Origin of the sequence: Anaerococcus sp. HMSC075B03, from assembly GCF_001815585.1 — a bacterium.
Classification (GTDB): domain Bacteria; phylum Bacillota; class Clostridia; order Tissierellales; family Peptoniphilaceae; genus Anaerococcus; species Anaerococcus vaginalis.
This window is the reverse complement of sequence record NZ_KV821206.1, coordinates 70,885-169,561: the sequence shown is the minus strand read 5'-3', so window position 1 is coordinate 169,561 and position 98,677 is coordinate 70,885. Positions and strand designations below refer to the sequence as shown.

The following is a 98,677-nucleotide window of genomic DNA, read 5'->3' as shown; positions in this document are numbered from 1 at the left end:
TTATGATTCATTTTTTTGTATTCCTCCTTAATAAGTATATATTATATTTCCATTATATATATATTTGTCAATTTTTCAACAACAAATAAAAACAAAATAAAAAGTGATAATCAGTATTGTATGATGAAAGTTAAATAAAAAACTAATTACATTAAATAATAAATTCTGATAAATTTTAATAATGTTATTTATATAACGAAAATTATATGCTAGATAAAAATAATGTTGACATTTAGGGACAATCTTATATAATGGTAGTGATAAAAGATTAACAAATAGAAAATATAAGGAGAAAATTATGACTATTACAACATTTCAAGTTCCTAGAACTATTGTTCACGGTGTGGACAGTCTTGAATATTTAAAAAATTTAGAGGGCAAGAAAGCTGTTCTTGTTACTGGTGGACATTCTATGAAAAAATTTGGCTTTTTGGATCAAGCTAAAAAATATTTGGAAGAAGCTGGTATGGAAGTTATGATTCTTGATGGTGTTGAACCTGATCCTTCTGTAAAAACTTGTCTTGAAGGTGGCAAAAAAATGGAAGAATTTGGTCCTGATTGGATTATTCCAATTGGTGGAGGTTCTGCAATGGATGCTGCAAAAGCTATGTGGATTTTCTACGAACATCCTGGATATAGTTTTGAAAAATTGGCAGCTTTTGACAATCCACCACTAAGAACAAAGGCAAAAATGGCTTGTATTCCATCAACATCAGGAACTGCTTCAGAAATAACAGCATTTTCTGTAATTACTGATACAGAAAAAGAAATTAAATATCCATTGGTTCATCCTGATTTTGTTCCAGATGTAGCAATTTGTGATCCGGTTATTGCAAGCAAAATGCCACCATTAATCACAGCTCAAACAGGAATGGACGTTATGACTCACGCAGTTGAGGCTTTCGTTTCAACAGCAGCAGATGATTATACATCTCCACTTGCAATCAGAGCAATTGAGCTTGTTTTTGGAAATCTTAAAAAAGCTTATGATAATGGCGAAGATATAGATGCAAGAGAAAAAATGCACGATGCATCAACTCTTGCAGGAATGGCATTTTCAAATGCATCACTTGGAATAGTTCACTCAATGGCTCACAAAATCGGAGGAATTTTCCACTTAACACACGGAGAAGCAAATGCAATTATGCTTCCATACATCATTGATTACAATAGAAAATCAACAGACAGATATGATGAATTAGAAAAAATCCTAGGAATTGATGATATTGCAGAAGAAATTAGAAAATTAAATGCATCTGTAGGACTTACTGCAAATATAAAAGATGGCAAAAACACTGTAATTGAAGAAGATAAATTCTTAGAAGTTTTGGATAAAATGAGTGAAAATGCATTCAAAGATGCTTGTACACTTACAAATCCAAGAGAAACTTCTCCAGAAGATATAAAGAAAATATATGAAGCTGCATATTACGGCAAAAAAATAGATTTTTAAGAAAATTAATCCTTAAAAATAATTACTAAAAAATATAAATCGATTAGCGAAAAACAGGAGCGAGAGTTCCTGTTTTTATTTTTTTAGTTTTGAGCTGGGAATTTTTTTCTAAAGGATTTGTTGAATGGTTGGATAAAATTAATAAAAGAGATCTCTCGACTGGGCTCGAGATGGGGTGTTGTGGGATGTTTTTAATATCTTCGAATTGGTTTTGATTTATTATTTATATACTATTATTTTTTATATTACAAAAATAAAAGAAAGATACCATCTCGACCAAGCGAAACGAAGTGGAGTGCGTGGAGAGATCTCTTTTATTTTCTGATTTTATTTTACTTTATCAATGAAATTAAAAGTTTTTACCTATTAAAATTATATTTTTTAAATTTTGCAAAAATTTATTATTATGGTACTATAAATGTAACAAAAAATGTACTATAAATGTAACCAAGGATTTTGATATGGAAGTTGAGATTGAAAATAGGATTAGGGAATTTAGGAAAGAGAAAAATCTTTCTCAGCACAAATTGGCAAAGCTTGTTGGGCTTAAAAGAAGGTCGATTATGGCTTATGAAAATAATACTATTAGTCCAAGTCTTGAAACTGCCTACAAAATTTGCAAGGTTTTGGATAAGGACATCAAAGAGGTTTTTATTTTTAAATAAGGAGAGAAAATGGGATTTTTATTTAATGATGTGAATGAATTTAGGGAAAAAATATATGAAAAATTCAAAAATACTGATTCGTATTTATTTGCTATTAAACATAATTCAACTAGCAAGGGATTTTTGAAATTATTTTTTAGTAATTTGTATAACACAGTAGATTCTTCAAGGACTTTTATTTTGCATTTTAATGAAAAGGGGATTTATGAAAAGGAAATTTCAAATTCTACTAAGGGCGATTTTATTCTTATGCCTTGGGATGAAATTGAAGTTTTTGAAATCGTTGAAGAATCTAGAAAAGCTTTTATAAATTTTTCTCATTTGGGTAAAAATATTTCTTATGAGATTGATTTTGATGGGAAAATGGATGTTGATAATAGGAAAAATTTTGAAAATTTAAAGGAAAAATCTTGGCATAGATTATAAACTTTTAAAATTTTTTGAAAAATTTGAAAAAATCAAGCAATATTGTATAATTAATTTTAAGTAAATAGGACTTATAGGATTTACAGTAGGAAAAATTTGGGATAATTTTTTTGAAATTACAAAATTCTTTGTCCAAAGTTGGCTTTCTACTTAGTGGAAGCGTGGAGTATAAAAAAGAAGTGGTACCGCATCAAGATGCCTTCTTATACTCTTTTTTTGTACTTAAAAATAAAGGAGAAAAAAATGAAATTTCAATACGAAAAAGAATATGATAATGTATTTGATGAATTAAAAGATCGTGGATATTTTGAGGCTGCAACTGATGAAGAAGAGTTGGCTGAAAAATTAAAAAATGAAAAATTGACTTTTTATTGTGGCTTTGATGCAACTGCTGATTCTTTGACAGTAGGTCATCTTATCCAAATTATGGTTATGATGAGAATGCAAAATTATGGCCACAGACCAATCGCTCTTCTTGGTGGAGGAACTACAATGATTGGGGATCCTTCTGGAAGAAGTGATATGAGAATGGTTATGACAAAGGAGAAAATCAACCACAACGCAAATTGTTTTTATAAACAATTTCAAAGATTTTTGGAATTTGAAAATGAGGGAGAAGATTCTGGCGATAAGGCTATAATCGAAAATAATGCAAATTGGCTTTTAAATCTTCCTTTTATAGATTTTCTAAGAGATGTTGGATCAAATTTCCTTGTAAATGAAATGCTCAAAAAAGATGCCTACAAAAATAGGATGGACAAGGGTCTTACATTTTTTGAATTTTCATATATGCTTTTGCAATCTTACGATTTTCTAGAACTATTTAGAAGACACAATTGTACTTTGGAAATTGGTGGATCTGACCAATGGTCAAACATAATCGGTGGTTATGATTTGATTAGAAAAAAAGAAGACGCAAAAGTTTATGGAATGACTTTCAAATTACTTACAACTGCTGATGGCGTAAAAATGGGAAAAAGTCAAAAGGGAGCTGTTTGGCTTGATGAAGAAAAAACATCAGCTTATGAGCTTTTCCAATATATGAGAAATGTTGATGACAGAGACGTAGAAAAATTCCTCTTGATGTTAACTTTCCTTCCAACAGAAGAATGTAGAAAATTGGGAAATGGCAAGGATGCAAAAGAAATTAACCACGCAAAAGAAGTTTTGGCTTATGAAATTACAAAATTAATTCACGGCGAAGAAAAAGCAAAAGAAGCCCTAGAAGCATCAAAAGCTTTGTTCTCTGGTGCTGGAGATGAATCAGCAATGCCAACAACTGAAATAGAAAAAGAAGAACTCCCAATGGGAATATTAACCCTACTTACAAAGTTAGGTTTAACAAAATCAAATTCTCAAGCAAGAGATTCAGTAAAGGGCGGTGGAGTAAGTATAAATGATGAAAAAATAACTGATCCAAGGTTTGAAATAAACGAAGACTTGTTTGAAGATGGGAAAATAATTGTAAAAAAAGGCAAAAAAACCTTCCACAAAGTTACAATAAAATAAGAATAGAGCTTAGACAAATACAAGTTTATATAATATTTTATTTTAAAATAAAATTAAGCCAGTAGCATTTTTTGAAAAAATTTTATATCAGAAAATTTGGGGTATAATAATTTAGAAAAATAAAATTTAAGGAGGAAATTATGAAAATTTCAGCTAGAAATACAATCAAAGGAAAAGTAGTAGAAGTTGTTGAAGGTGCAGTTAATGGAATCGTTAAAATCGATATAGGAAACGGAACAATAATCACATCATCTATTACAAACAACGCTATCAAAGAACTTGGTCTTGAAGAAGGCAAAGAAGCTTATGCAGTAATTAAAGCAAGCAACGTTATGGTAGCTGTTGACTAATAAATAATAAATAAAGACAAATTTGCTTTTCTAATAATAAAACCAAGTTTGACCTATTACCAGAGTGGGCATTAAAGCTTACTCTGGTTTTTTTGTGATTTTTTTATTTCTATTTTTCTAATTGAATCCAATAATTTTATCTTCTAATTTAAAGTTTATTTTTTCTTATAAATATTTTTTACAATTTTAATTTTAAATTCTGTTTTATATTTTGCCAATTTTTTCTTATATATTTTAAATTGGAAAAAATAGACAAAAACGCTATAATATAGGTATATATAAAAAGAAATTTAGTTTTATTAATTTTAAAAAGGAGAATTTATGGATAAAAAAGCTTATTATATAACAACGCCAATATATTATCCAAATAGCAACTTACATATTGGTAATGTTTATACTTCAGTTATTGCTGATGTTTTGAAAAGATATAAGGCACTCAGGGGATTTGATGCTTATCTTACAACTGGAACTGATGAACACGGTCAAAAAATAATGAATGCAGCTCTTTCTCATGGATCTAAACCTCAAGAATTTGTTGATAGAATTGCAGGCGAAACAAAAGTTTTGCTTAAAAAACTTGATATTGATTATGATTCATTTATTAGGTCAACTGATCCAAAACACGAAGAAAATGTAAAAAATATTTTCCAATATTTGTATGATAAGGGAGATATTTACAAGGGCCATTATGACGGATATTATTGCGAATCTTGCGAATCTTATTTTACTGAAAGCCAACTTGATGATGGAAATTGTCCTGATTGTGGCAGAGGAGTTAATCATCGTAAAGAAGAATCATATTTTTTTAGACTTTCAAATTATACTGATAAATTAAAGGAACTTTTCAAAGACCATCCAGAATTTCTTGAGCCAAAATTTAGGCAAAATGAAATGTTAAATAATTTTATTGACAAAGGTCTTGAAGATCTTTCTGTATCTAGAAATACTTTTGATTGGGGAGTTGATGTTCCTTTTGACAACGAGCACGTTGTTTATGTTTGGATTGATGCCTTATCTTGTTATTTGACAGCTATTGGCTATGGCTATGATATGGAAAAATTTAATAAATATTGGCCAGCTGGTGTTCATTTAATTGGAAAAGACATTGTAAGATTTCATACAATAATTTGGCCAGCACTTTTGATGGCTTTAGATATTCCACTTCCTAAAAAAGTTTTTGCTCATGGTTGGATTTTGTTTGATAATGATAAGATGAGTAAATCTAAGGGAAATATTATGTATCCAGAACCACTTGTGGAATTGTATGGAACTGATTCTTTGAAATATTTCCTACTTCGTGAATTTAATTTTGGAGCTGATGGAAACTTCCTTTCAAAGAAATTTATGGATAGGTACAATTCTGATCTTGTAAATGATTTGGGAAACTTACTTTCAAGAACTGTTTCAATGATTTCAAAATACAATGATGGAATTATAAAAAAAGGCTTGGAAAAAGATGAAATTGATGGCGAATTGATTGCCTTGGCTGAAAAAACTTATGAAGATTTTACAAAATTAATGGACGAATTTAAGTTTAATGAGGCTTTGGAATGTTTGTGGAATCTTGTAAGAAGATCAAATAAGTATGTTGACCAAACTGAGCCATGGATTTTGGGACGTGAAGAAAAATACGACAGATTAAATACAGTTTTATACAATCTTGCCGAATCTTTAAGAATTATTGCCCAAATGCTTGAACCTGTTATGAGAAATACAACAAAAGAAATTTTAAAACAATTGGGAGTAGAAAACCAAGGTTTTGAATCTGCTTATAAATTTGGTTTGATTAAAGAAGGAACTAAAGTTAGTAAAGGCGAAAATTTATTTAACAGACTTGATACAGAAAAAGAACTTGAAAAACTTCATGCCTTAAATAATAAACTTGTTGAGAAAAGACTTGGAGTTAAAAAGGAAGAAAAAGAAGAGGAAAGCCAATCAAAATCACAAATTAAAATTGATGATTTTGACAAGCTTGACCTTGTTGTTGGAAAAATTTTGGAAGTAAACGACCATCCGGATGCTGACAGACTTCTTGTTTTTAAAGTTGATATTGGAAGTGAAACAAGGACAATTGTTTCAAGCATAAAAGAATTCTACAAAAAAGAAGAATTACTTGGCAAAAATATTGCTGTAATCAAAAACCTAAAACCTGTGAAAATGAGAGGGATTTTATCAGAAGGAATGCTTCTTGCTGCAGGAGATGATGCAGTTTTACTTACAACAATCAAAGACTGCAAACCAGGTACGGTGATTTCTTAATGAAATTAATAGATTCACACGCCCATTTAACGAGTGATGATTTTAATGAGGACAGATCTTTTCTTATAAAGGATCTGTCTAATTTTGCCGTAAATTCTGTAATTCTTCCAGCTTGTGACTTAGAAAATTCTTATGAAACTGTAAAACTTGCAGAAAAATATGAGAATTTGTATGCCCAAGTTGGATTTCATCCAGAAAATATAGAAACATTTGATGATTCTTCCATAGAAAAATTAGAAGATTTGGCAAAAAATCCTAAGGTTGTAGCTATTGGAGAAATAGGACTTGATTATTATTGGCAAGATGACAACAAGGATGAGCAAAAAGAAATTTTTATCAAGCAATTAGACCTTGCAAAAAAATTAAAGCTTCCAGTCGTAATTCATTCCAGAGATTCGGTTGAGGATTGTTTGGAAATTTTAAAAGATTATCCGGATTTAAAAGTTCAAATTCACTGTTTTGCCTATTCATATATCCATCTTATGGAATGTATGAAAAGGGGATATTATATTTCAATCGGTGGAGTTGTAACTTACAAAAACGCTGACAATGAAAAAAATGCGGCCATAAATGTAGATTTGGATAAGCTAATGCTTGAAACAGACTGTCCATATCTTTCTCCAGAGCCTTACAGGGGAATGAGAAATGATCCAAGAAAAATTGTGGAAGTTGCAAGAGAAATTGCGAATCTTCGTGGGATGAAATTATCAAAACTTGCAAAAAGAACAAGCAAAAATGCTATGAAATTTTTTAATATAAAGTAGGTAATATGATAAAAGAAACAATAGTAGTTGAAGGAAAAGATGATATAAGTAATATAAAATCAGCGGTCGAATGTGAGCTTATAGCGACAAACGGCCTTGCTTTTGGCAAAGATTTGATTGAAAAATTAAAAGAAATTGACAAAAGATGTGGGATAATAATTTTTACTGATCCAGATTTTGCAGGAAAAAAAATCAGGGCAAAAATTTCCAAAGAAATTCCAAATGCCAAGCACGCTTACCTTGATAGGAAAAAAGCAATCAAAAAGGGAGATTTGGGAGTAGAAAACGCCTCAAAAGAAGATATAATTGAAGCTTTAAAAAATGCTCATGCAACAAAAAGTGAAAAAAGAGAAGAATTTACCATGAAAGACCTTTTGGATAATAATCTTACTCTTACAAACGACAGCAGAAACAGAAGGGAAAAACTTGGCGATATTCTATCCATAGGATATTTTAATTCTAAACAACTTTTATCAAAACTAAATTCATTTGGCATAAGTCGAGAAGAATTCGAAAGTGCGGTTGAAAAATTATGAAAAAATTATATTCACCAAAAACAATAAAAATAATCCAAGACCTTTACGGTTTTAAATTTAGCAAATCTTTGGGACAAAATTTTTTGGTAGACAAAAATTTTGTAGATAAAATTATAGACTTATCAGAAGTAGATGGCGAAAATATTTTAGAAATTGGACCGGGGATTGGAACAATCAGCCAAGAGATGGCAAAAACTTGCAAAAAACTTGTGGTAATAGAAATAGATAAGACTCTTATTCCAATTTTAAACGATAATCTTGGCGAATTTTCAAATGTCGAAATAATAAATGCAGATATTTTAAAAACAGACCTTGAAAAAATTGCCAAAGAAAAATTTGATGGAGAAGATTTCAAAGTTGTTTCAAATTTGCCATATTATATAACAACTCCAATAATTGAAAAATTATTTGAAGAAAATTTTTCGTGCAAAGACATGACAATTATGGTTCAAAAAGAAGTGGCAGATAGGATGAAGGCAGATGAAAAAAGCAAAGATTATTCATCACTTTCAGTTTTTATAAAATATTATGCAGAAATTACTGGGCAATTTAAAGTCCCAAAATCAGTTTTTATGCCCCAACCAAAAATAGATTCCCAAGTATTAAAATTAAATTTGAGATTGTATGATAAAAATGTTAATACAAATACCCTATTTAATATAGTAAGAGCAGGCTTTAATAAAAGAAGAAAAACAATATTAAATTCCCTATCAAGTGTGATTGAAAAAGAAGATTTAAAAGAAATATTGGGAAAATTAGACTTAAAAGAAAATCTCAGAGCAGAAAATCTTTCTCTTGACGATTTTATAAAAATAGCCAATGAATTTGAAAAAATAAAAGGGTAGATTGAAAGAGATTATCATTTGAGTATAATAATCGTATTAGAAAAAAAGATTTATAAAAAAAGATTGGAGAAAATATGAAAAAAGTAACAATTTACACATCAAACACTTGCCCACATTGCAAGGCAGCAAAAAATTATTTGAAAGAAAATAATATAGATTTTGAAGAAAAAAACGTAGACGAAGATAGAAGTGCAATCGACTATCTAGTAGAAAATGGCCACAGAGGAGTTCCAGTAATAAATATAGACGGAGAAGACATTGTAGGCTTTAATAAAGAAGTTGTAGATGAAAAATTAGGATTATAAAATAGAAAAGTAAGAACCCATCAGAGCAAAGAGAAATCTCAAAAATAAGTTAAATATATAGAAATATCTAACCAAAGAGATCTCTCGACAAGCTCGAGATGGGTTGTTTTTTTATTTATGTAATTACTTTGAAATTAATTAGTATTTATTTAAATTTTATTTATTAAAATTAAGCATTAGCAAGATAAAAAAGAACTTTAGCATTAAAATAAAGAAAGTATAACCCACCTCGAGCAAAGTCGAGAGGTCTCCTGGATAAAATTAATCCAAAATTAAATAAAAACTTTAGCATAAAAATAAAGCACAACAAAGCCCATCAGAACAAAGAGAAATCTCAATATTAGTTAAGTTATTAGAAATATTTAACCAAAGAGATCTCTCGACAAGCTCGAGATGGGTGTTTTTTATTTATGCAATTACTTCGAAATTACTTAGATTTATTTTAATTTTTTTATTTCTGAATTAAGATTTTCAAGTGAGAGTATTTGAGTTCTAGCTAGATTTCTAAGCTCCATCATTCTTTCTTTTTGTCCAACACCTTTTCTTATTAGGACTGCATTGTAGCTTTCCATATTTGCAAGGACTAAAAGCTCGTTTAGATTTGCATAGTCCCTCATATTTCCTTTCAAATTAGGATTTTCTTCTCGCCACTGTTTTGCTCTTTTATTAAAGAGTGCTACATTAAGCATATCAGCTTCATTTGCATATTTAAAAGATAATTGCTCATTTGTCAAATCATCTAGCAAATATTCTTTTATAGCATCTGTATGGATTTTATAATTTATTTTTGATATTTCTCTGTGTAGATTCCGTGTTAATGATAAATTTGAATTTTCATCTGCCTTTAATCTCTTATAATCTTGAATAATATATAGTTTAAATTCTGGGGAAAGCCAAGATGCAAATTCCATTGCTATATCATAATGAGCATAAGTACCACCATATCTTCCAGCTTTTGAAACTATACCAATAGCTTGTGTTGATTCTATCCATTTACTTGGTGTCATTGTAAATCTGTTTAGTCCTGACTCGTTTCTAAAGGTGTCGAATTGCACACGGTTAAATTTCGGATTGTTAAGAACTTCCCATAAGCCTATAAATTCAAGAGTGTTCCTATTTCTCATCCAGTTTTGAATAACAAATCTTGGGTCATCTGTGTTTTTATATTTTGCTATATCTGTTAGACTTAAATAATCATTTTTAAAATCTTTTGTATAAACTTGAATAGAAAGTCCTTTAGCGGAGATTTCTTCTTTTTTTAATTTTGACATTTACTTAACTCCTTATGTTGGTGTACTCTTTACAAGAATTATTATATAATAAATGCTCTAAGTATAAAATCAAATATTAAATTTTAGATTATTAAAAGCTATTATTTACTTTGAAGATAAAAAAATTTAATAATAAAAATACAATGCTAAAAATGTTAATCAAAAATAAATACAAAATCAAATAAAAATTTTAGCTTAAAAGTAAATAAAATCAGCCACCCATCTCGAGCGTTAGTCGAGAGATCTCTTAAATTAAATTTATCTAATCATTAAATAAATTTCATTAAATATATTCAAGCATTATCTAAATCTTTTACTAATCAAAACATTTTATTTGTAAATAAAATAATTTATTCCACAAAAAAAGTGAGTTTATCGCTCACTTTTTGTCTTCTTCTAAGGCATCTATTGTTTTTTTGTGGAGAAGTTTTCTGTAATCATCTTCTAGATTATTTTTTATTATTTTATTGTAGCAAAAATCCATAAAGACTAGAACTGGAAATTGTGGGGAGATTATATTTCCACCTCTCAAATCTTCTATTGTTGGGATGATTACTTTTTCGTCCACAAATGAAAATTTATCTTTTGAATTTGATGTTACAAGAATTGTTTTTGCGCCGTTTTCTTTGGCTTGTTTTAGGGCGAAAAGAACGGATTCTTTGTTGGCTGAAAGGCTTATGCCAATAAGCAGAGAATTTTCTTTTTGAAAAACTGCCCTCATTCTCATTTCATCTTGATAATCTATTGCCATTACTAAAATTCCAAGCCTTGTAAGTCTTGATTGCATTTCTCTTGCTACAAGTCCCGAACTTCCTATTCCCACAAACAATACTGATTTTGATTTTATAATCAAATCTGCTATTCTATCAATTTGTTCGTTGTCGATAAGGGATGGAAACATATTTAAAATTCTTCCGTAAGTGTTTAAAACTTCTTCTACATTAAATGAAGATTTGGAAATTCCTTTTAAAAATCCTTCTTCATATCTGTAAATAAATTCTCTATATCCCTTAAAACCACATTTTTGTGAAAATCTTGTTATGGATGATTCGGAAACGTGGAGTTTGTTTTTGATATTTTTTATTGAAAAATCTTCCTTGTGTTTATTTTTTATAAAATAATCGGCAATTAGTTTTTCAACTTCTGTAAATTTATCATAACTATCAACTATAGCAACAATGGCGGAATTTTTTATCATGGCTACCTCTTTTATTGAAATCTTCTAATCTACTACTCCAAGTATATCATTAATTTCATTTTTGTATAAGACTGCCTTTGCTCCATAGATTACTTGAACTCCTCCTGGAACGTCAAGCACTCCTGTTGCCCCTGTTTGTTTTAAAATATTTTTATCAACAATTTTTGGATCTTTTAAATTTACTCTTAGCCTTGTTATACAAGCATCAACGTCAATTATATTTTCACTTCCACCAAGCGCATCCAAAATCACAAGAGCTTCTTCGTGAAGATTTGAATTTGAATCTTTTTTATCTTCTTTTTCATCAGCTATTTCATCATCGCCTCTTCCTGGTGTCATTATATTAAATTTCTTTATTAAGAAAGAGAATGAGAAGTAGTAAAGAGCTGCCCAGATTAATCCAAATGGAATTTCTAATAACCAATGAGTTTTGTCATTTCCTTGAAGTACACCAAATAAAATAAAGTCAATTACTCCACCAGAAAATGTATTTCCAATATTTATATTTAATAAATCAGCAATTAAGAATGATAAACCATCCAAGAATGAATGGAAAACATATAAAAGTGGTTGAACGAAAAGGAACATATATTCAAGAGGCTCTGTAATTCCTGTAATAAATGAAGTTAAAGCAACTCCCAAAAATAATCCCTTTAATTTTTTCTTGTTTTCTTCTTTTGCGTTCTTATACATAGCAAGAGCAGCTGCAGGCAAACCAAACATCATTGTTGAAAATCTTCCTGCAAAAAATCTTGTACCTTCAGTAAATAATCCAACGTGATTTGGATCAGCTAATTGAGCAAAAAATATTTTTTGAGCACCAACAATTTGCTCTCCAGCAACCATTTCAACACCACCAAGTTCTGTGTACCAAAACATTGGATAAATCATGTGATGAAGTCCAACAGCTCCAGATAATCTCATTAGCATTCCATATAAAAATGTTCCAAAAACTCCAAGTTTTGCAATTGATTTTCCAGCAGAAATTAATAAGTGTTGGAAAGGTGGCCAAACTATAAAGAAAAATACTCCGACAATAATTGCAACAAAAGATGTAACTATAGGAACAAATCTTGAACCACCAAAAAATCCTAGAACTTGTGGCAATTGAATATTGTAATAATTATTATGAAGATAAACTGCAATAAGACCAATAACCAAAGCACCAACAACACCAGTATCAATTGGATCTCCGTCAGGATTAAAAATTGAAAGAAGAGTTGATATAGTTGCATTCATTACCAAAAATCCAACGGCACCAGCAAGAGCTGCAACTCCTTTTTCCCTGTTCGCAAGACCAACCATAATACCAATGCACAAAAGCATGGCAAGATTTGCAAAAATTATATTTCCAGCACCAGCCATAACCTTAAAAATAGTTTGTAAAACACTATTTGCTAAAAAAGGATAGGCATCAATTGTAGCTTGTGATGAAAAAGCACCACCAATTCCTAAAAGTAAACCTGCGGCAGGCAACAATGCTATCGGTAGCATAAAAGCCTTGCCGACTTTTTGTAAATACTTAAACATATTTCCTCCTTAATTATTTTTTTAAAATATCAGCAAATTTTTGGGTTATTAATTGAGGTCTAGTAATTGCAGAACCAACCACAGCAGAAAATACTCCACAAGCAAAAACTTTTTTTAAATCTTCTGGCGTATTAATTTTGCCTTCAGCTATAACAGGCTTGTTTGAAAATTCTACAATTTTTTTAATAGACTCAAAATCAGGACCATCAAAATTATTACTATAAGAAGTATAGCCAAAAAGAGTTGTTGAAATAATATCAAAGCCAAGATCTAAAGCGTTTTTACATTCATCAATCGTAGAACAATCCGCCATGGCATAAATATTATTGTCATGAATTAATTTGAGTAAATCTATTAATTTTTCATCATTTGGCCTTTTCCTATTAGTTGCATCAAGAGCAATTATTTCGCACTTAGAATCAATTAATTCTTCAATTTCTTTTTTAGTTGGAGTGATATAAACTTCGCTGTCAGGATAATTTTTTTTAATAATTCCAATAATTGGTAAGTCAACTTGTTTTTGAATTTCTTTAATATCCTCAACAGATTGAGCACGAATACCACTTGCTCCGCCAATTTTTGCAGCAAGAGCCATTTTTCCCATAATAAAACTAGAATGAAGAGGCTCATCATCTAAGGCTTGGCACGATACAATTAATTTCCCCCTTAATTTTTCTAAATCCATATAACCTCCTTATCTATTTACTTTACTTAATTATATAAAAACAAGAAATTGTTTTCAATTAAAGCAACTAAACAGGTTAGTCTTTCAAAAAATAACAAATTTAAAACAAAAATAAAAGAAATTGGAAGTACTTTCAAGGCGATTGAAAAAAATTAAAAATTAGCAAAAAATTTTAAAATTTTTAAATTAATTTTTTTAAGTTATATATTCGTGCTAGATGACTTGCCTACGCATTTAAATTTATAAAGAAATTTTTAAATTTTAAAAATTCAAAATTTATCTAACAAAAAAACGTTTTTTATAAATGATTTTTAAAATTTTACAAAATAAATTCGAAATAAATTATTTTAAAGATTGAAATTATGCGATTAATTTTATTTGGCAATCTTTTTTCAAAAAAATATAGAAAAACATTCTTATTTCCTTTTTCTTGTGATATAATTTAAGCAAAAGGAGGCATTTTATGTTTGATTTTAAAAGTGCAAAAAAAAGAGTAGACGAAGCTATTAACCCAACACATTTATTTTATTCTGAAATTTTCTCAGATTTATCAAAAAACAATGTGTACATAAAACCAGAAAATTTACAAAAAACTGGTTCTTTTAAATTGAGGGGAGCTTATAACAAGATTTCAAAAATGGATGAGGAATCAAAATCCGTTGGAATCGTAACCGCATCTGCAGGAAACCACGCCCAAGGTGTAGCATTTTCTGCAAATCATCAAGGCATAAAGGCAATTGTTTGTATGCCAGAAACAACTCCGATGATTAAAGTTGATGGAACTTTAAAATATGGAGCTGAAGTTGATCTTCACGGACAAACTTTTGACGAAACAAATACATATGCTCAACAACTTGCCAAAGAAAAAGGATATACTTTTATTCCTCCATACGATGATGAAGATGTAATTGAAGGACAAGGAACAATTGCTCTTGAAATTTTAGAAAGTTTACAAGAAGCTGACTACATATTAGTACCAATCGGTGGCGGTGGACTTGTTTCTGGTATTGCAAAATGTGCAAAAGAAATGAAACCAGAAATTAAAATAGTTGGTGTTGAACCAGCAAATGCTGCATCAATGCAAGCTGCTATGGAAAAAGGTGGACCAATTACATTAGATTCTGCTGATACAATCGCAGATGGAACTGCTGTTGCAAGAGTTGGAGATATTACTTACGAAATTTGCAAGGAAAATGTTGATGAATATATTTCTGTAACAGAAGAAGAAATCATGGTAGCCTTGACTACTTTGATGGAAAAACATAAACTAGTAGCAGAGCCTTCAGGAGCATTAAGTCTTGCTGCAAGTAAAAAACTTGGTTGCAAAAATAAAAATGTTGTTTGCGTAATCAGTGGTGGAAATATTGATATGTCATTTATTTCTCAATTAATCCACAAGGGACTTTATGAAGACGGAAGAATCGCAAGATTTACTGTTGAACTTCAAAATGCACCTGGAAAGCTTAGAGATCTTCTTGATGTTATAGCTTACACAAAAGCAAATATTGTTGAGGTACTTCACGATAGCCTTGCAGCAACTAGCAGATATAAAAATATCCAAGTTGAAATAACCCTTGAAACAAATGGAAAAGACCACATCAGGAAGATTAAAGAATTACTTACTGAGAAAGGATACAATATTCATTAAATGAAATTAGAAAAGATACTAAAAGAAATTTCCTACATTTCCAAAAATATTCAAAATGATAGAGAAATTGTAGGAGTTTCTTCAAATTCAAAAGAAATTAAAAAAGATTTTATATTTGTAGCGATAAGAGGATTTGAATTCGATGGACATAATTATATAGAAAATGCCCTAGAAAATGGAGCATCAACTATAGTCTATACAAATGATGACGTTGAATTTAAAAATGGAATAAATTATATAAAAGTTGAAGATGCAAGATTAGCTCTTGCAAAAATTTCGAATTTCTTATCAGATTTTCCATCAAAATCATTAAGAATGATTGGAGTTACAGGAACAAATGGGAAAACTACAACTGCAAATATAATCTCATTTCTTTTGAATGAACTGGGAGAGCCTTGTGCAAATATTGGTACAGATGGAGCTTTTTTTAACGGCAAAACTTTACCAACTGAGCATACGACACCAGAAATTACAGATATAAACTATATTTTAAATGAAGTCAAAAAAGATGGAATTAAAAATGTAGTTATGGAAACATCATCTCATGGTCTGTGCCTAAAAAGAAATTATGGAATAGCTTATGAGTATGGAGTTTTCACAAATTTATCTCCAGAACATATGGACTACCATAAAACTATGGACAATTATTTCAAGGCGAAGATGATTTTACTAAATCATTCCCAAAAACAAGTCGTAAATTTAGATGACGATTATGGGAAAAAAGCCAAAGAAATTTTCAAAGATGCCATTACAATTTCTATAAACGAAGATTCAGCCTATAAGGCAGAAAATATAAAAAGAGTAGATATGGGTCTTGAATTTTTTGTAAATGGTGTAAAATTTTACCTAAAAAGATTTGGGCTATATGATATTTACAATTCCCTTTGTGCTATAGCAATTGCAAACGACCTTGGTTTTAAATTGGAAGAAATTTCCAAAGCCTTGGAAGGATTTAAGGGAGTAAAATCAAGATTTGAATTTATAGAAAATGACCTTGGAATAAATATAGTAGTAGATTTTGCCCACACAACAACATCTTTTGAAAGTCTTTATAAAGATTTGCCAAAAGATAGAAAAAAATTTGCAGTCTACGGAATAAGTGGAGATAGGACTCCTGATATTAGAAGAGGTCTTGGTAGAATATCTGCAAAATATGATATATTTTCTGTGATAACAACCGATGATCCTAAATTTGATACCTTTGAAAATATTTCAAATCAAATTAAAGAAGGAGTCGAAGAAAATAATGGGGAGTGCATTATTATAAGAAATCGAAAAGAAGCCATAAAATATGCAATTACCCATGCAAAAAAAGGGGATTTTGTTTTTATGCTTGGCAAGGGCGAAGAAGATTTCTTAAAATTAAAAGCAAATATTAAAACCTACTACAACGAAAAAGAAACCATAAGGGAAGTTCTAGAAGAATTATGAGAATTTTTGTAATAGGAGCAGGGGTAAGTTCGCTTGCCTTCTGCTCTTTTTTAGATAATAAAAATATAACAGTATTAGATTCAAACAAAGACAGTGGAAGAAAACTCCTTGCAACTGGAAATGGTAGGTGTAATTTTACAAATTTAAAGCTTTCCTATGAAAATTTTTATTCACAAGAAAAAGATTTTGTAAATTATTCTTTGTACAAATTTTCAAACAAAGATTTGATAAAATATTTTGAAAATTTGGGGATAGAATGGACAAATTTGCCATCAGGAAGATGCTATCCAAAAACCATGAGCTCACAGACTGTAAAAGATTCTCTCATGATGAAAGCAGATGAAAATGCAAAATTTATTTTTGACCAAAAAGTTTTGGACATAGATTTTAACAAAAAATTAATTATAACAGAAAAAAATAAATACAAATACGACCTTCTTGTGATTGCATCTGGTGGAAAAACTTTAAAAAATTCAGGTTCTGATGGTTCTATTTTTAAAATTTTAGAAAAACATACAAAAATCGAAGATATGACTTTTGGAATTACAAATTTTAAGGCGAAAAATCCCTTGTCCAAAAAAGCTAAGGGTGTTAAGGTAAATGCAAAAGCAAGTTTGAAAGTAGATGGAAAATTTATAAAATCATCAACTGATGATGTGATTTTTCAAACTTATGGCCTTACAGGAACTGCGATTTTGGATCTTTCAAATTTAATTTCTCTTGCCTTAAAAGATGGTAAAAAAGTTAGTCTTGACATTGACTTTTATCCAGAGTATAAAAAAGATGGACTTTTAAAGAAATTAGAAGAAAAGTCAAAGAGATTTCCTAATAGAAATATCGAAGAATTATTAATTGGAAATTTAGATAAAAAACTCATAATTGATATATTAAAAAGGATTAAAATAAATCCTGGTAAAAAAAATATTTCAAGAAATGATTTGGAAAAAATTTCAAATATTTTGAAAAATCTTTCTTTTGATATTATGGATATAAATGACAAGAACAACGCCCAAGTTACTTTGGGAGGAGTATCTTGTAAGGAAATCGACAAAAAAACTATGAAATCTTTAAAGATTAAAGATTGTTATTTTATAGGAGAGGTCATGGATGTTGCTGGAGATTGCGGAGGATATAATATTCAATGGGCATTCTCATCAGCAAAAACTGCCTCAGAGGATATAAGGAGATTAAATGTTTAAGATAAATAGAAAGCTAAAAGAATTAAAACACAATGGAGAAAGAATTTCTTTGGCGATAATTGGTTGTGGAAAAATGGGAGCAAGTCTTATAAATCAATTGGGAGATATTGATGCAATAGAAGTTTCTCTTGTAATAGAACACACACCACAAAAAGCAAAAATTGCCCTCATAGATTCAGGAATTTCTGAAGATAAAATTATAAATACAGATTCTTATGACGAAGCTTATGAGGCTTTGAACAAGGGTTTTGTTGTAGTAAGTTCAAATTATAGACTTGCTTACAAACTTTTACAAATTACAGCCGTAGTTGATGCTACAGGAAATCCACCATTTGGAGCAGAGCTTGCAGCAAAATCAATTCAATATCATAAGCATTTTATTACACTCAATGTAGAATGTGATGCAGTTGTTGGACCAATTCTTTACGATATGGCAAAAAAAGCTGGCGTTGTTTATACAGGAATTGCAGGAGATGAGCCAGGCTCAATAATAGATCTTTGCGATTTTGCTTATGGAATTGGCCTTGAGATTTTGGTTGCAGCAAAAGGAAAAAATAATCCCTTAGATAACTATGCAAATGCAGAAATTTTAAAAGACCAAGCAAAAGAAAAAGGACTTTCTCCAAGAATGCTAACAAGTTTTGTCGATGGAACAAATACCATGATAGAATTAAATTCAGTTTGTAACTGCCTTGGATTTTTGCCAGATACATTTGGCTGTCATGGAATTGCCACAAGCCCAGAAACAGCTGTAGAAGATTTTAAATTAAAAGAAGACGGTGGAGTTTTATCATCTTACAAAACGGTAGAATTTTCTCCAGGCATGGCACCAGGAGTATTTCTAATTGTAACAAGCGACAAAAAAGAAGTAAGAGATTTGATGAAATTTTTAGGCTTTGGCGATGGTCCAAATTATTTATTATTTAGACCATATCACTTAACAAGTCTTGAAACGCCAATTACAATTTACAATGCAGTTTTAGAAAATGAGCCAACAATAGCCCCACTTCACGGTCAAGTTGCCGATACAGTTTCAGTTGCAAAAAGAGATATAAAAAAGGGAGAATATTTAGAGGGAATAGGATCAGATAAGGTATTTGGAAAATTAACCGACCACACAAGATCAATAAAAGAAGACCTACTTCCAATCGCCCTAATCACAGAAAAAACAAAAGCCATAGTAGATATTCCAAAAGATACCGTAATAAATTTATCAATGATAGAACTTGACGAAGAAGCAACAATAACAAAATTAAGAAGAAGACAAAATTCAATGAAATTATAGAAATAAAAAGATTACAAAGCGTAGATAAAATATAAATATAGATGGCATTATATTTTTAAAATAAAATATTAGTCAAATTTATACTTTGTCAACAACCTAAAGACTGCATAGGCAGTCTTATTTTTTTGCTCTATTTAATCTGCAATTATTTTTTTCTAGAAAAAATTTTTAAAATAATTTAAAAATTAAAAATAAAAATTTGATTTGTGAAATTTTAATTTTATTATGATAGTATTGTGCATTAGTTTAAAGTTATTGTTTTCATCAAAATTTAAAATAGAAAAATAAAATGATAAATGATTGACAAGTATTGAAAGATAAATTAAAATTAAATTGTAAATAAAACATAGAATAAAAAAAATAAAAAATAAGGAGGACTCTATGAAAGGGTTTGCGATGTTGGGAATTGGTAAAACAGGTTGGATTGAAAAACCGGAACCAGAAATGGGACCATTAGATGCGCTTGTTAAACCAATAGCTTTGGCTCCATGTAGCTCAGATATTCACACAGTTTGGGAAGGAGCTATCGGAGATAGACACGATATGATTTTAGGTCATGAGGCTGCAGGAGAAATTGTAAAAGTTGGAGAATTAGTTAAAGATTTTAAACCTGGCGATAGGGTTTTAGTTCCAGCTATTACTCCAGATTGGTCATCTCTTGAAAGTCAAGCAGGATTTCCAATGCATTCAGGTGGAATGCTTGCTGGATGGAAATTTTCAAATTTTAAAGATGGTGTATTCGGAGAATTATTCCATGTAAATGATGCAGATGCTAACCTTGCTTTGATTCCTGAAGGAGTAGATCCAGTTTTAGCTCCAATGTTATCAGATATGGTTACAACAGGATTCCACGGAGTTGAACAAGCTGATGTTCAATTTGGAGATGAAGTTTTGGTAGTTGGAATTGGACCAGTTGGTTTAATGTCAGTTGCAGGAGCTAACCTAAGAGGAGCAAGTAGAATTTATGCAGTAGGAACTCGTCCAAATTGCGTTGAAGCTGCTAAATTTTATGGAGCAACAGATATAATTTCTTACAAAGACGGATCAATTTCAGAACAAGTTCTAGAACTTACAAATGGTAAGGGCGTTGATAGAGTTATAATTGCTGGTGGAACAGTTGATACTTTTGAAGAAGCAATCAAAGCTATGAAACCAGGTGCAAAAATTGGTAACGTAAACTACCTTGATGGTGGAGAATATATCAAAATTCCTAGAGTTGAATGGGGAGTTGGAATGGGCCACAAGGCAATTAATGGAGGCCTAACACCAGGTGGAAGACTCAGAATGGAAAAACTTGCTAAACTTGTTTCTTGTGGAAAATTAGATCTTTCAAAACTTGTTACCCATAAATTCAACGGATTTGAAAATGTTGAAAAAGCATTATACTTAATGAAAGATAAACCAAAAGATTTAATTAAACCAGTTGTAATTGTAGCAGAAGATTTAATGGAAGATTAGATGAAAATAATAATAGTATCAGGATTTTTGGGAAGTGGAAAAACAACCTTTATAGAAAAATTGTCAAAAAAATTGGATGATGCAGTAATTCTAGAAAATGATTATGCTAAGGCAAATGTAGACAAAGACTTATTAAAAAATACAGGAAAAGAAATTTTATCCTTGGAAGAAGGATGTATTTGTTGTTCAAAACAAAAAGATTTTGCAACAACGGTTATGAGTATAGAAAATACAATAAATCCAGAATATTTGATAATAGAGCCAACAGGTTTGGGCTATCTTTCTAAAATAATTGAAAATATTAGTCCAATTGAATATGAAAAAATTAAAATTTTAAAACCAATAGCCATAGTTGACTATTACAGTATCGATAAGATTATGGGAGAATATAAAGAACTTTTCCTTGATCAAATCCAAAATTCATCCTATATACTATTATCAAAAACTGAAAATATAAGCACAGAAAAAATCGAAAAAGAAGTAAAAAAACTTGAAGACTTAACAAAAGCAAAAGTTTTTGCCAACCACTACAATGATTTTGACAAAAAAGAATGGGACTCTCTTATTGGGGAATATGATAAAGAATCTCTAATAAGAGGGGACTATAAACATTTACACCTTGATAATTTGGTATATGAAAATGTAGTTTTCAAAGATTTTAATGAACTTGGGACAAATTTTAATGCAGTTTGCCAAAATAGGTTTGGAAAACTAATAAGAGCCAAGGGGCTTGTAAATGTAGAAGATAAAAAAGTCAAAGTTGATGTGGTCGATAATAAATTTTCAGTAGAAAAATACCAAGGAGAGTCTTTTACAAATTCTCTAATATTTATAGGAGAAAATTTGGAAGAAAAATCTTTTGATATACTTTTTAAAAAATAATTAAAAGAAGCCCGAAAGCTTATCAGAGCGTAAACAAAATATAGATTCTGCCCATTTAGTACTATAAAAGTGTAAGTAGAAAAAAACTTTCTACTACACTTTTTTTAATATAATGAAGGCAACAGACGAAGTCTATTTAGTTTGAATTTATCTCTTAGTGATCTAATGACTTCAGATATCTGTCTATTTCTTCCTGTGTCATTTGAGAGAATTGAATCTTTTTTTTTAGAATTTCTACTTCCATTTGAAGATAGTAGTTTTCTTTTCTTAGTTTTTCTATTTCACTTATTTCTTTTTTTGTTTTACTACTTTAATCTTAAATTCTGTTTTGTATTTTGCCATTAAAAAACTGACCTCCTTAAGTTGGTTTTTAAGTCCAACTTTTGGAGTCAGTTCAGAATGAAAGTGGTTTTGGAAGATACAAAAGACATATTGAAATTGAAAAAATTAAAAATATAAGAATATTTAACGACACATCTTCAATCGAAATATTTATTAATGACAGAGAAGAAGTGATGACAAGTCGTGTTTATACCAAAAGAATTTCAAAAGCAAAATTTATTATAGAAAATATAGGAAAAATCAAATATTATACGCTAAGAGGATATGAATATATAAAATAAGCTACTAGCTAAATTAAAACTACGGCTGATAGAAATATTTCTATTGGTCGTAATTTTTTATATATAAATTTTTGATTGTTAATTATTTTATAAATTTTTTATTTAATCATTGAAATAAAAGATTTTTTAATATATTATATCTATATAAGAGTTTACATTTATTATGTTTACTTATAATAAAATTGTTTCTAAAAAGTTTTTGATTTTTTAATTTTATATTTCAAAATCAAAGATGAGTTCGTAGGAGGGTGTATTAAATACTTTAAATTTTTACAAATTATAAAATGATTTTATCTTAGTAATTAAAATATAAGTATTTTATATAGGATTTTTACGAAAAATTATTTATAGGAGGAAAACATATGGTATGAGAGGACTGAAAAAATTTACATCCTTATTATTAGCCTTGTTTATAGTTGTCGGAAATATTGTCCCGGCTTTTGCGGATGAAATTGTTAAATCGAACGAAAAGAATGTAGTTGAACAAAGTTCTCAGTCAGATGAAGAAAATACTATTGAGCAAAATTCTCAAATAAATGAAGAGAATCAAAAAAATGATAGGTCAGAAATTGATTCCTCAAATATTTTAACCCCACCTTTAAGAAAGACACAGATACTTTCTGATGATAGTAGTAAACCTGGATTTAATGAAACTAGAATTGTAGTAAGGTTGACTTTACATGGTTTAAATGGAAAAAATTTTGATTTTGAAAAAATTTATCCTAAGGGTTTGAAAATAGGCTTAGAAGGTGAATGCAATAAAATTCGTTACAAAAATGAATTCGGTGATATTAAAGAATTTAGTGGAACAATAGATGAAATTAAAAGTGCTGTAAAAAATGAGAAGGTACAAGATATTGACTTTGGAATACATTCTCAACTATATTTTAAGGATAATTTACCTAACAAGAATCCTGATAGATATATTGAAGCTTACCCAGAACCTAATTTATATAGGATAACTTATTCTTTTGGGGCTTTTGATGTGGAATGGACTGGTGGTTATCCGACTACTGTGCTTACTTTAGATCTTTATCAAAGTCAAAATACTGAATTAAATTTTAAAACTATAGACTCCGAGGGATCTTCTGTAGATAATCCTAATTTTGGAGAATTTATATATAAGATTGGGACTGAGGATAGGACAAAAAATATACCATCTAATAAAAGCGGTGGAAAAATTGATCCTTTTGAAGGATTAGGAATTGATGGAGAAAATTTCGAGAATTTTAATGGAAGCAAAGCTCAGCAAGTTACCTTAAAAAATGCAAACACAAATGGTTTTATATCCCAAGAAGGAGATGACTTTGCTTATAAAATTTTAAAGCAAGAGCAAAAAGATGACGATAAGTCAAATCCTTTGGAAGTAACTTTAATAAAAAAACAAAAAGTTATAAAAGGAGGGGAGCGTCCAAAATATATAGATCCAATAAGTGGAAAAGAAGTTGATGATCCTGATTATGTAAAAGTTGAATTTAAAGTTAATGATCATGGATCAATTGATAGTGGAGAATCTGTTTATTGGGTTTTAAAAGATCTTGATATAAAAGATTCAATCAAAGCTCCAAAAGTCAAATTAGAATATGGATATGGTCTTAAGGGTTGGAAGCCTTGGTTTAAAACTGAAAATCAAAGGTATAGCCAAGATACAACCCATGTAGCTATAATTGATAAAATCAAATATTTTGATTATTTAACTTTTTCTGGAGATGTAACTACTAATAGACTTACATTTCATGATGCAAGTAGGTTGAATTTAATTGGCTTTGTTGATAAATATGGAATTTACAAGGAAGAGCAAATTAAAGGTTTTATTGACTTTGAAGATACAGAAGATAAGGTAAGAGTAACCCTAGAAAATGGTGTAATTAAAAGACCAGGAGTTAAGGAATTAAAAGTTCCTTTTCAGATGAAAGTTGATAAATCCTTTGGAGATGATATTTTAAATACTCCAGAAAAACAACTTGTAAGAGAAACTACATTTTTTGCAAATGATATTTATGGCAATACTTCTTGGTATGGGATAAGATATACAATCAAAAACCAAAACACCAAGGGAACAGTCACTCCAAAAGAAAAAGAAACTCTAAGGTATGTAGCTTTATCAAAAGAAGAAATTTATAAAGCTGTAGAAGATGGAGAATTTACTTATAATGAAGGAGTACCAGAACAAAATAAAAGTGGATCCAATGCTCTCCATAGACTAGTTGAAGGCAAAAATCTTTTAAATCCTGAAAAGGTAAAAGATTTTAATATTAGTGATGAAGATTATAAAAATATTGATTTTTCAAAGCTAGGGTATCAAAAAGTTCCAGTTACTATAACTTATTTAGACAATTCCAAATCAAATGTGGATGTTACAATAAAAATCACGGAAAATGTTCCAACTGGTCTTACTAACGATAAAAATCCATCAAAAATTCTCTTGTTTGTAGGATTTGTTGGTATTGTTGTAAGTGTAATTAATTTTAAGAAAAAAATTCTAAAAAATTATGACTAAGAAAGAAAAAAAGTATAAAAAAAATCAAAAAGATCCTGTGACAAGGGCTTTGCTCAAACTTGCTATAAAATTTGTAAGTATATGTTTGGTCATAGCTTTTGTGTTTACCTTTATTTTTGGAATGTATAGGGTCAATGATACTTCTATGGTTCCAAATATAAGTCCAGGAGATATGATTCTTTTTTATAGGCTTGATAAGGACTTTGTTGTGGGAGAAACTGTTGTTTATTCTTACAACAAAGAAAATAAAATTGGTAGGATTGTGGCTATGCCGGGCGATGTGGTAAATATTGATGAAAAAGGATTAGTAGTAAACAATTCTCACCAATATGAACCGAAAATTTACAAGGAAACTTTGCCCTTTACAGATGGAATAAAGTATCCAGTAAAATTAAAAGAAAATGAAATATTTTTATTGGCTGATAACAGGGACAAGTCAGTCGATTCAAGATTATTTGGTCCGGTTGAAAAAAAATTTATAAAAGGAAAAATATTTACTCTTCTAAGAAGAAGGGGAATATAATAAAATTTTACGAAAGGAAAAAGAAATATGAAAACATTAAAAAAGAAAATTGTAGCAGGTGCCTTGGCATTTACCCTTGTTGGAGGAGCAGTAATAGCAAATCCACAAAAAGCAGAGGCAGCAGGCAAACCATTAAATATTAAAAAAGTATTAAACCTACCAGCTGAAGGTGTAGAAACACCATATGATACTTTTGGATTTAAATTTACTCCAGTTAGCTTTAATGGAGATACAAATGTTACTACTGATGAAAAAAAGACTACAGGTGAGATTTATGTTCCACTGATAAGCGCTGGCGTAAATTATGAACCAACTGATAATATAGATAATGATACTAGTACTCCTGGAAAACAAGTTATTAGAGAAACAGAAGATGCATTAAAAAATGCGAACTGGAAAAACGCTGGTCAATATGTTTATAAAGTTACAGAGTATTCTCCATATCAAGATGAAGATGATATGAAAGATATGACTTATTCTAAAGCAGAATATACAGTATCAATTTTTGTAAAAGAACTTGAGGATGGTACTTTCGAAGTATATGATATCCAAATCAAAAAAGATAAAAAAGATGATGGAACAGTAGTGGAAGATGCAAATAAACAAGAATACACACCAGGCCAAGGTGATGATAAAAAAGGTAATGAATTTGTATTTGAAAACAACTGGGATAAAAAAGACGGTAATGATAATCCAAGCGGTGGACCAGAAATACAAGATGCAGACAAAAAAGGTTTTGCTTTAAGAAAAACAATAGCTGGAGAAAATCCAAGTAAGACTGATAGATTTACTTTTTCACTTAATGTTGCAAAACCAGAAGGAAGTCACTCCGATGCAACAAGTTATAGCTATTATATAGTTGATTCAAACGGAGCAAAAAGTGAAAAACTAACTGGAGAATACGGAAAAAATACAGAAGTTAAATTAAAACACAACGAAAGAGTCGTATTTGCTGAAGTTTTACTAGGATCAAAAGTGACAGCGAAAGAAACAAAATCTGGAACTTATATAGGAAAAGTTAAATCTTCAAGCTTTAATGGTACAGCCGGAGAAGCTAGTGAAGGTATCATAGGAGATCAAGGTGGAAACTTTGTAGAGTTTGAAAACAAAGAACAAACTCCTACAGGTTTACTAGTTGACAACCTACCATTTATTGCCTTAATAGCTGTAGCAGGATTAGGTATATTCTTCTTTGTTAAAAATAGAAAAGAAGAGGAAGCTTTAGCATAAATTTGTTGTAATTGATGAAAGAAAATAAGGAAAATACTAATTCTAAAATAAAAAATGAGGAAATGGAAGAGCACTCTTCCGTTTCCAAAGATAAATCAAATATTTTATCAAATAATCAAAGAAAAAAATTATTAGCAATTAGAAATGTTTCTAGATTTTTGGATTATATTGTTTTAATAATTTCCTTGCTTGCACTTTTTATTGGAATCTATGCTTTTTGGGATACTCACCAAATTATGGAAGTTGCTGATTCTGAAACTTATTCAATGTATAAACCAAACAGCGAGGATGATTTAACTTTTGACCAAATAAGGGCGAAAAATCCAGATGTTTTGGGATGGATTGATGTTTATGGGACAAATATTGATTATCCAATTGTCCAAGGCAAGGATAACGAAGAATATTTAAATAAAACTGTTCTTGGAAAATTTTCTACGACCGGATCAATTTTTTTGGATGCTTCAAATAAAAAAGATTTTTCAGATTTTCAAAATATTTTATATGGTCATTATATGGCTGAAAGAAAAATGTTTGGGGATATGGAACTTTTCAAAGACCAAGAATTTTTTAATACTCACAAGTATGGAGTAATTCATAGGCTTAATAAAAAAAGCAAGGGTATTGAATTTTTTGCTTTTTTAAAAACCGTAGGAACGGATGATAAAATTCTTTCTATTGCAAAAAATTCTCAGGAAAAACCTGACCTAATCGATTATATTTATGAAAATGCTGATTATTCTAGAAAATTAGATTTTGGAGAAAATGAAAATTTAGTCATCCTTGACACTTGCGATCTTTCTGTTACAAATGGGAGATATATTTTTATAGGAAGGCTTACGGACAAGGTAGAAGAAAATATTTTTAAAGAAGAAAAAAAGGAAAATAAATTTGCCAAACTTCTTAAAAAATTCTATAAAATTAATATTTTACTGACTTTACTAATAATTTGGATTTTATTAGTTTTGATTTATCTAATATATGATAGGATTAGCCGTAAAAAAGGAGAGGAGTCTAATAAGAATGTACAATAAAATAAGTATTAAGTTAAAAGCACTTTTTTGCTTTTCCTTAACTTTAGCTTTTCTCTCTGTGTTTTTTCTCTTTCAAACAAAAGTTTATGCTAAAGGTGTAGATTATTCTTTTGTGATGAGACAAAATGTGAGTATAAACTCACCATATTCGAAACCTCAAGATAGTTTTGAATATGTTTTGGAAGCAATTTCAAAAGATGCCCCTTTGCCAGAAGCAAGAAAAGGGACTTATAATTTTAGTCTAAAGGCTGATGAGAAAAAACAAATAAATATAGAATATCAAAAACCAGGTGAATACAAGTACAAATTATATCAAAATAAAACAGATATAAAAAATGTTAACCAAGATAAAGAGGTATATACTTTATTTATAAAAATTATAGAAAAAGATGGGCAACTTGTAAAAGATGAAATTATGATTATAAACTCTTCAAATAAAAAGGTTGAAGAAATGAATTTTCACAATATTTACAAAATAACAAGTCAAGAAAAAGCGAAAAATAAGAAAAATAGCCGTGCTATTGTAGCAACAGGTATAAAAGAAAATTTTATTTTGTTAATCTTGATTGTTCTAGTTGCAACAAGACTATTTATTTTAATTAATAATAGCAGAGATAAAGAAAAAGTATAAAAATAATAAGAATTTTGATGGGCTTTTGCAAAGTGTGATTTTCATACTTTTGTAAGAGCCCATTTTTTATGGATAAACTGGTATAATATTTTAAATTTATTAAATAGCACTAAGGAGAAAAAAATGAAATTTGTTTATTTGATAATGGGGCCTTTTGATTCAAAATTTGATAGGAAGGCTATTGGGAAAAATGCTAATGCTGAAATTATTGGTGTTAAAAATCTTGAGGAAGCGAAAGAAATTTCTAAATCTTTAATTGGACTTGCTGATGTGATTGAGCTTTGTGGAGCTTTTGGGGAAAGTGGTGCAATGGAAATCATTGATGCAACTTTTGGGAAAATTCTTGTTGGCTTTGTTGGGCATTTGGATTGCCAAAATGATTTGTTTGATGAATTATTTTCTTAAATTGATTTTTTTTAAATTCAATCTTTTGCTAAAATAAGAAATTATAATAAAAAAGTGCTTGTTGGCACTTTCATACTATTGAAAAACTAAAAATTTGCCATTTCGACCAGATAAATAACCACCCGTTTCGGTTGTTTATCCCGATTTATCGTACGTAGTGAGTCGAGAAATCTCATGAGATCTCTCGACTACGCTCGAGATGGGTTATAGCGTAATTTTATTTTTAATTTAATAATGAATTACTAAACTGACTTTGTCTACACTCTGAGAAGATGTAAGGCTTCTTTTTTTTTGAAAATTTTCAAAAACTAAAAAATCTATTATAATAATTTTAAGGAGTTATTATGGATATATTTATTGTTGAGGATAATAAAAAAATTTGTGAGGAGCTTTCTTTTCAGCTTGAGCTTTTGGGTTATAAATGTTTTGTTCCAAATGATTTTTCAAATATTTTAGATGAATTTCAAAAAAGAGATTATAAGCTTGTTTTGATGGATTTGAAACTTCCTTTTGAAAATGGATTTTATTGGTGTGAGAAAATTAGGGAAATGTCAAATCTTCCTATAATTTTTCTAACCAGTGCGGCTGATGATATAAATTTAATTAATGCCATAAATTATGGTGCGGATGATTTTATTTCTAAACCTTTTTCTATGCAGGTTTTAAATATGAAAATCAAGGCTCTTCTTAGAAGATCTTATGATTTTACTGGGAAAAATTTAGACCTTTCTTATAAAAATATTTCTTTGATTAAGGAAAAGATGCTTTTAAAAATTAATGATAAAGAAATAAATCTTTCTAAAAATGAATTTTTGATTTTGGAAATTCTTATGGAAAAACCTGAGAAAATTATTTCAAGAGAGCTTATTATGGACAAGCTTTGGGCAACAGATTCTTTTATTGATGATAATACTTTGACTGTAAATATTAATAGGCTTAGGAAAAAATTAAAAAGTCTGGGATTAGATGATTTTATACAGACAAAAAAGGGAGTGGGATATTTTATAAAATGAAAAATTTGAAATTGTTTTTTAGCATTAATAGGGCATATATTTTATCATTTTTAATTTTTTCCTTCCTATCTTTTCTTTTCTATTTTGCTTTTTCTATAGATTTTAGGGTGTTTTTATATTGTCTTATAATTTTATTTTTTATATTTTTATTTATAGGAATTTTTAGATTTTTTAAGGCCAAAAAATGTTTTGAAAAAAATTCCTTTTCTTATTTTGAAAAAAATCTTTATGAAATACACTTGAAAGAAATTTTTGAAAGAAAGGAAAAAGAGATAGAAAATCTTAGAATTTCTAGTAAACTAAGGCAAAATGATTTGGAAAATCTTTTGACTATTTGGACCCATCAAATAAAAACACCCCTTTCAAGTATTTCTCTAATTAGTGAGAGGGAAGAAAATTATGACATAAAAAGAGAGCTAATAAGGATTGATGATTATATTGCATCGATTTTATCTTTTATAAAATTGGGTCAGGACAGTCTGGATTATTCTTTTAAATCTTTTTCTATTGAAAAGCTTATTAAAGATATTGTAAAAAGATATAGGAGTTTTTTTATCCATAAAAACTTAAAATTAATTCTCGATATAGAAGATGAAAATATAGTTTCAGATCCAAAATGGCTAGGACTTGTCCTTGAGCAGGTTTTGTTTAATGCTATAAAATACACAGACAAGGGATATATAAAAATTTCCTACCATGATTTTATTTTAACAATTGAAGATTCTGGAATTGGTATTAAAAAAGAAGATTTGAAAAATATTAATAAATTTGGTTTTAGTGGAGATAGTGATAAAAGAAATGCAAATTCAACTGGTATAGGACTTTTTTTGGTAAATGATATTTTAAAAAAGCTTGGATATGCTTATAAAATTGAATCTAAAGGGAAAGAGGGGACTATTTTTTCACTAAATCTTAAAAAATCTGGTATTATTGAAAATTAATCGGCATTTGCCGATTTTTTTAATCTTACAAAATGTAAGTTTAGGGGAAAAATTGTAAGTTTAGATTAGGGATTTTTTCTTTTATTTTTTGTAATATAGACTTAGGAGGAAGTTATGAATATATTAGAAGTTAAAAATTTAAGAAAAGTTTATAATAGTGAAGATAAAAATACAGAGGTTGTTGCCTTAAAAGATATTAATTTTGAGGTTGAAGAAGGAGAATTTGTAGCAATAATGGGTGAAAGTGGGTCTGGAAAATCTACTCTTTTAAATTTGATAGCAAGTCTTGATACTCAAACGGCAGGAGATATTATTTTGTCTGGGGAAAATACAAAAAATAAAAGTGATAAGGAAAGGGCAAAATTTAGGAGAGAAAAATTGGGTTTTGTCTACCAAGATTTTTCGCTTTTATCATCTTTAAACAATAGGGACAATATATTTTTGCCTTTGGTTTTAGCAAATGAAAAATATAAAATTATGGAAGAGAAATTGGATCCTATTGCAAGGGCATTAAAAATTGAAAATATTTTGGATAAATTTCCTTACCAAATTTCTGGAGGGCAAAAACAAAGAGTTGCCGTTGCAAGATCTCTTATTACAAATCCAAAAATTTTACTTGCAGATGAGCCGACAGGAGCCTTGGATTCAAATTCTTCCATGGAGCTTTTAAATATTTTTGAAAAAATAAACAAAAATGGCCAAACAATTTTGATGGTAACTCATTCAACCATGGCTGCTGCAAGAGCATCTAGAGTTTTATTTATAAAGGATGGGAAAATTTTCTATGACCTTTATAAGGGAGATAGGACCAATGACCAAATGTATGAAAAATTGGTCAAATCTCAAATGATGATTTTATCTGGGGGTGAGGGATTTGAACAAGCTTAATTTTAAAATGGCGACAAGGGGAATAAAAAATAATAAATTTTTGTATTTTCCCTACATTTTGGCATCAAGTTTTATGCTTTTTATTTTTAATCTTTTAATAGATTTAAAAAGTGAAAAATTTATTCTAGACTCCAGGGGAAGCGAAATCATAAAAACTCTTTTGGAAATGGGTTCATGGATTGTGGCTATTTTTTCTCTGATTTTTCTTGTCTACATGGCAAAAACCATTGTCAAAAATCGCTACAAGGAATTGGGACTTTTGTATGGACTTGGAATGGACAAAAAATCTTTGAGAAAAATTTTGATTATAGAAAATTTAATTCTTGGAATTTTAGTCTTGATAATTGGAACATTTTTTACAATTCTTTTGGGACCTCTTTTTATAAATTTGGTGGCAAGAATTTTAAAAATTCAAACTCAAATTAAACTTTCTATAAATTTTTCTAAGTTAGCTTTGGGACTTATGATTTTTGCCATAATCTTTATTTTAATAACTTTGATAAGTTTAAATTCAATTAGAAAAACAAATCCGATTGAGCTTTCAAAACTTTCCCAAAAAGGCGAAAGTGAGCCAAAGGCAAATATTATTTCTATGATTTTAGCCATAATTTTAATTGGCTATGGGTATTACACAGCCCTTTCAATTGATGGAGGAATATTTCAAGCTATCCCAAGATTTTTGCCAGCAAGTATAGCAGTAATAATTGGAACATATTTTTTCTTTAGATCTCTTGTAATTTGGATTTTAAAACTTTTTAGAAAAAATAAAAAAATTTATTATAAGGGCACAAATATGACCTTTATCGGAGAACTTATCAAAAGAAGCAAGGAATCTGCCATGGCACTTTCATCAATTACCATTATCTCTTCACTTTTTCTTTTGAGTTTTGTAGTTATGAGTGCCATGTTTGTTGGGAAAAATGATTTATTAGATAGGATTGCTCCAAGTGATTTTTTGATCCAATACCAAGAAAATGATAAGGAAAGTGGAAAATATACAAAAAATTTACTTGAAAAAAATATAGGAAAAGAAAAAATAAAAAATCTTGGAGAATTTAAAAGGAAAGGTCTTGTAGTTAGTGAAAAATCGCCTGGAAAATTTTCTATACTAGAAGATGATGACTTAAGAAAAACAATAATGGATGATAAAACAAAAATTATATCCATAACAGATATAAAATCTTTTAATATGGCGAACAAGACAAATATTTCTCTTAAAAAAGATGAGGCTATAGTTTTTGATTCCAAAGCAAAAAAATACGGAAAAATTTCTTTAGAAAATCAAAATTTGAAAGTAAAAGAAAATGTAAAAAATACTTCCTATGTCCTAATGGATCCTACAACAAGTCTTTTTCACAATATCCTAGTTGTAGTAGATGATTTGGATGAATTTTCAAAAAAAATATCTGATGGCAAAAATAATAAGATTTTCCCTAGTGTATCAGGAACATATTTTGACCTAAAAGAAAAAAATCAAAAAAATATTGATGAGATAGGAAATATTTTAAATAAAAATCTAGCAAATAAAAAAGAATTCGAGGATAAAATCTTTGTCAAAAATTCAATAGAAAATAGGATGGAATTTGACAAAATCCATACAGGAGCCTACATTGTTGTTCTTATTTTAGCCCTAGTATTTTTAATCTCAACCATAATTGTAATTTATTACAAACAAGCTGCAGAAGGTCTTGAAGATGGAAGAAATATAAAAATATTACAAAAAGTGGGAATGAGTAATAAAGAAATAAAAAAATCAGTCGAAAAACAAAACTATTTCACGTTTTTTGGCCCTTTAATAATTTCAATAATCCATATTTTAATCGCATCAAAACTTGCCTTTGGCATGATTCAAATGTTTGCCATGCTTGAGCTTAGAAAATTTATAGAAATAGAGGCGATTTGTATAATAATTTTCTCATTAATTTATATAATGATATTTAGAATAACCCTTCCAATATATTTTGAGATGGGAAAATTAAATAAGGAGTAAAAATGAAAAAAATATTTAAAATTCTTCTATATATAATAATTTCAATTTCAGTATTAGGATTTTTGTTTATATTTTTGTGGACAAAAATTCCGGAATTTAAAGCCAAAAAAGAAATTTCAGATTTAGGACAATATGCCCAAAAAATAGAGGATGTAAAAATCGAGGACCAAGTAGAAATCATTGGTCTTGGCGAGGCTACACATGGAAACAAAGAATTTCAAGAATTAAAATTAACCTTGTTAAAAAAATTAGTAAAAGATGCAAATGTTAGAGCCTTTGCCTTGGAATGTGATTTTTCAGAAGGAATGGAGATAGATTCTTATGTAAAATCAGGAAAATTTCAAAAAAATCCATCAAAAATTTTCTCCTTTCCAATCTATCATACAAATGAGATGAATGATCTAATAAATTGGATAAAAAAATACAACCAAAATCACGACCAAAAAATTTCCTTTTACGGTTTTGACATGCAAAATCCAGAAAAATCCGTAAAACTTTTAAAAGATTTTGTAAAAAAAGAAAATATTGATTTTGATATAAAAAGTCTGGATGTCTTAGAAAAAGATAATATTTCAATCAAAGATCCAAAGATGAAAGTCTTGGAAGAAAATTTAAAAAAATTAAATGAAAAACTTGAAAAAAATACCAAAGAAAAAAGACTTATAGAAAATATTCTATCAAGTTTTCCATATTATAAGATGGTGGGAGATTATGTAAAAGCAAGTGAATATAGAGATGAAAAAATGGCAGAAAATATTTCTTGGATAAAAGATTATGAAAAAAATTCAAGAATAATGATAGCAGGCCACAATGGTCATATTGGAAAAAAAGAATTAATGTATAAAAATATGGGAGAAAATTTACTGGAAGAATATAAAAAATCATATTTTCCAATAGGAACAGATTTTTATAAAACAAAGGTAAATATAAAAACTATGCAAAAAAATCAAAGAACAATACAAAAATTTATATCAGCAGATCCTTTTGCCTACCAGGCAAAAAATTATAACAATTCTTATTATTTAGATTTTTCAAAAGTAAAAGATGGAGATTGTAAAAATCTCTTAGATTCAAAAATAAAAATGGGCTCATTAGGCGAAGGCTACACTTGGGTAATGAAATTTATCCCATACTCATATAGAATAGAAAATTCTCCAAAAGAAATTTTTGATTCGATGATTTTTGTATATGAAGCAAATCCTATTAAAAATATAGAAAATTAAAAAAGCTCTTGGTTTAGCCAAGAGCTTTATTTTTACATCCTAAAAATTTCTTTTCCAAGTTTTGTATTTTTTGGATCTTCTTTTTCGAATACTATTTTTTTAACGTCATTTTGGAATTTTATGTCTTTGTAGAGGATGCCTCCTACAAAATCTTCGCCTTTTTTGAATAATTTGTAGACTTTTTCTCCGTCTTCTTTTTTGATTTCTTCTATTGCTTCGCCTGAATTTAAGCCTGCTGAAAATAGTTTTATATCTCCAAGAAGTAGGGATGAAAATGGTTTTGGTGTTTGGTAGGTTTTGTTATCTCCTGTCATATTGCTTCCTGCAATTTCTCCCATTTCCATTGATGCTGTCCAAAGTCCTATTGTAGCTTTTCCTAATTGCATACAATCTCCTGCTGCATAAACATTATCATCACTTGTTTTTAAATTTTCATCTACAATAATTCCACGATCAATTTCAAGTCCAGATTTTTCTGCAAGTTCTAGATTATTTCTTACACCTGTTTGAACCAAAATTGTATTTGCTTCGATTTCTTCTCCATCTTCAAGTTTTATTCCACAAACTTTACCGTCTTTTTCTAAAATTTCTGCAGTATTTTTTCCTGTAGAAGTTTTGATTCCTGCATCATTTAATTCTTTTTCTAATTTTTTGGAAAGCTCATTATCAAGTTGTTTTCCCAAAATATAGTCAAAAGTTTCAATAACAAGGACTTCGCAACCTGTATTTTTTACAGAAAAAGCAGCTTCAAGTCCCAAAAGTCCTCCACCAATTACTACAACTTTCTTGTTTTCCTTGATGTGGTTTTTGAAAGAATTTAAATCTCCAACAGTTCTAATTGCAAAAACTCCATCGGCATCAATATTTTTTATTGGTGGGACAAATGGATGAGATCCTGTTGCTATAAGAGCTTTTTTATATTCAATTTCTTCCCCGTTTTTTAAAATTGCCTTTTTATTTTCAAGGTCAAGTTTTTCTACTTCACATTCAAGTTTTTCTTCTATATTATTTTTTTCGTACCATTCAGGTTTTTTTACCAAAATTTCATCATCTGTAAAATCTTTTGCAATAAGCTCAGATAATTTTGTTCTCCAATAAGTGTGTTTTGCTGATTTTGAAATTATAATAATAGAAGAATTTTCTTCTTTTTTTCTAATAGTTTCAGCGGCCTTTTGACCTGCTATTCCATTTCCAACAATTAAATAATCGTACATTTATTTTCTCCTTTTTTAACTTTTATACTAATCTCTATTTATTAATTTACCCAAATTTTCTAAATTTATCTATAAAGTGGGTAAATAATTAAAGTGAATAAAAATTTTAAAAATCAAAGGAGATTTATATGATATATGATTTTGTAGTAAAAAATAACAAGGGTGAAGATGTTAAACTTGAAAAATATAAGGGAAAAGTTTTATTAATTGTAAATACAGCAACAAAATGCGGATTTACTCCTCAATATGAGGGACTTGAAAAACTTTATGAAGAATATCATGAAAAAGGCTTTGAAATTTTAGATTTTCCATGCAATCAATTTAAAAACCAAGCTCCAGAAAATGACCAAGAAATTGATTCATTTTGCACACTTAATTTTGGAACAAAATTTGACAGATTTCAAAAAATTGATGTCAATGGAGAAAATGAAGATCCGCTTTATACCTTTTTGAAAAAAGAAGAAGGAGGTATTCTTGGTGGAAAGATAAAATGGAATTTTACAAAATTTTTAGTTGATAGGGATGGAAAAGTTGTAAAAAGATTTGCCCCAACTACAAAACCCGAAAAAATTAAAGAGGATATAGAAAGTTTATTGTAATGGATGATTATGTAAAACTTGCTTATGATGCAATTGAATATTATTTGGAAAATAAAACTTATTTAAGAGGTTTTGATGAAAAATTTAAGAAAAATTCAAATGGAATTAGGATTGAAGTAAAAATTAATGGAAGGCTTAAGGGAATTTCTGGCTCAATTTTTCCAACTAGGAAAAATTTAGGCCTTGATATAATTTATGAAGCAGTAAACGCAGGATTTTTTGATTTAAAATTTAATCCAATTACAAAAGAAAATTTAAAAGATTTAGAAATAAAAGTTTTTGAATATTTTGATGTAGAAAAACTTAGATTTATTGAAGATTTTAATGATTATGATGGAATAATGCTCTCTTTTATGGAAGAAAATTATTATGTCTATAGAAAAGACTTTGATTCTGATATAGAAATGTTAGAAAAAGCCCTAGAAATTTCTAATGTTGATAGCTGGGATAATTTTTCTATTGATAAATTTAGAATGAAAATACATAAATAAAGGAGATCTTATGCGGCTTTTACTTGCGATTTTTTCATCAATTTTTGCAGCTCTTACTTCAATTTTGGCAAAAGTAGGAATAGAAGGAGTAAATTCAAATCTTGCAACTGCAATTAGGACTTTTGTAGTTTTAATAATGAGCTGGGGCATTGTATTTATTACTTCATCATTTTCTGGAATTTATAATATTAGCAAAAAATCCTGGATATTTTTAATTTTATCAGGCCTTGCAACTGGACTTAGTTGGCTTTGTTATTATGGAGCCTTAAAATATGGAAACGCCTCAAAGGTTGTTCCAATTGATAAAATGAGTGTGGTTTTGACTTTGATTCTTGCATTTTTATTTTTGGGCGAAGAATTTACAGTCAAATCGATTATTGGATGTATTTTAATTACGGCTGGAACTCTTTTTATGGTTTTATAAATATATATTTTTTTAAATAAAAAGCAATTTGACTTTTTTCTTTAAAAATAGTAAATTAGTCAGTAGATATAGGCGATTAAAAGAAGAGTAGTTTTAAAAAATAATTTACAGAGAGGCCTTTAGGTGAAAGTGGCTATGCATTTTTTATTATGAAGATCATCTTTTAGCTTAATAAATGAAAAAATTAGTTTATTACGTAAGATAGGCGTTAACTTCATACTCAATTTTTGGGTGGACCGTCCCTTCTGGGGGCGTTTTTTTATTATAATTTATTTTAAAAGAAAATTTATAAGAAAGAAAGGGAATTATGGCAAGTTTTAAATCACTAGATACAAAAAATACTAAACAAAGAGAACTTGATCTTTCCAAATACTGGGCTGATATAGACCTGTTGGATAAGACTTTTACAACAAGAGAAGATGCAGATGAATATATAATTTTTGATGGACCTCCAACAGCAAATGGAAAACCAGGAATCCACCACGTTATAGCAAGAACTTTGAAGGATATGACTTCAAGATATAAAAATATGATGGGCTTTAAGGTTTTGAAAAAAGCTGGATGGGATACACACGGACTTCCTGTAGAAATTGAAGTTGAAAAAGAATTAGGCTTTACAGAAAAAGATCAAATAGAAAAATACGGCGTTGAAAAATTTAATCAAAAATGTAAGGATTCAGTTTTTAAATATTCAGATATGTGGAGAGATATGTCAGATAGGATGGCTTTTCTTTATGATATGGACAATCCTTATATAACTTTGGACAATGATTATATTGAAACTGAATGGTGGCTATTAAATCAAGCTTTCAAAAAAGGATTAATTTATGAAGGCGCAAAAGTTATGCCATATTGCCCAAGATGTGGAACAGGTCTTGCAAGTCACGAAGTTGCTCAAGGCTATCAAATGGATAAGGCCATAACTTTAATTTGTAAATTCAAGAAAAAAGGTGCTGAAAATGAATATTTCTTAGCTTGGACAACAACTCCATGGACTCTTCCATCAAACGTAGCTTTGACTGTTCATCCAGAACTTAGCTATGTAAAAGTAAATGATAAAACTGATGGCTGCTATTATTATTTGGCAAAATCTTTGCTTGGAAAAGTTATGGCAGATCATGAATACGAAGTTGTTGAAGAAATGAAAGGAAAAGATCTTGAGTATGTTGAATATGAACAATTACTTCCTTATGTAAAACCAGATGGCAAGGCATTTTTCCTAACTTGTGCTGATTATGTTTCAGCAGAAGACGGTACAGGAATTGTTCACACAGCTCCAGCCTTTGGTGAAGATGACTACCAACTTGGAAGAAAATATAATTTACCATTTGTTCAACCAGTTGACCTTGAAGGATGTTTTACAGAAACTCCTTGGAAGGGCAAATTTATTTTTGATACAAACGAAGAAATTTTCATTCATTTAAGAGATGAAGGAAAAGTTTATAAAAAACAAACAATCGAACACAATTATCCTCACTGTTGGAGATGTAAAACTCCGCTTGTTTATTACGCAAAACCATCTTGGTATATAGAAATGAGTAAACTTTCTGAAAAAATGGTTGAAAATAATAACGGGGTTAATTGGTATCCACAAACAATAGGGGATAAAAGATTTGGAAATTGGCTTGAAAATGTAAAAGATTGGGCAATCTCAAGATCAAGATATTGGGGAACTCCACTAAATCTTTGGAGATGTGACGATTGTGGTCACGTTGAATCAATCGGTTCAAGAAAAGAGCTAGCAGAAAAAGCAAGAGAAAATATAAGTGAAGATATAGAACTTCACAGACCATATGTTGATGATGTAACAATAACTTGTCCAGAATGTGGAAAAGTAATGCACAGAGTTCCAGATGTAATAGATGTTTGGTTTGACTCAGGAGCAATGCCATTTTCACAAGTTCATTATCCATTTGAAAAGGGGGAAGATTTAGAAAATTATTTCCCAGCAGATTTCATCTGTGAAGGAATCGATCAAACAAGAGGATGGTTCTATTCACTAATGGCGATTTCAACAATTATAACAGGCAAAGCACCTTATAAAAATGTTTTGGTAAACGACTTGGTTGTTGATAAAAACGGACAAAAAATGTCAAAATCAAAAGGAAATACCCTAAATCCATTTGAATTATTTGATAAATATGGGGCAGATGCAGTAAGATTTTATTCATTATATGTATCACCTTGCTGGGTTCCAACAAAATTTGACGAAAAAGGTCTGATCGAAGTTAAAAATAATTTCTTTAGGACAATCGAAAATGTTTATAATTTCTTTGTCCTTTATGCAAATACAGATAATATAAGTCTTGATGAGATCAAAAATTTTGAAAATGTAGAGCTTGAAGAAATCGACAAGTGGTTGTATTCAAGATTAAATTCACTATTAAAATCCTATTATGAACAAATGGAATCTTTTGACTACAACAAGGTTGTTCATTTAGTAAATGATTTTGTAGTAGAAGATTTATCAAATTGGTATATAAGAAGAAATAGAAAGAGATTTTGGAGAGAAGATTTAACAGAATCCAAAAAAGCAGTTTATAAAACATGCTTTGATGTATTAGTAAGTCTTTCAAAAATGACAGCTCCAATAGCTCCATTTATTTCAGAAGAAATCTACAGAAATTTAACAGGCGGACTTTCAGTTCACGTTGAAAAACTTGATAAAGTTAATGAAGATTTAATTGATGAAAAATTAGAAGAGAAGATGGATCTTGTAAGAAAAATGGTAACTCTTGGTCGTGCATCAAGGGAAAAAGAATCAATCAAGGTTCGTCAACCTCTAGAAAAAATAATTGTAGATGGATCATTTAAAGAAACAATCGGTGATTTAACAGGCTTAATCAAAGAAGAATTAAACATAAAAGAAGTTGAATTTGCAGATGACCTTTCAGACTTTATGGATTATTATTTAAAACCAAACTTCAGAAAAGTTGGACAAATTTTTGCTAAAAACGTGGGAGCTTTTGGAAAATTCTTGGCTGGTGTTGATGCAAAAGAATTCGTAGAAAAAGTTGAAAATTCTCCACAAGAAATTGAAATAAATGGAGAAAAATACACAGTTGAAAAAGATTATCTTGACGTAAGAATCCAAGCAAAAGAAGGATTTGATGTTGAGATGGATGGAAATGTATTTGTAGTTTTAGATACAGAAATCACAGAAGATCTTAAAAAAGAAGGATACGCAAGAGAATTTGTATCAAAAATCCAAAATCTTAGAAAAGAAAATGGATACGAAGTTACAGATAGGATTGACATCTTCTTTAGTGCAGACGACGAATTGAAAAATGCCTTAAAAGATTTTGAAGAAGAAATTAAAAAAGAAACTTTGGCTGATACAATGGAAGTAAAAGACCTTGATATAGAAGAATTCGAATTAAATGATAAAAGTGTAAAAATTGAACTAGAAAGAAAATAAATATAAGAGGAAGTGGGGAAACTTGCTTCCTTTTTTTGTGGATTGGAGTATATATGAAAATTGTACTTATGAATATGGTAAAAATTTATGATGAAAAAAATAATAAGGTTCTAGTTTTAGATAAAAAGAAAAAATACGGCTGGGAAGGCCTTACTTTTCCTGGTGGAAAAGTTGAAAAAAACGAATCTTTTGAAAATTCTGTAATAAGAGAGGCAAAAGAGGAAACAAACTTAGATATAAAAAATCCTAAACTTCTTGGAATAATCACTTGGGCCTTTACAAACGATGATGGAGAATTTCAAAAAGATGTTGGACTTTTATACCAAACAAGTGATTTTTCTGGAAAATTAATTGAAAATAATAGGGAAGGAAAATTGTTTTGGAAAGATTACGACGAATTTAAAAAAATGGATAAGATGAGCGAATCAATGCCAGAAATTTTAAAAATTTATGATGGAAAATATAGGGAAATTTATTGGGATGTGGATAAGGATAGGAAAAGATTTTATTGATTTTTAAATTTGAAATCAAATCAATTTTTTTCGTATGATATTCTTAGCTTGAAGATTTGTATATTTTGTCAACTGATTGAGATATTGCCTAGATCTTTTTTTCTATTTTTATGTTATACTTTTAAAAGAAACTAATGGAGGTGGTCTTGTGTGTGAAAATTTAGATAAATATTCTGTGGTTTTAAAAAATGTTTCTAAGTCTTTTGATGATGAAATGATTTTAAAATCTGTTGATTTGGAGCTTGAGAAGGGGAAATTTTATACGCTTTTGGGGCCTTCTGGTTGTGGGAAAACTACAATTTTAAATCTTATTGCTGGATTTTTGGAAGCAAATTCTGGTGAGATTTATATTAATGGAGAAAATGTTTTGAATGTTCCTGCAAGTAAGAGAAAGGTTAATACAGTTTTTCAAAATTATTCTCTTTTTCCTCACATGAATGTTTTTGATAATGTTGCCTTTGGTCTTGAAATTAAAAAAACTGACAAAAAAATTATAAAAAAAGAAGTTGAAAAAGCTCTTGATATGGTAAATTTATCAGGGTTTGAGAAAAGAGAAATTTCTCAAATGTCAGGAGGACAAAGACAAAGAGTTGCCATAGCTCGTGCTCTTGTAAATAAACCTGATGTGCTTTTGCTTGATGAGCCTTTGTCTGCTCTTGATATGAAACTTAGAAAATCCATGCAGGTTTTACTTCGTGATTTGCAGTGGGAGCTGGGTATAACTTTTGTTTTTGTAACTCACGATCAAGAAGAGGCTCTTGCCATGAGCGATTGGATTTTTGTAATGGATAAGGGAGAAATTGTTCAACAAGGAAGTCCAAAAGATATTTATGATGAGCCAATCAATCGCTATGTTGCTCAGTTTATTGGTGAAAGTAATATTTTAAAGGCGAGAATGGTTGATGATTATAAGGTTGAATTTGCAAATAAAACTTTCGCTTGCTCTGATGCTGGAATTAATAAAAACGAGAGGGTTGAAGTTGTAATTAGGCCTGAAGATATAAATGTTGTTCCTATTGATGATGCGGATATTGTTGTAAATATCGATAATATTTTGTACAGGGGAGTTTTTAATGAATTAATTTGTTTTGATTCTTCTGAATTTAGGTGGAAAATTCACACAACAAGAACTTTTGAAGAAGGCGATGATATTGGAATAAAAATTGATGCAGAAAATATCCACGTTATGCGTTATAACGAAAGCGAGGATGATTTTGATAAAAGAATTGAAAAATATGCGATTGGAGAAGATGATGGCTAAAAAATACCAAAAATTATCTGCGATTTATTATTTGTGGATTTTAATTTTTATTATTGCTCCGATTCTTCTTTTGATTTACCAATCATTTTTTGATATTTATGGAAATTTTACTTTAAACAATTACATTTCCTACTTTTCAAATAAAAATTATATGATTATGACTTTCAATTCTTTGTTGACTGCCTTTTTAATAACAGCTTTTACACTTTTGTGGGCTTATCCATTTTCGTATTTTTTATCAAAGACCAAGCACAAGGATTTTATTTTGCTTTTGGTAATTCTTCCAACTTGGATAAATTTGGTTTTAAAAGCCTACGCTTTTATTGGACTTTTCAATAAAAATGGAAGTATTATGGGATTTTTGGGACTTGCAAGTGAGGGATTTTTGTTTACAAATCCTGCCTTTATTTTGGTTGCTTCCTACGTTGAACTTCCCTTTATGATAATTCCAATTTTTAGGGCGATTGATTCTATTCCAAATGAATATATAATTGCAAGCGAAGATTTGGGAGCAAATAAGTTTCAAACTTTTAGAAAAATAATTCTTCCTCTTTCCATGGATGGAGTAATGGCAGCAAGCCAGGCGGTTTTTATTCCTTCTCTTTCACTTTTTCTTATAACAAGAATTATTGGAGGAAATAAAATTATAACCTTGGGAACAGCTGTTGAAGAGCATTATTTGGTAACTCAAAATTGGGGGATGGGATCAACTATTGGCCTTGTTTTAATTTTTATGATGTTTGCAGTTATTTCTATTTTAAATAAAAAGGCGGTCAAAGATGGAAAATAAAAAAAATAAAATTGGTAATTTGTATTTATTTTTTGTATTTATAATAATGTATTTGCCCTTAGCTTTTCTGATTTTTTATTCATTTAATAGCGGGGGAAATATGAATGTTTTTGAAAGCTTTACCCTAGATTATTACAAAAAAGTTTTTAATGACGAAAGGCTTATAAATATTGTAATAAATACTTTAATAATTGGCTTATTATCGTCTTTGATTGCAACAATTATTGGAACGCTTGGTGCAATTTCGATTTATTATATGAGAGATAAAAAATTAAAAAAGAAAGTTTTAAGTCTAAATTCAGTCCTTATGGTTTTGCCAGATGTTATGATGGGCGCTTCATTTTTGATTTTATTTTCTTTTTTATTAAAAATTCCTATGGGATTTTTTTCGGTTTTGCTTGCTCACATTGCCTTTTCAATTCCAATTGTGGTTTTGATGGTTCTTCCAAGGCTTTACGCCCTAAATTCTGATATGATGAAGGCTGCGGAAGATTTGGGAGCAAATGATATTAAAATTTTAAATAAAATTATCCTTCCAAATATTGCAAGCGGAATATTTGCTGGATTTTTTATGGCACTGACTTATTCTTTGGATGATTTTGCAGTTACATTTTTTGTGACAGGCTCAGGATTTTCAACTCTTTCTGTAGAAATTTATTCAAGGGTTAGAACAGGAATTTCTCTGGAAATAAATGCGCTTTCTTCATTGATTTTTATTTTGTCATTAATTCTTGCAATCGGATATTATGTCATACAAAGTAGAGAAGAAAAAAGGAGGACAAGATGAATAAGGTTTATAAATTTTTCTTAGGAATTTTAACTCTTTGCCTTCTTTTGTTTGTTGGACAAAAAAAATTAAATGAAAAAGCAAAAGATCAGGATTCAAAAAATATTTATTTTTATAATTGGGGAGATTATATTGACCCTGAAATTATAAAAGATTTTGAAAAAGAAACAGGCTATCACGTGATTTATGAAACTTTCGATTCAAACGAGGCGATGATGGCAAAAGTTGAGCAGGGAAAAACTTCCTACGATTTGGCTTTTCCGTCAGAGTATACGGTTGAGATGATGAAAGATAAAAAACTTTTGAAAAAATTAGACCACAAAAAAATAAAAGGTCTTGAAAATATTGACCAAAGATTTTTAAATCTTTCTTATGATCCAAACAATGAATATTCTATTCCATATTTTTGGGGATCTTTTGGAATAATTTATAACAATAAAAAATACAAAAAAGAAGATTTTTCTTCTTGGAAAAATTTGTGGGATAAAAAATTTGAAGGAGAAATTTTATCTTTTGATGGAGCAAGAGAAACACTTTGCATTGGTCTTTTGGCAAATGGAAAAAGTCTAAATGAAAAAGATGAAAAAATTTTGAGAGAAACTAAGGATGACTTGGTTGGTTTTATGAAAAATGTAAAGGCAATTCTTGCTGACGAAATTAGAATGTATATGGCTCAAGGAGAAGCTGATGTTGGAATTACATTTTCTGGAGAAGCCTCAATGGCAAAAGAAATAAATCCAAATCTTTCTTATGCTATTCCAAAAGAAGGTTCAAATATTTGGTTTGATACCATGGTTATTCCAAAAACTTCAAAAAATACAAAGGGAGCTTATGCTCTAATAAATTATTTGCTAAAACCAAAAGTTGCAGCAAAAAACGCAGATTATGTTTGGTATCCAACTCCAAACAAAAAGGCGATGAAATATATTGACAAAGAAGCAAGAAATGATAAGACCTTGTATCCAGATGATGAAGATATAGAAAAATTAGAAGTTTTCAAAAATTTGGGCAAAGAAACAACAATTTTATACAATGATTTGTTTTTGGATTTAAAAATTTCTCCTAAAGCAGATTAAATTTTTCCTTGAAAATTTGCTACGAGTAAGTTTTCAAGGATTTTTTTATAAATTAATTTATTGTATAATGGATTTAAGAAGTAAATTTAAATCATGAAGAAAGGTTTTCAGACAAAAATAGGAGAAAATTATGCAAGCAAAAAATATTGACGAATTTGTAAGAGAAAACGCCCCTTGTTATATTTATCAAAAAGAAATAATTGATAAATCTTGCCAAAAATTACAGGAAAAATTTAAAAATATAGAATTTTTATATTCAATCAAGGCAAATCCCTTTATGCCAGTTATAAAAACAATCAAAGAAAATGGAATTGGATCAGATGCAGCATCAAGCAATGAAGTTTTGCTTTCAATAAAGGCTGGTATGGAAAAAAATCAAATTTATTATTCTGCCCCAGGTAAAACTATGGAAGATTTAAAAAAAGCTTGGGATAAGTGTATTTTTATTGCAGATTCTTTCCACGAACTTGATTTGTTAGATGAATTGGCAAAAAATCACGGAGAAATTTTAGAAATTGGCATAAGAGTAAATCCGAATTATTCTATGACAGATAAAAAAGCCCATTCAAGTAAATTTGGAATTGATGAAGATAAAATTTTTTCTTTCGATTGGACTTACAAAAATTTAAAACTTGTTGGTCTTCACGTTCACGTTCAAAGCCAAATTCTTGACACAAATCTTCTTTCAAATTATTACAAAAATACTTATGATTTGGCAGTGAAATTTTCAAAACTATCACATGCTGACATTAAATTTATAAATTTTGGCTCAGGCATAGGAGTTGCCTACGACAAAAAAAACGAAGATGATGTGAATTTGGATATTTTGGCAAAAACTATGAAAGATTTATATGAAAAAAATAAAAATGAACTTGGGGCAAAATTTTTGATAGAAAGCGGAAGATTTTTGGTTATGGATTCAGGAGTTTATTATACGCCAATAATCGACAAAAAATATTCGAATGGGAAAACCTACCTTGTTGTAAAAAATGCCATGAACGGTTTTGTTAAAGGACCTATGAAAGAAATGCTAAAACAAGCTTTGGGATATGAGTGCGAAAAAGCCTTTGAGCCACTTTACACAGGAAAAAATCAATGCGAATTTGAAATTATTGGAGAAAATTCTCAAAAAGAAATTGTAGATATTGGGGGACACTTGTGTACAAGTTTAGATTTGTTAGCAAGTGATATAGAATTAAAAAAAGCAAATATTGGCGATATATTGAAAGTGTCAAACGCTGGAGCTTATTGCTTTAGCCTTTCGATTTTACACTTTGCAAGCCATGATTTGCCAAAAGAATTTTTGATATAAAATTTAGTAAAAAAAGGCTTTTGTAAAATTTTTAATATTTTACAAAAGCCTTTAATTTATTTTATTTGGTCTTCTATATTTTCAAATTCCAAATCCTTGGAAAGTTTATTTATAGTATGTATGGTTGATTTCCAATTTTCAACTAAAAATTTTCTTGCCTTATCCAAATTTTTTTCTTTTAAGGCGTTAATTATGTTCATGTGCTCCTTATAAGTTGTGAAATTTTCATCGCCTGTTTCAAAAAAATAAATTTCCATTCTTTCAACTCTTCTTTTTAGTTTATCAATAATTGGTTTTATTTCAGCATTTCCAGAAAGTTCAATGAAAGCATCGTGAAATTCGTTGTCTTTTTTTATAGTTTTTAATTGGTCTTTTTTTCTATGAAAATAACTTATATCTTCATTAATATCTTGAATTTTTTCAATAAATTTTTCGTCAATTTTGTCGAAAGCTTCAATCAAAGCAAGCTCCTCCAAGCTATAGATAATTGGATAAATATCTTTTGCCTCGCAAGGATTTATAGGAGCAACTATTGTCCAACGATTTGCCTTGGTCATTACTAAGCCCTCGCTTTCAAGTTGCAACAAAGCTTCTCTTACTGGAGTTCTAGAAATTCCCAAATCATCTGAAAGCTCTTGGACTCTAAGTCTTTCACATGGTTTAAGTTCTCCGCTAATTATTCTTTGTGCAAGCAAATTATAGGCTTCGTCTTTTACAAAAGTCCTGCTTATTTTTTTTATTTTAACTTTATTTTTACCATTCTCGCTCATAAATTCCTCTTTTATCAAATTATTCTATACAGAAATATTATAACAGAAATATAAATATCTACAAACGTTTTATTGAAAAGGATTGAGTGATATGTTATACTCTACTTATAAATATGAGGAGGATATATGAAACTTGTTGCAGGATTTGATACGACAAACGATGCTCTTTTGATGGAAAATTTTTGTAAAAACAAAAAAATAAATGGAGAATTAATTCCAGTACCAGAAGAATTTGGAGCAGGTTGCGGTTTGGCGTTTAGATTTGAAGATGAAAATTTTGAAAAAATAAAAAAAATCCTCAATGATGAAAATATATCATATAAAATTTTAAAAATTTTAGATATATAATTGTTTTTAATTTGAACTTAAAAATAAAGCCATAAAAGTGTTTTATCACAAGGAGGTAAAATGAAATTAGTAAAAGATTTACCTGAAGTTTTTGAAGAATTTGCTGAGCAAAGAAAAAATTCTTTTTTGCAAGTTAAAAAAATAAAAGATAGTGAAAAGCCTGTTGTTGGGATGTATTGTACATATTTTCCAAGAGAAATTGCCCAAGCTATGGGAGCAAGAACAGTTTCTTTATGTTCTACATCAGATGAAACTATAAGCGAGGCTGAAAAAGATTTGCCAATCAATCTTTGCCCTTTGATAAAATCATCTTATGGATTTGCAATCACAGACAAGTGTCCATTTTTTCATTTTTCAGATTTGGTAATAGGGGAGACTACTTGTGATGGAAAACAAAAAATGTATGAGCTTATGGGAGAATTTAAACCAGTCCATGTGATGAATCTTCCTCACAACCAAGGAGAAGATTCCCTTAATCTTTGGGAAAAAGAAGTTATTAGAGTAAAAGAAAAAATTGAAGAAAGATTTGGTGTAAAAATCACTGATGAAAATTTAGAAAATCAAATTAAGCTTGAAAATAAAATTAGAAAAGCCTTCAAAAAACTTGCGGGCACAATGGCAAATGATCCAACTCCTATGTCAGGCTATGATTATTTTAAAGTTTTGTATGGTTCAACTTTTAAATTTGATAGGGAAAATCTTGCTGATGAGCTTAATAATTTGGCAGAAAAAATCATGGAAGAATATGACGAAAATCTTCCGAAAAAACCAAGAATTTTAATTACAGGTTGTCCAATCGGTGGAGCAACTGAAAAAGTTATACAAGCTGTTGAAGATAATGGGGCAGTTGTTGTAAGTTACGAAAACTGTACAGGCGAAAAAAATTATGATAGACTTGTAGAAGAAAATACAGACGATCCAATAAAGGCAATTGCAAAAAGATACATAGATATTGGTTGTTCAGTGATGAGCCCAAATAAAAATAGATTTGATTTATTGGATAGGTTAATCGACAAATATAAAGTCGATGCAGTTTTGGATGTAGAGCTTCAAGCTTGCCACACTTATGCAATAGAAACTACATCAATTAGAAAATTTGTAACAGAAGAAAAAAATATCCCATACCTATCTTTGGAAACTGATTTTTCAAAAACAGATATTGGACAAATAAATACAAGAATTGCAGCTTTTATAGAAATGCTTTAAGCTAATAGTGAACTTGGTGTAAGAGGGCAAATCTTTTAAATTTCACTTTAGTTATTTAATGAAATTTAGAAGATTTACTTTCTTTCCAAGTTCAATTTTTTTTAAAAATTTTAAGAATATTGTTTATTTGGTTTTAAGCTAGGATATTATAAAATTATAGAAAGTAGTTGATTATATGCTTGATAAGTATGAAAGAAAAATAGATTATTTGAGAATTTCTCTTACAGACCGTTGTAATTATAGGTGCAAATATTGTATGCCAGATGGTCTTTCTTGCAAAAAAAATCATGAAGATATGTTGACTTTAGAAGAGATTAATGAAATAAGCAAAATTTTTGTAAAAAAAGGAATCAAAAAAATAAGACTTACTGGTGGCGAGCCTTTAGTTAGAAAAAATGTAGAAAGTTTAGTAAAAATGCTTGCTGAAATTGATGGACTAGAAGATTTGGCAATGACTACAAACGGATATTTTCTAAAAGAAAAGGCAAAAATTTTGTGGGAAAATGGACTAAAAAGATTAAATATTTCTCTTGATAGCCTTGATTCTGAAAAATATAAGATGATGAGTCAAGGTGGCGATTTAAAAAAAGTCTTTGATGCAATTTCTTATGCTAAAAATTTTGCCTATAAAATAAAAATTAATTGTGTATTGATAAAGGGATTTAATGATGTAGAAATTTATGATTTTATAAAATTTGCCAAAGAAAATGACATAGAGCTTAGATTTATTGAGCTAATGCCAATAGGTGGCACGGCAGATTTTTCAAAAGATAAATTTATTTCAAGCGATGAAATTATAAAAAAATTAAATTTAATTCCAATAAAAAATCCCGACAAAAATTCGCCGACAAGTCTTTACAAAGTCCCAGATTTTGATTATACACTTGGACTTATTGAGCCATTAAGTCATAAATTTTGCTCTACTTGCAACAGATTAAGACTTACAGCAGATGGCAAAATTAGACCTTGTCTTCATTCGGATTTAGAAATTGATTTAAAAAAAGCTATAAGAGCAAATGAAAATATAGAAAAATTAATTGATGAGGCTCTTATGAAAAAACCTCAAAGACATCATTTGGAAAAAGAAGTAATAAAAGAATCTATGTATAGGATAGGAGGATAAATGTTTACACATTTAGACAAAAATGGCAGGGGGCAAATGGTTGATGTTTCTCAAAAAGAAATCAGCCAAAGAGAAGCCATAGCCAAAGGTTCAATTGAATTAAAAAATGAAACGATAGAAGCTATAAAAAATGAAAAAATAAAAAAGGGAGACGTTCTTGCCATAGCTCAAGTTGCAGCAATTCAAGCTGTAAAAAATACATCTTCGATAATTCCTATGGCTCATCCACTTTTATTAAATGGAATAAATGTAGATTTTAATTTTGAGGGAAATTTATTATTTTGTGAGGTGAAAGTTAAGTGCCAAGGAAAAACCGGCGTTGAAATGGAAGCTTTGACGGGAGTTTCAGCTGGTCTTTTGACAGTTTATGATATGTGCAAGGCTCTTGATAAGTCTATGACCATAAAAGATATATATTTAGTAAAAAAATCAGGAGGAAAATCTGGTCTTTATGAAAGAAAAAATTTATAATTACGCCTTTGTGGTAATTTCTGATACCAGATCAAGCGGAGAAAATAAAGATGGATGTATTGACGCTTGTGCAAAAATAATGCCAGAAAATTATAAGATGGTTTATAAGTCTATAATTAACGATGATTTGGAAAATATTGAAAATGAATTAAATAAATTAGTTGATGAAAATATCCAATTAATTTTAACATCTGGTGGGACTGGGCTTTCAAAAAGAGACAATACACCAGAGGCAAGTTTAAATGTAATAGAAAAACAAACGCCAGGTATAAGCGAGGCAATAAGATTGATTTCAAAAGAGAAAACTCATATGTGGGCCTTATCAAGGGCAGTTTCTGGAATAAAAAATAATTCTTTAATTATAAACCTACCAGGCTCTCCCAAGGCTGTCATAGAAAGTATAGAAGGAATTTTGCCTTTTTTAAGTCATGGCTTAGATATATTAGAAGGGGATAATAGTGGACACAATTAACGCAACAGTTTTATCAATAAATATTTCAAAGACAAAGGGGGTAAGAAAAGAACAGATAGGTCAGGGTTTATTTAAAAAAGATTTTGGGCTAGAAAATGATGCCCACGCAGGAAAGTGGCACAGGCAAGTAAGCCTTTTGGCAGTAGAATCAATTAGAAAAATGGAAAATGAAAATCGCAAATTTGCTTTTGGGGATTTTGCAGAAAATATTACAACCCAAGGAATAATTTTGCATGAGCTTCCAATAGGAAAAAAATTAAAAATTGGCGATTGTATTTTGGAAGTTAGTCAAATTGGAAAAGAATGTCACAAGGGCTGCGCCATAAAGCAAAGTGTAGGAAAATGTATTATGCCTTATGAGGGAATATTTGCAAAAGTAATTAAAGAAGGCGTAATAAAAACAGGTGATGAAATTAAAATTTTAGGAGAAGAAAATGAATATTAAAAAAATCGCAATGACAGCTCTAGCAGGAGCATTATTAATCGGAACAGCAGGTTGTGCTAACAACAAAAAAAATGACAACAATTCAAATGAAGCTATGTCAAATTCAAATGCAAGCGTAGAAAAATCAAATGAAAATGCTGGCAAAATGGAGAAAAAAGACCTTGTAGTATTCGCAGCAGCTTCAATGACAGAAGCCTTAGAAGAATTAAAAACAGAATTTGAAAAAGAAAATCCAAATCTTAGTTTGACCTTTAACTTTGATTCATCAGGAACATTAAAAACTCAAATTGATGAGGGAGCAGACTGTGATGTATTTGTTTCAGCAGCTCAAAAACAAATGGATGAACTTGATAAAGAAGAAAAAATTGACAAAGAAACAAGATTTGATTTACTTGAAAATGAAGTAACTCTTGCAGTAGCAGAGGGAAATGAAAAAGGAATAAAAGATTTTAAAGATCTTGAAAAAGATGAAGTAGAAAAAATCGCTCTTGGAAATTCTGACGTTCCAGTTGGACAATATTCAGAAGAAATTCTTAAAAATTTAGGAATTTGGGATAAAATTCAAGACAAAGTAACACTTGGTTCAAATGTAAAAGAAGTTACATCATGGATAAGCGAAAAAGCTGCTGATTGTGGAATAGTTTATAAAACTGACGCAAAAACAGCAGGACTTGAAACAGTAGCAGTAGCTGATGATTCAATGCTTGAAAATAAAGTAATTTATCCAGCAGCTTTACTTAAAAATTCAAAAAATCCAGAAGAAGGCAAAAAATATTTAGAATTTTTAAAAGGCGAAAAAGCATCAGAAATTTTAGATAAATATGGATTTAAGCCATTAAATAAAGGCATTAAATAAATAGATATGGACTTATATCCTTTATATAATTCAATAAGGATTGCAAGTATATCATCGGTAATAATATTTTTTCTTGGTATATTTGCTGCCTACTATATTAAAAAATTACCTGCAAAAGTAAAGGGGGCAATAGATGTGGTATTAACCTTACCCTTGGTATTGCCTCCTACTGTTGTAGGATTTTTTCTAATAAAAATTCTAGGAACAAATTCGCCACTAGGAAAAATCGCAGTAGAATATTTTAAATTTCCTCTTATAATGAATTGGTATTCAGCAATTTTTGCAACAGTCATAGTAACATTTCCTTTGATGTATAGGACAACTAGAGGAGCTTTTGAAGCTTATAACCAAAATTTATCATACGCAGCTCAAACTTTGGGCAAGTCAAATACATGGATTTTTTGGAAAGTTTTGATGCCAAATTGCAAAAAAGGCGTTATGGCAGGTTTAGTTTTATCATTTGCTAGAGCCCTTGGAGAATATGGAGCAACATCCATGGTAAGCGGATACACTCCAGGAAAAACTGCAACCATTTCAACAACTGTTTATCAATTTTGGAGAATCGGTCAAGACGCTGTTGCTTATAAGTGGGTTATGATAAATGTTTTGATTTCATTTGTTGTTCTTGTTGCCATAAATTTCTTAGAAGATACAAATCCAAAGGAAAAAAATTATGCTTGATGTTGAAATAAAAAAAGAATTTACAAATTTTAAACTTGATGCAAAATTTACAAATGAAAAAGGAATTTTGGGAATTTTGGGAGCATCAGGCTCTGGCAAAAGCTTAACCCTAAAAGCAATAGCGGGAATTATAAAACCGGATTATGGAAGAATAGTTTTAAATGATAGAATCCTTTTTGATAAAGATAAAAAAATAAATATACCAACCAAAGATAGAAAAGTTGGCTATCTATTTCAAGATTACGCACTTTTTCCAAACATGACAGTTTATGAAAATATAAAAACTGGGCTTAGGGGAAAAAATAGAAATTCTGAAAAAATAATAAATAAAAAATTAGAAGAACTTCATATTGGACACATAAAAAATTCTATGCCAGAAATGATTTCTGGTGGAGAAAAACAAAGAGCGGCTCTTGCAAGAATTTTGGTAAACGAACCAGAAATTCTTTTGTTAGACGAGCCATATTCAGCAATCGATGGATATTTGAGATGGTCAATTGAGCTTGAAGTTAGAAAAATTATAGAAGAATATAAAATACCAACTCTTTTTGTCTCCCACGATAGAGATGAAATATACAGAATGTGTGATGACATTGTAATAATGACAAAAGGAAAATCAGAAGCAAAAAAAACAACTAAGGAGCTTTTTCATAATCCAGAAACCATGGCAGCAGCAGAGCTATCAGGTTGCAAAAATTTCTCAAAAGTTGAAAAAATTGGAGAAAATATTTATAAGGCTGAGGCTTGGAACCTAGATTTAGATTTAGAAAAAAATCACAATGAAAAATTTATAGGCATAAGAGGCCATGATGTAGAAATTTCCAAAAATAAAAAAGAAAAAAATTCTTTCCAAATAGAAATAATAAAAGAAATCGACCAAACTTTCAACACTTGCCTACTAATAAGAAAAAAAGACGGAGAAGGACAAATTACTGTATTTTTGGAAAAAGAAAAATGGAATGATTTAAAAAATGAAAAAAATCTATATTTTAATTTAGATGAAGATAAAATAATGTTTTTAAAATAAAAGCTAGGATTACCCTAGCTTTTTTCATTTGCTATATTTTTCACAGCCTCTATTGTTTTTTCTATTTCTTCTTTTGTGTTATAAAATGACAGGCTCATTCTTACTATGCCTTGTTTTTTTGTTCCCATTTTTTCGTGAAAAAGTGGGGCACAGTGGCTGCCTGCTCTTACGCAAATTTCGTAATCATCCCATAGTTTCATTGCTATATAATTTGCTGGAATATCTTTTATGTTAAATGAAATTATTGGAACGTGTTTTAAATTTATGTTTGAATAAAATTTAATTCCTTGGGTATCTTTTAAGCCTTCATACAAAATTTTTGTAAGCTCATTTATATCTTTTTGAGGATTTTTTTCCAAAAATTCTATGGCACTTTTTAGTCCTGCAAAGGAATGAACATTTGCAGTTCCTGGCTCAAATAAATCTGGCAAGACGTGTGGTTGGGTTTTTGAAAATGAATCAAAACCTGATCCTCCAGCAAAAACTTGCCTAAAGTCAAAATCCCCATTTACAATAAATCCACCAGTTCCTTGGGGAGCGTGAAGTCCCTTGTGGCCTGTAAATAAAAATATTGATTCGGGATATTTTTTTATATCAAAAGGCACATAACCTGCAACTTGGGCTCCGTCTATTATTAATTTAAGATTATTTTTTTTGCAAATTTCGCTTGCCTTATCAAGGTCTGTAAAAACTCCTGATACGTTTGACGCTCCTGTAATTACTAGGGCTTTTGTATTTTTTTTGACTAAACTTTCGATTTTTTCAAGATCAAGGCTAAAATCATCTTTTATATCGATAAAAGAAAGCTCTGTTCCGTTTTTTGCCAAATCATAAAGAGGTCTTAGGACAGAATTGTGTTCTGCAAGGCTTGTTATGACGTGGTCGCCTTTTGTAAAAAGTGATTTTATAACAAAATTTAGGGCGAAAGTTATGTTTGGACACAAAACCACATTTAAGGGATTGTCCATACCGAAATAAGCCCCAACTTCTTTTCTAGTTTGCATCAATAAATTTAGGGCATCAAGGCTAACTTTGTAAGCTCCTCTTGAGGGATTGCCAAAAGATTTTGAATTTATAGCATTATAAACTGCCCTTGCAACTGATTCGTCCTTGTCGATTGTAGTTGCAGCATTATCAAGATAAATCATAAGCTTTAACCTCTGGCTTTCTTTTGTTTTCTTTGTAAATAAGCAGGTATTTTTCTTCAAAATCAAGCTTGTTTTTTGAAAAAATTTCTTTTACCTTCTCATCAAATTTCTTTTCATACCTAAGACAAAGTCCACAACCTGCATCAATTTCTGGCAAAAGAGGGACTAGCCTTGCCCTAATATTTTCGCTTTCGACTTTGCTTAGGGCAAGATAGGCTAAATTCGATGATTTGAAAGTATAAATTACATATTCCATTATGGTCTAATGGTGTGATGAGTTCTCATTAGAGAAGAAATTTCGTACATATTTGAAACTCTTCCAACTTTTAATTCTTCCTTTACTCCATAGTGGTCAAGGCAAAGACCGCAAGAGATAATTTCAACTCCATTATCAGCAAGTTTTTTCAAATCTTCTATGGTATTTTCTCTTTGTGTTGTCAAAAATACTCCCTTGTTGTAGCAAATTACAAATTTTGGAAGAACGTCTGCCTCAGTTATAGAAACTAAGAAACTTTCCAAAAGAGATTTTGAGAAATCTTCATCTCCATCTCCGATTTTATCAGAATCAAAAACTACAACATAAGAAGAAGATAGGCTTTCTCCCTTATCATCTTTTTCTGTTTTTTCTTCATTTTTATTAAAAATTAATTTGAAAACTCCATCTTCTTTTTCTTCGATTTCAATATCAAAGTTAGTTTCTTTTGCAAGTTTTTTCAAATTTTCTACAGCTATGTCCTCATTTACAAGCACATAAAAATTTTCTTCTCCATTTTTAATTTCTCTTTTTGCCATAATTACAGGCATTGGACATTCAATACCTCTAGCATCAATTTCTTTCATTCTTATACTCCTTTATTCTATAAATATTGATTTATCATATTTTTTACTAATTTGACCTACAATTTTTGCATTTATATTATTTTTTCTTAATTCTTCCAAGGCGTCTTTTGCATCATCCTTATTAATACTTACCAAAAGTCCTCCAGATGTTTGAGGATCGTATAAAACTTCCTCAAGAGCAAAGTCATCAACAAGAAATTCCACCATATTTTCCATGTGCATCCTATTTCTTTGTCCTCCCTTGGTAAAAACAAATTCGCTTGCAGCTTTTTTTGCTCCGTCAAGGATTGGGATATTTTTAGAATCAATTATGGCAGAATATTTATCGCCAAGCATTTCTGACAAGTGCCCCATAAAAGAAAAACCAGTAACATCAGTAGCTGAGCTTATCCTATATTTTTCCAAAATTTCCTTGGCATATTTATTTAAAAATATCATAGAAGAAATGGCCTTATCCATCTCCTCTTGACCAAGAATATCAATCCCGTAGGCATTTGTAACTAAAGTTACACCCAAAGGCTTGGTTAAAATCAAAATATCTTTTTCGTTTGGCGTATTATTTTTCCAAACTTTATCAATATCGACTTTTCCCGTTACAGAAAGTCCGTATTTTATTTTTGGATCATGAATTGAATGACCGCCTACAAGAGATGCACCAGCTTCAATAACCTTGCTTGCACCTCCTTGGAGAATTTTTTTCAAAATATTTATATTTTCATCTTCAGGAAACAAAACAATATTTAGCCCACAAATTGGTTCGGCTCCCATAGCATAAATATCTGATAGGGCATTTGCCGCAGCGATTTGTCCAAAAATATATGGGTCAGAAACCATCGGCGGGAAAAAATCTAGGGTAGATACAATTCCATTATTTTTATCAACTCTTACAAGAGCACAATCGTCCATGGTATCGTATCCAATCAAAACATCATCTCTTTTAAAATTTTTAATAGAAGATAAAGTTTCGCCTAGACTTTCTTGGGGGATTTTCGCATTACAACCCCCACAAACTTCTAGTTCTATATTAGACATATCTTCCTTCTTTCTATAAATTATTGAATTTTAAAGATTATATTTAAATTATACTATACGAAAAATTTAATGAAAGAAAAAATTTAAATAGAAATTTTTCAAAAAAATTTCGTAGCAAAATAAAAATTTAAAATAGAAAAATAATAAAAAATAAAAATTAAAAAAATTTTTGAAAACATTTTTAAAAAGTATTGCATTTTGATGTGTGATATGTTACTATAATACCAGAAGAAGTTCTAGAAAGGAGAAAAGATTGAAAGAGAGTTTTAATATAGTTTTAAATGAAAGAAATTTGGAAGATTTAGCTGATTTAAGTTTTATTAATGAAGAAGAATCTTCAAAAGCTCAAAAATTTCATGCGAGCTTTCCCCAATATTCTGTAACACCATTAAAAAGATTAAACAATCTTGCAGATTTATTTGGTGTGGAGGATATATTTGTCAAAGACGAGTCATTAAGATTTGGTCTCAATGCTTTTAAAGTTTTGGGAGGATCTTATGCTATGGCAAAATACATAGCCCAAAAACTTGATATGGATTTAGATGATCTACCTTATGAGAAATTGATTTCTCCTGAAATCAAAGAAAAATTAGGCAAGGTAACTTTTATTACAGCAACTGATGGAAATCATGGTAGAGGAGTTGCTTGGACAAGCCAACAATTAGAACAAGATTGCGTTGTATTGATGCCTGATGGATCAGCTCTTGAAAGAAGAGATAATATCAGAAAAACTGGCGCTAAGTGTGACATTATGGATGGACTTAACTACGATGCTTGCGTAAGACTTGCCAATAAATATGCTGAAGAAAAAGGATATATTATGGTTCAAGATACAGCTTGGGAAGGATATGAAGAAATTCCTACATGGATTATTCAAGGATATTCAACTCTTGCAAAAGAAGCATCTGATCAATTAAAAGAAGCAGGCAAAAAACCAACTCATATCTTTTTACAAGCAGGAGTAGGCTCTTTTGCAACTGGAGTAACAGGATTTTTCTCAGACGAATTTAAGGGAAGTGAGAAACCTTTTATAGGACTAATCGAACCAGAAAAAGCAAATTGTAACTACCTAACAGCAAAAATAAATGACGGCAAAATCCACAACGTTGAAGGCGAAATGAATACAATCATGGCAGGACTTGCTTGTGGAGAACCAGTTACTGTTGGATACCCAATTTTAAAATCTTACGTTGATGCATTTTTATCAGTTCCAGATAGTTCAGCTGCAAGAGGAATGAGAATTTTGGGAAATCCAATTGGAGAAGATGAGAGAGTTATATCTGGAGAATCTGGAGCAGCAACTGTTGGAGCTGTTAGTGAAATTTTACAAAGAGAAGATTTAAAAGATATAAAAGAAAAATTAAAATTAGATGAAAATTCAGTAATTTTATTTATCTCAACAGAAGGAGATACAGACTTCGAACACTACAGAAAAGTAGTTTGGGATGGATATTATACAAACGATGAAAAATTTGAATATAAAAAAATAATTAGATAGGAGAAAAAATTAATGACACAAGATATTAACAAATTATTAGAAAAATTAGAAGGCTTAGATTTTGAAAACTTATACCACGATGACTTTTTCCACACATGGGATAAATCACAAGATGAACTTGAAGCAATTTTTACAGTTGCTGATGCATTAAGAGCAATGAGAGAAAAAAATATTTCTCCAAAAATCTTTGATTCAGGACTTGCTATTTCATTATTTAGAGATAATTCAACAAGAACAAGATTTTCTTACGCATCAGCTGCAAATATGCTTGGACTTGAAGTTCAAGACTTAGACGAAGGAAAATCACAACAAGCTCACGGCGAAACTGTAAAAGAAACAGCTAACATGATTTCATTTATGGCTGATACAGTTGGAATAAGAGATGATATGTATATAGGCAAAGGCTACAAATATATGAAAGACTTTGCTGAATATGTACAAGAAGGATATGATCACGGAGTTCTTGAACAAAGACCACACCTTGTAAACCTTCAATGCGATATTGACCATCCAACTCAAGCTATGGCAGATTTACTTCACGTTATCCACGAATTTGGTGGAATTGAAAATCTTAAAGGCAAAAAAGTTGCTATGACTTGGGCTTATTCTCCATCTTATGGTAAACCACTTTCAGTTCCTCAAGGAATTTCAGGTTTATTTACAAGATTTGGAATGGATGTAGTTTTAGCTCATCCAGAAGGATACGAAATAATGCCAGAAGTTGAAGAAATTGCAGAAGAAAATGCTAAAAAATACGGCGGAAGCTTTACAAAAACAAATTCAATGGAAGAAGCTTTCAAAGATGCTGATATAGTTTATCCAAAATCTTGGGCTCCATTTGCAGCTATGGAAGAAAGAACAGACCTTTATGCAAAAGGAGATCAAAAAGGAATTGATGAACTTGAACAAAGACTTCTTGAACAAAACAAAGAACACATGGATTGGGCTTGTACAGAAGAAATGATGAAACTTACAAAAGATGGTAAAGCTTTATACATGCACTGTCTTCCAGCAGATATAACAGGACTTTCATGTGAAGATGGAGAAGTTGATGAATCTGTATTTGATAGATATAGAGATCCACTTTACAAAGAAGCAAGCTTTAAACCATATATAATTGCTGCAATGATCTTCTTACAAAAAGTTAAAGATCCTAAAGCTACAATTGAAAAATTAATTGAAGCTAACAAAGAAAGATTAGTTGACAAAGAAGACGAAAATAAATAAGAATTTTAAAATTTAAAAGGAGATTTAAATGACACAAATTAATTATGATTTAGTAAAAGAAACTGCACAAAAATATTCTGAAGATATGAATGCTTTCTTGAGAGATTTGATTTTAAAACATGGTGAATCTTGTGAAGAAGGCGATAAATCAAAAAGAATAAAAGAAGAAATGGAAAAACTAGGCTTTGATAAGGCTTGGATTGATGGTCAAGGAAACGTACTTGGTGAAATGGGTACAGGCAAAACACAAATTGCTTTTGATGGTCATATCGATACAGTAGGAATCGGAAATAGAGACAATTGGGATTTTGATCCATACGAAGGATTTGAAGATGAAAATCTTATTGGTGGACGTGGTGGTTCTGACCAATTAGGTGGAGTTGTATCAGCAGTTTATGGCGCAAAAATCATGAAAGATTTAGGATTCTTAAATGATAAATATAGAGTTTTAGTTACAGGAACAGTTCAAGAAGAAGACTGTGATGGAAACTGCTGGTTATATATGATTGAAGAAGAAGGAATCAAACCAGAATTTGTAGTTTCAACAGAACCAACAGATGGCGGAATCTACAGAGGACAAAGAGGAAGAATGGAAATTCGTGTAGAAGTTAAAGGAGTTTCTTGCCACGGTTCAGCTCCAGAAAGAGGAGACAACGCAATTTATAAAATGGCAAAAATCCTTAACGAAATCGAACAATTAAACGAAAATCCAGCAGACGATTCAGTAGAAATAAAAGGTCTTGTAAAAATGCTTGACGAAAAATACAATCCTGAATACAAAGAAGCAAACTTCTTAGGACGTGGAACAGTTACAACAAGCCAAATTTTCTATACTTCTCCATCAAGATGTGCAGTTGCAGATTCTTGTGCAATTTCACTTGATAGAAGAATGACAGCTGGAGAAACATGGGAGTCTTGCATAAAAGAAATTGAAGACCTACCTTCAGCTAAAAAATTCGGCGCAAAAGTTACAATGTATGATTACGAAAGACCATCATGGACTGGCGTAAGCAAAAAACAAGAATGCTATTTCCCAACATGGGTACTTCCAGAAGATCACGAAGTAACAAAAGCATTAGAAAGAGCATACAAAGGTCTTTATGGAGATAAGAGAATTGCTCCAAATGTAGAAAAAGAAATTGAAAAGAGAAAAGATTTACCATTAACAGATAAATGGACATTCTCAACAAACGGTGTTGCTATAATGGGAAGACACAATATTCCAGTAATAGGATTTGGACCAGGAGCAGAAGATCAAGCTCACGCACCAAACGAAGTTACATTCAAACAAGACTTAGTAACTTGTGCAGCAACATACGCAGTTCTTCCACTTGAATATATAAAATAAATTAAAAATATCAAGAAAGGTTTAAGCCTTTCTTGATATAAATTTTATAGATTTTTATAAATTTGACTTTTAAATAGCAAAATAAATAATTAGTTTTTATAAAAATAAAATAAGTCATTTGCACTTTCTTGGCGGAAGACTTTCTTATAAAATATTGCTTATTTAAAAATATACTAGAAAAATTAAAAAGAGAGGGAAGTTCTCCTACCCTCATCTTTATAAATTTTTCAAAAAAATTATAGAAAAAGAAAACGCTATTTTGGTCGATTTGAAAAATAAAAACCCATAAAAAAGGAGTAAAAAATGAGTGAATTTATGAGACCTATACCTTTTAAAGACCTAATGAATTGGGCTTTGGAAGAATATAAGAATGAAGGTTCTATTTTTGGAATTAAAAAAGAAAAATTCTACAAAAATGAATCAGGAAAAATGTTAAAAACTGTTTTTGGCGATGAGATTTCATCAGCAGTAGGCCCTGCAGCAGGTCCTCAATCTCAACTTGCCCAAAATATTTTAGCATCCTATCTTGCAGGAGCAAGATTTATTGAATTGAAAACAGTTCAAAAACTTGATGGAGTAGATATACAAAAAGCTGTTGCAAAGCCATGTATAAATTCGGAAGATGAATGTTATAACTGTGAATGGTCAACAGAGCTTACAGTAAAAGAAGCTTACAATGAATATGTAAAAGCATATTTTGCAATTATTGCTTTGGCGAAAGAATTAAATATTTCTGATAAAAAAGATTTTGCTTACAATATGTCAGTAGGTTATGATCTTGAAGGAATAAAATCTGAAAAAATTGATACATATATTGAAAATTTAAGAAATGCTAAAGACACAGAAGTATTTAAAGAATGTAAATTATATCTTGAAGAAAATATCGATAAATTTTCAAAATTTGATAAAAAAGATTTAGAAAAAATCAGCACAAATATTTGTGATTCTATAACACTTTCAACCCTTCACGGTTGTCCTGCAGAAGAAATTGAAAAAATTGCATCATATCTAATAGATGAAAAGAAAATATCTACATTTATAAAATGTAATCCAACTATGTTAGGTTACGAATATGCAAGAAAAACTCTTGATGACATGGGCTTTGATTATATTTCTTTTACAGATTTCCATTTCAAAGATGACCTTCAATACGAAGATGCAGTTGTTATGATTGAAAGATTATTAGATCTTGCAAAGAAAAATGATCTTGCCTTTGGTGTAAAGCTTACAAATACTTTCCCAGTTGATGTAAAAAGAAATGAACTTCCTGCAGAAGAAATGTATATGTCAGGAAGAGCTCTTCTTCCATTAACTATTTCTATGGCAGCTATGCTTTCAGAAAAATTTGATGGCAAACTTCCAATGTCATATTCTGGTGGTGCTGATGCTAGAAATATTAAAGAAATTTTTGAAGCTTTAGGTCAACCAATTACAGTTGCTACAACAATTCTTAAACCAGGTGGATATTTAAGATTTAACCAATTGGCAAAAGAAACTGAGGATTTATTAAGTGATAAACTCCACGATGTTGATGTAGAAAAAACTGTAAAACTTAGAGATAAAATCATAAGTGAGTGGGTTAATAATAAATTATACAGAGAAAAAGTTGGATCAAGAAAAACAAATTCAACTCTTCCACTTACAGATTGCTACAAGGCTCCTTGTAAAGATGGTGGATGTCCAATCCAACAACAAATTCCTGAATATTTGCAATTAGTTGCTGAATGTGAATACGATAAGGCGATTGAAGTTATTGCGATGGATAATACTGCACCAACAATTCTTGGAAAACTTTGTGCACATTATTGCCAAGATCATTGTACAAGAGTTGACTATGAAAAAAGCCTTCAAATAAGAGATATGAAACTTATAGCAGCTGATAAGGCTCAAGATAAGTTTGTAGAAAATATTAAAGAATCAGAAATAAAATCAGACAAAAAAGTTCTTGTTATAGGAGCAGGTCCTGGTGGAATTGCTGTAGCATCTTATCTAAGAAGAAATGGAATGAACGTTACAGTAAGAGAAAAATTATCAAAACCTTACGGAATTGTAAGCCATGTTATTCCTAAATTTAGAATTTCTGATGAACAAATCGAAAGAGATTACCAAATTGCTGTAAAACAAGGCGTAAAATTTATTTTTGATTCTGAAGTAAAAGAATCTTACGAAGAATTGAAAAAAGATTATGATTATATAATTGCAGCAACAGGTGCTTGGGAGAAGGGAAGATCTCCAGTAAAAGAAGGAAGCGAAAATATCCTTGATGCTCTTGATTTCTTATGGGATGTAAGAATGAATGGCAAGGCAAATGTTGGTAAAAAAGTTGCAGTTGTAGGTGCAGGAGATGTAGCTATGGATTGTACAAGAACTGCAGCAAGACTTGATGGTGTTGAAAGCGTAGCCTTAGTTTATAGAAGAACAGAAGCTTACATGCCTGCAACTCAAGAAGAAGTAAATGATGTTAAAGAAGAAGGACACAAAATTTATGAATTAGTAGCTCCTTATTCTTATGACGGAAAAGTTTTAAAATGCGAAAAAATGGAGCTTGGGGCATTTGATGAATCTGGAAGAAGATCAATCAATTCAACAGGAGAAAAACTTGATCTTGAATTTGATACAGTAATTGGTGCAACAGGTGCAAGAGTTGACACAAGCGCATTCAAAGAAAATAATATTAATTTAGATGATTGGGGCAATGTAAAAACTACAGAAAATTACGAAACAAATATCGACAATGTTTATGTAATTGGAGATTGTAGAGCTGGAGCAAGCACTATTGTAAAAGCAATGGGAGAAGCAAAAGCAGTTTGTCTTGATATTTTAGCAAAAGAAAATCTAGAAAATGATTTTGAAAAATTTGAAGTTAAAGAACAAAACAAAATAATTTTTGAAAAAAGAGGAAGACTTCAAGAAAAAATCCAAGGCAAAAATGAAGGATACAGATGTTTAAAATGTAATCAAATTTGTGAAATGTGTACAGAAGTTTGTCCAAACAGAGCAAACGTAGCAATAAAAGTTGATGGATTTGAAAATCTTCATCAAATAATCCACTTAGATGGAATGTGTAACGAATGTGGCAACTGTGGATTCTATTGCCCACACGCAGGACGTCCTTACAAAGATAAACTTACAGTATTTTGGACAAAAGAAGACTTTGATGATTCAACAAATATAGGTTTCTTAAAAGATGGTAATAAATATCTAGTTAGACTTGAAAATGGCAAAGTAATTGAAACAGAAAACTTAGATGATTTGTCAGAAAATATGCAAAAATTAATAAAAGCTATCGAAGAAAACTATGCTTACTATATAAAGCCAAGTGAAATTTTAAATTCATAAGGAGATAAGATGATATTATCAAATTGCCTAATAATTACAAACGATGAAAATAATAATTTTTATGAAAACGGCGCAGTTTTAATCAAGGACAAATTAATAGAAGATGTTGGAGAAAATCAGGATATTTTAAAAAAATATCCTGATGAAGAAGTAATTGATTTAAAAGGAAAACTTCTTATGCCAGGAATGATTTGTGCTCACTCACATATTTATTCAGCTTACGCAAGAGGAATGGCAGTTTCAAAACCAACAGATAATTTCTTTAATGTTTTAGAAAATTTGTGGTGGTCTCTTGATAGGGAACTTACAACAGAAGATGTAAGATTAAATGCCCTAACAACTTATATGGAATCAATAGCAAATGGAGTTACAACAGTAATTGACCACCATTCAGGACCAAATTCTGTAGAAAATTCTCTATTTACTCTTGGAGAAGCTGCAAAAGAAGTAGGAATTAGAACAAATCTTTGCTACGAACTTTCAGATCGTGATGGAGCTGAAATTAGAGATAAAGAAATAAAAGAAAACGTAGATTGGATTAAATATTCTCAAAAAGAAAATGATGATATGCTAAGAGGATTATTTGGACTTCACGCATCTTTTACTCTTTCAGATGAGTCATTAGAGAAAGCTCTTGATGCAATGGATGGAGTTTATAATGGCTTCCACGTTCACGTAGCAGAAGGAATCGAAGACCAATGGGATTGCCAAAGAAAATATGGCAAAAGGATAGTAGAAAGACTAAATGATTTTGGCATAATAAATGAAAATTCCTTAGCTATACACTGCGTTCATATAAACGGAAGAGAAATGGATATATTAAAGAAAAATAATACTCCAGTAATCTTTAACCCAGAATCAAATATGAACAATGCAGTAGGAGTTCCTCCAGTAAATAGATTTTTTGAAAAAGGACTAAAAGTAGGAATAGGAACAGATGCCTATACAAACGATATGTTTGAATCAATGAAAGTTGCAAATATAATCCAAGCTCACAATACCCAAGATCCAACAAAAGGATTTGGAGAAACCTTGGAAATGCAATTTAAAAATAACCCTGACATAGTTTCACATTTCCTAAACAATGAAGTAGGAAGAATTAAAAAGGGAGCTTATGCAGATTTAATTACAATAAATTACGATCCATATACACCAATCAACAAAGACAATTGGGGCGGGCATAGTTTATTTGGTTTAACAGGAAGACTTGTAAACGATACAATTATAAATGGAAAATTTGTAATGAAAGATAAAATAATTACAACAGTCGATCAAGCAAAAATCCATGCAGATTCAAGACAAAGAGCTTCAAAAGTTTGGAAAAATCTTTAAAATTTATTAAGCTAGTTTATTTTTTAAACTAGCTTAATAAATAAAATTCTTATTTAAATATTTTATGAACTTATTTTTAAAATATAAGAAAAAATTTTTTTATTAATTTATTTGTTTAAATTATAAGTAAATGTATCATATTATTGGAGTTTAAAAAATTCTAATATAGGATATAGAAAAAATTTATATCAAAAAAAAGGAGATGAGATGGGAAAAAAAGAAAAAAAAGAAAAAAACACAAACACGTCCTTGTTTGACATGGATGCAAGTCCGAGTTTTAAAAGGAGTTTGCCAATAGCCCTCCAACATTTATTGGCAATGATAGTAGGTAATACACTTCCGGCAATCGTTCTTACAGGTCAATTAGCGAATACAGAATTTGCAGTATCAGCTCAAGATGCAGTTTATTTAATTCAAGCTGGGATGTTTGTAGCAGCAATCGCGACATTTTTGCAATTATATCCAGTTTTTAAAGTTGGGGCAAAACTTCCAGTAATTATGGGAGTAAGTTTTGCTTATATTCCAGTTTTAACATCAATAGGTTTAAAATATGGATTGGGAGCAGTTTATGGAGCTCAATTGGTCGGTGGTGTCGTAGCATTTATAGTTGGAATGAACATAAAAAGAATTTATAAATTTTTCCCACCAATGGTTTCAGGAACAGTAGTTTTAACAATTGGACTTTCACTTTATTCAGTTGCCCTAAATTATATGGCAGGAGGAAATGGAAATCCGAACCAAGGAGATTTGGTTTATTGGGGTGTAGCATTTTTAACTTTAGCAGTAACTCTTTGCTGTAATATGTTTGGAAAAGGAATTATAAAACTTGCAGCTATTTTAATAGGAATTGGCGTTGGATATGTTGCATCAATATTTTTTGGAATAGTTAATTTTGATGGAGTAAAAGAAGCCGCTTGGCTAACTCTACCAAGAATTATGCCATTTAAATTAGAATTTCCAATTGATGCAGTAATTACAATGTCAGTAATGTTTGTTGTAAATTCGATTCAAGCTGTAGGAGATTTATCATCAACAACAGCTGGAGGACTTAATAGAGTTCCAACAGCAGATGAGCTTGAAGGAGGAATTAAAGCAAACGGACTTGCTTCAGTAATTGGTTCATTGATTGGTGGAATGCCAACAGCAACATACAGTCAAAACGTAGGAATAGTTTCACTTACAAAAGTTGTTGCAAGAAAAGTTTTTGCAATCACAGCAAGCCTTATTCTTGTTGCAGGATTTATTCCAAAATTTGGAGCTTTGATGCTTTCAGTTCCACAAGCGGTTATTGGTGGTGCAACAATTACAGTTTTTGCACAAATAACAATGAGCGGAATGAAATTAATAATGTCAGACGAAATGAGCTCAAGAAATGTAACAATAGTAGGACTAGGAATAGCCCTTGGTATGGGAATTGTTCAACTAGGCGATCAGGCTTTAGCACAATTTCCAGAATGGTTTAGAATGGTATTTACATCATCACCTGTAGTTTTAGCAACTTTAGTAGTTTTCTTACTAAATATAATAATGCCAAAGAAAACTATAGCAGAAGAAGAAGCTGAAAGAAAGGCGATGGATGATAAATAATAATAATTTTGTTTTAAAAATAAAATTATTATAAGGGGAGTTTTAAAATAGCTCCCTTCCTTACGGAAAAAAATAAAAATAAAAAAGAAGGAAAATTTTTATGGAAAAAGAAAAAAAATTTAGCGGACTTTTTAGTTTCGACGGAGAGGTAACTACAAAAGAGGCGTTGCCACTTGCCTTTCAACACGTTGTAGCAATGATTGCAAGTTGTATTACACCACCAATAATGCTTGCAGGAGCAAGTGGACTTTCACCAAAAGATACAATGATTTTAATTCAAATTGCCCTTATAGGCTCAGCACTTACAACTTTATTGATGATTTATCCAATTAAAATTATAGGATCAAGACTTCCTATGATATTTGGGGTTTCATTTGCGTATGTACCTACAATGATTGGACTTGCCAATCAATTTGGAGCTCGAGGCCCTGTTGAAGTTGTTGCCATAGTATTGGGAGCGCAAATCGTTGGTGGAATTTGTTCAATACTTTTTGGACTAGGATTAAAATACATAATGCCACTTTTCCCACCACTTGTTTCAGGAACAGTAGTTTTAGTAATAGGACTTTCACTTTATCCTGTAGCTATGAATTATATGGGAGGAGCAGGAAGCGTAGAAGTTGCAGGCTGGGGAGCTTGGCAAAATTGGTTAGTCGGAGGAATAACTTTAATATTAGGACTTGGATTTACACATTTTGGAAAAGGAATGTTTAAACTTGCAAATGTATTATTTGCTATGATTATTGGATTCATAGTATCAATGTTTTTTGGAATGGTAGATTTTTCTCCAGTAAAAGAAGCAGGTTGGATTTCAGTTGTAGAACCATTTCACTTTGGAATTGCTTTTGAGCCATCAGCAATAATTTCAATTACAATTATTTTTATAGTAACAGCAATTGAAGGAATAGGAGATATGACTTCAACAACAGTAGGTGGTATGGATAGGATTCCTACACCAAAAGAATTAAGAGGTGGAATTGTTGGATATGGTGTTGCAAACTTAGTTGGAGCGATTTTTGGATGTCTTCCAACAGCTACATTTTCACAAAATGCAGGAATAGTTTCAATAAATAAGGTAGTAAATAAAAAAGTATTTACACTTGCATCATTAATTATTTTGGTATCAGGACTTGTTCCAAAATTATCATCAATTCTTACAACAATTCCTTATCCAGTTTTGGGAGGAGCAACACTTTCAATTTTTGCTGCTATAACAATGAACGGAATTAGAATGATCGCAAGCCAACCTCTAAGTGCAAGAAATACTTCAATAGTTGGAGTTTCTGTAGCTCTTGGTGTTGGATTTACTACAGTAGTTGCAAGCGCACAAAATGCTGGCGTTTTCTTTATGCCAGAAGAATTAACAGTAGCAATCGGATCATCACCAGTTGTACTTGCAGCAATTTCTGCAGTTTTAATGAACTTAATTATTCCAGAAAAAGAAGAAGATAAAGCAAAAGAAGATTCTTTAGCAAATCTTGAACTAGAAGAATTAGAAGAAGAATAAAATTTAAAAAGCTTAAAATTTATAATAAAATAAAAGAAAAGTCTATAATATTGCGTTAAATATTTTACGCAATATTATAGACTTTTTAATATTTAACAGATGGTAATTACAAATATCTGTCACAAATAGATATGTAGAAATTAATATAATTTCTCCAAAGTTTGAAATCAATAGAAAGAACATCTAAAGCCATATAAAAATATTTTTTTGACTCTAATAGCAAATCTATAAATATAGAATTTTTGAATAACGGACGTTCAAAAGAATTGGTCTCAAAGAAGTATCTATTTGTATAAATATTAAAATGATTATTGTCAAAATCAACTGAAAAATCCTCTATATCATCTAATATTTGCCTTCCATAAGAAAAATAATTATGAGAAAGACATAATTCTTCAAAAACTTTTTCGTTAATAGGATAGCCAGAAGTAAGATTAAATACTTTTAAGGCTATTTTGGCAAATGAATATTTGTCATAGGCATATTCTATTTCTTCATTGTGAGTTAAGATTTTATTATATTTATATACATATTTTTCTTTATATAATCCATATAATGTTTTAGTTATGTTTTCAGATATAAACGTATCATCTTCAATATTTAAAGATTTAAGAAAAGATTTGTTATTAGAATATTGCTCTAATAAAACCAAAAGATCTATCGGTTCGTAAACTTTTTGTGAATCGTATATCTTATCAAGTATAAATAATGACATGAAATGGTTATGAGAAAATACAATCAAATTCTCTAAGTTTGAACCGAATAATTTAAATTCTTTTCTAAATAATAAAGGGTACAGAGAATAAAGAGAAATTGATTGTAAATTTTTATTTTTGTTTAAAAACGGCATATTTACAAGGATAGTAGTTTTGATTTGCTGGTTAATAAAATTTGAAAAATAAATCCATTCGGATTCAGAAATTTCAAGAATTTGCTTGATGTCATTAATTTGCATAAAATTACTCCAATTTATCATTTTTTAAATTAATTTTAAATAAAGAAGGAATACCAATTGTAAATAATAATAAAAAGATTCCAGCTCCTACAAAAACAGCGTATACTGATATTATTTCAAATAAGTATCCAAATAATAACATACTTAGTGGCAAAGACACTTGAGTTAATGTGTTTAATATACTAAAAACTCTTCCTTGAAATTCTTGAGGGATGTTTAGTATAGACCAGCTTGACAGAAGTATATTACATATAGTAATTGAAATACCGATTATTAAGAAATATCCTGCCAATATAATAGACCAACTGTTTTTAGTTAATTCTAATGTTAATAACAAACCTAACACAAAAGTTACTAAAGATATTAAGCTTATAGAATTTCTAGCAATATTTAAAGTTTTTTGGGATTTAATTTTTGATGAAATTAATGAACCTAATAATAAACCTATAGCCAAAATACTATCATTTAAAGCGTAATTTTTGCTTGATAAATTTAAAATTTTTATTTCAACAAATGGTAAACCTATATTGACAATACCAAGAATAAAGTTTACTACTAAAACAAAAGCTAAACCAAATACAATTTTTTTGTATTTAAATATAAAATCAATCCCCTCTTTAAACAAAAGTAGTAAGCTTTGACTTTCATTAACTTCTTTCTTTGTATTTTTATTAAAATCAACTTTCCAATAGATTACTAATACTAATAATTCCATAAACATTTCTATAAGTAAAATTCCAATTAGCGCGAATTTATCAATAATAAATACTGCTATAATAGGAGATAAAACCATACTTACTGCTTGAATTATTTGTAAATGAGCTCTAAACGATTGAATATCCTCTTCATCAACTATATTAATAGTAGAAGAATTTAAGCTTGTAGATAGGATTTGATCGGAAAGTTTTAAAATTATTAACAGACCTATAATATGTATATATTCTATCTCTATTTTTCTACTTGTTATAATAAATAAAAACAGAGAGATAGCACTAAGAAATTGAGAAAATCTAATAATTTTATTTTTATTGTATTTATCAATTGCACTTCCTAAAATAGGCAATAAAAAAATTGCCACTAAAGGTCCTATAATTTGAGAAAGGCTATAAAAAAATATAGAACAATTTAATTTTTTTAAAATATAAAGCCCAAGTACAAAAGAAAGTATGCTACTTCCTAGTTGACCGATAGAGTTTCCTAAAAGAAGTAGCAACTTTGAAAAATTTTTATTTTTTTGATTCAAGATATAATAACCTCTCTTTTTGAATTTATAAAGTAAACTTTGTATTTATTAAGACTGTCTGTTCCTAATTTTATTGACCAATTATATTTAAAAGACCCAATATAAACTTTTTTAACTTTAAAAGAATTCTTACCAAAAGAAAATATAATATCTCTTATCTCTGATACCTTTTGAACAGAAAAACCATTAATACCCAAAACTATACTACTTTTCTTATTTATCAAATTTATATTTGGTATTATATCAGTAGAAATTATGGAATTATTAGCTCCTAAATCTATTAAAGTTCTATAACTTTTATTATTATAACCGATTTTAATAACCATTTGTTTATCAGATAATATTTGAGAGCTATGTAGGTAATTTTGCAAATGAAATTTTCCAATATTAAAAATTTTATTAGTGAAATCAATGTAGAAATCAAACTGTTTTAGAATATCAAATCCTATAATACCGTCTATATTTAAATAGAAAAACATCAGATTTTTATTTTGCATAAGAAATTCTGTATTATAAATGCTAACGCCATCAATTATTATTTTTGGAAAATTATAAGCAAATTTAATAATCTTGTCTTTTCCAATTCCATTTATCTTTATATATTTTTCTTTTTTTATTTTATATTTTTCAAATCTTTTTTTGGGTAATAAGAAACTTTTTTCAGAACCACTATCAATTAAAAATGTATAATACTTATTAAATATACAAATATCAATAGTTATCAACCCTTTTTTGCACTTAAACTTAATAATACAATCCCTTAAAATATATTTTCATTCAAAAGTATTCATAACACTGTTTTACCATTTTACTTTTACAGTTACTTCCGGAAGCGCTTCAACTTCTATAACAGAAGAATCTACTGAAAAATCAATAATATCTTTATTATTTTTATCTTCATTTTCATTGAAATCTAGATTTTCTTTAGAAATTAAATCTTTTTTATCAAAATCCATTATTAATATATCTCCTTATCTTAGAATAAAATTAGTATACTTTAAAATGAATATTATGTCAATAATATCTATAATTATTTTTAAATTTATAATTTGTGAAAATTTAATATAAGTAAATATTTATTGTAGGGGGTAACTAAAATGAAAACTTTGGAATATTGATTAGATAAATAACATTTAGTTTAGCTTTTTATTTAAAGTTGTGTTAGAGGGTTTTAAGAGAAATTTCTATAAAAATATCTCTTATGATTTTTTTATTAACTTATACGGAAAGTATATAGGTTTATTTTTATTTGTGAAAATATATTATTAATAAATATACGATTTGTCTAATCTCTAATTTATAAATCTATTATTTGTTTTAAAGAATTTTTAAAATTATTTTTGATTTAACTAAAAATTTGCGAAAAAACCTTGAAAACGATTAGTATTTTGTGGTAATATATTATATACAAAATACAATAGTAATGTAAATGTACATAAATTAAAAATGCTTTGAAACATTTTAGGAGGTTAAAATGTATGTAGGAAAAAGTGTTAAAAGAGTAGATGCGTACGATAAAGTAACTGGTCATGCAAAATATACAGAAGACCTTATTATGAAGGGAGCTTATGTTGCTAAAGTTTTGCATTCAACAATCGGTCATGGAAAGGTTATCTCAATTGATACTAAAAAGGCTGAAGAGGTTGAGGGAGTTGTAAAAATTATTACTTGTTTTGATGTTCCAAAACATTCTTTCCCAACTGCAGGTCACCCTTGGTCAACTGACAAAAGCCACCAAGATGTTGCTGATAGAAGATTATTAAATGAACATGTTAGATATTATGGCGACGATGTGGCTGTAGTTATTGCAGAAAATGAAGTTTCTGCAAGTCAGGCTTTGAAATTAATTGAAGTTGAATATGAAGAATATGAAGTTGTTTTGGATCCTATTGAATCTATGAATAATGGATTAAGACCAATTCACGATGAATTTCCTGACAATATTTTAGGTCATACTAAAAATCATAGGGGAAATTATGAAGAGGCTATAAAAGAAGAAGGCCTTACAAAAGTTGAAGGATGGTACGAAACTCCAATCGTTCAACATTCTCATATCGAAAATGGAATTGCTTGTGCTTATGAAGAGCAAGGAAAAATTGTTGTTATTGCTTCAACTCAAATTCCTCATATTGTAAGACGTGTTTGTGGTCAAGCTTTGGGAATTGGCTGGGGAAAAATTAGAATTGTAAAACCATATATTGGTGGAGGTTTTGGTAACAAGCAAGACGCTTTGTATGAACCATTAGCAGCTTACCTTACAACTCAAGTTGGCGGTCATCCTGTAAAACTTGATACATCAAGAGAGGAAACTTTTGTTTCAACAAGAACAAGACACTCACAAAAACTTCATATTATTTCTTATGTAAGAGCTGATGGAACTTTTGCTGCAAGAAAATTAGAATTATTTTCTAACAATGGTGCTTATGCATCTCACGGTCATTCTATTGCTGCAAAGGGAACAAATTGTTTCCATCAATTATATCCTTGCGATAATACTCAAGCTGATGGTTATACTGTTTATACAAATCTTCCAACAGCAGGAGCTATGAGAGGATATGGAATTCCACAAACTATGTTTGCTTTTGAATCTCATCTTGATGATGTTGCAAAAGTTATGAATATGGATCCTTTGGAATTGAGAATTCAAAATATAATGCCAAAAGGATTTGTTGATGGTTTCTCAAGAAATGAAAATTATTATGATTCATTTAGAGAAGCAATGGCAGTTGGTAGAAAAGCAATTGACTATGATAAAAAGAAAGAAGAATATAAAAATCAAACTGGAAATATAAGAAGAGGAATAGGACTTGCAACATTTTGGTATAACACAGCAGTTTATCCAATTTCTCTAGAATCTTCTTCTTGTAGAATGGTTTTAAACCAAGACGGTTCAGTTCAAATGCAACTTGGAGAAACTGAAATTGGACAAGGTGGAGATACAGCATTTTCACAAATGGCAGCAGATGCTATTGGTGTAAAAATGGAAGATGTTCATATAGTTTCAACTCAAGATACAGATGTAACTCCATTTGGTTTGGGAGCTTATGCTTCAAGACAAACTTTTGTTTCAAGTTTTTCTATTACAAATACTGCTAGAGTATTTAAAGAAAAAATATTAGATAGGGCAAGAAAAATTTTGGAATATACTCCAAACAATCTTGACCTTGTTGATAGTATGATAATTAGAAAAGTTGATAATAAACCACTAATGACTTTGGGTGAGCTTGCAACAGAAGCCTTGTATGATACTCGCGATAGTGAACATATTTCTGCTGAGGAAACTTATACAATAAGAAATAATGCTTTCTCATTTGGTTGTTCATTTGCAGAAGTTGAAGTTGATATTTCTCTTGGAAAAGTTAAACTTCTAAGACTTATAAATGTTCACGATTGTGGTAGACTTATAAATCCTAGACTTGCTGAAGCTCAAGCTCATGGCGGAATGAGTATGGCAGTAGGTTATGCTTTATCAGAAGAATTAAAATACAATGATAAGGGACAAATTTTAAATAATAATCTTCTTGATTATAAATTATCAACAACAATGGATCATCCACACTTTGAAGTTTACTTTATAGAAAATCCATCACCAGTTTCACCATTTAATACAAAATCACTTGGTGAACCACCAACTTGTTCTCCAGCTCCAGCAATAAGAAATGCAATTTTAAATGCAACAGGAGTACAAGTTAATAAATGTCCAATGACACCACACGTTTTGTTCCCACTTTTCAAAGAAGCTGGACTAATTGAAAATGATTACGAACAAGATATGGAATATGATGCTTAAAGGAGAAAAATTATGTATGATGTAAAAAGAATTTATGAAGCCTATACAATCGATGAGGCAATACAATTAAAAAAAGAACATCCTGAAGCAAGATATATAGCTGGTGGTTCTGATGTTTTGGTAAAAATTAGAGAAGGGAAAATGGCAGGCCTTGAGCTTATTTCACTTTATCTTATAGATGAGCTTAGGGGAGTTAGCATGGAGGAAGATGGAACAATTAGAATTGGTTCATTGACAAGCTTTACTCACATTACAAATGATCCAATAATTCAAAAATATATAAATACTTTGGGAGAAGCAGTTGACACTGCAGGAGGTCCTCAACTTAGAAATATTGCAACAATTGGTGGAAATATTTGTAACGCAGCTCCATCAGCAGATTCTTGTACAACAGTTATGGCTTATGATGCAATAATTGAATTAAAAGGCGAAAATGGCTACAGGGAAGTTCCTGTAAAAGATTTTTATATAAAATATGCAACAGTAGACATAAGAGAAACTGAAATTGTTACAGCAATAAAAATTAAAAAAGAATCCTACGAAAATCATTACGGACACTATTTTAAATATGCAATGAGAAATGCTATGGATATAGCAACATCAACAGCATCAGCAAATGTAAAATTTGATGAAAATAATAAAGTAGAAGAAGTAAGAATATCTTATGGAGTTGCAGCTGCAATTCCAGTTAGAGCTTTTGAAGCAGAAAAAACTTTGCTAGGAAGAGAACTTACAGATAATAATATAAATGTATTTGCAAAAAAAGCCCTAGATGAATTATCTCCAAGAGATTCATGGAGAGCATCAAAAGCCCTAAGAACACAAATACTTTACGAAATAACCACAAGATGTTTAAAAGAAATTAGAAAAAAACATGAGGAGGGATTAAATGCATAGCAGAGAATATGGACCATACGGCCCAAAACCAGAAGAAAAACTACATTACGAACCTCAATATAAAATTGTAAAATGTAGAATTAATGGAATCAGGGTTACAAAAATGGTTGATGTGAGAGCATCACTTACAGATTTTTTGAGAAATGAATTTGCCCTTACAAGTGTAAAAAAAGGTTGCGAAGTTGGAGAATGTGGAGCTTGCGCAGTTTTGATTGACGGCGAAAGCTTTAACTCATGTATTTATCTTGCAATTTGGGCAGAAGGAAAAGATATTTGGACAACAGAAGGCCTAACAGCATCTGATGGTTCACTTTCAATTATCCAACAAGCCTTTGTAGATGAAGCAGCAGTTCAATGTGGTTTTTGTACACCAGGTTTTATAGTTTCTGCAACAGAAATAATAGCAAGAGGAAAATATTACACAATTGATGAGCTAAGAAAAGAATTGGCAAATCACATGTGTAGATGTACAGGTTACGAAAATATTTTAATAGCAGTACAAAAAGCAAACAATATTGAAAATGGTTTTGAAGAAATAGAAGAACATGTAGTAAATCAAATCAAAGAAGAAGATAAAAAAGATTATATGTAAAAAGCAGGTGAAGGCGTGTCTATATTGATTAAAAATGGAACTGTGGTTCTAGATGAAAAAATAGAAAATTTAGATATTTATATAGAAGATGAAAAAATCCAAAAAATTGGCAAAAATTTAAACCTAAGTGCTGAAAAAATTATTGATGCCAAAGATAAAATAGTTACGGCAGGTGGAGTAGACGTTCACACCCACATGTCTTTGGATTTGGGAAAATTTGTTGCTTGTGATGATTTTCATACAGGAACAATAGCAGCAAGTTATGGAGCGACAACTACCATTTGTGATCATATAGGAGCCTTAGAAAAAGGAGCAAGCCTTCACAAATTAATCGACCATTATCACGATATTGCAGACGGAAAAGCTGTTATAGATTATTCTTTTCACGGAGCAATGTATGAAGTAAATGATGAATTGATAGAAGAAATAGAGGAGTTGATGGATGAGGGAATCCCATCCATCAAAATCTATTCAACTTATGCAGGAAAACTTGAAGATGATGAAATCCTAAGAGTTTTGAAAAAAGCAAAAGAAGTTGGAACAATAGTTTGTGTTCATTGTGAAAACGATGGGCTCATAAAAGAATTGAGAAAAGAGGCGATAGAAGCTGGTAATCTTTCTCCAAAATACCATGCCCTTACAAGACCAAATGAAAGCGAAGCAGAAACAATAAATAGACTTGCCTATCTTTCAAAAGTAGCAAATGATCCAAAATTATATATAGTTCACACATCAACCAAACAAGGACTTGATGAAATAAAAGCAGCAAGAGCCAGAGGACTTAAAAATATTTATTGCGAAACATGCACCCAATATCTAGTCTATGATGAAAGTAAATATATGGATAATCCAAACGAAGAAGCAGTTAAATATATTTGCGCACCTCCACTTAGAAAAAAATCAGACATTGAAGCCTTGTGGGAGGGAATTAAAAATGGAGATGTGGATGTAATAGCAACTGACCATTGTCCATTTATTTATGAGAGCGAAAAAAAACCTTACGCTGATGATTTTACAAAAGCACCAGGAGGAATTCCTGGAGTTGAAGAAAGAATGGAAGTAGTTTTGACTGAAGGCTTAAAAAGAAATATTCCATTAAGTAAATTGACAAATCTTTTGTGCAAAAATCCAGCAGAAATTTTTGGATTTTCAAATAAAAAAGGAAGTATAAAAGAAAAAAAGGACGCAGATATAGGAATATTTTCCAAAATTTCCTACACAATAAAAGAAGAAAACAGACATTCAAAATGTGATTACACAAGCTATGAAGGATATAAAACAGATGTAAAAGTTGATACAGTAATAGCAAGAGGAAAAATTATTTTGGATAAAAATGGATACTATGGAAAAAAAGGCATGGGCAAATTTATAAAAAGAAAATTAGATAAGGAAATATGATGACAAATAAAGATACGATTTTAATAGGAAAAAAAATAGAAGGACAGGATCCCTTTATTATAAAAGTTAATGGGAAAACTTATGAAACATACGAAGATAAATCTTTATTAAGATTTCTTAGAGATGACTTAAAATTATTTTCTGTTAAAGATGGTTGTAGCCAAGGAGCTTGTGGAACTTGTACAGTTATAGTTGGAGATATTCACAAAAAATCTTGTATAGTTAGGCTATCAAAATTAAATGGAGAAGAAATTATAACAAACGAAGGTCTATCTCAAAAAGAAAAAGATGCCTTTACATACGCCTTTACCAAGGCAGGAGCTGTTCAATGTGGATTTTGTATTCCTGGAATGGTTATGAGTGGAGCAAGTCTAATTAGACAAAATCCAAATCCAACAGAAAAAGAAATTAGAGAAGCTATTAAGGGAAATATTTGTAGGTGCACAGGCTACAAAAAAATTGTAGATGGAATAACTTTAGCTGGAAAAATTTTAAGAGGCGAAGAAGAAATAAAAGACGAAGAAAGCGATGCTTTTGTTGGAGCAAGAGCCGACAGAATTGATGCAAAAGAAAAAATTCTTGGAACAGGAACTTATGCAGATGATATAGAACTTCCAAATATGGCTTATGGTTCTTGTGTAAGAAGCAAATTCCCAAGAGCGAGACTTTTAAGCCTTGACACAAGCGAAGCGGAAAAACTTGATGGAGTTGTTGGAGTTCTTACAGCAAAAGATTTACCAGTTCAAAAAGTTGGGCACATCCAAAGAGATTGGCCAGTATTTATTGATGTTGGACAAACAACTGCTTCCCTTGCAGATGCATTTTGTTTTGTAGTTGCAGAAGATGAAAAAACTTTGGAAAAGGCAAAAAAACTTGTAAAGGTTGAGCTTGAAGAATTAAAACCAGTAAGCTCAATCAAAGATGCTATGGCAGAAGATGCCCCACAAGTTCACGAAGGCGTTGACAATCTTTGCCAACAAAGACATGTTTCTCGTGGAGATGCAAAAAAAGCTTTGGAAAATTCAAAATATACAGCAACCTTTACTTACAAAACTCCACTTGGTGAACACGCTTTTCTTGAACCAGAATGTTGTGTGGCAGAACCATACAAGGATGGAGTAAGAGTTTATTCATCCGACCAATCAGTTTATGATACAAGAAGAGAATTGTCAATTATGTTTGATTGGGAAGATACTCCAGAAAGAATTGTCGTAGTAAATCCATTTGTCGGCGGAGGATTTGGTGGAAAAGAAGACATGAGTGTTCAGCCACCAGCAGCTCTTGCAGCTTATCTTTTCAAAAGACCAGTAAAACATAAATTTACAAGAGATGAATCATTAAGATGGCATCCAAAACGCCACCCAATGGAAGGAACATTTACAATCGGCTGTGATGAAAATGGAATTTTCCAAGGAATGGAATGTGAAATATATTTTGATACAGGAGCTTACGCTTCACTTTGTGGACCAGTTTTGGAAAGAGCTTGTACACATTCAGTAGGTCCTTACAATTATCAAAATACAGATATAAAAGGCTACGGATATTATACAAACAATCCTACAGCAGGAGCCTTTAGAGGATTTGGAGTTTGCCAATCAAATTTTGCAATGGAATCAAACATAAATATTTTGGCAGAAAAAGTTGGAATTTCTCCTTGGGAAATTAGATACAGAAATGCAATAAAACCAGGCGAAGTTCTTCCAAACGGACAAATTGCTGACAGATCAACTGCCCTTGTTGAATGTCTTGATGCCGTAAAAGATATTTATGAAAAAAATAAAGATCATGCAGGAATTGCAGTTGCTATGAAAAACGCCGGAGTTGGTGTAGGGCTAAAAGATATTGGTAGGGTTAAAATTGTTGTTGAAAAAGATTTTGTAAAAGTATTTTCTGGAGCAACTTGTATAGGTCAAGGTGTTGGTACAATTATTTTACAAATGGTTGGAAAGGCAACAGGACTTCCATATCACAAAATAAAAGTTATGCCACCAAGTACTTTAACAAGTCCAGATTCTGGAACAACATCAGGTTCAAGACACACTCTTATAACTGGTGAGGCTGCAAAAAAATGTGCAGAACAACTTGCCAAAGATTTAGAAAACCATAGACTTGAAGAGCTTGATAAAAAAGAATATTTTTACGAATATGATGATCCAACAGATCCGCTTGGCTCTGATAAACCAAATCCAAAATCACACATTGCTTACGGCTTTGCAGCTCACGTTGCAATTTTAGATGATGATGGAAAAGTTACAGATGTTTATGCTGCTCACGATTCTGGAAAAGTTGTAAATCCTACAACAATTGAAGGACAAATCGAAGGTGGAGTTATAATGAGTCTTGGTTATGCTTTAACAGAAGATTTGAAAGTTCAAAATTCTGTTTTAAAAGCAAAATATGGAACAATGGGCTTGTGGAAAGCACCAGATGCTCCAAATATTCATACAATTTTAATTGAAAAAGATGAATTATTAGACCTTGCTTACGGAGCAAAAGGAATTGGAGAAATTGCAACAATTCCAACAGCACCAGCAGTTCAAGGAGCATATTATGCAAAAGACCACGATTTAAGATTAGAGCTTCCATTAAGAGATACAGCTTATAGCAAAAAGAAAAAGAAAATTATAAAAAAATAGGAGAATAAAGGATTGTGAATTTCACACTTTAATTAAGTAGATAAATCGACATGCACGAATATCGGACTACTAAAATTGATGATTTCTAAATTTAAAACTTCTAAAATCGCAAACTTGGGCGACGCCCTCAAACAGTGCGATTTTGGACGAAGTTTTAAATTTGAAATCAAAACAATTTTTTCCGCATGATATTCTTAGCATTTCGATTTTCTGCTTTTTTAAAAATTGTCTTTCACAGTCCTTTAATTTATTTTATTATGGAAAAAAATTTAGATGAGATTTTAAATATTAAAAAAAATGATGTGATTTCTATTACAGGATCTGGTGGTAAGACTTCTCTTATGTTTTATCTTGCAAATATTTTAAAGAAAAAAGGTTCGGTTTTAATTACTACTTCTACAAAAATAAAAGTCCCAGAAAAAGACCAAGTCGATGAACTTTTTTTGTCTTTTGACGATTATGAAAAAAAAGATTATAAAAATAAGATTGTAGGTATTGGTGAAAAACTTGATGGAGTTAATAAATTAAAGTCTATTGGAGAAAATAATTTAAAAACTATAAAAAAAGACTTTGATTATATTATAATAGAAGCAGATGGATGTAGAAATCTTCCCCTAAAATTTTGGAAAGAATATGAACCAGTAGTTTATGATTTTACAGATAAACTTGTTGGAATTTTTTCTATAAAAGTTTATGGTAAAAAAATTTCTCCTGATTTTATTTATAATTTTGATGAATTTAGGGAGAATATAAAAAGTGATATTGTAGATGAAGAAGTTTTTGAAAAACTTATAAAATCTGGAATTTTTGGAGATTTTTGCGGAGAAAAATTTATTTTCTTTAACCAAGCTGATAGTATTTTTGAGAAAAATCAGGCAAAAGGGGTAATAAGTTATTTAAGAGAGAAAATAAATTTAAATTATTTTTACGGATCAATTTTAAAGGAGAAATATTATGAAAATTAGTGCAATTATTATGGCGTCTGGACTTTCTAGAAGAATGGGAGAAAATAAACTTTTACTTGATTTTAAGGGCGACAAACTTTATGAATGGGCTCTTGATTTGGTAGAAGAAATTGATTTTGATGATGTTATCCTTGTTTCATCTTATGATGAAATTCTTGAATCTGCCAAAAAAAGAGGCTTTAAAGCTATTTTCAATGACAACAATGAAGTTGGCAAATCTGCATCAATTAAGCTTGGAGTTTTAAATTGTGATAAGGATTCTGCTATGATGTTTTTTGTAGCTGACCAACCTTTATTAAAAGTTGAAACTGTAAATAAATTAATTGAAAAATATAAGGAAAATCAATTGATTACCTATCCAAGAACTGAAAAAAGAAGGGGAGCTCCTGTAATTTTCTCGCCAGAATACAGGGAAGGTCTTTTGTCTTTAGATTTTGACCAAGGCGGAATGATTTTGGTTAAGGATGATAATAAAAATGAAGTTAAAATTGACGATATTAAAGAATTGTGGGATATTGACACATATAAAAATTTGGAGGAATTGGAAGATGCCGCTAAATAATATTGTAGTTTTTAGGGGCGGTGGCGATGTTGCAACTGGTTCTATCCAAAAATTATTTAGAACTGGTTTTAAGGTTTTGGTTTTGGAGATGGAAAAACCTCTTTGTATAAGAAGGTATGTCTCAACTGCCCAAGCAATTTTTGATGGTGAAGTACAGATTGAAGATTTTACTGCAAGAAAGGTGGAAAATCTTGAACAAATTAAAAAAGCCTGGGATGAAAATGTAGTTCCGGTTTTTGTTGACCCAAAGGCTGAAATTTTAGAAGAATTAAAACCAATGGCTGTGGTTGATGGAACTCTTGCCAAAAAAAATATTGGAACAAATAAAAATATGGCTGACATTACAATCGCTCTTGGACCTGGTTATGAGGCAGGAGTTGATGTTGATTATGTAATTGAAACAAACAGGGGACATGACCTTGGTAGATTAATTTTTGAAGGCTTTGCTGAAAAAAATACAGGAATTCCTGGAAATATTAAAGGATTTACAAGTGAAAGAATTTTAAGAGCAATAGATGAGGGAGAAATCCAAGTTATTGAAGATATTGGTTCTGTTGTAAAAAAAGATCAAGTTGTCGCTCTTGTAAATGGAAAAGAAATAAAATCACAACTTGATGGAATGGTTAGGGGCATGATTGGAAATGGCTCTTATGTTACAAAGGGTTTAAAAATTGGGGATGTTGATCCAAGGGTTATTCCAAAAAATGCAAAAACTATTTCTGATAAGGCAAGACTTATTGGAGGAGGCTGCCTTGAGGCTATTCTTATAGGAAAAAGGAGAATTGAAAATGGATATACAAATTCTTAAAAAAATTGTAGAAAAACTTGATGGGGGAGAAAATGTTGCCTTGGTAATTCTTACAGAAACCAAGGGTTCAGCTCCTGGCAAGGACAATTCTTCTATGGCAGTATTTGAAAATGGAGAAATTTGTGGCACAATCGGAGGCGGCCCAATAGAGTTTGACCTTATTAAACAAGCAAAAAAAGCCCTAGAAGATGACGAGGAAAGATCTTTTGATTATACTTTAAATGAAAAACAAGAAGTGAAAATGTCTTGTGGAGGAAGAAACAAGGGTTATATAAAAATATTTAGGGCAAATCCCAGTTTGATTATTTTTGGGGCAGGCCATGTTGGACAAAAGCTTACAAGAGTTGCTGTAAATACAAATTTTGACGTGACCGTAGTTGACCAAAGAGAAGATTTCGAAGACAAAAAAGATTTGGAAAATATAAGAGAATTTGTAATTTCAAATCCAAAAGATTTTGCTTCAACCTATAAATTTAACAAAAATACCTACATTTTAATCTGCACACCAGATTATGATGAGGAAGTTTTGGAAAATGTCATCGATAAAGATTACAAATTCCTTGGCATGATTGGTTCAAAAAGAAAGGTAAAAAGAGTTTTTGACAATCTAAAAGGAAAAGGAGTTAGTGAAGATTTACTAAAAAAAGTTCACGCCCCAGTAGGTTATGATATTGACGATGGAAGCGTTGAGGAAATTGCAATTTCAATTTTATCCTTGATGATTTCAATAAAAAACAATAAAGTAATAGAAAATTAAAAAAATACAAACCATTAAATATTTAATGGTTTGTAATTTTTTGGAAAAATTTATAAACAGGAGAATTTATGCTAAAAAAAATAAAAGTAGAAGATGCGATTGGACAAGTTCTTTTTCATGATTTAACTGGAATAAAAGCAAGTGGCTTTAAAGGCGTACTTTTTAAAAGAGGCCATGTAATCCAAAAAGAAGATATAGAAAAATTAAAAGATATAGGCAAGGAAAATTTATTTGTTGGTGAACTTGACCCGGGCTTTGTCCACGAAGAAGATGCAATAAAAGAAGTTTCTGATGATTTGATTGGAGAAAATATTTCCTATTCAAATCCATCAGAAGGAAAAATTGGCTTTAAAAGCAAGACCTATGGACTTTTTGTGATAAACAGAAAGGGACTTTTTGACCTAAATATGGAAGGAGATTACACTTTTGCAACAATCCCTTCATATTCAATTGTAAATGAAGGGGACAATTTGGTTGGGGGAAGGATTGTTCCTCTTTTTACCGAAGAAAATCAGGTTCAAAATATTAAAAAAATCGCCAAAAAATATGAGCCGATTTTTGAAGTGAAAAAATTTCAAAAGCTCAGAGTTGGTGTAATTATTACTGGAAATGAAGTTTTTACAGGTAGAATAAAAGATATGTTTGAGCCGGTAGTTAGGGAAAAATTATCCCACTTTGACCACGAATTAATTGGAATCGAAAAATGCCCAGACGATAGAGAATATATAGAAAATATTTGTCAAAAATACTTTGAAAAAGGCGTAGACCTTGTTGTATTTTCTGGTGGGATGAGTGTAGATCCTGACGATATAACTCCATCAACCATAAAAGATTTATCTGACAAATTTATCATCCAAGGAATGCCAGTCCAACCAGGCAATATGCTTACGGTTGGAATGAAGGGAAAAACTTATTTGGTTGGAGTGCCAGGAGCAAGTATGCATTCAAAATTTACAAGTTTTGACATATTTTTGCCAAGAATTTTTGCAAAAATCGACCTTAAAAAAGAAGATTTTATTGAACTTGGAGAGGGAGGACTATTAAACAAATAATGCTTGAAATTTCGAAAGAAGATTTAGAAGAAATAATAAAAATTAGACACGATATTCACATGCACCCAGAAGTTTCTGAAAATGAATTTAGGACAACAAAAATTATAAGGGACTTTCTGGAAAAAATTGATGGAATAGAAATTATAGATTTTCCAATAGAAACTGGTTTGATTGCAAGGCTTAATACTGGAAAAAATGGAGAAGTTATTGGTCTTAGGGCAGATATTGACGCTCTTTTACAAAAGGAAGAAACAGAAATTTCCTACAAATCAAAAAATGATAAGATCATGCACGCTTGTGGCCACGATTATCACACATCGGTTGTCCTTGCTATAGCTAAACTTTTATCAAAAAATAAGGAAAAATTAAAGGGCGATGTGGTTTTTATTTTCCAAAAATCAGAAGAAATAACGACAGGAGCCAAGGAATATTTGGACAAGGGACTTTTTGAAAAAGTAAAAATTGACAAGATTTTGGGCCTTCACAATTGGCCAGAAATTGATTATGGCAAGGCGATAATAAAAAAAGGCCCTCTTATGAGCACAAAGGTCAATTTTAAAATTGAAATTATTGGAAAAGGCCAACACGGATCTATGCCACATTTAAACATCGATCCAATAGTTTGCGCATCAAATATAGTCATGGCACTTCAAACAATTATTTCAAGAAATACAAATCCATTTGACTCTACAGTTTTATCCGTAAATTCCATAAATGGAGGTTCAGAAAATAATTTGGTTGTAGATAGGACTCATCTGTCTGCAACAATCAGGTCCCTTTCAAAAAAATCTTTAGAAAAATCAATAAAAAGAATGGAAGAGATTGTAAAAAATATGGCCTGTGCCTATGAATGTAAGTACGAAATAAAATACACAGAAAAAATTCCCCTAGTCTATAATCCAGAAGAAATGTATGAGAAAGTTTTAAAATCGGCAGAAAAAAATTTGGGAGAAGAAAATATAATAAAAGAAGGACAAACCATGGCAAGCGAAGATTTTGCATTTTACATGGAAAAAGTCCCAGGATTTTTCTATTGGTTTGGAAGCGGAGAAGAAAATCACAAAAAAGAAGCCCTCCACAGCAAAAATTTCTACTGCTCAGATAAGGCGATAAAGCCAGCAGTAGAAGTTATGGCAAATGCAGTTTTGGATTTACAAAAATAGGGATATAGAAAAAAATAAGAGCTAAAGAGCTCTAAAATTTTAAAATACTTATGAAAATAATATAAAACAAAAAATGAATAATTGTATTTTTGTTTGAGTTTTTTCTATTCTTTTAAGGCTAATAGGCTATGAAGTTTATTGTTTATAGCCTTTAGCTTATTTATAAATATTTTTATATATAGAATTGGATCTAATTATTTTATATAATATTTTATAAAATATATTTTGAGTATTTCTCACTTTTTAAAAACAAACAAATATTCATGAGCAATAAGTAAAAAGTTGTATTTCACGCTGTTAGTTTTCCAAAAACCAGTTGCTCTACAATTATGTTGTTCTTTAATAATTAATTCTTTTAGTTTAAATCCAGCATCTTGAAATATCTTCATAACATCAAAAGACATAGGTATCATATGTCCTTTTTGACGGGTATCTCCCATAAGAACAGCACAAAACTTATCATTTTTTAAAACTCTGTAGCTTTCATTAGCTACTTTTTTCATTTCTTCTAGAAAATCCTTTACTTTCAATATAGATAAATCTTCCTCAATATCTTCACTGTATTTTATTATATTAGCATAGGGAGGATGCGTACATATTAAATCAATACTATTATCAGGAATAAAACTTAAATTTCGTGCATCACCTTTACGTAAATATATCTTTCCATTAGCCCCTTCGTGCTCAAAGTTTGTTTTTTCTCTGCATCTTTCAAGTGCAATATCATTTACATCAACGCCTATTATATTTCTATTAAGCAATTTTGCTTCTACAAGAGTAGTTCCACCACCAGCAAACTGATCTAATACAAGCTCATTTTCTTTAGAATATCTAAGCAAGATATTGCGGGGAATATAAGGCGACCAATTTCCACGCCATTTTGCATCGTGCGTTGCCCAGTTACCACGTTTTGGAAAAGACCAATGTGTAGTCATTTCTAATTCAAAATCTTCAGGCTCCCATTTTATTATTTTTTTCGCCATTATTTAAAAACCTCACTAATTATTCCTTCCTCTAAATCTTTGATATTGTAAATGTGTTGCATAACATCAAATGTTTCTTCGAGATTATTACGTGCTTTTTTCCACCCTTTTCCATCAGTAAACCAAACGAATGTAAATCCGTTAATTTCATTAGATTCTAAAGCAAGTGTCTTATAACTTCTAGCTGTTTCATTTAATTTACTTCCACTACTTCCATAAAAATTAGTTTCAATACCATAAATCATATATGGAGTTTTTATTACAAAATCAAAACGCTTTTCAGCCTTACCTTTATTAGAGATAGAGGAAAGATCTATTCCCCATTTATTTGTGATTTGATGAATATACATTTCTTTAAAATAAGTATCATTTCTTTTAAATCCTGCTTTTTGAATAAAACTTTCAACTAAATTTTCCATTAAATGACCGCCACGATTTTTACGACCATTAGAATCAAGGCCAGTTTCAACACCAGTTGCATAATCTACAAGATTATTGATTATATGATTTTCAATCAAATCGAAAAGACCAGTTTTTTGCATAAATGTCTTATATTGTTCAAAAGGTAAATTAGGATTTTTAAAATTATAATTAAAATCTCCATCACTATCAATTGCATATATTTCGTTTGTTCTAACTGCTAATAGTAGTGGTACACATTTTAATGTTTCTGGATATTTTTTTACAAGATTTTCAAAATCTTCTTCAATATTTTTGGAACCAATAAGTGAATTTAAAATGTTGAGTTCCACTTTAATACTATAAATATTTCTATAAACTTTTTCAAAATTAATATAGTATCCATAATCTGCAATACTGTAACGAAAATCATTTAGCCATTCATTAAAATCTCTTGACATTAATTATTTCTCCTTGCTATTATGTGGCATGGGTAATCCAAACTTAGTAAGTGGTATATATTCAAAATAATAGTGGCAGTGCATACTTATGATATAATCCAGAACATCTTTATATTTAGGATTTCTGAACCAATCTGAGAGCAAGTACACATACTCTACATCAATATTGAGTGGTGCCATTAACTTTTGATATTGTTTTCTTTTGAAATCGCATGTTTGTAATTTTTCATCAACAGATCCTTCAACTTGCTGATATTTACATTCAATAATAAAAAGTTTATTTTCTACAATTACATAAATACTATTATCGGGTAGGAGTTTTTTGGAAATATACTGTGTCCAATCAACATCAACTTCTTTTAAATATTTATAAAACTCATGTTTTTTGAATATTCGAGCAACTTTTTCACCATTATAGAAAACACAATTATCCTCAGTTATACTATATCCATTTTGATTTTTCAAGAAGGTTTTTAAATCGGTTTTTCCCTCAAAGACAAGTCCTGTTTTGGTGTTTCCACCGCCTTTTCCATTCTTTATCATAATTTCAAATTCTCCCTAAAAATTACTAATAAGTAATTCCTTAATTTTTCCTCTTGATTTGCTATTACGGCTAATCATTCTTGTAGCCTCAACACGTTTTATTTTATGAGCCGAATAAATATTATCAAAAAAATTATCTTCTTCATTTGTATTTTTTGGATCCGAATTGCTAACTACAATTTTGGCACCTTTTTTATCCATATCATCAACAAATCGAGCTAGTTCAATCTGCTTTTCATCATTAAACAAATTTTTGGTATAAGCTGTAAAATTTGCTGTATCGGTAATAGGTCTGTATGGAGGATCAAAATAAACAAAGGTATTTTTATCAATAAAATCAGATGAATTTTTGTAATCTCCACATACTATAATAACTTTTTGTAGTTTATCAGATACAGATTTGAGATTTTTTTCATCACAAATCAAAGGATTTTTATACGCTCCCATAGGAACATTAAATAAGCCTTTTTTATTTACTCTAAATAACCCGTTAAAGCATGTTTTATTTAAGAAAATCATTAATGCTGCTTTTTCAATTTTGTCGTTTTCGTTATCATCAATTTTCAGTTCATTAAAACGCTCACGCTTTTTCATATAGTATATTTTTCGATTTGCTGTATCTAATGGGATAAATTCATCTTGCATAAAACTCAGCTTTTTAATTAAACATTCTACATAATCTCTAATTGTTTGATAAGTGTTTATAAGGTCAGAATTAATATCGCTAATATAAACTTCTTTCAAATTATATTTGTCAAGTATATCAAACAAAACTGCACCTCCACCAACAAATGGTTCAGCGTATTTTGTTATTTTACTGTCTTCAAAAGGATAATATTGTTCAATTTCTTTTAGGAGTTGTCCTTTTCCACCTGCCCATTTCAAAAAAGGCTTAACTGTTTTTTCTTCAATGTTTTTATATCTTGTGCTTCTTGCATCTATAGGTTTTTTAGCTGAAGAAGGGATAAGCCACATATTTCCTAACATAGTTGCATTCTTGATTCTATTTTCAGAGCAAAGAACAGCAACTCTTCTTTGTGAAATTCCCCACTTATCAGCTGCTTCTCTAGCAGAAATATAATCCATTATAAGACCTCCTTTTCAGATTGTTATATTATATTCTAATTCTCGAATAATAGCAATACTATTTTAAACTAAAAAAATAAAAATTATTGATAAATCCTCTTATTTTTTTGCCCTTTTATCCAAAAAGTATCTGATTTCCTTGTAAAGTAAAGATAAAATATAAGCTCCTGTAAGCACATATAAATTAAAAGAAATAGATTTAAATCCTTTAAAATCATTGACATCCATATCCAAAGAAACTAAAACCATAGATAAAATTAATATTAAAATAATTGTAAATACTACGGTTATTAAAAATTGATTTTTATATTTTTTGGACTTATACAAGTCAAAATGATCTGAAAAAAGCAAGGTAACAAATATAAAAAGCAAATCTCCAATCAAAAGTACAGCTCCGCTCATATTCGTTGCCAAAAAAACTCCGCCCATAATCAAAAATAAAATAAGTAAAATAAAAACCCTAAAAAGATTAGGTTTAAAATTCTTAATTAATTTTTTAATCATAAAATCCTCCTATATAAATAATATCATAATAAAAAGAAATTTATATATATTTTTTATATGGGGTAAAATTAATATATAGATTGGAGGATGACATGGCGATTTTTGATAGGAAAAATGAGAAAGCATTTGAACAAATTGTTGATTATTATGAACTAGAAGAAATTAAGAAAGAGGATTTAGACCTTATTTTTAATAATTCTACTATGTTTGCTAGTGGTGGAATCAATGCTTTGTTTGCACAAAATTGGCTTATGATTAAACAACTTGATAGGCTTAATAAGAATATTGAAAAATTAATTGATAAAGAAAACGCTTAATTTATATAAATTTTTCAAAAATTTGAAAAATGGGTATTTATATATAATTAGGAGGATACGATGAGATTTGTAGATATAATTGAAAAAAAGAAAAATAAAGAAGAATTAACAGATGAGGAAATTAAATTTTGGATTGATGGTGTAACGGATGAATCAATTCCTGATTATCAAACTTCTGCCCTTCTTATGGCTATTGTTTTAAATGGCATGACAGATCATGAAACTGCAAAACTTGCAGAATGTATGATGAAAAGTGGCGATGTTATTGATTTGTCTGATATTAATGGAATAAAGGCTGATAAACATTCAACTGGTGGGGTTGGAGATAAAACTTCTCTTGCTCTTGGTCCAATAATTTCTGCTTGTGGTTTAAAACTTGCAAAGATGAGCGGACGTGGTTTGGGTCATACTGGTGGAACACTTGATAAATTGGAATCAATTGAAGGCTTCAATGTATTTTTAAAAGAAGAAGATTTTAAAAAACAAGTTAATGAAATTGGCTTTGCAATTATTGGTCAAACTGGAGAGTTGGTTCCTGCTGATAAAAAACTCTATGCCCTAAGAGATGTTACAGCAACTGTCGATTCGATTCCGCTTATTGCATCATCTATAATGAGTAAAAAACTTGCCTCTGGATCTGACACAATTTTACTTGATGTAAAATATGGCGAGGGTGCTTTTATGCACACAATTGAAGATGCTAAAAAATTGGCAAATGCAATGATAAATATAGGAAAAAAACTTGGCAAAGACACCAAGGCAATGATTACTGATATGAATCAACCTTTGGGAAATACAATCGGCAATGCTCTTGAAGTAAAAGAGGCAATTGAAACTGTTAAAGGGAATGGGCCAAAAGATTTTACAGAATTGGTTTTGACTGCAGGAGAGATTATGCTTGTTCAAGGAAAAATTGCAAAAAATAAAAATGAAGCAAGAGCTATGCTTGAAGATGCAATAAATTCTGGAAAAGCCTTTGAAAAGTTAAAGAAAATGGTTGAATATCAAGGCGGAAATGTAAAACAAATAGAAGATCCAGACCTTTTGCCTCAAGCAAAATTTAAAACTCAAATGAAATCCCAAAAAGAAGGTTATATTGATAACATCCATTCCATGAACCTTGGAATTTTGTCAATGAAACTTGGAGGAGGACGCGAAAAGAAAGAAGATAATATAAATTATGCAGTAGGACTTGAAATGAAAGTGAAAAAAGGCGATAAAATCAAAAAAGACGATATTCTTGCAACAGTTTATCACGACGAAAAACTAACGGATGAATGGATAGAAAGTTTTTACAATACATTTTCCTACTCAAATGAAAAAACAAATCCAATTCCAGTTGTAGAAGAAATTGTGGAATAGTTTTGAAGTTAAAATAATAAAATCATAAAAATCCTAGCAAAAAAGCTAGGATTCAGAGCGTAGACAAAGTCAGTTTAGTAATTCATAGTTAATTTAAAAATAAAATTACGCCACAGCCCATCTCGACTAAGTGAGTGTAACGAATGCATGGAGAGATCTCATGAGATTTCTCCGCTCGTTGCACTCGGTCGAAATGAGTAAATTTTTAGTTTGTCAACAGTCTGAATCCTATCAAAATGCTAGGATTTTTAAATTTTATTTGTCTTTCATAAATTTAAGAATATAAATTGCGACAAGGCTTGTTATTATAAATAAAACAATCGCTCCTATAAATACAATATAATTAGAATTTTGAAAACTTGATGATGGTCTTTGTCTTGCTATTATTCCAATCAAGGAAAATAAAAATCCAATAATAAGTCCTTGATTTTTATTTTCTTTAAAAACAAATAAAACCACAGCACTTGCAAGAATTAATAAAATTAGGCTTATAATTATTGCAAAAGTTGAATATGAATCTTTTCTATTTTCGAAAAGAACCATCATTATATTTGTAAAAACCAAAAAAATAATCCATCCTGCATGAATTCCTGTAGGAAGAGTAATAAGATATTTGTATTTTTTAGAAAAATCCTTATTTTGATCAATAGTTTTTACAAGATTAATCAAAATCAAAGCATAAGCCATTGCTCCTATAAGAGCTGGCATGAGATAATTATTGTTTACCATTACTACATAAATTCCATTTGCCATATTCCAAAAAATAAATAGTGGCATCAATTTTTCGTAATAAATTTCCTCATTTGTCATTGAAAGCTTTTTAATAAAAGGCAAAAGCAAAAATAAAAGAGAAAAAATATAAATGAAAATCCAAATATAAAAAGTAAAAAAGTCGGGTACAAGTGGATTTTCATACATTTCTAAAATATCTTTATATTTGTGTAAAAAAAATACTCCAACATAAGCCATATAAGAAAAAATCAATGTCAAAATGAACATTATTAATCCGATTAGGTAATTTTTATTTTTTAATTTCTTTTTCATAAGTCCTCCTAAAAATCTCAATAGATATTTACCCATTTTTAAAATAATTTGATTTTTAATTTTTATTTTTTGAAAATCACAAAATTTTGAAAAAATCTTATAAAAAAATTAAAAAATAACTTTATTTCGCTAATAAGCTATTGACAAAGAAATGTTGTATGTAGTATAATACAGAAAACGTTATCTTAATTGTCGACAAATGATAAGTTTTGACTAAAAGCGATATAATCTCATAATTGGTTGAGAGTTTCTACGACTTACCGTAAATAAGTGGCTATGGCTTTTAAAGATTAATAGTTAATCTTAAAATAACTATAACTATTAAATTAGAAAAAAATTATGAAGGAGGATCCTTATGGACTCAAAAACAAATGGTTTTCTAAATAGGTTTTTTCATCTTAATGAAAATAATACTAATGTAAAAACTGAAATTATCGCTGGAATCACTACTTTTATCACTATCGCATATGTGTTGATAATTAACCCTCAAGTTTTGTCTTCGCCTTTTGAAATTATGGGTGATAGCCAAATGGCTCAAAAAATTTCAAACGGTGTATTTATCGGAACTTGTCTTGGTGCCTTTATTGGTACAATTTTAGTTGCTTTTTATGCAAAACTTCCTTTTGCTCAAGCTCCCGGCATGGGCCTAAGTGCATTTTTTGCTTATACTACTATGCTTGGTATGGGATATTCTTATGCCCAAGCTCTTGTAATTGTTTTTATCTCAGGAATATTATTTATTGTAATCACAGCTCTTGGAATTAGGGAGGCAATTATTCGTGCAATTCCCGATTCTATAAAACTTGCTATGACACCTGGAATTGGTTTGTTTATTACCATAATTGGTTTGAAAAACGCAGGTCTTGTTGTAGGAAATGAGGCTACCTTGGTTTCTCTTGTAGATTTTGCAAAATGGAGAGGCCCTGATGCAAATGTAGAACTTGTTATGGGTGCAGTCCTTTCACTTATTGGACTTTGTTTAATAGCAATTTTATCTTACAAAAAAGTTAAGGGAGCAATTTTGATTTCTATTTTAGCTTCAACTCTTTTAGGTATTCCAATGGGACTTACTCATATTTCAAATTTAAGCTTAAATTTGGGAGCACAAGTTAATGACTTTTTTGAAGTTTCATTTTTTAATTTAGATTTCGCAGGACTTTTTGCGGGAGAAAATATGTGGACATCAATTTTTACTGTAACTATGCTTGTTCTAAGCTTTTCACTTGTAAATATGTTTGACTCACTTGGAACTTTGCTTGCAGCAGCAAAACAATCTGGTCTTGTTGATGAAAAAGGGGAAGTTATTAATTTGAAAAAGGCTCTAATGAGTGATGCAATTTCTACTGCAGCAGGAGCTTTGGTTGGAACAAGTACAGTAACTACAGTTGTAGAATCATCAGCAGGTATTGCAGAAGGTGGAAGAACAGGACTTACAAGTCTTACAACAGCACTTTTATTTTTATTATCAATAATATTTGTGCCAATTATTTCTATAATCCCAGCACAAGCTACAGCACCAGCTTTAATTTTCGTAGGAATTTTGATGCTTGGTGGCGTAAAAGACATAGATTTTAACGACATAACAAATGCACTCCCAGCATTTTGTACAATAGTTTTCATGCCATTTACATATTCAATAGCAAATGGTATAGCACTTGGCTTAATCACATATTGTATAGCAAAATTCTTTACAGGACAAAAAGATCAAATAAAACCACTAACACTAATAATTGCCCTTACCTTTGTATTTAGGTATGCCTTTATAACCTTAGGGTAGGTGGACAAATGACAAAAACTTATGCCCTAAAGGGAAATATAATTTATAGTAAAAATCAAAACGAAATAAATTGTTTTGAAAATTCTTATCTTATTTGCCAAGATGGAAAATCAATGGGAGTTTTCAAAAAATTAGATGAAAAATATAAAGACATAGAAGTCATAGATTTTGGAGAAAAAATAATTTGCCCAGGTCTTGTTGACCTTCATATCCACGCCCCTCAATATAATTTTAGGGGTATGGGCATGGATTTGGAATTGTTGGATTGGTTAAACACTTACACATTTCCAAGCGAGGCGAAATTTAAAGACGAAGATTATGCCAAAAGATCTTACCAAAGATTTGTAGATTATTTAAAATATGGACCAAATACAAGACATGTAATTTTTGCAAGCCTCCATGTAAAATCTACACAAATTTTGATGGATTTGATGGAAGAATCAAAAATGGTTTCATTTGTTGGAAAAGTTAATATGGATAGAAATGGTGGAGTAGACCTTGAAGAAAAAGATGCAAATCAGTCGGAAAAGGCTACACTTGATTGGCTTGAATCCATTAAAGGAAAATACAAAAACACCTATCCAATTTTAACACCAAGATTTATCCCATCATGTACTGACGAATTGCTTGAAAAATTAAGAAAAATAAAAGATGAGTACAATCTTCCTATCCAATCTCACTTATCAGAAAATTTGGGAGAGATAGAATGGGTAAAAGAATTAGTTCCAAAGGCTAAATTTTATGGAGATGCTTACAATATTTTTGATTTATTTGGCAAAAATAACAAAACGGTAATGGCTCATTGTGTATATTCAAATGATGATGAACAAGATTTGATAAAAGAAAACGAAGTTTTCATTGCACATTGCCCAGATTCAAATACAAATTTAACATCAGGAATTGCTCCTGCAGGAAAATATCTAAGAGAAGGACAAAAAATTGGACTTGGTTCGGATGTTGCAGGAGGAACTCACGCATCAATTTTTAAAGCCATGGCAGATGCCATAAAAGTTTCAAAATTAAGATATAGATTAGTCGACGAAAAAATAAAACCATTAAGCCTTGAAGAAGCATTTTATATGGCAACTTTAGGCGGAGGAGAATTTTTTGGAAAAGTCGGTTCATTTGAAAAAGGTTACGAATTCGATGCTATAGTAATAGATGATGAAAAATTATTAGAAGAAGATAAATTCAACTTAAAACAAAGACTTGAAAGAATAGTATATTTGTCAAAAGATGAAGATATAGTTTCAAAATTTGTAAGAGGAAATAAAATATTTTAAAAAACTTCGCCTGTTTTAAAGCAGGCGGAGTTTTTTTAATAAAAACTCTTTATAAATTTTAAAATCGGAAGGATTTTTATGGATTAATTTTAATCTTTTTTACAAAGTTATAAAACTTACTTGCCTACTTTTTTAATATTTATTAAAATAAAATAAAAATTATTATTTTCTGTTATAATAATACTAGGAGTAAATTATGAAAGAAAAGAATTTAAAAAGAGATGGATTTCAAAGTAAGTGGGGCTTTATTTTAGCTTGCATAGGTTCGGCTGTTGGGATGGGAAATATTTGGAGATTTCCAATTCTTGTTTCTCAATATGATGGGATGACTTTTTTGATTCCATATTTTATATTTGTAATTTTAATTGCATCAACAGGTGTTATAAGTGAGATGGCTTTGGGAAGATTTACAGAATCTGGAACTGTTAGAGCTTTTGGTAAATGCACCGAATTAAGATACAAGAACAAAAAAATTGGCGAAAGACTTGGAATAATTCCAGTTGTAGGTTCGCTTGCCCTTGCTATTGGCTATACTTGCGTAATGGCTTGGATTTTTAAATATACTTTTATGGCTTTTTCTGGAGATTTGAAAGCTATGGGAAATAATATGGACCTTATTGGCGAAACTTTTTCAAAAACAGCAAGCGGGGCAAATCTTTGGATAGTAATAGCCATAATTGCAAGTTTTTTTATTATGATTTTGGGAGTTTCAAAAGGAATAGAAAAATCAAATAAAATAATGATGCCAGCACTTTTTATTTTGTTTGTATTTCTTGCAATTTATATTTCAACAATGAAAGGCTCATCAAAAGGCTACGAATATATTTTTACCATCAACAAAGATTTAATAAAAAATCCAAAAGTTTGGATATATGCCTTTGGCCAAGCATTTTTTTCACTTTCAGTAGCAGGATCTGGAACAATAATTTACGGCTCATATTTGTCAAAAAAAGAAGACCTTATTGTATCTGCAAAAAATGTAGCAATTTTTGATACAATAGCATCACTTATGGCATCTTTTGTAATAATTCCAGCCATGGCAACTACAAATACACCGCTTGATACTGGCGGACCAGGACTTATGTTTATATACTTAGTAAATGTTTTAAATTCTATGCCAGCTGGAAGATATTTGGGAATAATTTTTTACCTTTGCGTTTTATTCGCAGGAATTAGCTCAATTATAAACCTATACGAATCATCAGTAGCCTATTTGCAAGAAAAATTTAATTTTTCTAGAAAAAAATCAACCCTTATAATTCATATTTTTGGTTGCATAATGGCAATATTGATTCAAAAAATTGTAGGAGAGTGGATGGATGTAATTTCGATTTATGTTTGCCCATTGGGAGCAGGACTTGCAGGAATAATGTTTTTGTGGGTAGGAGGAAAAGAATTTGCCCTAAAAGCAGTAAACCAAGGAGCAAAAAAACCAGTTGGAAATTTTTATTTTCTACTTTCAAAATATATATACGTAGGAGCAGCACTAATAGCCTTGATAGCAGGAGCAATTCTGGGAGGAATAGGCTGATAAATTATATAAAAGTAAACGAGATAATTATTTTATCTAGTTAGAGCGCAGACAAAGTCAGTTTAATAGTACATTAATAATTCAAAAATAAAATTATGCTAAAACTCATCTCGACTAGATGATTGTGCCTTGATTTGGGAAGATTTGTCAAGGACATAAACAAAATTTCTTTGACAAATTTATATCTTCTCCGTTTCTCTCTTGATTAGCTTTAGTATTTTATCCTTATATGTTTCCCCTGTACCTTGCTTGAAATGTAGGTTTACAGTATATTTTGTCTTTCCTATATCCATAATTAACTGTTTATTAGGTGGTGTTTTTATTTTTCTTTTTTCGTCTTCCATAAGTCCTCCTTTCCTCTTTTAGGCAAAGAAAAAACAGTAAACCTTTTTTGATTTACTGTTTCTTGAATCCTCATTACATTATCTTCTGTAAAATATAAATTTATATCTCATCTTCTACGGTGAATATTTCTTCAATTGAAGCATTGAACTGTTTTGCTATATTCCAAGCAAGTACCAAAGACGGATTATATCTACCTTTTTCTAAATTCCCTATTGTTTCTCTTCTTACACCTACTTTTTGAGCCAACTCTTCCTGTTTCATATTATTTTTAGCCCTATATTCCTTTATCTTATTTTTAATCATTTGATATCCCTTTAGATTCCCTCCATTCCAAAACAGCTATTGTCAAGGTAAAAAATAAAATCCCTACGCAAAAGCTTATCCCAAATGATATAGGAACAAAATTTTCGTGTCTTATTAAGAATTTGGTTAAAAACAATAATGGAGCTAAAGAAAAAAGTTGAGCAAAAAAAGCGACTGTAGCTGATTTCTCGATATTATTTCGGAAAGATTCATCTGGTATAATCCAAAAGTATCTAAAATAATAAAGAAAACCTAAAAAACCAAACCATCCTCGATTATTTGTAATAAACCCCATCAACGCAATAATGGAAATACAGGATAAAAACCCGACTGGATTTAATTTTCTTTTCATAATAGACCTCCTAATGTGGTATATTTCTATCTTTATGATATAAATATACCACATTCAGTTTTTGGTGTCAACAAATTAATATTAAAATTATATGTCCAACTCATTTCTCTTAACCTGTGTTAGTCCTCTGTTTTCTGTTAGTAGATTCTCTATACAGCTTCTAACACTTTCAGCCTGCTCCACTTCTTTTCGTATATCTGTGATTTGAGAATATAAAGTATCTTTTTCTTTCCTCAAAGTGCCTATTTCTGATTTCCATTTGGATATATTTAGGGTCTTGCTTTCTCCTAAATGCTCTTTGAGATATTTCTTTGCACTTTCAAATAAAATAATCTCTGCGGTATGTTCATTGTAGAAAGTATCTTGTTTATTTTTCTTTAGCTTGGTATAGGCTTTATAGGTATCTTTATGCTTCAAATATTTCTCGGCGTGGTCGATAAGTTGTACTCTATCATCTATTTTCTTTTCGGTGTCTTTAATAGTTCTCGTAGTCTTGTAGTTCTTATCTCTTAAAGTAACTATATTTTCTTTCAGTTCAGATACAGAAATGATATTTTTCTCTTTTAAGAACTGATAGCTTTCAACATACTTTCCTAAATCTGTGTTATTGCTATCTGCTTTTTTACGGATAAGATTTTCAAAAATGGATAGCAAATTTTCTTTGGATTGGAGGGTAGATTTGAGATTATCAATTTCTGCTTTTTCTTCTTTTCCAATTCCTCTTATCCAAT

Annotated in this window: 93 protein-coding genes, 1 pseudogene and 1 riboswitch; of the genes and pseudogenes, 70 read left to right on the top strand and 24 right to left on the bottom strand. The window is 30.0% G+C overall.

The features are described from left to right. The first annotated feature begins 298 nt into the window (after nt 1–298). The 10 genes from HMPREF3045_RS08860 (at nt 299) to HMPREF3045_RS08815 (ending at nt 9,112) form a co-directional block, all read left to right on the top strand. Nucleotides 299–1,453 (top strand): iron-containing alcohol dehydrogenase, encoded by a 1,155-nt coding sequence (locus HMPREF3045_RS08860; protein WP_019118711.1) that lies wholly within the window; start codon nt 299–301, stop codon nt 1,451–1,453. A gap of 461 nt (nt 1,454–1,914) precedes the next feature. Then, nucleotides 1,915–2,118 (top strand): helix-turn-helix transcriptional regulator, encoded by a 204-nt coding sequence (locus tag HMPREF3045_RS08855; protein WP_019118710.1) that lies wholly within the window; start codon nt 1,915–1,917, stop codon nt 2,116–2,118. A 9-nt stretch (nt 2,119–2,127) separates the two neighbouring features. Then, on the top strand, nt 2,128–2,544 hold the full coding sequence (locus HMPREF3045_RS08850) for a histidine kinase (protein ID WP_070738739.1): 417 nt from the start codon (nt 2,128–2,130) through the stop codon (nt 2,542–2,544). A gap of 243 nt (nt 2,545–2,787) precedes the next feature. Next, nucleotides 2,788–4,053 (top strand): tyrosine--tRNA ligase, encoded by a 1,266-nt coding sequence (gene tyrS / locus HMPREF3045_RS08845; protein ID WP_070738737.1) that lies wholly within the window; start codon nt 2,788–2,790, stop codon nt 4,051–4,053. Nucleotides 4,054–4,193: 140 nt separating this feature from the next. Next, nucleotides 4,194–4,403: a TOBE domain-containing protein gene (locus tag HMPREF3045_RS08840; RefSeq protein ID WP_004839451.1), complete on the top strand. Its 210-nt coding sequence runs from the start codon at nt 4,194–4,196 to the stop codon at nt 4,401–4,403. A gap of 321 nt (nt 4,404–4,724) precedes the next feature. Continuing rightward, entirely contained in the window at nt 4,725–6,662 is a 1,938-nt protein-coding gene (metG, locus tag HMPREF3045_RS08835; RefSeq protein ID WP_070738735.1) for a methionine--tRNA ligase, read from the top strand. After that, on the top strand, nt 6,662–7,426 hold the full coding sequence (locus HMPREF3045_RS08830) for a TatD family hydrolase (RefSeq protein WP_070738733.1): 765 nt from the start codon (nt 6,662–6,664) through the stop codon (nt 7,424–7,426). The genes metG and HMPREF3045_RS08830 overlap by 1 nt, the downstream gene beginning before the upstream one ends. A 5-nt stretch (nt 7,427–7,431) precedes the next feature. Then, nucleotides 7,432–7,962, top strand: a complete 531-nt coding sequence (gene rnmV, locus HMPREF3045_RS08825; protein WP_070738731.1) for a ribonuclease M5 — start codon at nt 7,432–7,434, stop codon at nt 7,960–7,962. Next, nucleotides 7,959–8,807, top strand: a complete 849-nt coding sequence (gene rsmA, locus HMPREF3045_RS08820) for a 16S rRNA (adenine(1518)-N(6)/adenine(1519)-N(6))-dimethyltransferase RsmA (protein WP_070738729.1) — start codon at nt 7,959–7,961, stop codon at nt 8,805–8,807. The genes rnmV and rsmA overlap by 4 nt, the downstream gene beginning before the upstream one ends. 74 nt (nt 8,808–8,881) lie before the next feature. Then, nucleotides 8,882–9,112, top strand: a complete 231-nt coding sequence (locus HMPREF3045_RS08815; RefSeq protein WP_004839446.1) for a glutaredoxin family protein — start codon at nt 8,882–8,884, stop codon at nt 9,110–9,112. Between the two features lie 437 nt (nt 9,113–9,549). Here the strand turns inward: HMPREF3045_RS08815 and HMPREF3045_RS08810 are convergent, their stop codons facing one another. The 4 genes from HMPREF3045_RS08810 to HMPREF3045_RS08795 all read right to left on the bottom strand — a co-directional run bounded on the left by HMPREF3045_RS08810 (nt 9,550) and on the right by HMPREF3045_RS08795 (nt 13,796). Further along, entirely contained in the window at nt 9,550–10,383 is an 834-nt protein-coding gene (locus HMPREF3045_RS08810; protein WP_070738727.1) for a KilA-N domain-containing protein, read from the bottom strand. 379 nt (nt 10,384–10,762) lie between these two features. Continuing rightward, the gene (locus HMPREF3045_RS08805; RefSeq protein ID WP_004839445.1) at nt 10,763–11,581 is read right to left on the bottom strand and encodes a MurR/RpiR family transcriptional regulator; all 819 of its coding nucleotides are present in this window, start codon (nt 11,579–11,581) and stop codon (nt 10,763–10,765) included. Between the two features lie 24 nt (nt 11,582–11,605). Next, on the bottom strand, nt 11,606–13,111 hold the full coding sequence (locus HMPREF3045_RS08800) for a PTS transporter subunit EIIC (RefSeq protein WP_070738725.1): 1,506 nt from the start codon (nt 13,109–13,111) through the stop codon (nt 11,606–11,608). 13 nt (nt 13,112–13,124) lie between these two features. Further along, the gene (locus HMPREF3045_RS08795) at nt 13,125–13,796 is read right to left on the bottom strand and encodes an N-acetylmannosamine-6-phosphate 2-epimerase (protein ID WP_070738723.1); all 672 of its coding nucleotides are present in this window, start codon (nt 13,794–13,796) and stop codon (nt 13,125–13,127) included. 463 nt (nt 13,797–14,259) lie between these two features. Between HMPREF3045_RS08795 and ilvA the strand changes: the two genes are divergently transcribed. The 18 genes from ilvA (at nt 14,260) to HMPREF3045_RS08705 (ending at nt 34,697) form a co-directional block, all read left to right on the top strand. Next, the gene (gene ilvA / locus HMPREF3045_RS08790; protein ID WP_070738721.1) at nt 14,260–15,444 is read left to right on the top strand and encodes a threonine ammonia-lyase; all 1,185 of its coding nucleotides are present in this window, start codon (nt 14,260–14,262) and stop codon (nt 15,442–15,444) included. Then, the gene (locus HMPREF3045_RS08785) at nt 15,445–16,875 is read left to right on the top strand and encodes a UDP-N-acetylmuramoyl-L-alanyl-D-glutamate--2,6-diaminopimelate ligase (RefSeq protein ID WP_070738719.1); all 1,431 of its coding nucleotides are present in this window, start codon (nt 15,445–15,447) and stop codon (nt 16,873–16,875) included. Next, nucleotides 16,872–18,074 (top strand): aminoacetone oxidase family FAD-binding enzyme, encoded by a 1,203-nt coding sequence (locus tag HMPREF3045_RS08780; protein ID WP_070738717.1) that lies wholly within the window; start codon nt 16,872–16,874, stop codon nt 18,072–18,074. Before HMPREF3045_RS08785 ends, HMPREF3045_RS08780 begins: the two co-directional genes overlap by 4 nt. Continuing rightward, entirely contained in the window at nt 18,067–19,359 is a 1,293-nt protein-coding gene (locus tag HMPREF3045_RS08775) for an NAD(P)H-dependent oxidoreductase (RefSeq protein WP_019118696.1), read from the top strand. The genes HMPREF3045_RS08780 and HMPREF3045_RS08775 overlap by 8 nt, the downstream gene beginning before the upstream one ends. Nucleotides 19,360–19,740: 381 nt before the next feature. Beyond that, nucleotides 19,741–20,817 carry an NAD(P)-dependent alcohol dehydrogenase gene (locus HMPREF3045_RS08770; RefSeq protein ID WP_070738715.1) on the top strand — a complete coding sequence of 359 codons (1,077 nt, stop codon included), beginning with the start codon at nt 19,741–19,743 and terminating at the stop codon, nt 20,815–20,817. Next, nucleotides 20,818–21,699, top strand: a complete 882-nt coding sequence (locus HMPREF3045_RS08765; protein WP_070738714.1) for a GTP-binding protein — start codon at nt 20,818–20,820, stop codon at nt 21,697–21,699. It abuts the gene before it with no gap. A 383-nt stretch (nt 21,700–22,082) separates the two neighbouring features. Then, entirely contained in the window at nt 22,083–22,322 is a 240-nt protein-coding gene (locus tag HMPREF3045_RS08760) for a GH32 C-terminal domain-containing protein (protein WP_070738713.1), read from the top strand. Between the two features lie 367 nt (nt 22,323–22,689). Continuing rightward, entirely contained in the window at nt 22,690–24,822 is a 2,133-nt protein-coding gene (locus HMPREF3045_RS08755; protein ID WP_070738712.1) for a Rib/alpha-like domain-containing protein, read from the top strand. Further along, nucleotides 24,815–25,345, top strand: coding sequence for a signal peptidase I (gene lepB / locus HMPREF3045_RS08750; RefSeq protein WP_070738711.1), 531 nt, complete (start codon nt 24,815–24,817; stop codon nt 25,343–25,345). Before HMPREF3045_RS08755 ends, lepB begins: the two co-directional genes overlap by 8 nt. A 27-nt stretch (nt 25,346–25,372) precedes the next feature. Next, a complete protein-coding gene (locus tag HMPREF3045_RS08745; protein ID WP_070738710.1) occupies nt 25,373–26,575 on the top strand; it encodes a DUF7601 domain-containing protein in 1,203 nt (400 codons plus the stop codon). A gap of 14 nt (nt 26,576–26,589) precedes the next feature. Then, a complete protein-coding gene (srtB, locus tag HMPREF3045_RS08740; protein ID WP_070605926.1) occupies nt 26,590–27,606 on the top strand; it encodes a class B sortase in 1,017 nt (338 codons plus the stop codon). Nucleotides 27,607–27,733: 127 nt separating this feature from the next. Then, a complete protein-coding gene (locus HMPREF3045_RS08735; protein WP_180363024.1) occupies nt 27,734–28,237 on the top strand; it encodes a Spy0128 family protein in 504 nt (167 codons plus the stop codon). Between the two features lie 123 nt (nt 28,238–28,360). After that, complete coding sequence (locus HMPREF3045_RS08730) at nt 28,361–28,642, top strand: DUF6506 family protein (protein ID WP_070605928.1); 282 nt, start codon at nt 28,361–28,363, stop codon at nt 28,640–28,642. Between the two features lie 344 nt (nt 28,643–28,986). Beyond that, nucleotides 28,987–29,655 (top strand): response regulator transcription factor, encoded by a 669-nt coding sequence (locus HMPREF3045_RS08725; protein WP_070738709.1) that lies wholly within the window; start codon nt 28,987–28,989, stop codon nt 29,653–29,655. 239 nt (nt 29,656–29,894) lie between these two features. Next, nucleotides 29,895–30,596 carry a sensor histidine kinase gene (locus tag HMPREF3045_RS08720; RefSeq protein WP_257244394.1) on the top strand — a complete coding sequence of 234 codons (702 nt, stop codon included), beginning with the start codon at nt 29,895–29,897 and terminating at the stop codon, nt 30,594–30,596. 114 nt (nt 30,597–30,710) lie between these two features. Next, the gene (locus HMPREF3045_RS08715) at nt 30,711–31,484 is read left to right on the top strand and encodes an ABC transporter ATP-binding protein (RefSeq protein ID WP_070738705.1); all 774 of its coding nucleotides are present in this window, start codon (nt 30,711–30,713) and stop codon (nt 31,482–31,484) included. Then, complete coding sequence (locus HMPREF3045_RS08710; protein ID WP_070738703.1) at nt 31,471–33,474, top strand: ABC transporter permease; 2,004 nt, start codon at nt 31,471–31,473, stop codon at nt 33,472–33,474. Before HMPREF3045_RS08715 ends, HMPREF3045_RS08710 begins: the two co-directional genes overlap by 14 nt. Nucleotides 33,475–33,476: 2 nt before the next feature. Further along, nucleotides 33,477–34,697, top strand: a complete 1,221-nt coding sequence (locus HMPREF3045_RS08705) for an erythromycin esterase family protein (RefSeq protein WP_070738701.1) — start codon at nt 33,477–33,479, stop codon at nt 34,695–34,697. Nucleotides 34,698–34,729: 32 nt separating this feature from the next. On the opposite strand, the gene HMPREF3045_RS08700 is transcribed toward HMPREF3045_RS08705, so the two are convergent. Continuing rightward, nucleotides 34,730–35,911 carry an NAD(P)/FAD-dependent oxidoreductase gene (locus HMPREF3045_RS08700; protein ID WP_070738699.1) on the bottom strand — a complete coding sequence of 394 codons (1,182 nt, stop codon included), beginning with the start codon at nt 35,909–35,911 and terminating at the stop codon, nt 34,730–34,732. Nucleotides 35,912–36,039: 128 nt separating this feature from the next. On the opposite strand from HMPREF3045_RS08700, the gene HMPREF3045_RS08695 reads away from it, so the two are divergent. The 10 genes from HMPREF3045_RS08695 (at nt 36,040) to HMPREF3045_RS08650 (ending at nt 46,581) form a co-directional block, all read left to right on the top strand. Further along, nucleotides 36,040–36,510 (top strand): glutathione peroxidase, encoded by a 471-nt coding sequence (locus HMPREF3045_RS08695; protein WP_070738697.1) that lies wholly within the window; start codon nt 36,040–36,042, stop codon nt 36,508–36,510. After that, nucleotides 36,510–37,001 carry an AMMECR1 domain-containing protein gene (locus HMPREF3045_RS08690; RefSeq protein WP_070738695.1) on the top strand — a complete coding sequence of 164 codons (492 nt, stop codon included), beginning with the start codon at nt 36,510–36,512 and terminating at the stop codon, nt 36,999–37,001. The genes HMPREF3045_RS08695 and HMPREF3045_RS08690 overlap by 1 nt, the downstream gene beginning before the upstream one ends. A 10-nt stretch (nt 37,002–37,011) precedes the next feature. After that, nucleotides 37,012–37,425, top strand: coding sequence for an EamA family transporter (locus HMPREF3045_RS08685; protein ID WP_070738693.1), 414 nt, complete (start codon nt 37,012–37,014; stop codon nt 37,423–37,425). Between the two features lie 307 nt (nt 37,426–37,732). After that, a complete protein-coding gene (gene ileS / locus HMPREF3045_RS08680) occupies nt 37,733–40,843 on the top strand; it encodes an isoleucine--tRNA ligase (protein WP_070738691.1) in 3,111 nt (1,036 codons plus the stop codon). A gap of 53 nt (nt 40,844–40,896) precedes the next feature. Next, nucleotides 40,897–41,355: an 8-oxo-dGTP diphosphatase gene (locus HMPREF3045_RS08675; protein WP_070738688.1), complete on the top strand. Its 459-nt coding sequence runs from the start codon at nt 40,897–40,899 to the stop codon at nt 41,353–41,355. A 148-nt stretch (nt 41,356–41,503) separates the two neighbouring features. Beyond that, the gene (locus HMPREF3045_RS08670; RefSeq protein WP_070738686.1) at nt 41,504–42,616 is read left to right on the top strand and encodes an ABC transporter ATP-binding protein; all 1,113 of its coding nucleotides are present in this window, start codon (nt 41,504–41,506) and stop codon (nt 42,614–42,616) included. After that, nucleotides 42,609–43,406 (top strand): ABC transporter permease, encoded by a 798-nt coding sequence (locus HMPREF3045_RS08665; protein WP_070738684.1) that lies wholly within the window; start codon nt 42,609–42,611, stop codon nt 43,404–43,406. The genes HMPREF3045_RS08670 and HMPREF3045_RS08665 overlap by 8 nt, the downstream gene beginning before the upstream one ends. Beyond that, nucleotides 43,396–44,193: an ABC transporter permease gene (locus HMPREF3045_RS08660; protein WP_070738682.1), complete on the top strand. Its 798-nt coding sequence runs from the start codon at nt 43,396–43,398 to the stop codon at nt 44,191–44,193. The genes HMPREF3045_RS08665 and HMPREF3045_RS08660 overlap by 11 nt, the downstream gene beginning before the upstream one ends. Beyond that, a complete protein-coding gene (locus HMPREF3045_RS08655; protein ID WP_070738680.1) occupies nt 44,190–45,269 on the top strand; it encodes an ABC transporter substrate-binding protein in 1,080 nt (359 codons plus the stop codon). The genes HMPREF3045_RS08660 and HMPREF3045_RS08655 overlap by 4 nt, the downstream gene beginning before the upstream one ends. 130 nt (nt 45,270–45,399) lie before the next feature. Continuing rightward, nucleotides 45,400–46,581: a diaminopimelate decarboxylase family protein gene (locus tag HMPREF3045_RS08650; protein WP_070738678.1), complete on the top strand. Its 1,182-nt coding sequence runs from the start codon at nt 45,400–45,402 to the stop codon at nt 46,579–46,581. A 56-nt stretch (nt 46,582–46,637) separates the two neighbouring features. Here HMPREF3045_RS08650 and HMPREF3045_RS08645 read toward each other — a convergent pair whose 3' ends face one another. Next, the gene (locus HMPREF3045_RS08645) at nt 46,638–47,351 is read right to left on the bottom strand and encodes a GntR family transcriptional regulator (RefSeq protein ID WP_070738676.1); all 714 of its coding nucleotides are present in this window, start codon (nt 47,349–47,351) and stop codon (nt 46,638–46,640) included. A 126-nt stretch (nt 47,352–47,477) separates the two neighbouring features. Between HMPREF3045_RS08645 and HMPREF3045_RS08640 the strand changes: the two genes are divergently transcribed. The 9 genes from HMPREF3045_RS08640 (at nt 47,478) to HMPREF3045_RS08600 (ending at nt 53,980) form a co-directional block, all read left to right on the top strand. After that, entirely contained in the window at nt 47,478–47,699 is a 222-nt protein-coding gene (locus tag HMPREF3045_RS08640) for a putative Se/S carrier protein (protein WP_004839399.1), read from the top strand. Nucleotides 47,700–47,759: 60 nt separating this feature from the next. Further along, nucleotides 47,760–48,905 (top strand): double-cubane-cluster-containing anaerobic reductase, encoded by a 1,146-nt coding sequence (locus tag HMPREF3045_RS08635; protein WP_070738674.1) that lies wholly within the window; start codon nt 47,760–47,762, stop codon nt 48,903–48,905. A 175-nt stretch (nt 48,906–49,080) separates the two neighbouring features. Beyond that, on the top strand, nt 49,081–50,028 hold the full coding sequence (gene moaA / locus HMPREF3045_RS08630) for a GTP 3',8-cyclase MoaA (protein ID WP_083316606.1): 948 nt from the start codon (nt 49,081–49,083) through the stop codon (nt 50,026–50,028). Continuing rightward, nucleotides 50,029–50,499, top strand: a complete 471-nt coding sequence (moaC, locus tag HMPREF3045_RS08625; RefSeq protein WP_004839396.1) for a cyclic pyranopterin monophosphate synthase MoaC — start codon at nt 50,029–50,031, stop codon at nt 50,497–50,499. After that, complete coding sequence (locus HMPREF3045_RS08620; protein ID WP_070738672.1) at nt 50,480–50,971, top strand: MogA/MoaB family molybdenum cofactor biosynthesis protein; 492 nt, start codon at nt 50,480–50,482, stop codon at nt 50,969–50,971. The genes moaC and HMPREF3045_RS08620 overlap by 20 nt, the downstream gene beginning before the upstream one ends. Continuing rightward, on the top strand, nt 50,958–51,416 hold the full coding sequence (locus tag HMPREF3045_RS08615) for an MOSC domain-containing protein (RefSeq protein WP_070642143.1): 459 nt from the start codon (nt 50,958–50,960) through the stop codon (nt 51,414–51,416). The genes HMPREF3045_RS08620 and HMPREF3045_RS08615 overlap by 14 nt, the downstream gene beginning before the upstream one ends. Next, on the top strand, nt 51,406–52,272 hold the full coding sequence (modA, locus tag HMPREF3045_RS08610) for a molybdate ABC transporter substrate-binding protein (RefSeq protein WP_070738669.1): 867 nt from the start codon (nt 51,406–51,408) through the stop codon (nt 52,270–52,272). The genes HMPREF3045_RS08615 and modA overlap by 11 nt, the downstream gene beginning before the upstream one ends. A 6-nt stretch (nt 52,273–52,278) precedes the next feature. Continuing rightward, the gene (gene modB, locus HMPREF3045_RS08605; protein WP_070642149.1) at nt 52,279–52,953 is read left to right on the top strand and encodes a molybdate ABC transporter permease subunit; all 675 of its coding nucleotides are present in this window, start codon (nt 52,279–52,281) and stop codon (nt 52,951–52,953) included. After that, on the top strand, nt 52,946–53,980 hold the full coding sequence (locus HMPREF3045_RS08600) for a sulfate/molybdate ABC transporter ATP-binding protein (RefSeq protein ID WP_070738667.1): 1,035 nt from the start codon (nt 52,946–52,948) through the stop codon (nt 53,978–53,980). The genes modB and HMPREF3045_RS08600 overlap by 8 nt, the downstream gene beginning before the upstream one ends. A gap of 14 nt (nt 53,981–53,994) precedes the next feature. Here HMPREF3045_RS08600 and HMPREF3045_RS08595 read toward each other — a convergent pair whose 3' ends face one another. Genes HMPREF3045_RS08595 through selD form a run of 4 tightly spaced genes read right to left on the bottom strand, consistent with a single transcriptional unit; the run spans nt 53,995 to nt 57,000 of the window. Beyond that, a complete protein-coding gene (locus HMPREF3045_RS08595; protein WP_070738665.1) occupies nt 53,995–55,128 on the bottom strand; it encodes an aminotransferase class V-fold PLP-dependent enzyme in 1,134 nt (377 codons plus the stop codon). Next, nucleotides 55,115–55,384 (bottom strand): putative Se/S carrier protein, encoded by a 270-nt coding sequence (locus HMPREF3045_RS08590; RefSeq protein WP_070738663.1) that lies wholly within the window; start codon nt 55,382–55,384, stop codon nt 55,115–55,117. Before HMPREF3045_RS08590 ends, HMPREF3045_RS08595 begins: the two co-directional genes overlap by 14 nt. After that, the gene (gene yedF / locus HMPREF3045_RS08585) at nt 55,384–55,968 is read right to left on the bottom strand and encodes a sulfurtransferase-like selenium metabolism protein YedF (protein WP_070738661.1); all 585 of its coding nucleotides are present in this window, start codon (nt 55,966–55,968) and stop codon (nt 55,384–55,386) included. Before yedF ends, HMPREF3045_RS08590 begins: the two co-directional genes overlap by 1 nt. A gap of 12 nt (nt 55,969–55,980) precedes the next feature. After that, entirely contained in the window at nt 55,981–57,000 is a 1,020-nt protein-coding gene (gene selD / locus HMPREF3045_RS08580; protein ID WP_070738659.1) for a selenide, water dikinase SelD, read from the bottom strand. A 253-nt stretch (nt 57,001–57,253) separates the two neighbouring features. Between selD and dpaL the strand changes: the two genes are divergently transcribed. The 7 genes from dpaL to HMPREF3045_RS08545 all read left to right on the top strand — a co-directional run bounded on the left by dpaL (nt 57,254) and on the right by HMPREF3045_RS08545 (nt 68,838). Beyond that, nucleotides 57,254–58,498 (top strand): diaminopropionate ammonia-lyase, encoded by a 1,245-nt coding sequence (gene dpaL, locus HMPREF3045_RS08575; protein WP_070605967.1) that lies wholly within the window; start codon nt 57,254–57,256, stop codon nt 58,496–58,498. A gap of 12 nt (nt 58,499–58,510) precedes the next feature. After that, nucleotides 58,511–59,725: a knotted carbamoyltransferase YgeW gene (gene ygeW, locus HMPREF3045_RS08570; protein WP_070738658.1), complete on the top strand. Its 1,215-nt coding sequence runs from the start codon at nt 58,511–58,513 to the stop codon at nt 59,723–59,725. 28 nt (nt 59,726–59,753) lie between these two features. Further along, nucleotides 59,754–61,073 carry a YgeY family selenium metabolism-linked hydrolase gene (locus HMPREF3045_RS08565; RefSeq protein WP_083316605.1) on the top strand — a complete coding sequence of 440 codons (1,320 nt, stop codon included), beginning with the start codon at nt 59,754–59,756 and terminating at the stop codon, nt 61,071–61,073. A 303-nt stretch (nt 61,074–61,376) separates the two neighbouring features. After that, nucleotides 61,377–64,412, top strand: a complete 3,036-nt coding sequence (ygfK, locus tag HMPREF3045_RS08560) for a putative selenate reductase subunit YgfK (protein WP_070738656.1) — start codon at nt 61,377–61,379, stop codon at nt 64,410–64,412. Nucleotides 64,413–64,421: 9 nt separating this feature from the next. Continuing rightward, nucleotides 64,422–65,744 (top strand): putative aminohydrolase SsnA, encoded by a 1,323-nt coding sequence (gene ssnA, locus HMPREF3045_RS08555; protein WP_070738654.1) that lies wholly within the window; start codon nt 64,422–64,424, stop codon nt 65,742–65,744. Between the two features lie 207 nt (nt 65,745–65,951). Continuing rightward, nucleotides 65,952–67,331 (top strand): uracil-xanthine permease family protein, encoded by a 1,380-nt coding sequence (locus HMPREF3045_RS08550; protein WP_070738652.1) that lies wholly within the window; start codon nt 65,952–65,954, stop codon nt 67,329–67,331. Nucleotides 67,332–67,431: 100 nt separating this feature from the next. Next, the gene (locus tag HMPREF3045_RS08545) at nt 67,432–68,838 is read left to right on the top strand and encodes a uracil-xanthine permease family protein (protein ID WP_070738650.1); all 1,407 of its coding nucleotides are present in this window, start codon (nt 67,432–67,434) and stop codon (nt 68,836–68,838) included. Nucleotides 68,839–68,944: 106 nt separating this feature from the next. Here the strand turns inward: HMPREF3045_RS08545 and HMPREF3045_RS08540 are convergent, their stop codons facing one another. The 4 genes from HMPREF3045_RS08540 to HMPREF3045_RS09365 form a co-directional block, all read right to left on the bottom strand. Next, on the bottom strand, nt 68,945–69,793 hold the full coding sequence (locus HMPREF3045_RS08540) for a hypothetical protein (RefSeq protein WP_070642174.1): 849 nt from the start codon (nt 69,791–69,793) through the stop codon (nt 68,945–68,947). Between the two features lie 4 nt (nt 69,794–69,797). Next, a complete protein-coding gene (locus HMPREF3045_RS08535) occupies nt 69,798–71,036 on the bottom strand; it encodes an MFS transporter (protein WP_070738648.1) in 1,239 nt (412 codons plus the stop codon). Then, on the bottom strand, nt 71,033–71,761 hold the full coding sequence (locus HMPREF3045_RS08530; RefSeq protein WP_070738646.1) for a pepsin/retropepsin-like aspartic protease family protein: 729 nt from the start codon (nt 71,759–71,761) through the stop codon (nt 71,033–71,035). Before HMPREF3045_RS08530 ends, HMPREF3045_RS08535 begins: the two co-directional genes overlap by 4 nt. A gap of 75 nt (nt 71,762–71,836) precedes the next feature. After that, on the bottom strand, nt 71,837–71,992 hold the full coding sequence (locus HMPREF3045_RS09365) for a hypothetical protein (protein ID WP_180363023.1): 156 nt from the start codon (nt 71,990–71,992) through the stop codon (nt 71,837–71,839). A gap of 518 nt (nt 71,993–72,510) precedes the next feature. On the opposite strand from HMPREF3045_RS09365, the gene xdhA reads away from it, so the two are divergent. The 11 genes from xdhA (at nt 72,511) to HMPREF3045_RS08475 (ending at nt 85,656) form a co-directional block, all read left to right on the top strand. Further along, a complete protein-coding gene (gene xdhA / locus HMPREF3045_RS08525) occupies nt 72,511–74,826 on the top strand; it encodes a xanthine dehydrogenase subunit XdhA (RefSeq protein ID WP_070738644.1) in 2,316 nt (771 codons plus the stop codon). 12 nt (nt 74,827–74,838) lie between these two features. Beyond that, nucleotides 74,839–75,723 (top strand): xanthine dehydrogenase subunit XdhB, encoded by an 885-nt coding sequence (xdhB, locus tag HMPREF3045_RS08520; protein WP_070738642.1) that lies wholly within the window; start codon nt 74,839–74,841, stop codon nt 75,721–75,723. Further along, the gene (gene xdhC, locus HMPREF3045_RS08515) at nt 75,716–76,315 is read left to right on the top strand and encodes a xanthine dehydrogenase subunit XdhC (protein WP_070738640.1); all 600 of its coding nucleotides are present in this window, start codon (nt 75,716–75,718) and stop codon (nt 76,313–76,315) included. The genes xdhB and xdhC overlap by 8 nt, the downstream gene beginning before the upstream one ends. Nucleotides 76,316–76,330: 15 nt before the next feature. After that, nucleotides 76,331–77,713, top strand: a complete 1,383-nt coding sequence (hydA, locus tag HMPREF3045_RS08510) for a dihydropyrimidinase (protein WP_070738638.1) — start codon at nt 76,331–76,333, stop codon at nt 77,711–77,713. After that, nucleotides 77,713–80,349, top strand: a complete 2,637-nt coding sequence (xdh, locus tag HMPREF3045_RS08505; protein WP_218970145.1) for a selenium-dependent xanthine dehydrogenase — start codon at nt 77,713–77,715, stop codon at nt 80,347–80,349. The genes hydA and xdh overlap by 1 nt, the downstream gene beginning before the upstream one ends. A 257-nt stretch (nt 80,350–80,606) precedes the next feature. Further along, on the top strand, nt 80,607–81,314 hold the full coding sequence (gene yqeC, locus HMPREF3045_RS08500) for a selenium cofactor biosynthesis protein YqeC (RefSeq protein ID WP_143269989.1): 708 nt from the start codon (nt 80,607–80,609) through the stop codon (nt 81,312–81,314). Beyond that, nucleotides 81,304–81,876 (top strand): nucleotidyltransferase family protein, encoded by a 573-nt coding sequence (locus tag HMPREF3045_RS08495; protein WP_070738637.1) that lies wholly within the window; start codon nt 81,304–81,306, stop codon nt 81,874–81,876. Before yqeC ends, HMPREF3045_RS08495 begins: the two co-directional genes overlap by 11 nt. Continuing rightward, nucleotides 81,863–82,684, top strand: coding sequence for a selenium-dependent molybdenum cofactor biosynthesis protein YqeB (gene yqeB / locus HMPREF3045_RS08490; protein ID WP_070738635.1), 822 nt, complete (start codon nt 81,863–81,865; stop codon nt 82,682–82,684). The genes HMPREF3045_RS08495 and yqeB overlap by 14 nt, the downstream gene beginning before the upstream one ends. Then, the gene (locus HMPREF3045_RS08485) at nt 82,665–83,441 is read left to right on the top strand and encodes an XdhC family protein (RefSeq protein ID WP_070738633.1); all 777 of its coding nucleotides are present in this window, start codon (nt 82,665–82,667) and stop codon (nt 83,439–83,441) included. Before yqeB ends, HMPREF3045_RS08485 begins: the two co-directional genes overlap by 20 nt. Nucleotides 83,442–83,509: 68 nt before the next feature. Next, nucleotides 83,510–84,493: a molybdopterin-binding protein gene (locus HMPREF3045_RS08480; protein ID WP_070738632.1), complete on the top strand. Its 984-nt coding sequence runs from the start codon at nt 83,510–83,512 to the stop codon at nt 84,491–84,493. Further along, nucleotides 84,493–85,656: a M20 metallopeptidase family protein gene (locus HMPREF3045_RS08475; protein WP_070738630.1), complete on the top strand. Its 1,164-nt coding sequence runs from the start codon at nt 84,493–84,495 to the stop codon at nt 85,654–85,656. The genes HMPREF3045_RS08480 and HMPREF3045_RS08475 overlap by 1 nt, the downstream gene beginning before the upstream one ends. Before the next feature lie 236 nt (nt 85,657–85,892). Here the strand turns inward: HMPREF3045_RS08475 and HMPREF3045_RS08470 are convergent, their stop codons facing one another. From HMPREF3045_RS08470 to HMPREF3045_RS08450, 5 genes are all read right to left on the bottom strand, one after another. After that, nucleotides 85,893–86,639: a TRM11 family SAM-dependent methyltransferase gene (locus tag HMPREF3045_RS08470; RefSeq protein WP_070738629.1), complete on the bottom strand. Its 747-nt coding sequence runs from the start codon at nt 86,637–86,639 to the stop codon at nt 85,893–85,895. After that, nucleotides 86,639–87,499 (bottom strand): type II restriction endonuclease, encoded by an 861-nt coding sequence (locus HMPREF3045_RS08465; RefSeq protein ID WP_070738628.1) that lies wholly within the window; start codon nt 87,497–87,499, stop codon nt 86,639–86,641. Before HMPREF3045_RS08465 ends, HMPREF3045_RS08470 begins: the two co-directional genes overlap by 1 nt. Nucleotides 87,500–87,502: 3 nt before the next feature. After that, a complete protein-coding gene (locus HMPREF3045_RS08460) occupies nt 87,503–88,042 on the bottom strand; it encodes a PD-(D/E)XK nuclease superfamily protein (protein WP_070738627.1) in 540 nt (179 codons plus the stop codon). A gap of 15 nt (nt 88,043–88,057) precedes the next feature. Next, nucleotides 88,058–89,128, bottom strand: a complete 1,071-nt coding sequence (locus HMPREF3045_RS08455) for a DNA adenine methylase (RefSeq protein WP_070738626.1) — start codon at nt 89,126–89,128, stop codon at nt 88,058–88,060. Between the two features lie 99 nt (nt 89,129–89,227). Further along, nucleotides 89,228–89,632 carry a hypothetical protein gene (locus HMPREF3045_RS08450; RefSeq protein ID WP_070738625.1) on the bottom strand — a complete coding sequence of 135 codons (405 nt, stop codon included), beginning with the start codon at nt 89,630–89,632 and terminating at the stop codon, nt 89,228–89,230. Nucleotides 89,633–89,724: 92 nt separating this feature from the next. On the opposite strand from HMPREF3045_RS08450, the gene HMPREF3045_RS08445 reads away from it, so the two are divergent. Continuing rightward, nucleotides 89,725–89,949, top strand: coding sequence for a hypothetical protein (locus tag HMPREF3045_RS08445; protein WP_004839362.1), 225 nt, complete (start codon nt 89,725–89,727; stop codon nt 89,947–89,949). Nucleotides 89,950–90,009: 60 nt separating this feature from the next. Next, entirely contained in the window at nt 90,010–91,311 is a 1,302-nt protein-coding gene (locus HMPREF3045_RS08440; protein WP_070738623.1) for a pyrimidine-nucleoside phosphorylase, read from the top strand. A gap of 255 nt (nt 91,312–91,566) precedes the next feature. On the opposite strand, the gene HMPREF3045_RS08435 is transcribed toward HMPREF3045_RS08440, so the two are convergent. Beyond that, on the bottom strand, nt 91,567–92,355 hold the full coding sequence (locus HMPREF3045_RS08435; RefSeq protein ID WP_070738621.1) for a hypothetical protein: 789 nt from the start codon (nt 92,353–92,355) through the stop codon (nt 91,567–91,569). A gap of 200 nt (nt 92,356–92,555) precedes the next feature. After that, nucleotides 92,556–92,652, top strand: a riboswitch (purine riboswitch). A 58-nt stretch (nt 92,653–92,710) separates the two neighbouring features. Between HMPREF3045_RS08435 and HMPREF3045_RS08430 the strand changes: the two genes are divergently transcribed. The 3 genes from HMPREF3045_RS08430 (at nt 92,711) to HMPREF3045_RS08420 (ending at nt 96,946) form a co-directional block, all read left to right on the top strand. After that, nucleotides 92,711–94,132 (top strand): NCS2 family permease, encoded by a 1,422-nt coding sequence (locus HMPREF3045_RS08430; protein ID WP_070606463.1) that lies wholly within the window; start codon nt 92,711–92,713, stop codon nt 94,130–94,132. Between the two features lie 8 nt (nt 94,133–94,140). After that, nucleotides 94,141–95,415: an amidohydrolase family protein gene (locus tag HMPREF3045_RS08425; protein ID WP_070738619.1), complete on the top strand. Its 1,275-nt coding sequence runs from the start codon at nt 94,141–94,143 to the stop codon at nt 95,413–95,415. Between the two features lie 196 nt (nt 95,416–95,611). Next, nucleotides 95,612–96,946: a sodium-dependent transporter gene (locus tag HMPREF3045_RS08420; RefSeq protein WP_070738617.1), complete on the top strand. Its 1,335-nt coding sequence runs from the start codon at nt 95,612–95,614 to the stop codon at nt 96,944–96,946. A 179-nt stretch (nt 96,947–97,125) separates the two neighbouring features. Here the strand turns inward: HMPREF3045_RS08420 and HMPREF3045_RS08415 are convergent, their stop codons facing one another. The 4 genes and pseudogenes from HMPREF3045_RS08415 to HMPREF3045_RS08400 form a co-directional block, all read right to left on the bottom strand. Beyond that, entirely contained in the window at nt 97,126–97,290 is a 165-nt protein-coding gene (locus HMPREF3045_RS08415; protein ID WP_070738615.1) for a transposon-encoded TnpW family protein, read from the bottom strand. A 100-nt stretch (nt 97,291–97,390) separates the two neighbouring features. Continuing rightward, on the bottom strand, nt 97,391–97,594 hold the full coding sequence (locus HMPREF3045_RS08410; RefSeq protein WP_019118616.1) for a helix-turn-helix transcriptional regulator: 204 nt from the start codon (nt 97,592–97,594) through the stop codon (nt 97,391–97,393). Beyond that, nucleotides 97,587–97,946 carry a DUF3796 domain-containing protein gene (locus HMPREF3045_RS08405; RefSeq protein WP_070738613.1) on the bottom strand — a complete coding sequence of 120 codons (360 nt, stop codon included), beginning with the start codon at nt 97,944–97,946 and terminating at the stop codon, nt 97,587–97,589. Before HMPREF3045_RS08405 ends, HMPREF3045_RS08410 begins: the two co-directional genes overlap by 8 nt. 87 nt (nt 97,947–98,033) lie before the next feature. After that, a pseudogene (locus tag HMPREF3045_RS08400) lies at nt 98,034–98,677 on the bottom strand (conjugal transfer protein TraA); the annotation flags it as partial.

Excerpts from the sequence above, each read along its gene's own strand:
- HMPREF3045_RS08860 (WP_019118711.1), top strand. The coding sequence starts at position 299 with ATGACTATTACAACATTTCAAGTTCCTAGAACTATTGTTCACGGTGTG.
- HMPREF3045_RS08855 (WP_019118710.1), top strand. The coding sequence starts at position 1,915 with ATGGAAGTTGAGATTGAAAATAGGATTAGGGAATTTAGGAAAGAGAAA.
- HMPREF3045_RS08850 (WP_070738739.1), top strand. The coding sequence starts at position 2,128 with ATGGGATTTTTATTTAATGATGTGAATGAATTTAGGGAAAAAATATAT.
- tyrS (WP_070738737.1), top strand. The coding sequence starts at position 2,788 with ATGAAATTTCAATACGAAAAAGAATATGATAATGTATTTGATGAATTA.
- HMPREF3045_RS08840 (WP_004839451.1), top strand. The coding sequence starts at position 4,194 with ATGAAAATTTCAGCTAGAAATACAATCAAAGGAAAAGTAGTAGAAGTT.
- metG (WP_070738735.1), top strand. The coding sequence starts at position 4,725 with ATGGATAAAAAAGCTTATTATATAACAACGCCAATATATTATCCAAAT.
- HMPREF3045_RS08830 (WP_070738733.1), top strand. The coding sequence starts at position 6,662 with ATGAAATTAATAGATTCACACGCCCATTTAACGAGTGATGATTTTAAT.
- rnmV (WP_070738731.1), top strand. The coding sequence starts at position 7,432 with ATGATAAAAGAAACAATAGTAGTTGAAGGAAAAGATGATATAAGTAAT.
- rsmA (WP_070738729.1), top strand. The coding sequence starts at position 7,959 with ATGAAAAAATTATATTCACCAAAAACAATAAAAATAATCCAAGACCTT.
- HMPREF3045_RS08815 (WP_004839446.1), top strand. The coding sequence starts at position 8,882 with ATGAAAAAAGTAACAATTTACACATCAAACACTTGCCCACATTGCAAG.
- HMPREF3045_RS08810 (WP_070738727.1), bottom strand. The coding sequence starts at position 10,383 with ATGTCAAAATTAAAAAAAGAAGAAATCTCCGCTAAAGGACTTTCTATT.
- HMPREF3045_RS08805 (WP_004839445.1), bottom strand. The coding sequence starts at position 11,581 with ATGATAAAAAATTCCGCCATTGTTGCTATAGTTGATAGTTATGATAAA.
- HMPREF3045_RS08800 (WP_070738725.1), bottom strand. The coding sequence starts at position 13,111 with ATGTTTAAGTATTTACAAAAAGTCGGCAAGGCTTTTATGCTACCGATA.
- HMPREF3045_RS08795 (WP_070738723.1), bottom strand. The coding sequence starts at position 13,796 with ATGGATTTAGAAAAATTAAGGGGGAAATTAATTGTATCGTGCCAAGCC.
- ilvA (WP_070738721.1), top strand. The coding sequence starts at position 14,260 with ATGTTTGATTTTAAAAGTGCAAAAAAAAGAGTAGACGAAGCTATTAAC.
- HMPREF3045_RS08785 (WP_070738719.1), top strand. The coding sequence starts at position 15,445 with ATGAAATTAGAAAAGATACTAAAAGAAATTTCCTACATTTCCAAAAAT.
- HMPREF3045_RS08780 (WP_070738717.1), top strand. The coding sequence starts at position 16,872 with ATGAGAATTTTTGTAATAGGAGCAGGGGTAAGTTCGCTTGCCTTCTGC.
- HMPREF3045_RS08775 (WP_019118696.1), top strand. The coding sequence starts at position 18,067 with ATGTTTAAGATAAATAGAAAGCTAAAAGAATTAAAACACAATGGAGAA.
- HMPREF3045_RS08770 (WP_070738715.1), top strand. The coding sequence starts at position 19,741 with ATGAAAGGGTTTGCGATGTTGGGAATTGGTAAAACAGGTTGGATTGAA.
- HMPREF3045_RS08765 (WP_070738714.1), top strand. The coding sequence starts at position 20,818 with ATGAAAATAATAATAGTATCAGGATTTTTGGGAAGTGGAAAAACAACC.
- HMPREF3045_RS08755 (WP_070738712.1), top strand. The coding sequence starts at position 22,690 with ATGAGAGGACTGAAAAAATTTACATCCTTATTATTAGCCTTGTTTATA.
- lepB (WP_070738711.1), top strand. The coding sequence starts at position 24,815 with ATGACTAAGAAAGAAAAAAAGTATAAAAAAAATCAAAAAGATCCTGTG.
- HMPREF3045_RS08745 (WP_070738710.1), top strand. The coding sequence starts at position 25,373 with ATGAAAACATTAAAAAAGAAAATTGTAGCAGGTGCCTTGGCATTTACC.
- srtB (WP_070605926.1), top strand. The coding sequence starts at position 26,590 with ATGAAAGAAAATAAGGAAAATACTAATTCTAAAATAAAAAATGAGGAA.
- HMPREF3045_RS08730 (WP_070605928.1), top strand. The coding sequence starts at position 28,361 with ATGAAATTTGTTTATTTGATAATGGGGCCTTTTGATTCAAAATTTGAT.
- HMPREF3045_RS08725 (WP_070738709.1), top strand. The coding sequence starts at position 28,987 with ATGGATATATTTATTGTTGAGGATAATAAAAAAATTTGTGAGGAGCTT.
- HMPREF3045_RS08715 (WP_070738705.1), top strand. The coding sequence starts at position 30,711 with ATGAATATATTAGAAGTTAAAAATTTAAGAAAAGTTTATAATAGTGAA.
- HMPREF3045_RS08705 (WP_070738701.1), top strand. The coding sequence starts at position 33,477 with ATGAAAAAAATATTTAAAATTCTTCTATATATAATAATTTCAATTTCA.
- HMPREF3045_RS08700 (WP_070738699.1), bottom strand. The coding sequence starts at position 35,911 with ATGTACGATTATTTAATTGTTGGAAATGGAATAGCAGGTCAAAAGGCC.
- HMPREF3045_RS08695 (WP_070738697.1), top strand. The coding sequence starts at position 36,040 with ATGATATATGATTTTGTAGTAAAAAATAACAAGGGTGAAGATGTTAAA.
- HMPREF3045_RS08690 (WP_070738695.1), top strand. The coding sequence starts at position 36,510 with ATGGATGATTATGTAAAACTTGCTTATGATGCAATTGAATATTATTTG.
- HMPREF3045_RS08685 (WP_070738693.1), top strand. The coding sequence starts at position 37,012 with ATGCGGCTTTTACTTGCGATTTTTTCATCAATTTTTGCAGCTCTTACT.
- ileS (WP_070738691.1), top strand. The coding sequence starts at position 37,733 with ATGGCAAGTTTTAAATCACTAGATACAAAAAATACTAAACAAAGAGAA.
- HMPREF3045_RS08675 (WP_070738688.1), top strand. The coding sequence starts at position 40,897 with ATGAAAATTGTACTTATGAATATGGTAAAAATTTATGATGAAAAAAAT.
- HMPREF3045_RS08665 (WP_070738684.1), top strand. The coding sequence starts at position 42,609 with ATGGCTAAAAAATACCAAAAATTATCTGCGATTTATTATTTGTGGATT.
- HMPREF3045_RS08660 (WP_070738682.1), top strand. The coding sequence starts at position 43,396 with ATGGAAAATAAAAAAAATAAAATTGGTAATTTGTATTTATTTTTTGTA.
- HMPREF3045_RS08655 (WP_070738680.1), top strand. The coding sequence starts at position 44,190 with ATGAATAAGGTTTATAAATTTTTCTTAGGAATTTTAACTCTTTGCCTT.
- HMPREF3045_RS08650 (WP_070738678.1), top strand. The coding sequence starts at position 45,400 with ATGCAAGCAAAAAATATTGACGAATTTGTAAGAGAAAACGCCCCTTGT.
- HMPREF3045_RS08645 (WP_070738676.1), bottom strand. The coding sequence starts at position 47,351 with ATGAGCGAGAATGGTAAAAATAAAGTTAAAATAAAAAAAATAAGCAGG.
- HMPREF3045_RS08640 (WP_004839399.1), top strand. The coding sequence starts at position 47,478 with ATGAAACTTGTTGCAGGATTTGATACGACAAACGATGCTCTTTTGATG.
- HMPREF3045_RS08635 (WP_070738674.1), top strand. The coding sequence starts at position 47,760 with ATGAAATTAGTAAAAGATTTACCTGAAGTTTTTGAAGAATTTGCTGAG.
- moaA (WP_083316606.1), top strand. The coding sequence starts at position 49,081 with ATGCTTGATAAGTATGAAAGAAAAATAGATTATTTGAGAATTTCTCTT.
- moaC (WP_004839396.1), top strand. The coding sequence starts at position 50,029 with ATGTTTACACATTTAGACAAAAATGGCAGGGGGCAAATGGTTGATGTT.
- HMPREF3045_RS08620 (WP_070738672.1), top strand. The coding sequence starts at position 50,480 with ATGAAAGAAAAAATTTATAATTACGCCTTTGTGGTAATTTCTGATACC.
- modA (WP_070738669.1), top strand. The coding sequence starts at position 51,406 with ATGAATATTAAAAAAATCGCAATGACAGCTCTAGCAGGAGCATTATTA.
- modB (WP_070642149.1), top strand. The coding sequence starts at position 52,279 with ATGGACTTATATCCTTTATATAATTCAATAAGGATTGCAAGTATATCA.
- HMPREF3045_RS08600 (WP_070738667.1), top strand. The coding sequence starts at position 52,946 with ATGCTTGATGTTGAAATAAAAAAAGAATTTACAAATTTTAAACTTGAT.
- HMPREF3045_RS08595 (WP_070738665.1), bottom strand. The coding sequence starts at position 55,128 with ATGATTTATCTTGATAATGCTGCAACTACAATCGACAAGGACGAATCA.
- HMPREF3045_RS08590 (WP_070738663.1), bottom strand. The coding sequence starts at position 55,384 with ATGGAATATGTAATTTATACTTTCAAATCATCGAATTTAGCCTATCTT.
- yedF (WP_070738661.1), bottom strand. The coding sequence starts at position 55,968 with ATGAAAGAAATTGATGCTAGAGGTATTGAATGTCCAATGCCTGTAATT.
- selD (WP_070738659.1), bottom strand. The coding sequence starts at position 57,000 with ATGTCTAATATAGAACTAGAAGTTTGTGGGGGTTGTAATGCGAAAATC.
- ygeW (WP_070738658.1), top strand. The coding sequence starts at position 58,511 with ATGACACAAGATATTAACAAATTATTAGAAAAATTAGAAGGCTTAGAT.
- HMPREF3045_RS08565 (WP_083316605.1), top strand. The coding sequence starts at position 59,754 with ATGACACAAATTAATTATGATTTAGTAAAAGAAACTGCACAAAAATAT.
- ygfK (WP_070738656.1), top strand. The coding sequence starts at position 61,377 with ATGAGTGAATTTATGAGACCTATACCTTTTAAAGACCTAATGAATTGG.
- ssnA (WP_070738654.1), top strand. The coding sequence starts at position 64,422 with ATGATATTATCAAATTGCCTAATAATTACAAACGATGAAAATAATAAT.
- HMPREF3045_RS08550 (WP_070738652.1), top strand. The coding sequence starts at position 65,952 with ATGGGAAAAAAAGAAAAAAAAGAAAAAAACACAAACACGTCCTTGTTT.
- HMPREF3045_RS08545 (WP_070738650.1), top strand. The coding sequence starts at position 67,432 with ATGGAAAAAGAAAAAAAATTTAGCGGACTTTTTAGTTTCGACGGAGAG.
- HMPREF3045_RS08540 (WP_070642174.1), bottom strand. The coding sequence starts at position 69,793 with ATGCAAATTAATGACATCAAGCAAATTCTTGAAATTTCTGAATCCGAA.
- HMPREF3045_RS09365 (WP_180363023.1), bottom strand. The coding sequence starts at position 71,992 with ATGGATTTTGATAAAAAAGATTTAATTTCTAAAGAAAATCTAGATTTC.
- xdhA (WP_070738644.1), top strand. The coding sequence starts at position 72,511 with ATGTATGTAGGAAAAAGTGTTAAAAGAGTAGATGCGTACGATAAAGTA.
- xdhB (WP_070738642.1), top strand. The coding sequence starts at position 74,839 with ATGTATGATGTAAAAAGAATTTATGAAGCCTATACAATCGATGAGGCA.
- xdhC (WP_070738640.1), top strand. The coding sequence starts at position 75,716 with ATGCATAGCAGAGAATATGGACCATACGGCCCAAAACCAGAAGAAAAA.
- xdh (WP_218970145.1), top strand. The coding sequence starts at position 77,713 with ATGACAAATAAAGATACGATTTTAATAGGAAAAAAAATAGAAGGACAG.
- yqeC (WP_143269989.1), top strand. The coding sequence starts at position 80,607 with ATGGAAAAAAATTTAGATGAGATTTTAAATATTAAAAAAAATGATGTG.
- HMPREF3045_RS08495 (WP_070738637.1), top strand. The coding sequence starts at position 81,304 with ATGAAAATTAGTGCAATTATTATGGCGTCTGGACTTTCTAGAAGAATG.
- yqeB (WP_070738635.1), top strand. The coding sequence starts at position 81,863 with ATGCCGCTAAATAATATTGTAGTTTTTAGGGGCGGTGGCGATGTTGCA.
- HMPREF3045_RS08485 (WP_070738633.1), top strand. The coding sequence starts at position 82,665 with ATGGATATACAAATTCTTAAAAAAATTGTAGAAAAACTTGATGGGGGA.
- HMPREF3045_RS08480 (WP_070738632.1), top strand. The coding sequence starts at position 83,510 with ATGCTAAAAAAAATAAAAGTAGAAGATGCGATTGGACAAGTTCTTTTT.
- HMPREF3045_RS08475 (WP_070738630.1), top strand. The coding sequence starts at position 84,493 with ATGCTTGAAATTTCGAAAGAAGATTTAGAAGAAATAATAAAAATTAGA.
- HMPREF3045_RS08470 (WP_070738629.1), bottom strand. The coding sequence starts at position 86,639 with ATGGCGAAAAAAATAATAAAATGGGAGCCTGAAGATTTTGAATTAGAA.
- HMPREF3045_RS08465 (WP_070738628.1), bottom strand. The coding sequence starts at position 87,499 with ATGTCAAGAGATTTTAATGAATGGCTAAATGATTTTCGTTACAGTATT.
- HMPREF3045_RS08460 (WP_070738627.1), bottom strand. The coding sequence starts at position 88,042 with ATGATAAAGAATGGAAAAGGCGGTGGAAACACCAAAACAGGACTTGTC.
- HMPREF3045_RS08455 (WP_070738626.1), bottom strand. The coding sequence starts at position 89,128 with ATGGATTATATTTCTGCTAGAGAAGCAGCTGATAAGTGGGGAATTTCA.
- HMPREF3045_RS08450 (WP_070738625.1), bottom strand. The coding sequence starts at position 89,632 with ATGATTAAAAAATTAATTAAGAATTTTAAACCTAATCTTTTTAGGGTT.
- HMPREF3045_RS08445 (WP_004839362.1), top strand. The coding sequence starts at position 89,725 with ATGGCGATTTTTGATAGGAAAAATGAGAAAGCATTTGAACAAATTGTT.
- HMPREF3045_RS08440 (WP_070738623.1), top strand. The coding sequence starts at position 90,010 with ATGAGATTTGTAGATATAATTGAAAAAAAGAAAAATAAAGAAGAATTA.
- HMPREF3045_RS08435 (WP_070738621.1), bottom strand. The coding sequence starts at position 92,355 with ATGAAAAAGAAATTAAAAAATAAAAATTACCTAATCGGATTAATAATG.
- HMPREF3045_RS08430 (WP_070606463.1), top strand. The coding sequence starts at position 92,711 with ATGGACTCAAAAACAAATGGTTTTCTAAATAGGTTTTTTCATCTTAAT.
- HMPREF3045_RS08425 (WP_070738619.1), top strand. The coding sequence starts at position 94,141 with ATGACAAAAACTTATGCCCTAAAGGGAAATATAATTTATAGTAAAAAT.
- HMPREF3045_RS08420 (WP_070738617.1), top strand. The coding sequence starts at position 95,612 with ATGAAAGAAAAGAATTTAAAAAGAGATGGATTTCAAAGTAAGTGGGGC.
- HMPREF3045_RS08415 (WP_070738615.1), bottom strand. The coding sequence starts at position 97,290 with ATGGAAGACGAAAAAAGAAAAATAAAAACACCACCTAATAAACAGTTA.
- HMPREF3045_RS08410 (WP_019118616.1), bottom strand. The coding sequence starts at position 97,594 with ATGATTAAAAATAAGATAAAGGAATATAGGGCTAAAAATAATATGAAA.
- HMPREF3045_RS08405 (WP_070738613.1), bottom strand. The coding sequence starts at position 97,946 with ATGAAAAGAAAATTAAATCCAGTCGGGTTTTTATCCTGTATTTCCATT.